General features: G+C 65.0%; 104 protein-coding genes, 2 tRNA genes, 1 other RNA gene and 1 riboswitch (2 of these 108 running past the window's edge). Of the genes, 38 read left to right on the forward strand and 69 right to left on the reverse strand.

The window, feature by feature from the left end; all coding sequences use genetic code 11:
• The 5 genes in view from ACJMKZ_RS04630 to ACJMKZ_RS04650 are tightly spaced (at most 44 nt apart) and all read left to right on the forward strand, a layout consistent with a single transcriptional unit that may run on beyond the window.
• A protein-coding gene (locus ACJMKZ_RS04630; protein ID WP_405232027.1) for a sensor histidine kinase crosses the window boundary here: on the forward strand, positions 1 to 422 show its 3' end. It extends 706 nt beyond the left edge of the window; 422 of the gene's 1,128 nt are visible here — the last part of the coding sequence; the start codon falls outside the window, past its left edge; it ends in the stop codon at positions 420 to 422.
• Positions 423 to 427: 5 nt separating this feature from the next.
• The gene (locus ACJMKZ_RS04635) at positions 428 to 1,081 is read left to right on the forward strand and encodes a response regulator (protein ID WP_405232028.1); all 654 of its coding nucleotides are present in this window, start codon (positions 428 to 430) and stop codon (positions 1,079 to 1,081) included.
• 44 nt (positions 1,082 to 1,125) lie between these two features.
• Positions 1,126 to 1,623 (forward strand): subtilase-type protease inhibitor, encoded by a 498-nt coding sequence (locus ACJMKZ_RS04640; RefSeq protein WP_405232029.1) that lies wholly within the window; start codon positions 1,126 to 1,128, stop codon positions 1,621 to 1,623.
• Positions 1,623 to 2,321, forward strand: coding sequence for an endonuclease V (locus tag ACJMKZ_RS04645; RefSeq protein WP_405232030.1), 699 nt, complete (start codon positions 1,623 to 1,625; stop codon positions 2,319 to 2,321). The genes ACJMKZ_RS04640 and ACJMKZ_RS04645 overlap by 1 nt, the downstream gene beginning before the upstream one ends.
• 40 nt (positions 2,322 to 2,361) lie before the next feature.
• Complete coding sequence (locus ACJMKZ_RS04650) at positions 2,362 to 3,222, forward strand: NAD-dependent epimerase/dehydratase family protein (RefSeq protein ID WP_405232031.1); 861 nt, start codon at positions 2,362 to 2,364, stop codon at positions 3,220 to 3,222.
• Positions 3,223 to 3,372: 150 nt separating this feature from the next.
• Here ACJMKZ_RS04650 and katG read toward each other — a convergent pair whose 3' ends face one another.
• The 4 genes from katG to ACJMKZ_RS04670 form a co-directional block, all read right to left on the reverse strand.
• Complete coding sequence (gene katG / locus ACJMKZ_RS04655) at positions 3,373 to 5,649, reverse strand: catalase/peroxidase HPI (RefSeq protein WP_405232032.1); 2,277 nt, start codon at positions 5,647 to 5,649, stop codon at positions 3,373 to 3,375.
• Between the two features lie 225 nt (positions 5,650 to 5,874).
• Entirely contained in the window at positions 5,875 to 6,366 is a 492-nt protein-coding gene (locus ACJMKZ_RS04660) for an anthrone oxygenase family protein (RefSeq protein WP_405232033.1), read from the reverse strand.
• Complete coding sequence (locus ACJMKZ_RS04665) at positions 6,363 to 7,241, reverse strand: NmrA family NAD(P)-binding protein (protein ID WP_405232034.1); 879 nt, start codon at positions 7,239 to 7,241, stop codon at positions 6,363 to 6,365. The genes ACJMKZ_RS04660 and ACJMKZ_RS04665 overlap by 4 nt, the downstream gene beginning before the upstream one ends.
• A gap of 43 nt (positions 7,242 to 7,284) precedes the next feature.
• Positions 7,285 to 7,704 (reverse strand): DUF4345 domain-containing protein, encoded by a 420-nt coding sequence (locus ACJMKZ_RS04670; protein WP_405232035.1) that lies wholly within the window; start codon positions 7,702 to 7,704, stop codon positions 7,285 to 7,287.
• Between the two features lie 70 nt (positions 7,705 to 7,774).
• Here ACJMKZ_RS04670 and ACJMKZ_RS04675 point away from each other — a divergent pair, with 70 nt between their 5' ends.
• The 3 genes from ACJMKZ_RS04675 to ACJMKZ_RS04685 all read left to right on the forward strand — a co-directional run bounded on the left by ACJMKZ_RS04675 (position 7,775) and on the right by ACJMKZ_RS04685 (position 9,816).
• Positions 7,775 to 8,362: a TetR/AcrR family transcriptional regulator gene (locus ACJMKZ_RS04675; protein WP_405232036.1), complete on the forward strand. Its 588-nt coding sequence runs from the start codon at positions 7,775 to 7,777 to the stop codon at positions 8,360 to 8,362.
• A gap of 82 nt (positions 8,363 to 8,444) precedes the next feature.
• Complete coding sequence (locus ACJMKZ_RS04680; RefSeq protein ID WP_405232037.1) at positions 8,445 to 9,413, forward strand: SDR family NAD(P)-dependent oxidoreductase; 969 nt, start codon at positions 8,445 to 8,447, stop codon at positions 9,411 to 9,413.
• A gap of 7 nt (positions 9,414 to 9,420) precedes the next feature.
• Entirely contained in the window at positions 9,421 to 9,816 is a 396-nt protein-coding gene (locus ACJMKZ_RS04685; RefSeq protein WP_405233135.1) for an NYN domain-containing protein, read from the forward strand.
• A gap of 76 nt (positions 9,817 to 9,892) precedes the next feature.
• Here the strand turns inward: ACJMKZ_RS04685 and ACJMKZ_RS04690 are convergent, their stop codons facing one another.
• Positions 9,893 to 10,675 carry a PA domain-containing protein gene (locus ACJMKZ_RS04690; protein WP_405232038.1) on the reverse strand — a complete coding sequence of 261 codons (783 nt, stop codon included), beginning with the start codon at positions 10,673 to 10,675 and terminating at the stop codon, positions 9,893 to 9,895.
• A 221-nt stretch (positions 10,676 to 10,896) separates the two neighbouring features.
• Between ACJMKZ_RS04690 and ACJMKZ_RS04695 the strand changes: the two genes are divergently transcribed.
• A complete protein-coding gene (locus ACJMKZ_RS04695) occupies positions 10,897 to 11,430 on the forward strand; it encodes a hypothetical protein (protein WP_405232039.1) in 534 nt (177 codons plus the stop codon).
• Positions 11,431 to 11,485: 55 nt separating this feature from the next.
• On the opposite strand, the gene ACJMKZ_RS04700 is transcribed toward ACJMKZ_RS04695, so the two are convergent.
• Both ACJMKZ_RS04700 and ACJMKZ_RS04705 read right to left on the reverse strand, forming a co-directional pair.
• The gene (locus ACJMKZ_RS04700) at positions 11,486 to 13,939 is read right to left on the reverse strand and encodes a serine/threonine-protein kinase (protein WP_405232040.1); all 2,454 of its coding nucleotides are present in this window, start codon (positions 13,937 to 13,939) and stop codon (positions 11,486 to 11,488) included.
• Positions 13,932 to 15,584 carry a hybrid sensor histidine kinase/response regulator transcription factor gene (locus ACJMKZ_RS04705; protein ID WP_405232041.1) on the reverse strand — a complete coding sequence of 551 codons (1,653 nt, stop codon included), beginning with the start codon at positions 15,582 to 15,584 and terminating at the stop codon, positions 13,932 to 13,934. Before ACJMKZ_RS04705 ends, ACJMKZ_RS04700 begins: the two co-directional genes overlap by 8 nt.
• Positions 15,585 to 16,007: 423 nt before the next feature.
• On the opposite strand from ACJMKZ_RS04705, the gene ACJMKZ_RS04710 reads away from it, so the two are divergent.
• Complete coding sequence (locus ACJMKZ_RS04710; protein ID WP_405232042.1) at positions 16,008 to 17,399, forward strand: hypothetical protein; 1,392 nt, start codon at positions 16,008 to 16,010, stop codon at positions 17,397 to 17,399.
• Between the two features lie 153 nt (positions 17,400 to 17,552).
• Here ACJMKZ_RS04710 and ACJMKZ_RS04715 read toward each other — a convergent pair whose 3' ends face one another.
• The 3 genes from ACJMKZ_RS04715 to ACJMKZ_RS04725 all read right to left on the reverse strand — a co-directional run bounded on the left by ACJMKZ_RS04715 (position 17,553) and on the right by ACJMKZ_RS04725 (position 19,633).
• The gene (locus tag ACJMKZ_RS04715) at positions 17,553 to 17,840 is read right to left on the reverse strand and encodes a hypothetical protein (protein WP_405232043.1); all 288 of its coding nucleotides are present in this window, start codon (positions 17,838 to 17,840) and stop codon (positions 17,553 to 17,555) included.
• A 5-nt stretch (positions 17,841 to 17,845) separates the two neighbouring features.
• On the reverse strand, positions 17,846 to 18,697 hold the full coding sequence (locus ACJMKZ_RS04720) for a hypothetical protein (protein WP_405232044.1): 852 nt from the start codon (positions 18,695 to 18,697) through the stop codon (positions 17,846 to 17,848).
• A 354-nt stretch (positions 18,698 to 19,051) separates the two neighbouring features.
• Positions 19,052 to 19,633, reverse strand: a complete 582-nt coding sequence (locus ACJMKZ_RS04725; RefSeq protein ID WP_405232045.1) for a hypothetical protein — start codon at positions 19,631 to 19,633, stop codon at positions 19,052 to 19,054.
• A gap of 647 nt (positions 19,634 to 20,280) precedes the next feature.
• On the opposite strand from ACJMKZ_RS04725, the gene ACJMKZ_RS04730 reads away from it, so the two are divergent.
• Both ACJMKZ_RS04730 and ACJMKZ_RS04735 read left to right on the forward strand, forming a co-directional pair.
• Positions 20,281 to 20,592, forward strand: a complete 312-nt coding sequence (locus tag ACJMKZ_RS04730; protein ID WP_405232046.1) for a hypothetical protein — start codon at positions 20,281 to 20,283, stop codon at positions 20,590 to 20,592.
• Positions 20,593 to 20,612: 20 nt separating this feature from the next.
• Positions 20,613 to 20,804, forward strand: a complete 192-nt coding sequence (locus ACJMKZ_RS04735; protein WP_405232047.1) for a hypothetical protein — start codon at positions 20,613 to 20,615, stop codon at positions 20,802 to 20,804.
• 49 nt (positions 20,805 to 20,853) lie between these two features.
• Here the strand turns inward: ACJMKZ_RS04735 and ACJMKZ_RS04740 are convergent, their stop codons facing one another.
• The 3 genes from ACJMKZ_RS04740 to ACJMKZ_RS04750 form a co-directional block, all read right to left on the reverse strand.
• Entirely contained in the window at positions 20,854 to 21,066 is a 213-nt protein-coding gene (locus ACJMKZ_RS04740; RefSeq protein WP_405232048.1) for a hypothetical protein, read from the reverse strand.
• A 98-nt stretch (positions 21,067 to 21,164) separates the two neighbouring features.
• Positions 21,165 to 21,695, reverse strand: coding sequence for an ImmA/IrrE family metallo-endopeptidase (locus tag ACJMKZ_RS04745; RefSeq protein ID WP_405232049.1), 531 nt, complete (start codon positions 21,693 to 21,695; stop codon positions 21,165 to 21,167).
• The gene (locus ACJMKZ_RS04750; RefSeq protein ID WP_405232050.1) at positions 21,692 to 22,114 is read right to left on the reverse strand and encodes a helix-turn-helix domain-containing protein; all 423 of its coding nucleotides are present in this window, start codon (positions 22,112 to 22,114) and stop codon (positions 21,692 to 21,694) included. The genes ACJMKZ_RS04745 and ACJMKZ_RS04750 overlap by 4 nt, the downstream gene beginning before the upstream one ends.
• Positions 22,115 to 22,213: 99 nt before the next feature.
• Here ACJMKZ_RS04750 and ACJMKZ_RS04755 point away from each other — a divergent pair, with 99 nt between their 5' ends.
• The 3 genes from ACJMKZ_RS04755 (at position 22,214) to ACJMKZ_RS04765 (ending at position 24,289) form a co-directional block, all read left to right on the forward strand.
• Complete coding sequence (locus tag ACJMKZ_RS04755; RefSeq protein WP_405232051.1) at positions 22,214 to 22,462, forward strand: multiubiquitin domain-containing protein; 249 nt, start codon at positions 22,214 to 22,216, stop codon at positions 22,460 to 22,462.
• 406 nt (positions 22,463 to 22,868) lie between these two features.
• Entirely contained in the window at positions 22,869 to 23,384 is a 516-nt protein-coding gene (locus ACJMKZ_RS04760; RefSeq protein ID WP_405232052.1) for a hypothetical protein, read from the forward strand.
• On the forward strand, positions 23,381 to 24,289 hold the full coding sequence (locus ACJMKZ_RS04765) for a HesA/MoeB/ThiF family protein (RefSeq protein ID WP_405232053.1): 909 nt from the start codon (positions 23,381 to 23,383) through the stop codon (positions 24,287 to 24,289). The genes ACJMKZ_RS04760 and ACJMKZ_RS04765 overlap by 4 nt, the downstream gene beginning before the upstream one ends.
• Here the strand turns inward: ACJMKZ_RS04765 and ACJMKZ_RS04770 are convergent.
• The 6 genes from ACJMKZ_RS04770 to ACJMKZ_RS04795 form a co-directional block, all read right to left on the reverse strand.
• Entirely contained in the window at positions 24,254 to 24,958 is a 705-nt protein-coding gene (locus ACJMKZ_RS04770) for a M48 family metallopeptidase (RefSeq protein WP_405232054.1), read from the reverse strand. The genes ACJMKZ_RS04765 and ACJMKZ_RS04770 overlap by 36 nt on opposite strands.
• Before the next feature lie 2 nt (positions 24,959 to 24,960).
• The gene (locus ACJMKZ_RS04775; protein ID WP_405232055.1) at positions 24,961 to 28,011 is read right to left on the reverse strand and encodes a type I restriction endonuclease subunit R; all 3,051 of its coding nucleotides are present in this window, start codon (positions 28,009 to 28,011) and stop codon (positions 24,961 to 24,963) included.
• Positions 28,008 to 29,192: a restriction endonuclease subunit S gene (locus ACJMKZ_RS04780; RefSeq protein ID WP_405232056.1), complete on the reverse strand. Its 1,185-nt coding sequence runs from the start codon at positions 29,190 to 29,192 to the stop codon at positions 28,008 to 28,010. The genes ACJMKZ_RS04775 and ACJMKZ_RS04780 overlap by 4 nt, the downstream gene beginning before the upstream one ends.
• The gene (locus ACJMKZ_RS04785; RefSeq protein WP_405232057.1) at positions 29,192 to 31,903 is read right to left on the reverse strand and encodes a type I restriction-modification system subunit M; all 2,712 of its coding nucleotides are present in this window, start codon (positions 31,901 to 31,903) and stop codon (positions 29,192 to 29,194) included. Before ACJMKZ_RS04785 ends, ACJMKZ_RS04780 begins: the two co-directional genes overlap by 1 nt.
• A 155-nt stretch (positions 31,904 to 32,058) precedes the next feature.
• The gene (locus ACJMKZ_RS04790; RefSeq protein WP_405232058.1) at positions 32,059 to 32,979 is read right to left on the reverse strand and encodes a nucleotidyl transferase AbiEii/AbiGii toxin family protein; all 921 of its coding nucleotides are present in this window, start codon (positions 32,977 to 32,979) and stop codon (positions 32,059 to 32,061) included.
• A complete protein-coding gene (locus ACJMKZ_RS04795; protein WP_405232059.1) occupies positions 32,966 to 33,805 on the reverse strand; it encodes a type IV toxin-antitoxin system AbiEi family antitoxin domain-containing protein in 840 nt (279 codons plus the stop codon). Before ACJMKZ_RS04795 ends, ACJMKZ_RS04790 begins: the two co-directional genes overlap by 14 nt.
• Positions 33,806 to 34,983: 1,178 nt before the next feature.
• Between ACJMKZ_RS04795 and ACJMKZ_RS04800 the strand changes: the two genes are divergently transcribed.
• Positions 34,984 to 35,850 (forward strand): phage integrase N-terminal domain-containing protein, encoded by an 867-nt coding sequence (locus ACJMKZ_RS04800; protein WP_405232060.1) that lies wholly within the window; start codon positions 34,984 to 34,986, stop codon positions 35,848 to 35,850.
• Positions 35,851 to 36,085: 235 nt separating this feature from the next.
• On the forward strand, positions 36,086 to 37,255 hold the full coding sequence (locus tag ACJMKZ_RS04805; protein ID WP_405232061.1) for a tyrosine-type recombinase/integrase: 1,170 nt from the start codon (positions 36,086 to 36,088) through the stop codon (positions 37,253 to 37,255).
• 220 nt (positions 37,256 to 37,475) lie between these two features.
• On the opposite strand, the gene ACJMKZ_RS04810 is transcribed toward ACJMKZ_RS04805, so the two are convergent.
• The 3 genes from ACJMKZ_RS04810 to ACJMKZ_RS04820 all read right to left on the reverse strand — a co-directional run bounded on the left by ACJMKZ_RS04810 (position 37,476) and on the right by ACJMKZ_RS04820 (position 38,824).
• Complete coding sequence (locus ACJMKZ_RS04810; RefSeq protein ID WP_405230606.1) at positions 37,476 to 37,757, reverse strand: addiction module antidote protein; 282 nt, start codon at positions 37,755 to 37,757, stop codon at positions 37,476 to 37,478.
• The gene (locus tag ACJMKZ_RS04815; protein ID WP_405230608.1) at positions 37,750 to 38,064 is read right to left on the reverse strand and encodes a type II toxin-antitoxin system RelE/ParE family toxin; all 315 of its coding nucleotides are present in this window, start codon (positions 38,062 to 38,064) and stop codon (positions 37,750 to 37,752) included. The genes ACJMKZ_RS04810 and ACJMKZ_RS04815 overlap by 8 nt, the downstream gene beginning before the upstream one ends.
• A gap of 223 nt (positions 38,065 to 38,287) precedes the next feature.
• Positions 38,288 to 38,824 (reverse strand): DUF1697 domain-containing protein, encoded by a 537-nt coding sequence (locus ACJMKZ_RS04820; RefSeq protein ID WP_405232062.1) that lies wholly within the window; start codon positions 38,822 to 38,824, stop codon positions 38,288 to 38,290.
• Between the two features lie 1,755 nt (positions 38,825 to 40,579).
• Between ACJMKZ_RS04820 and ACJMKZ_RS04825 the strand changes: the two genes are divergently transcribed.
• Entirely contained in the window at positions 40,580 to 41,413 is an 834-nt protein-coding gene (locus ACJMKZ_RS04825) for a HEAT repeat domain-containing protein (RefSeq protein ID WP_405232063.1), read from the forward strand.
• A gap of 35 nt (positions 41,414 to 41,448) precedes the next feature.
• Here the strand turns inward: ACJMKZ_RS04825 and ACJMKZ_RS04830 are convergent, their stop codons facing one another.
• Positions 41,449 to 41,640 carry a hypothetical protein gene (locus tag ACJMKZ_RS04830; RefSeq protein WP_405232064.1) on the reverse strand — a complete coding sequence of 64 codons (192 nt, stop codon included), beginning with the start codon at positions 41,638 to 41,640 and terminating at the stop codon, positions 41,449 to 41,451.
• Positions 41,641 to 41,849: 209 nt separating this feature from the next.
• On the opposite strand from ACJMKZ_RS04830, the gene ACJMKZ_RS04835 reads away from it, so the two are divergent.
• The 5 genes from ACJMKZ_RS04835 to ACJMKZ_RS04855 all read left to right on the forward strand — a co-directional run bounded on the left by ACJMKZ_RS04835 (position 41,850) and on the right by ACJMKZ_RS04855 (position 46,098).
• Complete coding sequence (locus ACJMKZ_RS04835) at positions 41,850 to 42,314, forward strand: helix-turn-helix domain-containing protein (protein WP_405232065.1); 465 nt, start codon at positions 41,850 to 41,852, stop codon at positions 42,312 to 42,314.
• A gap of 217 nt (positions 42,315 to 42,531) precedes the next feature.
• The gene (locus tag ACJMKZ_RS04840; protein ID WP_405232066.1) at positions 42,532 to 42,903 is read left to right on the forward strand and encodes a PIN domain-containing protein; all 372 of its coding nucleotides are present in this window, start codon (positions 42,532 to 42,534) and stop codon (positions 42,901 to 42,903) included.
• Positions 42,904 to 43,916: 1,013 nt separating this feature from the next.
• On the forward strand, positions 43,917 to 44,783 hold the full coding sequence (locus tag ACJMKZ_RS04845; protein ID WP_405232067.1) for a phage integrase N-terminal domain-containing protein: 867 nt from the start codon (positions 43,917 to 43,919) through the stop codon (positions 44,781 to 44,783).
• Between the two features lie 71 nt (positions 44,784 to 44,854).
• Complete coding sequence (locus ACJMKZ_RS04850) at positions 44,855 to 45,022, forward strand: hypothetical protein (protein WP_405232068.1); 168 nt, start codon at positions 44,855 to 44,857, stop codon at positions 45,020 to 45,022.
• Entirely contained in the window at positions 45,010 to 46,098 is a 1,089-nt protein-coding gene (locus tag ACJMKZ_RS04855; protein ID WP_405232069.1) for a tyrosine-type recombinase/integrase, read from the forward strand. The genes ACJMKZ_RS04850 and ACJMKZ_RS04855 overlap by 13 nt, the downstream gene beginning before the upstream one ends.
• Before the next feature lie 31 nt (positions 46,099 to 46,129).
• On the opposite strand, the gene ACJMKZ_RS04860 is transcribed toward ACJMKZ_RS04855, so the two are convergent.
• The 9 genes from ACJMKZ_RS04860 to ACJMKZ_RS04900 form a co-directional block, all read right to left on the reverse strand.
• Positions 46,130 to 46,206: transfer RNA gene (locus ACJMKZ_RS04860), tRNA-Arg, on the reverse strand.
• 60 nt (positions 46,207 to 46,266) lie between these two features.
• Positions 46,267 to 46,357, reverse strand: a tRNA-Ser gene (locus ACJMKZ_RS04865).
• Between the two features lie 107 nt (positions 46,358 to 46,464).
• Positions 46,465 to 46,686 carry a carbon storage regulator CsrA gene (gene csrA / locus ACJMKZ_RS04870; protein WP_405232070.1) on the reverse strand — a complete coding sequence of 74 codons (222 nt, stop codon included), beginning with the start codon at positions 46,684 to 46,686 and terminating at the stop codon, positions 46,465 to 46,467.
• Positions 46,687 to 47,014: 328 nt separating this feature from the next.
• Entirely contained in the window at positions 47,015 to 49,624 is a 2,610-nt protein-coding gene (gene alaS, locus ACJMKZ_RS04875) for an alanine--tRNA ligase (protein WP_405232071.1), read from the reverse strand.
• Between the two features lie 64 nt (positions 49,625 to 49,688).
• Entirely contained in the window at positions 49,689 to 50,162 is a 474-nt protein-coding gene (locus tag ACJMKZ_RS04880) for a regulatory protein RecX (protein WP_405232072.1), read from the reverse strand.
• Between the two features lie 6 nt (positions 50,163 to 50,168).
• Positions 50,169 to 51,203: a recombinase RecA gene (gene recA / locus ACJMKZ_RS04885; RefSeq protein WP_405232073.1), complete on the reverse strand. Its 1,035-nt coding sequence runs from the start codon at positions 51,201 to 51,203 to the stop codon at positions 50,169 to 50,171.
• 116 nt (positions 51,204 to 51,319) lie between these two features.
• Complete coding sequence (gene thpR, locus ACJMKZ_RS04890; RefSeq protein ID WP_405232074.1) at positions 51,320 to 51,877, reverse strand: RNA 2',3'-cyclic phosphodiesterase; 558 nt, start codon at positions 51,875 to 51,877, stop codon at positions 51,320 to 51,322.
• A gap of 22 nt (positions 51,878 to 51,899) precedes the next feature.
• Positions 51,900 to 52,400, reverse strand: coding sequence for a nicotinamide-nucleotide amidohydrolase family protein (locus ACJMKZ_RS04895; RefSeq protein WP_405232075.1), 501 nt, complete (start codon positions 52,398 to 52,400; stop codon positions 51,900 to 51,902).
• Positions 52,397 to 53,506 carry a glycosyltransferase gene (locus ACJMKZ_RS04900; protein ID WP_405232076.1) on the reverse strand — a complete coding sequence of 370 codons (1,110 nt, stop codon included), beginning with the start codon at positions 53,504 to 53,506 and terminating at the stop codon, positions 52,397 to 52,399. The genes ACJMKZ_RS04895 and ACJMKZ_RS04900 overlap by 4 nt, the downstream gene beginning before the upstream one ends.
• Before the next feature lie 236 nt (positions 53,507 to 53,742).
• Here ACJMKZ_RS04900 and mutS point away from each other — a divergent pair, with 236 nt between their 5' ends.
• Positions 53,743 to 56,316, forward strand: a complete 2,574-nt coding sequence (gene mutS, locus ACJMKZ_RS04905) for a DNA mismatch repair protein MutS (protein WP_405232077.1) — start codon at positions 53,743 to 53,745, stop codon at positions 56,314 to 56,316.
• Positions 56,317 to 56,629: 313 nt separating this feature from the next.
• On the opposite strand, the gene ACJMKZ_RS04910 is transcribed toward mutS, so the two are convergent.
• The 8 genes from ACJMKZ_RS04910 to rluD form a co-directional block, all read right to left on the reverse strand.
• Positions 56,630 to 57,280, reverse strand: coding sequence for an esterase/lipase family protein (locus tag ACJMKZ_RS04910; protein WP_405232078.1), 651 nt, complete (start codon positions 57,278 to 57,280; stop codon positions 56,630 to 56,632).
• Positions 57,277 to 57,735, reverse strand: a complete 459-nt coding sequence (nudB, locus tag ACJMKZ_RS04915; RefSeq protein ID WP_405232079.1) for a dihydroneopterin triphosphate diphosphatase — start codon at positions 57,733 to 57,735, stop codon at positions 57,277 to 57,279. Before nudB ends, ACJMKZ_RS04910 begins: the two co-directional genes overlap by 4 nt.
• Before the next feature lie 11 nt (positions 57,736 to 57,746).
• A complete protein-coding gene (aspS, locus tag ACJMKZ_RS04920; RefSeq protein ID WP_405232080.1) occupies positions 57,747 to 59,528 on the reverse strand; it encodes an aspartate--tRNA ligase in 1,782 nt (593 codons plus the stop codon).
• Positions 59,529 to 59,582: 54 nt separating this feature from the next.
• On the reverse strand, positions 59,583 to 60,242 hold the full coding sequence (locus ACJMKZ_RS04925; protein WP_405232081.1) for a DUF502 domain-containing protein: 660 nt from the start codon (positions 60,240 to 60,242) through the stop codon (positions 59,583 to 59,585).
• 29 nt (positions 60,243 to 60,271) lie between these two features.
• A complete protein-coding gene (locus tag ACJMKZ_RS04930; RefSeq protein WP_405232082.1) occupies positions 60,272 to 60,622 on the reverse strand; it encodes an FmdB family zinc ribbon protein in 351 nt (116 codons plus the stop codon).
• Positions 60,623 to 60,713: 91 nt separating this feature from the next.
• Positions 60,714 to 63,317 carry an ATP-dependent chaperone ClpB gene (gene clpB, locus ACJMKZ_RS04935; RefSeq protein ID WP_405232083.1) on the reverse strand — a complete coding sequence of 868 codons (2,604 nt, stop codon included), beginning with the start codon at positions 63,315 to 63,317 and terminating at the stop codon, positions 60,714 to 60,716.
• 116 nt (positions 63,318 to 63,433) lie between these two features.
• A complete protein-coding gene (gene pgeF / locus ACJMKZ_RS04940; protein ID WP_405232084.1) occupies positions 63,434 to 64,162 on the reverse strand; it encodes a peptidoglycan editing factor PgeF in 729 nt (242 codons plus the stop codon).
• Positions 64,162 to 65,130 (reverse strand): 23S rRNA pseudouridine(1911/1915/1917) synthase RluD, encoded by a 969-nt coding sequence (gene rluD / locus ACJMKZ_RS04945; protein WP_405232085.1) that lies wholly within the window; start codon positions 65,128 to 65,130, stop codon positions 64,162 to 64,164. The genes pgeF and rluD overlap by 1 nt, the downstream gene beginning before the upstream one ends.
• Positions 65,131 to 65,190: 60 nt before the next feature.
• Between rluD and ACJMKZ_RS04950 the strand changes: the two genes are divergently transcribed.
• A complete protein-coding gene (locus tag ACJMKZ_RS04950; RefSeq protein ID WP_405232086.1) occupies positions 65,191 to 66,000 on the forward strand; it encodes an outer membrane protein assembly factor BamD in 810 nt (269 codons plus the stop codon).
• A 28-nt stretch (positions 66,001 to 66,028) separates the two neighbouring features.
• Here the strand turns inward: ACJMKZ_RS04950 and ACJMKZ_RS04955 are convergent, their stop codons facing one another.
• From ACJMKZ_RS04955 to sucC, 3 genes are read right to left on the reverse strand one after another with little or no spacing between them, the layout of a single operon-like run.
• Entirely contained in the window at positions 66,029 to 67,678 is a 1,650-nt protein-coding gene (locus tag ACJMKZ_RS04955; protein WP_405232087.1) for an NAD+ synthase, read from the reverse strand.
• A 34-nt stretch (positions 67,679 to 67,712) separates the two neighbouring features.
• On the reverse strand, positions 67,713 to 68,585 hold the full coding sequence (gene sucD, locus ACJMKZ_RS04960; protein WP_405232088.1) for a succinate--CoA ligase subunit alpha: 873 nt from the start codon (positions 68,583 to 68,585) through the stop codon (positions 67,713 to 67,715).
• 11 nt (positions 68,586 to 68,596) lie between these two features.
• Complete coding sequence (gene sucC, locus ACJMKZ_RS04965; RefSeq protein WP_405232089.1) at positions 68,597 to 69,757, reverse strand: ADP-forming succinate--CoA ligase subunit beta; 1,161 nt, start codon at positions 69,755 to 69,757, stop codon at positions 68,597 to 68,599.
• Positions 69,758 to 70,018: 261 nt separating this feature from the next.
• Between sucC and ACJMKZ_RS04970 the strand changes: the two genes are divergently transcribed.
• From ACJMKZ_RS04970 to zapD, 9 genes are all read left to right on the forward strand, one after another.
• Positions 70,019 to 71,659 carry a sensor histidine kinase gene (locus tag ACJMKZ_RS04970; RefSeq protein ID WP_405232090.1) on the forward strand — a complete coding sequence of 547 codons (1,641 nt, stop codon included), beginning with the start codon at positions 70,019 to 70,021 and terminating at the stop codon, positions 71,657 to 71,659.
• 1 nt (position 71,660) lies between these two features.
• Positions 71,661 to 73,001: a sigma-54-dependent transcriptional regulator gene (locus tag ACJMKZ_RS04975; protein WP_405232091.1), complete on the forward strand. Its 1,341-nt coding sequence runs from the start codon at positions 71,661 to 71,663 to the stop codon at positions 72,999 to 73,001.
• 326 nt (positions 73,002 to 73,327) lie between these two features.
• On the forward strand, positions 73,328 to 73,846 hold the full coding sequence (locus ACJMKZ_RS04980; RefSeq protein WP_405232092.1) for a pilin: 519 nt from the start codon (positions 73,328 to 73,330) through the stop codon (positions 73,844 to 73,846).
• 114 nt (positions 73,847 to 73,960) lie between these two features.
• The gene (locus tag ACJMKZ_RS04985; RefSeq protein WP_405233136.1) at positions 73,961 to 74,464 is read left to right on the forward strand and encodes a pilin; all 504 of its coding nucleotides are present in this window, start codon (positions 73,961 to 73,963) and stop codon (positions 74,462 to 74,464) included.
• Positions 74,465 to 74,679: 215 nt separating this feature from the next.
• Positions 74,680 to 76,404 (forward strand): type IV-A pilus assembly ATPase PilB, encoded by a 1,725-nt coding sequence (gene pilB, locus ACJMKZ_RS04990; RefSeq protein ID WP_405232093.1) that lies wholly within the window; start codon positions 74,680 to 74,682, stop codon positions 76,402 to 76,404.
• A 47-nt stretch (positions 76,405 to 76,451) separates the two neighbouring features.
• A complete protein-coding gene (locus tag ACJMKZ_RS04995; RefSeq protein WP_405232094.1) occupies positions 76,452 to 77,666 on the forward strand; it encodes a type II secretion system F family protein in 1,215 nt (404 codons plus the stop codon).
• A gap of 61 nt (positions 77,667 to 77,727) precedes the next feature.
• A complete protein-coding gene (locus tag ACJMKZ_RS05000; protein ID WP_405232095.1) occupies positions 77,728 to 78,615 on the forward strand; it encodes a prepilin peptidase in 888 nt (295 codons plus the stop codon).
• 7 nt (positions 78,616 to 78,622) lie between these two features.
• A complete protein-coding gene (coaE, locus tag ACJMKZ_RS05005; RefSeq protein ID WP_405232096.1) occupies positions 78,623 to 79,255 on the forward strand; it encodes a dephospho-CoA kinase in 633 nt (210 codons plus the stop codon).
• Between the two features lie 102 nt (positions 79,256 to 79,357).
• Entirely contained in the window at positions 79,358 to 80,161 is an 804-nt protein-coding gene (zapD, locus tag ACJMKZ_RS05010) for a cell division protein ZapD (protein WP_405232097.1), read from the forward strand.
• Between the two features lie 23 nt (positions 80,162 to 80,184).
• Here zapD and mutT read toward each other — a convergent pair whose 3' ends face one another.
• The 3 genes from mutT to ACJMKZ_RS05025 all read right to left on the reverse strand — a co-directional run bounded on the left by mutT (position 80,185) and on the right by ACJMKZ_RS05025 (position 84,454).
• Positions 80,185 to 80,598, reverse strand: coding sequence for an 8-oxo-dGTP diphosphatase MutT (mutT, locus tag ACJMKZ_RS05015; protein WP_405232098.1), 414 nt, complete (start codon positions 80,596 to 80,598; stop codon positions 80,185 to 80,187).
• Positions 80,595 to 83,348 carry a preprotein translocase subunit SecA gene (gene secA / locus ACJMKZ_RS05020; protein ID WP_405232099.1) on the reverse strand — a complete coding sequence of 918 codons (2,754 nt, stop codon included), beginning with the start codon at positions 83,346 to 83,348 and terminating at the stop codon, positions 80,595 to 80,597. The genes mutT and secA overlap by 4 nt, the downstream gene beginning before the upstream one ends.
• Before the next feature lie 176 nt (positions 83,349 to 83,524).
• Positions 83,525 to 84,454, reverse strand: coding sequence for a M23 family metallopeptidase (locus ACJMKZ_RS05025; protein ID WP_405232100.1), 930 nt, complete (start codon positions 84,452 to 84,454; stop codon positions 83,525 to 83,527).
• A gap of 170 nt (positions 84,455 to 84,624) precedes the next feature.
• A riboswitch (cyclic di-GMP riboswitch) is annotated at positions 84,625 to 84,710 on the reverse strand.
• Between the two features lie 100 nt (positions 84,711 to 84,810).
• On the opposite strand from ACJMKZ_RS05025, the gene ACJMKZ_RS05030 reads away from it, so the two are divergent.
• Entirely contained in the window at positions 84,811 to 85,119 is a 309-nt protein-coding gene (locus tag ACJMKZ_RS05030) for a DciA family protein (RefSeq protein WP_405232101.1), read from the forward strand.
• Between the two features lie 4 nt (positions 85,120 to 85,123).
• Here ACJMKZ_RS05030 and lpxC read toward each other — a convergent pair whose 3' ends face one another.
• The 19 genes from lpxC to rsmI all read right to left on the reverse strand — a co-directional run bounded on the left by lpxC (position 85,124) and on the right by rsmI (position 105,633).
• Positions 85,124 to 86,032 carry a UDP-3-O-acyl-N-acetylglucosamine deacetylase gene (lpxC, locus tag ACJMKZ_RS05035; RefSeq protein WP_405232102.1) on the reverse strand — a complete coding sequence of 303 codons (909 nt, stop codon included), beginning with the start codon at positions 86,030 to 86,032 and terminating at the stop codon, positions 85,124 to 85,126.
• Positions 86,033 to 86,362: 330 nt separating this feature from the next.
• Positions 86,363 to 87,508, reverse strand: coding sequence for a cell division protein FtsZ (gene ftsZ / locus ACJMKZ_RS05040; RefSeq protein ID WP_405232103.1), 1,146 nt, complete (start codon positions 87,506 to 87,508; stop codon positions 86,363 to 86,365).
• An 81-nt stretch (positions 87,509 to 87,589) separates the two neighbouring features.
• Positions 87,590 to 88,825 carry a cell division protein FtsA gene (gene ftsA, locus ACJMKZ_RS05045; RefSeq protein ID WP_405232104.1) on the reverse strand — a complete coding sequence of 412 codons (1,236 nt, stop codon included), beginning with the start codon at positions 88,823 to 88,825 and terminating at the stop codon, positions 87,590 to 87,592.
• On the reverse strand, positions 88,826 to 89,638 hold the full coding sequence (locus ACJMKZ_RS05050) for a cell division protein FtsQ/DivIB (protein ID WP_405232105.1): 813 nt from the start codon (positions 89,636 to 89,638) through the stop codon (positions 88,826 to 88,828). It lies immediately after the preceding gene.
• The gene (locus ACJMKZ_RS05055; RefSeq protein ID WP_405233137.1) at positions 89,628 to 90,599 is read right to left on the reverse strand and encodes a D-alanine--D-alanine ligase; all 972 of its coding nucleotides are present in this window, start codon (positions 90,597 to 90,599) and stop codon (positions 89,628 to 89,630) included. The genes ACJMKZ_RS05050 and ACJMKZ_RS05055 overlap by 11 nt, the downstream gene beginning before the upstream one ends.
• An 11-nt stretch (positions 90,600 to 90,610) precedes the next feature.
• Positions 90,611 to 91,507, reverse strand: coding sequence for a UDP-N-acetylmuramate dehydrogenase (gene murB / locus ACJMKZ_RS05060; protein ID WP_405232106.1), 897 nt, complete (start codon positions 91,505 to 91,507; stop codon positions 90,611 to 90,613).
• Positions 91,504 to 92,931, reverse strand: a complete 1,428-nt coding sequence (gene murC, locus ACJMKZ_RS05065; protein ID WP_405232107.1) for a UDP-N-acetylmuramate--L-alanine ligase — start codon at positions 92,929 to 92,931, stop codon at positions 91,504 to 91,506. The genes murB and murC overlap by 4 nt, the downstream gene beginning before the upstream one ends.
• Positions 92,928 to 94,016 (reverse strand): undecaprenyldiphospho-muramoylpentapeptide beta-N-acetylglucosaminyltransferase, encoded by a 1,089-nt coding sequence (gene murG / locus ACJMKZ_RS05070; protein ID WP_405232108.1) that lies wholly within the window; start codon positions 94,014 to 94,016, stop codon positions 92,928 to 92,930. The genes murC and murG overlap by 4 nt, the downstream gene beginning before the upstream one ends.
• Complete coding sequence (gene ftsW, locus ACJMKZ_RS05075; RefSeq protein WP_405232109.1) at positions 94,013 to 95,209, reverse strand: putative lipid II flippase FtsW; 1,197 nt, start codon at positions 95,207 to 95,209, stop codon at positions 94,013 to 94,015. The genes murG and ftsW overlap by 4 nt, the downstream gene beginning before the upstream one ends.
• Positions 95,206 to 96,588: a UDP-N-acetylmuramoyl-L-alanine--D-glutamate ligase gene (murD, locus tag ACJMKZ_RS05080; RefSeq protein ID WP_405232110.1), complete on the reverse strand. Its 1,383-nt coding sequence runs from the start codon at positions 96,586 to 96,588 to the stop codon at positions 95,206 to 95,208. Before murD ends, ftsW begins: the two co-directional genes overlap by 4 nt.
• Entirely contained in the window at positions 96,585 to 97,667 is a 1,083-nt protein-coding gene (mraY, locus tag ACJMKZ_RS05085) for a phospho-N-acetylmuramoyl-pentapeptide-transferase (RefSeq protein WP_405232111.1), read from the reverse strand. Before mraY ends, murD begins: the two co-directional genes overlap by 4 nt.
• 1 nt (position 97,668) lies before the next feature.
• Positions 97,669 to 99,036 (reverse strand): UDP-N-acetylmuramoyl-tripeptide--D-alanyl-D-alanine ligase, encoded by a 1,368-nt coding sequence (locus ACJMKZ_RS05090; RefSeq protein WP_405232112.1) that lies wholly within the window; start codon positions 99,034 to 99,036, stop codon positions 97,669 to 97,671.
• The gene (locus ACJMKZ_RS05095; protein ID WP_405232113.1) at positions 99,033 to 100,571 is read right to left on the reverse strand and encodes a UDP-N-acetylmuramoyl-L-alanyl-D-glutamate--2,6-diaminopimelate ligase; all 1,539 of its coding nucleotides are present in this window, start codon (positions 100,569 to 100,571) and stop codon (positions 99,033 to 99,035) included. The genes ACJMKZ_RS05090 and ACJMKZ_RS05095 overlap by 4 nt, the downstream gene beginning before the upstream one ends.
• Complete coding sequence (locus ACJMKZ_RS05100) at positions 100,568 to 102,304, reverse strand: peptidoglycan D,D-transpeptidase FtsI family protein (protein ID WP_405232114.1); 1,737 nt, start codon at positions 102,302 to 102,304, stop codon at positions 100,568 to 100,570. Before ACJMKZ_RS05100 ends, ACJMKZ_RS05095 begins: the two co-directional genes overlap by 4 nt.
• The gene (gene ftsL / locus ACJMKZ_RS05105) at positions 102,301 to 102,603 is read right to left on the reverse strand and encodes a cell division protein FtsL (RefSeq protein WP_405232115.1); all 303 of its coding nucleotides are present in this window, start codon (positions 102,601 to 102,603) and stop codon (positions 102,301 to 102,303) included. Before ftsL ends, ACJMKZ_RS05100 begins: the two co-directional genes overlap by 4 nt.
• Positions 102,600 to 103,529 (reverse strand): 16S rRNA (cytosine(1402)-N(4))-methyltransferase RsmH, encoded by a 930-nt coding sequence (rsmH, locus tag ACJMKZ_RS05110; protein WP_405232116.1) that lies wholly within the window; start codon positions 103,527 to 103,529, stop codon positions 102,600 to 102,602. The genes ftsL and rsmH overlap by 4 nt, the downstream gene beginning before the upstream one ends.
• A 22-nt stretch (positions 103,530 to 103,551) precedes the next feature.
• A complete protein-coding gene (gene mraZ / locus ACJMKZ_RS05115) occupies positions 103,552 to 104,007 on the reverse strand; it encodes a division/cell wall cluster transcriptional repressor MraZ (RefSeq protein WP_405232117.1) in 456 nt (151 codons plus the stop codon).
• Positions 104,008 to 104,332: 325 nt separating this feature from the next.
• Positions 104,333 to 104,696: RNase P RNA component class A (rnpB, locus tag ACJMKZ_RS05120), an RNA gene on the reverse strand.
• Positions 104,697 to 104,751: 55 nt separating this feature from the next.
• Entirely contained in the window at positions 104,752 to 105,633 is an 882-nt protein-coding gene (rsmI, locus tag ACJMKZ_RS05125) for a 16S rRNA (cytidine(1402)-2'-O)-methyltransferase (RefSeq protein WP_405232118.1), read from the reverse strand.
• Between the two features lie 13 nt (positions 105,634 to 105,646).
• Here rsmI and ACJMKZ_RS05130 point away from each other — a divergent pair, with 13 nt between their 5' ends.
• From ACJMKZ_RS05130 to ACJMKZ_RS05140, 3 genes are read left to right on the forward strand one after another with little or no spacing between them, the layout of a single operon-like run.
• On the forward strand, positions 105,647 to 107,638 hold the full coding sequence (locus ACJMKZ_RS05130) for a penicillin-binding protein activator (RefSeq protein ID WP_405232119.1): 1,992 nt from the start codon (positions 105,647 to 105,649) through the stop codon (positions 107,636 to 107,638).
• Positions 107,611 to 107,970 carry a YraN family protein gene (locus tag ACJMKZ_RS05135; RefSeq protein WP_405232120.1) on the forward strand — a complete coding sequence of 120 codons (360 nt, stop codon included), beginning with the start codon at positions 107,611 to 107,613 and terminating at the stop codon, positions 107,968 to 107,970. Before ACJMKZ_RS05130 ends, ACJMKZ_RS05135 begins: the two co-directional genes overlap by 28 nt.
• Before the next feature lie 28 nt (positions 107,971 to 107,998).
• On the forward strand, positions 107,999 to 108,589 hold the full coding sequence (locus ACJMKZ_RS05140) for a phosphoheptose isomerase (RefSeq protein WP_405232121.1): 591 nt from the start codon (positions 107,999 to 108,001) through the stop codon (positions 108,587 to 108,589).
• A gap of 18 nt (positions 108,590 to 108,607) precedes the next feature.
• Here the strand turns inward: ACJMKZ_RS05140 and ACJMKZ_RS05145 are convergent, their stop codons facing one another.
• The 4 genes from ACJMKZ_RS05145 to ACJMKZ_RS05160 form a co-directional block, all read right to left on the reverse strand.
• Positions 108,608 to 109,048 carry a ClpXP protease specificity-enhancing factor gene (locus ACJMKZ_RS05145; protein ID WP_405232122.1) on the reverse strand — a complete coding sequence of 147 codons (441 nt, stop codon included), beginning with the start codon at positions 109,046 to 109,048 and terminating at the stop codon, positions 108,608 to 108,610.
• A 22-nt stretch (positions 109,049 to 109,070) separates the two neighbouring features.
• Positions 109,071 to 109,700 (reverse strand): glutathione S-transferase N-terminal domain-containing protein, encoded by a 630-nt coding sequence (locus ACJMKZ_RS05150; protein WP_405232123.1) that lies wholly within the window; start codon positions 109,698 to 109,700, stop codon positions 109,071 to 109,073.
• Positions 109,701 to 109,761: 61 nt separating this feature from the next.
• A complete protein-coding gene (locus tag ACJMKZ_RS05155; RefSeq protein ID WP_405232124.1) occupies positions 109,762 to 110,520 on the reverse strand; it encodes a cytochrome c1 in 759 nt (252 codons plus the stop codon).
• Positions 110,513 to 111,651 carry the 3' portion of a cytochrome b gene (locus ACJMKZ_RS05160; RefSeq protein ID WP_405232125.1) on the reverse strand. 118 nt of this gene lie beyond the right edge of the window, so 1,139 of the gene's 1,257 nt are visible here — the last part of the coding sequence; its start codon lies beyond the right edge, outside the window; its stop codon occupies positions 110,513 to 110,515. Before ACJMKZ_RS05160 ends, ACJMKZ_RS05155 begins: the two co-directional genes overlap by 8 nt.

Genomic DNA, 111,651 nt, shown 5'->3' on the forward strand with positions numbered 1-111,651 from the left:
TGCTGCTCAGCGACGTGCGCGAGGCCGTGAGCACGCTGCGGGACGATAAAGGCCTCGATCTGGAAGCCGCAATCCGCCTGCTGGTGGGCCGCACGCCGCAGCTCGACGTACGCGTCGACATCGAGGATGCGCTGGAAATCGACGACGTCGGCATCGCCCAGACCCTGCTGCGCTGCGTCCAGGAAGCCGTGACCAATACGCTGCGCCATGCCGGCGCCCGCGAGTGCCGTATCCGCATCTGGCAGGGGGACGATGCCGTCCATCTCGAGGTTTCCGATGACGGCCGCGTGCTGGGCGAGATCGTCGAGGGCAACGGCCTTGCCGGCATGCGTGAGCGGCTGCGGGCATTGCAGGGCACGCTGCAGCTCGAGCGTGCGGGAGAGGCGCTGCGCCTCCATGCCCGCGTGCCGCTGCCGGGCTGATTGCCGTGGCCATCCGTCTTCTTGTCGTCGATGACCAGACCCTCGTGCGGCAGGGTATCCGCGGCCTGCTCGAATTGTCCGACCGGGTCGAGGTCATAGCCGAGGGCAGCGACGGCGATCAGGCGGTGGAACTCGCCCGCAGATATCGGCCCGACGTCATCCTCATGGACATGCGCATGCCGCGGATGGACGGCGCCGAGGCCACCCGCGCGCTGGCCGACGCCGGCATCGAGGTGCCGGTGATCATCCTCACCACCTTCGACGACCACAATCAGGTGCTCGCCGGCATCCAGGCCGGCGCCCGCGGCTACCTGCTGAAGGACGTCTCGCTGGAGAGCCTGATCGAGGCCATCGAATCGGTGGCCGCCGGCAAGACGATGATCCAGCCCGGCATCACCGAGTCGCTGCTGCGCGGACTCACCGGGCGCACCGACCCCGATGCCGCGGCGCCGCCCGAGCGCCTGACACCCCGCGAGACGGAGATCCTCCGTCTCATGGCCGGCGGCTACAGCAACCGGGAGATCGCCACCGCACTCAGCAGATCCGAAGGCACGATCAAGAACCAGGTATCCAGTATCCTTGGCAAACTGGGCGTGCGGGACCGTACCCGCGCGGTCCTGAAAGCGATCGAGATGGGATTGCTGACCGACGCCAGCTAGCCGCAGGCGTCGTCCAGCTTTGCCCGGCAATCGGAGACGGCGCAATGCGACACCTGCTTACGGTCTTCCTCCTCCTGGGTCTCGTCGCCTGTGGCGGCGACGGCGACGAGCCGATGCCGGTCGAACCCGACGGGGGCATCGGCGACGGCGCGGGTCCGCCACCGGATGCCGGGGGGCTGCGGGCGAACCTGCAGATCGTCATCGAGAGCTCCGATCAGAGCGTCTCCGTCACCTATGCCCTCATGTGCGAAGGCGACCGGACCGAGCTGCAGGGAACGGTGCACGTCGACCCCGCGCGCGCCTGTGCGGCACTGTCCGATCCCGCGGTACGGGAGCGGCTCGTCGAGGGCGCTCCGCAGGACCGGATGTGCACCAAGATCTACGGCGGACCGGAGACCGCGACGGTACGGGGCTCGATCGACGGCCGGCCGGTCGATACCGTCATCCGCCGCAGCGACGGCTGTGGCATGGACGACTGGGACCGGCTGCTCGCGAACATCCTGATGGACGTAGAAGATTACCGGCGCTCGGCCGAGCGGTAATGAAGGTCCCGAGGGCTCCCCACCCGTGGAACCTCACGCCGAAGCAGGCGGTCGCCGTGCAGCGGCGCCTGCGGGATCGCGTACGACTGCGGCCGGCGCGGCTTCCCCTCCGCATCGCCGGGCTGGACTGCGCATTCCTGGGCGATTCCGTCATCGCGGTCGGCGTCGTCTGGGACACCGCCGGAAAGACGGTGGTCGAGACCCGCGCCGCGCGGGCGCCGCTGCGCTTCCCTTATGTGCCCGGCCTCCTCTCGTTCCGCGAGGTACCGGTACTGCTACAGGTGCTGCGCCGGCTGCAGACTCCGGTGAGCGGCATCCTCTGTGACGGCCAGGGCATCGCGCACCCGCGGCGGATGGGGCTCGCCACGCACCTCGGCCTCGTCGTCGGTCTGCCCACCGTCGGCTGCGCCAAGTCCCGGCTGTGCGGCACCCATCGGGAGCCGGGGCAGCGGCGCGGATCGGTTGCCCCGTTGATGGACGAAAACGAACGCATCGGCTCCGTGCTGCGTACCCGTGACGGCGTGAAGCCTCTCTACGTCAGCCCGGGACATCTCGTCGATCACGAATCGAGCATCGAATGGGTGCTGGTCTGCGGCGCAGGTTTTCGGCTACCGGAGCCCACCCGGCTGGCCGACCGTCTGGTGGCGCGGTACAAGAAGACGGGGCGCTACCGCGGCGGTCTCGGCACCCCAGGATAGCCGACCGCGGCGACTGCACCCACCGAACGAGGTAGCCACCATGCGCGTACTGTTGCTCGGAGCAACCGGATTCATCGGCAGCGCGATTCTGCGCGAGTTCCTGGCCGCCGGCCACGGCGTGGTGGCGCTGGCGCGCTCGGCGAGCGCGGCCGAGCGGCTAGGCCGTATCGGCGCGGAGGTGGTACGCGGCGATTTGCGTGAACCGGAACGCTGGGCGGCAATCGTTCGCGACGTCGATGCGGTCATCCATGCCGCGGCTACATTTACCGAAGACATGGGGGAGGTGGACCGGGCCGTCGTCCGCTCACTCATCGAGTACGCCATGGGCGCCGACCGCCGCGCACGCTTCATCTATACGGGCGGAGTCTGGCTGTACGGCGAAACGGGCGACAGTATCGCCACGGAAGAAACGCCATTCGCTCCCATTGCCGCCTTCGACTGGATGGTGCACAACTCCGCCGAGGTGCTGGCTGCATCCTGCTTCGAGGCGAACGTCGTGCATCCGGGCATATGCTATGTGCGCGACGGCGGCGCGTTTTCACGGCTCCTGCCCGAGCGCGGGCGAATCGTAGTCTGGGGTTCGCTGCAGACGCGGTGGCCGCTGGTGCACAGGGACGACCTCGCACGGGCCTACCGGCTGGTGCTCGAGCATGGCGCGGCGGGCGCGTCCTATAACGTCTGCGCCGAGGAGGGCGTGCAGGTCGGCGACGTCGTCGCTGCGATCGCCAAGCGGCACGCAATCCGGACGCCGCCATTGGAACGCCCGATCGAGCAAGTCGTGAAGGAGCACGGTGCATGGGCCGTCGGCCCCACCCTGAATCAGCGGATGAGCAGCCGCAGAATCCGCGAGACACTGGGCTGGATGCCTGCGCACACCGATGCCGTAGCGGAGATGTCCTGAGGGGCAAGGCGCTGCCCCCGAAGACATTTCGGCGGCTCCCCAGGGTCCACCAAAGAAAACGGCGGCGCATGATGCGCCGCCGTCCCCGTTGTGGGCGGTCGCCGGGCCGCACGCGGCGGCCCGGGACCTGTCATGGCATGAAGCTGCCGCTCAGCGGCTGGCCACCATGCCGGCAGACGGGACTTCCTCGATGTCGAAGCGGTCCAGGGTCATGACCTTGGCCCACGCATTGACGAAGTCACGCACGAACTTCTCGCTCGCATCGTCCGCCGCGTACGCCTCGGCAACGGCCCGCAGCTCCGAGTTGGAACCGAAGATCAGGTCCACCGGGGTGGCGGTCCATTTCACTTCGCCCGTCGCACGGTCGCGACCCTCGTAGACGCCCTCGGAAGAGGCCTTCTGCCACTGCGTGGACATGTCGAGCAGGTTGACGAAGAAGTCGTTGCTCAGCGTGCCGGGACGATCGGTGAACACGCCGTGGTCGGCGCCGCCGGTGTTGGCGTCCAGGGCACGCATGCCGCCGATGAGCACCGTCATCTCCGGCACGGTCAGCGTCAGCAGGTCGGCCTTCTCCACCATCATCTCCGCCGGCGAGCTGTAGTTGTTCTCGCCATAGTAGTTGCGGAAGGCATCGGCGGTCGGCTTCAGATAAGCGAAGGATTCGACGTCGGTCTGCTCCTGGCTCGCGTCCATGCGACCCGGCACGAAGGGCACCTGCACATCGTAGCCGGCCTTCTTCGCGGCCTGCTCGATGGCAGCGGCACCGCCGAGCACGATCACGTCGGCCAGCGAGACCTGCTTGTCACCCGACAACGACTTGTTGAAGTCCTTCTGGATGCTCTCCAGTTTCTTCAGGACCCGGTCGAGTTCCTTCGGGTTGTTCACCGGCCAGTCGCGCTGCGGCGCAAGGCGGATACGCGCACCATTCGCGCCACCGCGCATGTCGGTACCGCGGAACGTGGACGCAGACGCCCATGCCGTGCGCACGAGTTCGGGGGTCGTCAGACCGGAGTCCAGGATCTGCGCCTTCAGCTCGGCAATCTCGCCGGCATCGATCAGCTCGTGGTCGACGGCGGGGATGGGATCCTGCCAGAGCAGCTCTTCCTCGGGCACCTCGGCACCGACGTAGCGGGCACGCGGGCCCATGTCACGGTGCGTCAGCTTGAACCAGGCCCGTGCGAACGCGTCCTCGAACTCGTCGGGGTTCTCCAGGAACCGTTTCGAGATCTTGCGGTAGGCCGGATCTTCCTTCAGGGCGAGGTCCGTGGTCAGCATGATGATCGACTGCGTCTTGCCCTCCACGTGGGCATCGGGCGCCATGGCGGCGGCCGGATTACCCTTCGGCACCCACTGAATGGCGCCGGCCGGGCTGCGGGTCTGCTCCCATTCGAAGTTGAACAGGTTCTGCAGATACATCATCGACCACTGCGTGGGCGCTGCGGTCCACGGTCCTTCCAATCCGCTGGTAATCGTGTCCTCGGCATTACCCTTGCCGCACTTGTTCTTCCAGCCGAGACCCTGCTCCTCGATGTCCGCGGCAGCCGGTTCCGGTCCGACGCACTCGTCGGGCTTGGCTGCGCCATGCACCTTGCCGAAGGTGTGACCACCGGCGATCAGGGCAACGGTCTCCGCGTCGTCCATCGCCATGCGGCCGAAGCTCGCACGAATCTGCTTCGCCGAGGCCATCGGATCGGGGTTTCCGCCGGGACCCTCCGGGTTCACGTAGATGAGGCCCATCTGCATGGCGGCGAGCGAACCTTGCAGTTCGCCCTTCTCGTCGAACCGGTCCCGTCCGAGCATTTCGGTCTCGGGACCCCAGTTGACGATCTCGGGCTCCCAGTCGTCCTCACGGCCGCCAGCGAACCCGAAGGTCTTGAAGCCCATCGACTCCAGCGAGACGTTGCCGGCCAGGATCATCAGGTCGGCCCAGGAGAGGCTGCGACCATACTTCTGCTTGATCGGCCACAGCAGACGGCGGGCCTTGTCCAGGTTGGCGTTGTCCGGCCAGCTGTTCAGCGGATCGAAGCGCTGCTGACCGCCGCCGGCACCGCCACGGCCGTCGTGCACGCGGTACGTGCCCGCGCTGTGCCAGGCCATGCGGATCATCAGCGGACCGTAATGACCCCAGTCGGCGGGCCACCAGTCCTGGGAATCGGTCAGGACGGTCTCGATATCGGCTTTGACCTGAGCGAGGTCCAGCGCGGCAAACTCGGAAGCGTAGTCGAAGTCTTCACCGTACGGGTTCGACTCGTCGTCATGCTGACGGAGTGCGGTGAGATCGAGCTGCTCCGGCCACCAGAAACTGTTCGGCTTCGCATCGCTCTGGCCGAACGCCTTCTCCGACGCCACCACCGGCGAATCGGAGGCTACCGCCGGTGACACGGTCACCGCCATGGCAGCAATTATCAGTATCGGTCGTATACGCATGTGCACTTCCCCTCCTCGGTAGGACAGTTGCGTGACGCTGATAAATTAAACCGGATAAAGAGCATATTAGCGATTCAAAATATTGAATACTGTGCCCCGTGAAAACGATCGACGCATGGCGACGTTCGGGAAAGCGTCTTTAACTTAATGAGGGGCAAGGAAATTCGGGCCCGGAACCCGTCTGCGGACCCGGGTCGGCAGCCGTCCGCCGGGGCCGGGGAGGGGTCAGACGACCCCTCCCCGCAGGAGGCCGAGCAGCAACATCAGCGCAGCGCCGGCGGCTGCGATGGTCCGCAAGGTGTTGAGCCGGGTCCACCGCACGAGGTAATGCTCCCATACCGCGACCGCCTCGGCGCCCTCCGCGGGAACCGCAGCCAGCCGGTCGTTCAGCGGCACGTTACCCATCCCGGTCACCCCGAAGGTGCCCGCGAGGTAGGACAAGGCGCCGGCCACGTACCAGGGCGCCGAGGCGGAGCCCCAGCCGAACGCAGCGAGCCCGGCGAGCACCGCCGAGACGACCGTGGTGCCGACGAACAGGCCGAGGAAGGACCGGTTCAGCACGACGACGTTGATCGACTGCATCGCCGCAACGCCCTGCGCCGCGGGCAGGCGGGCGAGCGCGCCCATGACGAAACTCGAGAAGGCGAAAAAGACGCCGGCGACGAGGGCGGAGCCGAGCAGCGCAACGACTGCCAGCAGTTCCGTGAGCGTGCTCATGCGACCGCCTCCCGGGAACCGCCGGTCGCCGCGTCCCAGTCCCCGCGTGCCGCGACGCGACGCGCGAAGTCGGTGAAATCCGCAGGCTCGCGGCCCAGCGCGCGCTGCACGCCGTCGCAGACCATGACGTTGCGGCCGTCGAGCACGGTCTCGAACAGGTAGTTCAGCAGCCAGGCGAGGTCGTCCGGCGCCCCGGCATCGGCGATCGCCGCGGCGAACGCCTCCCGGGGAATGCGCTGGAAGGCCACCTCCCGGCCTGCCGCCGCAGAGATCTCACGCACCAGTTCGGTAAACGTCAGTGCCCGCGGGCCCGTGACTTCGTAAACCTCACCGGCGTGACCGTCCTCGATAAGCGCGGCCACGGCGACATCGGCGATATCGTTCGCGTCGACGAACGGCTCCGGGATGTCCCGCGCCGGCAGCGTGATGGCGCCGTCCAGGACCATGGGCAGGAACTCGCCCTCCGAGAAGTTCTGCATGAACCAGCCGGCCCGCACGATCGTCCACTCCACACCGGACTCCTGCACGATGCGCTCGCAGGCCTGCGCCTCTTCCTCGCCCCGGCCGGACAGCAGTACCAGACGCCGAACGCCCGCCTCGACCGCTCTGCTCACGAAGGCGCGGATGGTGTCTGCCGCGCCCGGTACGGCGAGGTCGGGCACGTAGGCCACGTAGGCCGCGGTGACGCCTGCGAGGGCGGCATCCCAGGTGTCCCGGTCGTTCCAGTCGAACGCCGGGACGCCCGACCGGGAGCCGATGCGGATGCTGACGCCCAGTGCATCCAGGCGCGCCGCAACGCGGCGGCCGACCTTGCCGGTACCGGCGGTCACGAGTGTGATGCCGCCGGACGTGTTGGTCGGATTCTCATTTTTCATGGTCGTCTCCTTGTTGATGGTCGTCGCTTTTCGGGTTGGGGATTCAGTTGGCACGGCGGAAGTGCAGCAGCGTCAGCAGGCAGATCGCGCCGATCACGATCTCGATGCCCGCCGCGCCCACCATGCCGTCGTGGGGGTACCCGTCGACGGCGATGCTCAGCACGCGGGACAGGCCATAGGACAGGTACACGGCCGTGGCCGTGGCCAGCGAGATCACTGCGTAGTGCGGCTGGAACACGCCGGCGAACATCAGCACGCCCGCGCTCAGCAGCATGCCGGCCGGGGCCTTCAGCTCGTTCACGAGCGTGGGGTTGCCGGCGACGTCGATGCCGTAGCCGCCATAAAACGTCTCCGGCGCCATGAGGATGGCGCCCGCGATGGCGACCGCCACCAGGCCGCTGAACGCGAGCACCAGCCGCGCTCCACGCACCCCGTCGAAGATGGCTTTACGTCTCGAGTTCATGATCTTCTCTCCTGTGAACTTGACACTGTGTCAATTGACACGGCGTCAACCTTAGGGGAAGCTTTACAGCATGTCAAGAGGAAATTCCGAAACACGCACACGGATACTCGAAGCCACCATCCGCATGCTCGAGCAGTCTGGCGGCCACGCCGTACGCATGGGCGACATCGCGAAAGCGGCGGGTATCTCGCGCCAGGCCGTCTACCTGCACTTCGCCTCCCGTTCGGAACTGCTGATCGCCGCGACGCTGTATATGGACGAACTGCTGGACGTGGACGCCCGTCTCGCACCCTCGCGCGCGGCGAAGGAGGGAGTGGAACGCCTCCGCCTCTATATCGAGGTCTGGGGCAACTACATCCCCGAGATCTACGGCGTGGGCAAGGCGCTGATGGTGGCCCAGGACACGGACGATGCTGCCGCGGCTGCCTGGCGGGATCGCATGATCGCGATGAAGGACGGCTGCCGCGCCGCCATCGATGCACTGCATGCCGACGGCACCCTCGCGCGTGGCTGGACCCGGCCGAAGGCCACCGAGGCGCTGTGGACGATGCTGCTCGTGCCGAACTGGGAGAACCTGACGCTCGAATGCGGCTGGTCAACGAAGGAATACATCCGCTGGATGCAGTTCCTGGCCCATCGCACGTTCGTCGAGGAGTGAGGCGGCCGCCCCGGCCGCGGCAATCCGCCGTCACCGAATCATGCTAGAGTCCGTCCACCCGCAAAAAAACAAGGAAACAGCGATGAACCGATTCCTGCAGTTCACCGTCGCGGCGGCCGTCGCGCTGCTCATGCTCGCCGCACCGCAGACCGGCGCCGCCGAAGACGAGAAATGGGTCCTGGTGACTGGGGCCAGCACCGGCATCGGCAGGAACCTGGCGGAGACGCTGGCCGGGAACGGCTACCACGTCTACGCGGGTGCGCGTTCGGATGAGGACATCGCCGCACTGAACGGCATCGACAACATCAAGGCCGTACGCCTGGACGTGACGAAGCCAGACGAGATCGCCGCCGTCGTCGAAAAGATTCGCAAGAGCGGCACCGGACTCTACGGCCTCGTCAACAACGCCGGCATCGGTGGCGGCGGCAAGGTGCTGGAGACACCGGTCGCGAACCAGACCTTCGTCTACGGCGTGAACGTCGAGGGCGTCTATCGCACCACCAAGGCGTTCGGCCCGCTCGTCGCGGAGCAGAAGGGCCGCATCGTCACCACCGGCTCCATCGCGGGCACGATGTCGTGGGCGGAGGGCAACGCCTACAGCGGCAGCAAGCACTGGATCGAGGCGTTCACCGACGCACTGGCCGCCGAGATGGAACCGGCAGGGGTTCATGTCGCCGTCGTGGAACCCGGCAATTTCAAGTCGCACATCCGCCGCAGCGCCGTTTCGCGTGCCTTCGCACAGGTCGAGGCCGCCGGCGGCGAGATCACGGACGAGATGCAGCAGTTCTACGAGGCGACCGTCCAGCGGGAACTCTCCTACAAGGAGCCCGACGAGGTCTCCGCAGCCTTCATGCATGCGCTGTTCGACGAGGAGCCGCTACGCCGCTACGTGGTGACGCCGAACGAGGAGGAGCACGTCGCCACCATCCGTACCAAGCTCACCGAACTCGTGCAGCTGAATCAGTGGGGGCCGTACAGTCACAGCCGCGACGAACTGGTGGAGATGCTGGACGACGTCCTGTCAGGGGGCGCGACCGAGTCTGTCGAGTAGAACGCACCTGGTCCTCGTCGACGGCCATAATCTGCTGTTCGCCCTGCGCGCCCGCTTCGCGGAGCACCTGGTCGAGGGCCATCCCGGCGCCGACGCCCGCGAAGCGCTGGTGCAGGCGCTGCTCGACGCATTTGCCGATGCGGGGGATTTGGTGCGTATCTACTTCGACGGCGCCACACCGCACCGGGAACAACGGTCCGCACAGGTCGAGGTGATCTACCCTGGCGGCGCGGGCGACCAGCGTGCCGACAGGGCCATTCTGAGAGACCTGACAGAACGGCCGGACGAGTTTCCGGTCGGGGCCATAACGGTAGTCACGCGGGATATCAAACTCGCACGGCGAGCACGGAAGCGCGGCGCGACGATCGTTGATCCGGAAGCGTTCTTCGCAGAGCGCACCTGATACGGGGAGTGCCCGGCAGACTCCCTCTGCCGGGCACTTCGCTTCGCGGCGACTCCATCCGTGCCCTGTCGGTCAGCTACAGGGCATTCACCAGCCGGAAATACAGACTGTATGACGTGCCGAGCAGGGCAGCATCGGCGGGGAACGTTATCTTCCCCTCGATGCCGGCCTGTCCCGCGTCCAGGTTGAATTCCTCGATCAGGGCCGCGGCGGCGCCGAAGTCGGGCTCAGCGCTCTCGGCCAGCCTGGCCGCCTCGCTCGCCAGCTTCTTGAACGAGTCCTTCTCTTCAGCCGAAAGCAGTGAAGGAATGGCGTCCATCGTGTCCTTCAGCAGCGTGAACGGCTTGTACTGGATGTTCACTTTGCCGGGTTGGGCCGCCAGCGCCATCCCGTCGCTATAGCCGACGAAGACCGCCGGGATTCCGGTGATCGCCTCCCCGGGCGGCGAGGAGGGCGAGGCCATACCGATTCGAAAATCCCCCTGCCCGAAGAACACGTCACCGGGAACATTGAACACGATGACGCCGATGGCGCCTTCCCATTCCGCCCGGAATACCTTGTCTACGAACGCGCAGGCGCCCCGCTCGATCAGTGCAATCTTGCCAGCAGGGCTCTCGGGATAGTCATCGAAGAAGCATCCGCGCCCGACATAGACCACCTCGCCCTTCAGTTTCTCCTGCCCGCCCGCCCAGGCGGCCAGCGGTGCCGTAAACTGCGCCTCGGCGCCCAGCATCTCACCCACTTCTGAACCGATCTTCACGTCCACGGTACCGAGCGTCAGATCGCCGGCGTACACCGAGGGCGCCATCCACTGGGCCAGGGCGAACGCCGCCAGAAAAACAAGCTTCGCTTTAGTCATTTCATTCTCCCGCTATTTTTGTTGCATTTGCGGCAACCCGCAGGATCATGTTGCTCCCCGGCCTCCGCTGCGGCTTGCACTTTCTGCGCAAAATCTTGACTAAAGCGCGCAGAGCCGATGCTTCAATCGGGCAAGAATCTGCATCGGATGTACAAGCCTGCCCGGACCGGAACACACACCATTGGAGACGCCACTAACCACGATCCGTTGAGAGGTGTCTCATGAACAAGAAGAGAATCATTACCAATTTCGCACTCGCCACAATCACTGCGCTCGCGCTATCCGGCTGCAACAAGATCACCGGCGGTGGCTGGCTGGAGGGCATCGACGGCGGGCTCGTCTCGTTCGGTTTCAACGCGCAACCGGTGGGGGAAGCGCCGGGCGAGTGTGAATTCAGTCCGTTCGGACCGAGCGTCGCCTGCTGGCCGGCGAAAGGCCATTTCAACCTGATCGACCACGGCAGCGTCAGCGGCAAGCCCATGCAGATTCGCGGCAGCTTCACCGGGACCTACACCGGCCAGTCGCCTCTGGCGTGCGAGGAACAGGCACCGGAAGTCTGCGGATCGATATTCACCGGCGAAGCAGTAGTCGACGGCTACAGCTACGCGATGCGTCTCCGCATCACCGACAACGGCCAGGGCAGCGGCACGATCGGTGACTTCTTCGAGCTGTTCCTGTCTCCGACCAATGGCGGACCCCAGATCGGCCCGTATGTCAGCACGATCGGCGGCGGCAACCTGAAAGTCCACCAGTAGCTCGAACTTCGGCCAAGGCCTCGCCCGCCGGCGCCGCGGCGGGGCCTTGGCCGGTCTAGTCGTAGAAAGGAGCGGGCTTGCCCTGGCGCATCTTCTCCATCGCCGCGTTCCAGTCCGGCTCCACCCTGGCCAGCCACTCACCGGAGAGTTCGGGTTTGCCCCAGCGGCCGTACAGCTCGCTCAGCACCTTTGCCGACCACTGCGTCCAGTCGTGCTGCGCGCCTCGAGACTCCAGCAGCTTGCGGTGGGCATCCAGCAGAATGGCCTCGGCCTCCTCGTAGGCATCGAGGTGCATCAGGGCGATGCCGAGACGGTAACGGTAGGTCTGTGTGGCCGTATGCTCGTCGCCCAGCGTGCGGACGGCACCGTCCACCGTCTCACTCATCAGGTCGCGAGCCTCCTCGAAGCGCCGCTGACGGATATACAGGCGGGCGAGCTGCCCCCTGGGGGAGTACACGCCCTGGGAATCGGCTCCGGAGAGACGTTTCCTGGCCTCGACGACCGCGAGGAACGCCCGCTCGGCCTGCTCGTACTGACCGAGATTCAGCTGGCAGACGCCCTGCATGAAACGGCTGTTGTAGGGCGAAGGATGATCCTCTCCGTACAGTGCCATGCCCTTCTCCGCGGCTTCCGCGTAGAGCTCGGCAGCGCGCTCCAGCTCGGGCGTGTCGCCGTCCTTCGTTCCCGAGTAGAGCTTGCGATCGTCGGCCAGGAAGTAGGCCGTCGCCAGATTATGGAGCGCTGTCACCGTCGATGGATGCAGGTCTCCGTAACGCGCTTGCTGCGCTTCGAGGATGCGGGTATTGAGCTCCATCACCGGCTCGAGCTCCCGCCGCTGCCAGTGGATCTGGGACAGGGCCGACATTATCCCCACGGTCTCCGGCGCATTCTCGCCGAGCGCCGAACGGGCGCGCTGCAACCCCTCTCGCAGCAGCGGCTCGGCTTCGTCGAGCCGGTCCGCCGCCACGAGAGCCGTGCCGAGGTAGCCGAGCGTCTTCAGCGTGCCTGCGTGATCCGCACCGTAGGCCGATGTCTCCAACTCGAGGAGGCCGCGCAGCTCGCTGACGGCCTCGTCGGACTGTTCGAGGCTCGATAACACGGCCGCAAGCTCCCGTCTCGATTCCAGCGTACTCTCAGCGGAAGCACCGAGCAGCTCCGACTGAATTCCGTAAGCCTGCACGAACTGTTCGCGGGCGGTCTCGTACTGACCGAGAGCGCCATAGGTGCTGGCCAGCGTGTGGCGCATGCGCGCCTGCAGCAGGGGCTGCTCCGCGAACTGGGTTCCCACGCGATTGGCCGCCTGGTCGAGCACCTCACGCACCGTGACGTCCCGACCCTGCTCCGCAGGGCTCGCCGCGCCGAGCATGGACGTGATGAAGTCCGTCACCGACTCGGCTTCGTCGCGGGCCGCAACGGCGCGGATGCGTTCCTGCTCGGCGCGGATCATGCCGACGGTCGCCGCGGTCGTCCCGGCGCCTAGCGCGAGCACGGCGAGTGTCGCCGCCGCCGCCCCGGCCCGGTGACGGCGCACGAACTTCGCGGCCCGGTATGCGGCACTCCGCGGCCGCGCCATCACGGGCTGGTCCTGCAGATAACGCGCGAGGTCCTGTGCCAGTTCGCCCGCCGACTGATAACGGTGGCGTGGGTCCTTCTCAAGCGCCATCATGACGATCCAGCCCAGATCGCCGGCCAGACGCTTGCGCAGCCGCGGGGGGCTGGACCCGCGGCTGCCCGCAATCTCGCCCTGACGCTCGTCGGACAGCCGCCGGAAACCGGTGGTAGGCAGGGGCGGGCTCGCGTCGGTGTCCTTCAGGAAGGCGATGAAACCGGGATAGCCGGTCTGCTGAGGATCCACCGGCAGGCAGCCCGCCAGCAGCTCGTACAGCATGACGCCCAGACTGTAGACGTCCGCACGCGTGTCGATGTTCAGCACCGTGCCGTCGGCCTGCTCGGGACTCATGTAGGCAGGCGTGCCGATGATCGCGCCGAACTGGGTGAGCAACGTATCTTCCGCCAGCCGCAGCCCGACCGCTTTCGCAATCCCGAAGTCGATCACCTTCGGCAGCGGCTCGCCGTCGCCTTCCGCGACGAGCACGTTGGAGGGCTTCAGGTCGCGGTGAATCACGCCCTTCTGGTGGGCATGCTGAACGGCCTCGCAGACCCGCGCGAACAGGGCCACACGCTGCCGGACGTTGAGCCGGGCGCCGTCCGCAAACTCCGTGATCGGCCGGCCTTCGACCAGCTCCATGGCGAACCAGTGCCGTCCGTCCTGCGTGCTGCCGGCATCGAACACCTTGGCGATGCCCGGGTGTTCCATCAGCGCCAGCGCCTGCTGTTCCGCGGCAAAGCGGATCGCCTCGTGCGGATCGTCGCCGGTCGGGCGCAACAGCTTCAACGCGACCCGCCGGCGCACCGGTGCCGTCTGCAACGCCTCGTAGACGGTGCCCTTTCCGCCCTGGCCGAGACGACCGATGACCTCGTAAGGCCCGATCTTCACCGGATCAGTCATCGCTCACGCCCGCGCCAGCCTGCTGCTGCTCACGCCGGTAGTCGATCGGCGCCATGCCGAAATGCCGCTTGAAGGTCCGGGAGAAGTGCCCCTGGTCGCTGAAGCCCACGGCGTAGCAGGCCTCGGCAATGCTGCCTGCGCCGGCCGCAATCAGTGCGGCCGCCCGCTGCAGTCGCATCGTGCGGATGAGTTGGGCCGGCGACTGATCGATGAGAGCGCGCAATTTCCGCGCCAGCTGGGAGTTGCTCATGGCCATGGTGTCGGCCAGTTCCGAGACGCTGAAGTCGGCGTTGCCGATCTCGCTCTCTATGGTCGCGAGTATCTTCTCGAAGAACACCTGATCCGCCGCACGCGGAGACACGTCTGCGGGCTTGACCACCACCTGCTCACGGAATCGGTCTCGCAGCATGCGGTGTCGTTCCAGGATGGCGAGAATGCGTGTCCGCATCTCCTCGCCCGACACCGGCTTCGGCAGGTACTCGTCGATGCCGGCCTCGTAGGCGCCGATGCGGGTCTCAACCTCTGCGCGCGCGCTCAACATCACGATCGGGATATGGCTCGTACGCTCATCGGCACGCAGCCGTCGGCAGAGCTCGATTCCATCGAGTCTCGGCAGGCGCAGGTCGGTGACGACCAGATCAGGCACGTCGCTGCGAGCCGCCTCCAGCGCGGCGGCACCGTCCGCGAATCCCTGCACGGCGGCAATGTCCTCGAGCTCCGTCATGAGCCAGTTGCGCATGTCGGCCGCGTCTTCGGCGAGGACGACCCTCGGCAGCGCATCGCTCAGCGCAGCCGGCTGAAAGCGCATCGTGGATCGATGCAGGATCTCTTCGGTGACCTCCGGGCGGCCACCGTCGTGACTGAGCAGCGGCTCACACTCTTCCTCTATCGCCACCCCCAGCGGCAGCTCGACCGTGAAGCGGGCCCCCTTGCCCGCCTCGCTCTCGAGCCGGATATCGCCGCCCTGCAGCCGGGCCAGCTCACGGGCCAGTGCGAGGCCGATGCCGGCTCCACCGGGGTGTGCTTCATCATCGTCCTGGCCACGGGTAAAAGGCTGGAACACCGACTCGTGCCGCGCAGACGCGATGCCGGGCCCCGTATCGACGACCGACAGCCGCAGAAACCCCGGCGGACAGAACTCCAGCGCGATGCCGACTCGGCCTCCGGACGGCGTGTACTTCAGCGCATTGGACAGCAGGTTGGAGACGATCGTCGTCAGATGGTCGGGATCGAGCCGGCCCGTGACCTGTCCGTGGCGGGCGAGGAACTCGAGGACGATGCCCTTGCGCTCGGCCAGTTCCTCGAACGACATGACCAGCGATTCGACAAACGGGACGACGGTCACCGGGCGCAGGCGTGCCTGCAACGCACCGGCATCGAGACGGCTCAGCTCGAGCGCCTGATCGGCGAGTCGGCCGATCCGCCTGGCGTTGCGGGCAGCAACCCGCAGCTGGTGCGCGCGGGCGCTCTCGTCGTGCTCGAGCATCGCCGCGTCGATCTGGCCGAGAATCACGGCCACGGGAGTACGCAACTCGTGGGCGATATTGACGAAAAACCGGATCCGCGCCGCGTCGTCGGCCGCGCCATTTACGGTCGCGTCAGCAGCGGCCCCGCTCCGCCTCGACGCCAGACGTTTCCAATCCACCTGTGTGACGCCCCCAGTTGCCTCGCGCCGAACGAGCTGGAAGAACCGCTCTCGATGAGTCCCGAGGATTCTTCGGCACGGTAAAGGTTTATAGCATCGTGGACGGCAACCTGCACGCGTCCTCGGGGCAGCGCATGGCAAAGGAAAAAGGCCCCGTGCAGGGGCCCTTTCAATATTGGCGCGCCCGGAGAGATTCGAACTCCCGACCGCCTGGTTCGTAGCCAGAAAAGCCATCATAAGTAATTGATCTATAACGCCTGAAAGACGGCGCCCGTTGCCATATATGCCCTACCGCGCACGACCGCGCACAGCTGACGTCGGAAAATTGTCGGAAGCGCCGACCTCAGCAGGCAATGAACGAATTCTGGTTTACAGGACGGCGGCCGTGCGATAACCCTCATGACACTGGGAGGAGCACGTACAGTGAATATCGTTGATACCGATCCACGCGAGTTCGAGCTTTACGCGCTCGCGCTCCCGCACGGGCCGAACTTCGAAGAGTTTGCGCTTTACTCGACCTGGCGATCGGAGAATGCAGGCAGCGTCGGTGCCGTGCTTTTCAATGGCCAGCAGTTTCGGCTACTGGTGCTACGTCGGCAAACGGATCATCGGTTCGTCGTGACCCATGATGACATTCTCCGCGACCGGTCTATCGATCCCGAAGCGCACCTCAAGGAACTGATGCGGCCGGAAGAGCCGCCGGAGGCGATGCCGCCCAGCCAGAAGCGCAGACCGAGATTGTTCACGGTCGGCTCCAGAAAACTGAACGAACGATTTCGGCTGATTACCAGCGCCGTGAGCCACTATCCAGCTCTGATGACAATCGGGGAGACCTATCTGGCGATGCCTCGACCGGATGACAATTCCGTACCGGATTTCCAGACGGACAATTTCGACTCCCGTCTTTGGGAGCTCTATCTGTTTGCATGTTTCCGGGAGCAAGGCATCCGCACCTCACAAGATCAGCCTTCACCGGATTTCTTCATTGAACGCGACGGGCATAGTGGCTACGTGGAAGCCGTCACGACCAACCCACCGGGAGAGCGGCTAGAGGGGTTTCCGCCGCCGCAACATTCGCCGGAAGATCACACAGAGCGCATGATAGGGCCTGCTGCAGAGCGCTTTGCAAAAACGCTACGAAACAAGCTGCAGCGCGAGTATCACAACATGCCCCATGTCCGCGGGCATGTATTCGCGATAGCAATCGCCGACTTTCACGCCCCGAGTTCCATGATCTGGAGCCGGGAGGCGCTGCCGTCCTACCTGTACGGCATCCATGCTTACGTCGAGGAAGGGCCGGAAGGCCGGGTCGCTGTAGGAGAAAGAATAGAAAACCTACGCGGAGACGCGGCTATACCTGCCGGACTGTTTGGCGACCAATCAATGGCGGATCTGTCCGCGGTCATTTTCAGCAATGCGGGTACGATCGCGAAGTTTAATCGGATGGGAGTTCTCGCCGGATTTCGTCCGCCAAGGCTTCGATTTGTGCGTGCCGGGACATTCTTTGACCGCACGCCGGGCGCTCTGGAACCGATTCCATTCGAACTCGACATCCTGAGTGACGAGTATGCAGCCAAGTGGCCGCCGCATGGTGAGCCCTGGTGCCAGGAGCTTGAGGTCTTCCACAATCCACTGGCCGCCCATCCGATGCCCTTCGATCTGCTGCCCGGAGCCACGCACTGGTTCGAGCGAGATGGTGAAATCGTGTGCGAGACAATCTGGGAATGGTCGGTTCTGGCCTCTGTCACGAAAATATTAACTAAAGACCGTGACGAAACACCTACTCCTCCATTGGATCATTCCTCTGAAGCATAATGCTCTACGTCGCGTGCGGCCGCTCCGACGTCTTCTCATGGATTGCTCAAACAAGGTCGTGCACCTACCTGAGCGACACCAGCCAATCTGCAAAAGACCCGACATGACGAAGATCGCACTATCTCAGCCGTGCTGTCCCCCGCGTCCCCTCGTTCAACCTGAGAAATACCAGAGAATTACGGCGACAACGATTCCGATAATTGCAAGCAAAGTTGACCAGAAATACCGCCAGGATTCCCGCCGTTCATTAGTTACCTGTCTCATCTCCCCTCGTGCTGCGCGCGCTTTTTGCTTCTCATTCAGCCAGTGCTGAGCAAGACGCCGCACTTCCGGAGAGCCGCCTACCAGTCGATATCCGCCGGATTCCATGTCGGCACGGATCGCATCTTCACCAGCCTCTTCCCATCGCTTGTACCGTCTTCTTTTCGCTTCTTCCTCCATTTGCGCTACCCATCCAGTGGTGAGAAATCCAAATCCTCCGTAAATCCTTCGAGCGGAATCTGTGCCTGCTCAGAGAACGCAACTATGTCTACCCAAACATTCCACCCGCTGCTCAACGCCCCGATACGAATTGCAGGGTTCATGCCGACATCAGAATTTATGTGATCTAGCCCGCCCACTCCGTAGGATTCAAGTTCAGCAATCTTCTCCCGTATAGCGCGATCGCCAAGTCTGTGGGCGAGCCTAAAATCCGACACGAGGATGTCAGCTCCGGCTGTCCCTATACAGACTGCCGGAGTATCCCCCATTTTGTGAATCCTCCGGACCACTGCGCCCAGAAAGCGGCGCACATCGATAGGGACTCGGCTGATGCGCTCGATATGATCATTGAGCTCATCGATCATCTCATCGAGCTCCTCTTCGGAGAGATTGAAATCCAAGACCTCATTGAAACTCCGGAGGTTTGCGACCGTTGTTGGCTCGTCAGCCGTCGTCCAATCAGTAAGATGCTCCAGGATCGCACGATCCGGAGACGAAAATCGCCGCTCATGCTCACGCTTCATCTCGACCATTCTTTCCACGGGAAAATCATCTACATTGTCTGTCTCCACATGATGGTCGTGACACATCAACATAAGATTGTCGAACGCTCGGCGTTCCTCATTGGTCATGTCCGGATTAAAGCGCTCACCGTCTTCCAACGCAGCCTCGATATGACAGACTTCCCCGACAAAATCGCCTTTTTCATTCATCATTAGCCTGGCGCAGTTCGGGAATGCGCAAAGATTCCCGGAATACAAGAACAGCCTGCGAATTGTCGATGCTCGTGGTGTGAGTCGTTTGGGTTTCTCCTTCATTAGCCTTTGTTCCCCTCCCGCTTAACGATTTGGGTAAACGCAACAAGCGACGATATCAGTGAACTCCGTCAGCAGGCGAGGCCTTCTTACTTTTCCGCACGTCGGACACCTTGCCAGAGGTGAACCTCCATGGGTCTTTTACCCTTCCGTAACCAGTCAATATGTAGCAGGATCAGTTGCTTCTGTTGAGAGGTCGGCACACCTTATCCACAATGTCGGCTACTGATCTGCACGGCAGGTGGGTACAGGTTTGAGACCCTATGCGACAATGATCGGACGGCGTAAGTAGAAGACATTAGCACTTGGCTCAAGGACGTATCGACATAGTCCTGCGCGAGAACCATCCGATTTAAATTACGACTCCGCCGGGTCGGTGGTCTGCAGGTTGATGCTCCGTATCCATCGGTCACGACCGATCTTTACTTCATGCATCCCGACATACACCTGCCTCCCGGACTGCAGCAGAATGAGCGCATCCCGCGCAAGCACCCGCGGCACAAAAAAATATCCGTCCCAGGCATTCTCGCCGCGTACCTTGCGTAGAATTGTCATGCCCTTCACTTCCCTGAATACCGGAATTTTACGGCCTCGGTAGGTGTGATACTTCGGGGCGCGGAATTCGTCTTCCCGCTCCTGCACATCCCGCAGCTTCCTATCTAGCCCATGGCCCGGATCATCGCTACCGAGGAGCGTGATCTCATAGCGGTGCCCCTTCCGCTCCGCCGGATACGTCCCGATTCCCTGCAGCTCCAGCCTGGTACTGAAATCATAGAGCGGGTTCTCTACATCAAGATCGAATGCCGTCTCCGGGCTGTAAACCTCATGCGAGATCTCGGCCGAGATATCCGATTCATACCCTGTGATACGGACTGCCGGGAACTCATGCACGGTCTCCGGCATCCGTCGCTTTTTCCGCCGCGCCTTCTTCTTCGCCATGATGAGCCCCATCTTTTCGCCGAGGAGACGGGTAAGGTTACCGCTCCCGGTCCCGACCGCGGTCGCCTCGCCGGCGTTTTCGGGCCCCGCGCTTCCGCAAGCGCCTGACAGGTGCTAACGTCCTCTCCTCTTTCTCTGTTAGCTTTTCCTTGCCTTGCGCGGTCTTAACAAACTCCTCGCTTAGCTGATTTTTCTCCCGGATCGTGGTTCGCTTACCAGAAGCGCCATTCAGCGCTTTTGTAAGCCCGCAGCCTTTGATGAACTCACAGACGGCATCGAATCCACGCCTTCGCTGAGTGAAAAGGCGCTCATCGCCGGTCGGACGGGCGTGCCGGCGCCCGCGCAAAGGTGCTGGATGGCTGCGGGGTGACGATCTTCGGGATCGGCCTGTCTGCCTCCGGGGGGCTGGCTGATGCCCAGATCGGCAATCTCCATAGCGCGTGGGAGCGCTGGTCTACCGCCGCTGGGGCAGAATTCGAGGGGGTTGTGCTGTGAGAAATGGACAGCGGGAGTTTAAGGGCTTCCCCAGACTCGCGCCTACCGCGCCCGCAAGGCGGAGGCTCGGTTTCGGTGTCACGATCCTCGCGCTCACGCCGTGGCGGGCGAAGCTCGCAGGCTTTCTCGGCGCGGTTTCGGCAATTCCGCTGATGTTCGCCAGCCTGGATCTGGCTGCCCAGGCGGGCAGCAATGATCCGCTGGTCTGGATCGCCGCGCTGTTTGGCCCGCTCATCGCGGTGCCAGTCCTGCGGCGGATCTGGGAACAGCTGCTGCACCGCCAGCTCACGATCCGCTATGGCCGGAGGCAGGTCCGAGCACTTGGCGCGATCCGCGCGCGGCGCTTTGATCCCGCGCATATCCGCGGGTTCGGGCTGCACGAGCACCCGAAGGCGAAGACCGAGGCGCGTGAGCATGAGCACAAGATCCGGGTGCCGGGGCGAACGGGCGCACCATCCACCTGAAGCCCTACTACCAGAAAAGCATGCTGCTCGCGCTCGGGTATTTTCACGAGCCGCAATTCCTGATGCCGATCTTTGACCAGGAGAAGGAAAAGAAGATCGTGCAGCGCCTTCGCGCGATGCACATCGTGCTCACGACGATGGAATCGGAGGCCGAAGGCGATGCTCACGGCCCCGGCTCGGAATGGCAGGATCTTTCAGGGGCGCTGACGTGAGGAAGCAAGCGCAATACAAGATCAGAGACACAGGCCCGCGCGGCCCGTCTCAAGGTCGCCGGTAGACCGACTCTGCTGCGCGTTCGGCTTCCGAGTCGGGCACAAAGTCTGACGGGATTGCACCGGGGCGCTCGGCGAACTTCTCGGCGATCGATTTAAACGTCGCCTTCGCTTCCTGCCAAGGTGCTTTGTACGCACCAAGCTCGCGATAGGGCGAGATGGTACGTTGTCCATCACCGTTGGCAGTAAGCTCTAATTGCATAAAAGTCTCCCCTGACACGAATCTATAAAAACTCTGTAGGGATGTAAATGTGGTTTACGGCAGTCTGCGCCTTCTCTGTTGTGGATAACCGGCGCGGGTCAGAACAGATTCTTTAAAAGATTTGTAATGCGATGGGTCATCGCTTGCACACTCACCTGGTATCGGGCTGCCAGCTCTTTGAGCGCCTCCTCGTCCTCGATATCAATGTCAAAGTCGACAAGATCCGCAGTGATCATCTCGTAAGGCATGAGAAGCTCTGCCGCGAAACGGTTAGCTTCAATCTCGTCAGGATCGATGGCCTGTGAGGACACCGCATCCCGCCGATTTACCCGGAACGAGCGGTCGATGTGTACATCGCCCTTGTGGAGGAGCAGATGTCCGCACTCATGAGCGATCGTAAATCGCTGACGATTAACATGGTGCAGCGAATTAACGCCAATCACGGTATCGTGATCAGTTCCTCGCACGAGCATACCCGCTAACTCACCATCGAAAGGCGAGAATCGAAGTTCCGCCCCCAGTTGTCGGGCGATCCGGTCGACTGGGACAGGCGGCTCTTCGATCTCACACTCTTCAAGGATTTGGTTGGCAATCTCTCTGAGTGTTTCAGCGGTTCGTGCTCGTCTCATTTGCTCTCCATTTCTGTTCTTCGGCTCACAATTTTGTCAGCCCATTCTGTGATTTCGGGATCAGTGCCAGGCGGCAATTTATCGGCCAGCCAGGAATCCGCTTGGCCCTGAGGGGGACTTGGAAGAAGTGCGTAAGGTGAAATTCTGAGAGCTTCCGCGAGGCCAAGAAGCTGGTGCAACGAGACGTGCTGCCGCCCCTTCTCAATATTTGTGATGGATGTTCGGGATAGACCGACAAGGTCACCAAGCTTCTGTTGGGTCATCCCCGGCGTGCGTTTCCGATGTAAGCGCACCAAATTTCCGAAGGCCCTGTATATCGAATCCTGCTCCCAACGTTTCATGAAAATGACTATAGGAACAAACAGATAGGATGTCAATATCTTAAACTGTTGGTATTTGAAACGTATCTTAGTTTGCACCGTTGACTTTTTCTTCGAATCGTGACATAAAGGAATTGTGTCGCCAGGGACTGACTGGTCACTGGCATATATCAAACCCGATTAGGGAGGGAATTTGCGATGGAAAAAGCGGTTGCTGAGCAGAACCACGGACCCAAGTACTTTCTGAATATAGAGGGTGCGGAATATCAATGGGACGAGCCGACTATCACGACAGAGCAAATTGCTGAAGTCGGTGGTTGGGATGTATCCCAAGGCGTGATCGAGGTGGACAAGGACAACAATGAGCGCACGCTTTCCCCTGGTGAAGTGGTCGAACTGAAACCTGGTAAAGGCTTTGGTAAAAAGCATAAGTGGAAGCGCGGATAATGAGGCCCCGACTCGAGCAGGAACTTAAACTTCTTCGAAGCGCGTTTGGCACGGTTGACCACGCTGACGCCGGCGGGGAGGACTGGTTCCGAATCTCGAAATATGGACTGCCTGACGGATGGTTATTGAATGGCGAACAAGCTACGACAATCCCTTTGGCCTTTCTGATTAAGGCCGATTATCCCGGGGGAGCACCATACGGTTTCCTCACGCCGCAGGGGGTGACATTCAACGGCAAAGCCCCGGGTAATACGGGCAATCCGCCCCAAACCGTGCCATTCAAGGGCGAATGGCTACATTTCTCATGGCAGCCGGCCTCGGGGTGGCAACCCACAGACGACCCAGGTAAGGGATCAAATCTCGTCTCATGGGCGCGGAGTTTCGGATCACGGCTGCGGGAGGGGGCATGAAGAAAGCGCTGGAAATAGGCGAGAAAGACTACGATCGCTTGATGGCCCATTTAGTCCCGGGCGACTCGAATGAAGAGCAGGCAGCATTTCTCTTTGCCACCTGCCAGAAGACGGCAACTGAGATTAGGATTCGAGTGATCGGAGCACAGAATCTCGGCCGCGATGATTTTGTTGCCCAGCACGGCTACTACATTGAGATGCAGGACGGTACTCGGGCCAGCTTGATCAAGCGGGCCCACGACCTCGGAGCATCCTTGATAGAGGTTCACTCACATTTGGGACCGTGGCCGGCTGAATTTTCCGCTTCCGACCGGCATGGCCTGCGGGAGACTGTGCCACATATGTTTTGGCGTCTGAATAAGCGGCCGTACATTGCGCTGGTCGTCACAGAGAGTGACTTTGACGCGCTCGTGTGGATTGACGACCCCCGCATACCGGAGCGCCTGGACCAGCTGCGGGTGGGCCAGCGAATACTGTCGCCGACCAATCGATCGCTTAGGGGGTGGAAATGAGCGGCACAGAGACGCGATACGATCGTCAAATTCGCTTTTTCGGGACGGAAGGGCAGCAGAAGCTTCAGAAAACAAAGGTTGCTCTTGTTGGTGTAGGCGGTGTCGGCAGCGCCATTGCTCAGCATCTCGCGCTGCTCGGTGTTGGGCACGTGTACGTAATCGAGCCGGAAGAACTGGACGAATCTAACCGAAATCGGTTTATTGGCGCGCGAGATAAAGATCCTGTTCCAGGTAGCCGAAAGGCTATGCTCGCTGCGCGATTGATTGCGGAAATAAATCCACAAGTCGGCGTAACTAAAATTTCCGATGGACTGGTTAGCAGTAAAGCTTTCGATGCAGTAAAAAGCGCGCACTGGGTGTTCGGTTGTTTTGATCATGACGGGCCGCGATTTATCTTGAACGAGCTCAGTTCAGCCTATACGAAGCCCTATATCGATGTTGCCACCGATGTTCCCGCACCCGGGGAATATGGCGGCCGGGTATGCATCTCACTTGGCGGGCAAGGATGCCTCTATTGCTTAGGCGAAATAGACTCTGATGCCGTCCATCGATACCTATCCTCGCAATCCGAACGTGATGCGATCGACGCGATCTACGGTGTCAACAGAGAGGCCCTGGACGATAAAGGGCCGTCCGTCTCACCAATAAACGGCGTGGTCGCATCGCTCGCCGCAACCGAATTTATGGTTGCGGTCACCGGCCAGCGGGCCCCCGCCCGATTCATAAACTATCGAGCGCACCTATCCGTAGCAACAAAGAGACAAGACACGCCGAAGCCTGATTGCCCTTACTGCAAAGGCATAAGGGGCATTCGAGAGGCAGCGGAAGTCGAACGATATCTAAGAATTCCGCACCTAGTGAACGAGAGATCAAGATCCAATCTGACAGAGGGGCAAGTCGTTTAAGTGCTTCTTCACATGCCGCCAATTCGGCATGTTGCTATCCAATATCCTCATGAAAGCGTCTGAGTGCGTGGGCTCGATAAAATGAGTCAGTTCATGCAGGACGATATAGTCAAGGCAGTCGATATCCTTCTTCGCAAGCTCCAGATTCAGGCGGATATTGCGGGCGGCCGGATTACTGCTGCCCCATTTTGTCTTCATTTTCTGGACAAAGAACTTCGAGGCATTCACCCCGAGCTGCTTCTCCCATTTCTGAATGAACTTTGACGCTTTATCGCGTAGCTCACTGCGATAGTAGCTTTCAAGCACCTCCCGGCGCTTTTCTGTGCTCGCCGCCGGCTGCACAAAGAGGTCAATATGCCTGTGCCCAACCTCTACAGCCGCGCGGCTGCTTTCCCATAAACGCAGCAAATAGCGCCGGCCCCATAAATAATGACTTTCGCGCTCTATGTACTCTCGCGGCTCTTCTCTCGCCTGACCCAGTTGTCGCTTCTGGTGCCGCTTGATCCAACCGAGCTTGGAAATTGCGAAGAGCCGCAACGCATCAAGATCTGTGTTCAGCGGCGCCGAAATCCGGACCTCGCCCGACGGCGGGTGCACACTAAGGTGAACATTCCTGATGTCCTTGAATACCACGTCTACCGAGGTGTCGCCCAGTTGCAGCCGCGTCATCTTCAATACTCCGCCTGAGCTTTGATAATAACGAATAGGCGCTCGACTTCATCTTTGTCGCCGAGCTCCTTGTAGAGCGCCTGCTTTATGACCCGCTCTTTAGGCTCAACACCCCGCCATCCGTCCGGCCGGGATTCCCGGACCACTCGATCCAGACGGAGGGCGAACTCCTCGTCCTGATCGAGGTTGTTGTAAAGGGAGCGTTTTGCGGGTGTATCCAACCGCTCTGGCATATCCTCCGTGCCGCCACTATCAATGCGCTTTACCAGATCTGCGATCTGGTTGAGATATTGCTCATAGGCAAGGGCCTTTTCGCGCCGGCTCCTGATAATCTCATCAAGCAAGTCTGACATTCGGTCGTAGAAAGCCGGATCATTCAGGTGTTCTTTAATGATCTTGCTGCGTACATTATTCTCGATGGTCTCCGCGATCGCTTCCTTGTTACGACTGAGGCTGCCGAGCTTCTCGGTGATGGCATCGGCAATACCGGTCTTCACGATCAGGTCGACTAGGCTCACATCATCAAACGGCGAGATTTGCCGCGCCTCCTCTGCCTCGATATAGTTATCGATCAGATGGCGCATATCCGCTTCATAGGCCTTCAGGTCAAGCGACTCGCCGCTCGCATGACGAATGATTTCTCGGATGGCGAGATAATGCTCCAGACGCTCTTTGATCCCTGCGATTTCGCTCTCGGTGTATTCGAGCTGATCGATCTCGTCGGCAATATTCGCATAGGCGCGCACGAAGCCCGCCACAGACTTATAAAGCATGGCTCTTTGAGGCTCACGCTCCTCGAGGTCTGACGGGATCTCGGTATTGCCGCAGAAATAGTGGATGTAATCGAGCTCGTTCTTTGGCGGCTCTACCGGCTCGCACAGTAGCTCCAGCGCTTCTAGGGCATCATCAAGGCGCTCCCTGCCCTTGGTTAGCCGGTCCTGCAGGAGTACGTCCGGATCGGACCCTGGTGCGCTCTGGTCAAGTTCGGAGGAATAAACGGCGATGGCGTTCTCGACCTTCTTGAACAGATCCTTGTAATCAACGATAAAACCGAATTCCTTATCTTCCCCATCGAGCCGGTTCGTTCGGCATATGGCCTGGAAGAGCCCATGATCCTGCATGGACTTATCGATATAGAGATAGGTACAAGGTGGGGCATCGAATCCGGTGAGCAGCTTATCGACGACGACGAGCAGCTTCATATTGGCCGGCTGCTTGGTAAAGAGGTCTTTCACCTCGTCTTCGTAGGTCTCGGTCCTGGATTTGCCCGGGCGCGGCATGACGTCCTTTAGCAGCTCCGTATAGGTGTTATAAATATATTGCCTGTCCGTTTCAGAGTTCGCTCCGATTTCTTCCCGGGTCACGTCCTGCGTCGAAGGGTTATAGGAAGTGACTAGCCCGCACTTCCCTTTAAGCGGCGTCTTTCCGAACAGATCAAAATATCGGCAAGCCTCAAAGATGCTGGAGGCGACCAGGATCGCATTGCCCCGATCACTCGATAACCGGGGTTTAACGCTGAAGTCAAAGAGAATATCACTGACAAGCCGGTTCATCCGTGAACGCGAACTAAGAACGCTCTGCATCGTGCCCCATCTTTTTCGGAGCTCGTCCTTCTGCCAGTCATTCAGGCCCTTGGTCTTGGCATCGAACCAGGCTTCGATCTTCTCCTCCGCTCCAAGGCGCTGATCAATATCCCGGGCCTCATAGACAAGATCAAGGATAACGGCATCCTCAACTGCCTCGCTGAACTTGTAGGTGTGGATGTAGTGCCCGAAAACCTCAAGACTGGTCTTCTTGTCTTTCTTGAGAAGCGGCGTTCCAGTGAAGCCGATGAAGACAGCCTCGGGCATCAGCGCATTCATGGCGCGATGCAGCTTTCCGCTCTGAGTCCGGTGACACTCATCGACAAAGACGAAGACCTCGCCAACTGTGGGGCTGGGCTGGCCTTCCATGTCCGTGATCCATGCATCAAAATCCTCGACCTCCCGCTTGCCGAACTTGTGAATCAAGGAGCTGAGGAGACGCGGTTTGGCTTCGCCTAATTTGGCGATCAGATCCCGACCGCTACTAGCGCGCTCAATCGGCTCACCCGCACCACTGAATACGCCTTCGATCTGTTTATCCAGCTCATCGCGATCGGTCACAATGGCGACCCGCGCGCTAGGGTTGTTCTCCAGTATCCATTTGGCCAGAAGGACCATGACGATACTTTTGCCCGAGCCCTGGGTATGCCAGATAATCCCGCCCTCGCGCCGCTTCACATGCTCCTGCGCCGCCTTTGTCCCAAAATATTGATGCACGCGCGGCAATTTCTTAATACCCGCATCGAAGAGAACAAAATCACGCATCAGCTCGATCAGGCGCTCTTTGCGGCACATCTTGGTGAGGTACTTATCGAGCTTGTAGCCCTCGTCCTCGGTTTCGTCTTCCTTCCATTTCAGCCAGTATTTCTCAGGCGTGCCGATCGTGCCGTACTGGAGCCCCTCGGTGTCATTGCCCGCAAACAGAATCTGCGCAGTCGCGAAAAACCAGGCATTAAACTCCGCCCGCTGATTGGACAGGTTTTGCCGAATTCCATCACCGATACTGACCCGGCTATTCTTCAGCTCGATTACGCCAATCGCGATGCCATTGACGTAAAGCACGAGATCCGGCCGCCGCTCATGCCCGCCTTTGAGCGTCACTTCCTCGGCAATCGCAAAATCGTTTTCGAAGGGCTTGTTCCAGTCGATCAGATGCACGGTCTCTGATGGCTTGCCGGCCTCGACCTTGACGGACACGCCATACCGAAGCAGCCCATAGACTGCCTGATTGTTCGCATAGAGATTGCGGCTTGAATTGGTCGCTGCACTGCGCAGCTGATAGAGGGTCGCGCTGAGTTGTTCGGGGCTGTAGCCCCGCCGTTCAAGCCATTGCGTCAGATACCGCTCTTCGATGTTGCTGTTATCAGCACGATCGCTCCAATCGCCATAGAATTTATAGTCGAGCTGGTCCCGGAAGAGCTGGATCACCCGGCGCTGTGTCACCTTTTCTGCCTTCCGGACATCACTCATACCAGTCGCACTCTCCCCGTGAGCAACTCCTGCATCATCCCTTCTCTAATTTGCCTGCCTTTCTCAAGACGTGCTTCCAGGACATCAAGCTCAGAATCCATATGCGCCAAGATCTCGGCGATCGCGTCCTGCTCCCGTTCATCGGAAGGCAGTCGCACTGTGATCTTGTACATTTCAGACTTATTGAGCTTGGCTCGGGTCCCACTCGCCAAAAACGGTCGGATATCTTTGTGAACAAGTGAATAGAACAAGAAGTCCTGAGAGTATCCTTCTCTGGCTTTCAGAATGTGCGCGTGGTTATTAACCCAAAATCGCCCGGACATCCTGTATGCGATTGGGCGCGTATCATATTCATCGAAATGCCCACCGTCCTCCGCGATCAGAATTACGTCATCTTCAATCGCATATGAGTCGATGTAGTCAAGAACACCATTTGCTCCACAATATGGATAAGGCCCGCGCATTGTCATACGCTGCGAACCGCTAAGTGGCTCGCGAAGATTGTCGAGACAGTCTGCTATTTGCTTTATCGTTTTTTCCTGCCACTCGCCTTTGAAGCCTGGAACTCGACACCGACCGGAAAGCAGTTCCTGCATCGCGCCCTGTCTGATGAGGCGTTTCTTCTCGATGAGTTTTTCAAGTGCGACGATTAAGCTATCGGCGTCCATTAGAGCTTCAACAATACCAACTTGCTCCCGAACGGGCGGCAAGGGAATGGCCATGCGTGCGACCATGTCACGACGAACTGAGTCTACAGACGACTTGGCGGTCATCTGCATTATCCGGTCATAGAATTTCGAAGCGAAAACGAGATAAAAAAAGTATCCGGAAATTCTGTCCGAAAAATCCGACATCACATACACGCGCTGGTGAACATCGAATTTGCCGTCGATATAGTGGAAAATCTTGCCAGTTCCGACACCATCCCCCGCTGTTAAGACAGCTTCTGTATCAAACGAATAACTGTTGATCCTCTCAACATTTTGAGATCGCACATAAAAGGGATAAGTCCCTCCTGCAACCCGGTCCTGAGTGTTTCGACTGCCGGTTGTTATGGAGGCAATGTCTTCAACATATACTGCTTCCCAATCGTCAGGAATAGGACCGGCTTCGGAATCTTTGAACCGGTCGAGCCTTTCTTGTGCTTGCATTTCCTGATGGGCCGTGAGTGCCAAGTCCATCACCACGCGAACCCCATCCGCTCAAGATGCTGATTGACCGTCGTCTCGAGATTGGCAACGCGCGCGACTATCTCAGGCAGAGGCAAGCCGTAGCGCTTTGCAAGCAAAATAACGCGCTCGGACAGCGAATGACTGATTCGATCCATCTCTTCTTCGATCGTCGTGCCGACAGCCTCTAGCCACTTATCATCTACGACGAGTGTTTTAACCTCATCGACTGTGAGCTCCGGGCACTTGTTGTATACCGCATCATCAAGCTCTCGCTCGGCACGTTTTAGCCCGCTCTTCAAAGCCGACTCTTGGGCCAACAATTCAAGATACTTCTCAATAATCCGCAAGTCCTCGTACTGCGGACTCTCTACATCCTCTTGCATTTTTGACTGAATCAATTCAGAAGCTTTTTCTCGCAAATTCTTGAGAATTTTCCTATCCGCGTTCAGCGCCTTCACCTGACCCAAATAGCGGGTCAACTCCTCAATTTCTTGCGCGGAATCGGTGCTTTTCAAAGCGGATTTAACATTGGCCTGCGTGATGTTTCCTTTCGCGTTTTCACACGCCTGCAACGCATCACGCTCGGATAACTCAGCGATAGCGCCAATTGCGCTCTGAATCTGGCGGGACAGGCTATCGACCTGGCGATAGGTATCAGGCTCCTCGTGCTGCCAAACGAGGTCGAGCACGTCGTTCCATGCCGCCTCGGCTTCACCCTTGTTCCCGACGCCGGCGAGGGCCCCTTCATCGCTACCGTGCTCTTCTTCGATCTCCAGCTTCTCTGCCTCAGCGGCCTCGAGTTCAGCGGCGAGCCGTTCGATCTCCTCTTGCTCCTCTGCAAAGAAGCGGGCAACGATGTACTCCTTAGGAATGAGATCGCAGGTCCAACCCTTATCTTTCTCCTTTCCGTTCTTGGCTTTCTCGATGATACGATAAATTTCGGCCTTCCATCCCTCGGCAGCGATGAGGTGGCAATCGTCCTGCATCGTCTCTGCCCAGTAATCCATCAGGTGCTGATAGATGTCATATTTGTCGACCAACGGCTTATCGGTGTAGTGAGCCAGCAGATCTTCAGAGATATCGAAGACCACCTGCGTTGGATCGCAGCCCGCATCTAGGCCCTTGAGGTAAGATGCTGTACGCGCCCGCCACTCATCGTAGTGCGTGCGCATCTCCTCACGGAAGGCGACAAACTCACCATGCTTGAATATCGTTGAACCGACTTCGGACTTTTCGACCTTTAGCTCAAAATAACCCGGCCGGCATTCACCGACCAGGTCCTGCTTCATCGTCGGATAGACGGCCCAGTAGGGCTGCAGGGCGTTGATGTCCGCCTCCGGGATACCGCCGCGCAGGTGCCCCTCGATGTCCTGGCGGTCTTCCTCTTCCTGGCTATCAATATATCTTGGAAGATTGAGATTGAACTCGTTCTTCTCAATCTCCGAAAGCGCCACCATACGGGCGTAACCGGGAATGTCGTTCCCCTTCCAAAAGGTATCGACGATCCGGTGCATATCCTGCGAGCGCAGTCGGTTTTTTGGGCCATCCTTCATGAATCCGTGACTGGCATCGACCATGAAAATGCCCTTGCGCGCCTGGGCGTTTTCTTTGTCGATAACAACAATGCAGGCCGGGATGCCCGTGCCATAGAAAAGGTTTGCCGGTAAACCGATGATCGCACGGATATACCCCTTGCGGACAAGCGAACGGCGGATATCGGCTTCTGCATGACCTCGAAACAGGACCCCATGTGGCAAAATGCAGGCGCCTTTTCCTGCAGACTTAAGCGAGCGCACGATATGCAGTAAATATGCGTAGTCACCCTGTTTGACTGGCGGAACGCCATAGCCCCGGAAGCGGTCGTGGGGATCATTCTCCGGATCGAGACCCGTCGTCCAGCGCTTATCACTAAAGGGAGGATTAGCGACAACGTAATCGAAGGTCTTCAGGCTCTCGCCATCAAGAAATTTTGGGTCAGCCAGCGAGTTACCCTGGCGGATCTCCGCTGTAGGATAGTCGTGCAGGATCATGTTCATCCGCGCCAAACCACTCGTCGCCGCATCTTTCTCCTGCCCGTATAGCGTGACGTTGGTGCCGGCCTGATCCCCGACCTTTAGCAGGAGCGATCCGGAGCCGCAGGTCGGGTCATAGACGGTCGTCTGCGAACTCGTGCTTGCAACCTTAATCCCGAGAAGCTGCGCCATAACGCGACTGACCTCGGCGGGCGTGTAGAACTGACCCTTGCTCTTGCCGCTCTCGGTAGCGAAGTGCCGCATGAGGTACTCGTAGGCATCGCCGAGAATGTCGTCCCCGTCCGCGCGGTTGCTCCTGAAATCGAGCGAGGGGCTTTCAAAGACAGCAATCAGATTGGTGAGACGGTCGACTTTCTCCTTACCGTCACCGAGCTTCACCGAATCATTAAAGTCCGGAAAATCTGCTTGTGAGAGCTGCTGGTTGGATGCGGCAAGCGGGGCGACAACCTTCTTATTGATCTGATCGCCAATATCGGATTTGCCCTTGAGCGCGACCATGTCGGCGAAGCTGGCCCCTTCCGGAACAGTGATGGGGGCATAGGCCTCTCCGGCGTATTTGTCGCTGATATATTTGATGAAGAGCAGCGAGAGCACATAGTCCTTGTACATGCTCGCATCCATGCCGCCACGGAGCGCGTCGCAGCTCGCCCACAAGGACCGGTAGATCTCAGATTTCTTGGTTGCCATTTACCCGTCTATGTCCCTATCCGCATTATTCGAATTGAGCATTGTCTTAGCCAAGTTGCGCCTCCTCAAGACTGTGCGGAGTGCGGTCATTGGCCATACTCTCGTATAGCAAAGCGGAGACCATGAGGACAAATGGACTCTGCCTCGATCAGCCCTCACACCCCCAGCAAATCCTCGAGCTCGCTGACGATCTCCGACCGAGTATCGCGGCCGGCGCGCTCAAGGTTAATCTGTCGCCAGCGAACGGCCGGCAGATCCTCAACGCCCTCCTCGCCTATCAAAGCCCAGTCGGGCTCGCCGCGGAAGAAAGAGATAACGAACTGCCGGTGGGCGGGCGGCATACCTTCAAGCAGCTGGGTGACAAGCGCCTCATGCGCCGCAATAAGCCGGTCCAGCGGAGGATCTTCGGCGGTCATCCCCGTGAAGTTGTTGTCATAGTCATGCTGAATATCACGGCACGGCAACCGGAGAAGCCGTTGCGGGGTCCTGTCGTGACTGATCATGTAGACAATGACGGCCGTCCGGAGCGCATCCGTGATTCCCTCGTTATCGAGCAGCTGATGGACGTCAAACAGATCTCGGGGATGCTGACGGTCCAGAGCCGCCAGAATCTTGCCGGCAAAGAGATCCGGAAACGGGAGCACACTCATCTCCGCGAAGCCAAAGGCGTCTTCCGTCTGCGGCGACACAGCCATCAGCTTCGGCTCGTACAGAGATCCGCGTAGGACCGGAGTGACTTCAATCTTGATCTGCACACGATCCCGGGTGCGAATAACGAGCTTGCTGATTGTGTCCTGAGTAGCCGGCGCGGACCTCGTGACAGCCACGCGATCTTCAGCAGCCTCTATACGCTGCGCGATGCGCTTTAGGGCCGCATCAATGTCAGCGAGCGATTCCTTGCGATCCGCAAGCGGCAAGTAGGTAAGGTCGATATCGACGGAAAGTCGCGGCAGGTCACGATAGAAGAGGTTGATCGCCGTGCCGCCTTTTAGTGCAAAGCAATCTTCTTCGGCAACGTGCGGGGGTGTCCGCACAAGAAGCTCAACCTGGCGGCGATAAACATCACTGAAGGCCATGGAGGGCCTCCGGGACCGTGATGTTGTAGACAGGATCGAGCTTGCCACCCTTGACGAGCATACGTTTGCCTTTGCCGAGATCGATCGCACTCTTATCCAGATGGCTAAGCCAGCGGTGCCGATGGCGATCGGCGAAGAAGAAGAAGAGGCGCTTGACCTTGATGCTGCTTGCCTCCTCGAGCAGCTTCTGTAGCCGACGGGGGCTCAGCGAAGAAAGCCCTTCCATGAGCGCATCAGCGTGATCAAAGGTCTCGTTTTTGGGAAGCTCGTCCAGAAGCTCAAGGAAGGCGCGCTCGGGTGTGGACATCACGAGCGGCCACTTCCATGTGCCCCATGGCGTTAGTCGCAAGGCGCCAGGCAATGTCTTCTCGACCGCGTCAGATCGATCCGGTGAGAGATCGAGCTGGTCGGTATAGTCCGGTATCGGCGGCAAGAAACGCGTCCGGTTGTGAGATTTGAATTTCTGCTCGACCGGAAGCTTGCCGAGCCATCCGGGCAGTTTTTGATCGGCATAGAGATGGATTGTCTGTTGCCGGTGCGAGAGATAGTGGGCGTAGCCCTGCGTCTCCAGCGCCGTGCGACCGCCGACAGAGACTGGAAACTGCATCAGCGTCTGAAGCGATATGACGACCTGCTCCCAGCTCAGGGAACCGCGCCGCCGCCGGTAGACGCCGCGCGCCGGCTGCTCAAGCCAGTCGGCATTGAGGTACCGGCTACGGAGTGAGCCGTAATAGCCGTTTCGCTCCATCCAGGCAGCATCAACCAGCAGACCCTCCGGCAGGTCCTTCTCAAGCTGGTTTATCTTTTTGTACTTTTGCTCACTCATAGTGAATAAATTAGCAGATTCCCAAACCGGCGCCTAGTTTAAAAATCTTCTCAAAAGTTCACTTAAAGTGAAAAAATGCGAGGAAAAGTAAACTCTGGCAGTTTGAATTCTTGCCACAAACTCGCCATACAGCGAAAAAGACTGAATGAGAGAATGGCCGACTACGAAAGAAAGTTACCAATATCAGCTTCAAACTCTGCGTCCTCACGGAGCGGCTGAGCCAGTACCGTGAGGAAACGGTTGACCAGGATTCAAGCGGCGGAAGTCATCTGGTCCGACGTAGGGATATGCACTCCGCCGCGTCACTACCTGCGCGAAGCGCTGTAGTGACGCGGCGCCGAATCCGCGGATTTGCGCGGACTGCAGCCAAAATCCACGAATGACGGGCGAGTGATGCAGAAATTTTCGCCGCGAATAATGGGGCGTAAATAATAGGCGATTTCCCGTCTCTCAAGAGCTTCCGGGAATGCGAGTCAGAGGCTGCAACACCACTGGCCACTGCGCATTCCGATCCCTTTCCGAACCGATAAAGACCCGTCTCTACCAATTGCTCGGTCGAGTAGTAGTAGGAGTCAGGAGACACGATGGGACGGCACCAGACAACAATGGACGGGAACCCTGTAGAGCGTGGCAATTGAAGCCGAGACGCAGGCTTTACAAGCCGAGAAATCGGGTCTAGTTTTCCAAGCATGATCCGCAGCCGCTGCGGTAAAGCGGCACCTGGCAGGGGTTAGCCTGTCTGGGGTCAGGGAGTCTCTTCGAGACTGCTTGATCCAAACCGGGATCAGATAGCCCGGCCTTTTCAAATTCGCGGAACGCCCCTGGTTCCGCATGTTCATGAAAAATCGCTGGCGTCCCCGCCAGCTTTTCCAAATCGTCAGGACCTCTGCGTCCGGCAATTTTTCTAGCCCAGTGCTTCAGGCGCAGATCCGTTCTCGTATCCATTAGCCAAAAGGAGGTGAATCACCGTTCGTACTGGCCCCTCGGGGCCACTGGTAGCCGCCGGCCGAGCCCTCAACAGAGGGCCACCGGCGAACCTGATCGAGGCTTCAGGCCGTAGGGACTTCGTGTCCCTTTGGGACTGGTGTCCCTGGACCGACTCCGAGATTTTCTCGGACCTCGTAGGCCCACCGGGCTGCGAGCTGGTCAGAAAAACTAACCGAACGAGATCTAGCACCATGAAGGACCTGAACTACCAGCTGAAAGCCCTCTGCCGGAACAACCGGGACGGGAGCCATGCGACACGGGAGATTCGAGAACGCCTTTTGAGCCAGATGGCCAATCAGCTGCTGGAACTCGGCTACCGCCGTCTCCAGCCACGCTCGCTCAAACCGAAACACGTCGAGGCCCTGGTCTCTCTCTGGAAAGACCAGGGCCGCACCATTGGTACCGTGAAGAACCGCCTCGCAGTCCTCCGCTGGTGGGCCGCCAAGGTGAACCGGGCCAATGTGGTGGCCCGGGACAACGGTGCCTACGGTATTGGTGAACGCCAGTATGAAGCCCAGATCTCCAAGGCTCAGGATCTGGACCCCAGGAAGCTGGCGCGGATCAAAGACCCCTATCTCCGGCTGAGCCTCCGGCTCCAGGCCGAGTTCGGCCTCCGGCGTGAGGAAGCCATCAAGTTCACCCCCAGCTATGCCGTCCGCCAGGACCACATCCGCCTGAAGGCCAGCTGGACCAAGGGCGGGAGAGAACGGTCAGTACCGATCACACGGGAGTCCCAGAGAGCCCTGCTCGAGGAGATCCACCGGTTCGTGGGCGGTGGCGCCCTGATCCCGCCGGGCCGGAACTACGTCGAGCAGCTGCGCTGCTACGAGCGCCAGACTAAGGCAGCAGAGCTGAAGAAGCTGCATGGGCTCCGGCATACCTATGCCCAGCGCCGCTATCGGGAACTCACCGGCTGGCCGGCGCCGGTGGCGGGCGGGCCCGCACGGAAGGCTCTGAGCCCGGAACAGCGGGCCATTGATGAAGAGGCCCGCGCCACTGTGACTGCAGAACTAGGCCACGGCCGCCTCGACATCACCAACACCTACCTGGGCCGATGACCAAGTCGGCCCGAATATCCGCACTGCTGCCCCGCCTGGTCCGCTTCCGGGACGCGCCTGCCTACCTCGGCATGGACCGAAACCGCTTCAACACCGAAGTCCGCCCCGGCCTCACCGAGATCCCCATCGGCCGCCAGGGCATCGCCTTCGACCGCCTTGAACTGGATACCTGGGTGGAGGACTATAAGTCCCGCAACGGGCGTCGTCCGAAGGCCTCGATACCGGAGGACGACACATGTCGAAACGCAACCGCATGCCGGGGCTCCGCCAGAAGGGCGGCACCTGGCACATCGAAAAGCGCTGCCGATACGCCCCTGGAAGGTGGCTCCGCGAAAGCACGGGCACTACTTCACGCGCTGAGGCAGAGCAGGTTCTGATCCGCCGACTGGCGGAACTGGAGGAAAAAGCCAACCGACACGAGGCCGCGGTCTACACCTTCGAGGAATGTGCACTGCACTATCTCGAGGAGATTGCCCACAAGCCTTCTGCCGATACCTTCGCCATGCACCTGGACCAGCTGTTCCCCTACATCGGCGATCTCCCGGTCGCTCAGGTCCACGACGGGACGCTCCGTCCCTTCGTCGACCGGCAGCGCGAGCGGGGTCTGTCGCCGAAGTCGATCAACAACGCCCTGGGGGTGGTCTCGACCGTGCTGAACCGTGCGGCCCGCGTGTGGCGCGGCCCGGACGGCGAGCCCTGGCTGCAGCAGGCGCCGGCGCTGATCAGCCGGTTGTCCGTGAAGGGCCAGCAGGCGAGGGCCTATCCGCTGTCCTGGGCCGAGCAGGATCGTCTGATGAAGATCCTGCCGAGGCATATCGCCGATGCGGCGCTGTTCGCCATGAACACCGGCTGCCGGGAGCAGGAAGTCTGCGGGCTGCGATGGGACTGGGAGGTCGACTGGCCGGACACGGAGCGATCGGTCTTCGTGCTGCCGGGATCGGCGACCAAGACCAGCACGGAGCGGGTGGTTGTCCTGAACAGCATCGCGAAACGGGTGCTTGAGGGCCGGCGGGGACTGCACAAGGAATACGTGTTTACGTTCCGGGGCAAGCCTTTCGGCAAGATCAACAACACCGCCTGGAAGCGGTGCTGGCGCCAGGCGGGCCTCCCGACAGAGAAAGGCATCCTGAAAGGCGTCCACAACCTACGTCATACGTTCGGACGCCGGCTTCGGAGCGCCGGGGTCCCGCTGGAGACCCGCAAGGCACTGCTGGGCCACGCGAACGGCGACATCACGACGCACTACTCGGCAGCGGAGCTCGAAGAGCTGATCGATGCCGCCGAGTCCATCGTGCGTCGCGGCAGGCGGGAGACGCCCAATCTGATGCTGATCGGCCGAAGGACCGGCGAGACTGTCGGAAAAGTGTCGGAAAAGAAAAAAGGGCTAACCGGAAAAGTCGGCTAACCCTTTGATTTAGTTGGCGCGCCCGGAGAGATTCGAACTCCCGACCGCCTGGTTCGTAGTTAGAAAGCGAAGTTCTAAGTAGTTAATTTAGCAAGCAATTCGTGGGACGTTCCGTTGCCAAATTGCAGTACTTTGCAGCACTGATCAGGACCGAAACACGCAAATTTCCCGCAAAGGCCAACAACCTGGAGTTCGCAAATACGTTCGAGCCCGAACCGCCTCAGGCCGCCGAAACCGTGAGCTTCACACCCAGACTGTGGAGCACTTTCAGCACGGTATCGTAGCGAGGTTTGGCTCCGGGCGTCATCGCCTTGTAGAGGCTCTCGCGACCCAGACCCGTGCTCTCCGCGATCGCCGTCATCCCGCGCGCCTTCGCCACATTCCCCACCGCTGCGAGGAAGACGTCCGGATTCTCGTCTTCGAGAGCCGCCGTCAGATACTCCGCGATCACCTCGTCGTCGTCCAGGAAGGCGCTCGCATCGAACTCCGTTACCTTAACCATCACCTTGATCCTCTATTTCATTGACCAGGCGCTTTGCCCGGTCGATGTCTCTGCTCTGGCTCGACTTGGAGCCGCCACATAGAAGCAGGATTACGATCTCCTGCCGCTGGACGAAGTAGACTCGATAGCCAGGTCCGGCGTGGATACGCAGCTCTCTTATCCCGCTACCGACAGCCTTGCAGTCTCCGAGATTGCCCAGGCGTGCGGATTCGAGCCTCGACAGAATTCGAGCTTTCGCCGTCCGATCCCGCAGCCGTGCGAGCCACTTCGCAAAGGTCTCTGTCTGTTGCAGCTGGTATTTGTGCATGAAGTGTATCCGTTTGGATACCGCTAATCAACGTTGGAAGTGACTCGGCCCACCGCGCCGATGTCTGTTCCAGCGTATAAATAGCCCTTCCTCGGACCAGGAGAGGCTGCGATGTCTGCAATCACCGATTCGCAGAATAGAGCGTCCGCTTTCGCGGAGCGATCGGTCATTCTGTAGCGGTATCGGGAGAAAGTTGCTAGGTTCTGGATTCGACCCGAAGCGGTCAATCGTCATCATTAGCCAATTCGACCAATTTGGAGACGGTCTTCCAGTTGCGTGCTGTCGCGCGCATGCCTAGCGTCTTCTCGACACCTTTGACGAATCTGGATCGTCCGATACCGTCCGGCGCACGCAGGAACAAATGCCGCCCAACCACCTGGATCGACTCGGAGTCCGCAAGAAGCGCTTTCGCATCTTGGACTTGTGCCTTCTCTGGAATGCTCTCGAGAAAAAAGATATGTAGCGATTTCGGTTCGGTTTCGGGATACGGGTTGGCCGCAATCGCGGAACGAAGTGAATCACGGGTAAGCAAGACAATTGCAGGGCGAAAGCCGTGTTCCTGCTCAATGGCGTGACCGATGGATTCCGCAAAACTTGTCCTGGAACTAATATCGGCCTTGAAAACGACATTGCCGCTTTGGATATATGTCCTCACCCGCGCGCATCCAGCCTGAGTGAACAACTTCGACAGGCTCGCCATTGGCAGCCTGTTTCGTCCGCCAACGTTTATGCCCCGCAACAACGCGATCCACGTCTTCACCGAACTACCGTACAACGAGTGGCACTCACCTGATTGTCGGCTTTTGGCCGAAAGCCGAAGTAAGTCGCGAAGTCGCACCTGATAGCCAGATGGTCCGCTATGAGGGTAGAAGCGGACCAATTCCGATCGTGGATATCTCACTTCGAACAGTCGGGAATCGGCTAAAAGGAGACGTCCCCCGCCATCAACAAACGAAACCTAGGCGCTATCAGCGCCAAACGAAACCAGATGTGCCGTATCGCGATCGACTTTCCGTCATCCTGACGCATTACGTGAGCCAGTATTTCTCAGGCCGCCGAACAAGCCCGACACTCGTGGGGACATAATTGTCGAATTCCGAGATCCACGGCAAATACAATGTCAATAAGCTATCAATCAAAATAATTCGGGCGGTCAGACACGCCCGAGCTTTCGCCGTCACACCATGTCGCGTTAGAGGAGATGCGCGAACCTCAATCTGTTGCATTTTGTCCCACGGAATGCTGATCCGCCGGTACCACGGTCTTAACACGGCTCGAAGGATGAGTGATCTATTTGTCGCGTAGGCCTCGACACCAGTAATCCGGATTCCGTCAACAACGGCGCGCGTACCGGCCCATTGATCCTCATCATAGGTTTCACCGCGATACTCAAGGCTACGCCGCAATCTCTGCCAGGTACCGTACTTGCTTGTCACCTTCTCAATCTAGCTGGGAATCAACGTCCGTTCGAAGTAACGAAATAGAACGCTGCAATATGGTGGGTCCTTTGCCAAGTGCCGAAGGCTTATGCGTGGCGGAGGAATCTTCAGCCCTTCGTCGCGTAACCATTGAGGAGACCGACCGCCCCTGGCGTCAAGCGCTCGCCCGCAATTAACACGCCACAAACCACCAACGAAATTGTCTCTTGCATGATGTTGTCGAAGGGTCGCTATGGGTCGACTCCGGAAATCATACCTCAGAGCGCCGCTAGGATCGCTTTCGGCCACAAGCAGCCACTTATCGACCCGAAGTTGGAACGTAGATTCGGCTGACCAGAATCGCGAACCAGATGATCGATAAACCGACAAGAATCACTGTCAGGGCGGAGTATTGCACCGACGTTTGTTGAAGCCATATCAGTGGAGCAGCGCCGAGCGTAAGGATCATCAAAGTGTATCCCAAGTAGGCGGCCTTCGGTGGGTTTGCTTGCTGGATGCGTTTCCGAGCGAAATTAGCGGCCAAGGTCACCGCTAAAATGTAGAAAACCAAAATCGATTCGGTCATTGCCCAACGGCTGAAACGGGTCGACTCCGGAAATGATACATCAGAGCAGCGAAATGGTCGGTTTCCGGCCAGAAGGGGACAAGCCTTACGTGCTGCGACGGAAATATGCACCTACTGCCCAACCAACGACCGCACCAATCACTACGGCTGAACCGTGATACTCCTCCAGAAATTGAAAGGAAAGATAGGTCACATAAGCAGCAACCATAGCGGGGATCAACGGAGACCCCGCTTTCTCACGACGTCTTGCCGTTCTCTCCCGCCTTTCATCGATCTTCTTGCGGGCGTGCTCTAGGCTATCGTCGGCGCTTCTCACAGATTGATCGCTGGAAGGCATCGGGTCTCTCAAAAAACGCCCAGTCCGCTTCGGGTCGGAAGCGGGAATCTTACCTCAGAGCGCGCCTAGGGTCGCTTTCCCGCGGAAAGGAGACATTGCGCTCGATTTTTTTTGACACGACTGGGCGATCGGATCTAGCGTTCCTGGTGGATCACCTTAATGAGATAATGTGCCATGCGCCTGGTGTCCGTCTGCACAGCCCTTCTGTTCGCTTTCTCTCAAAACCCAGGTCAGGCCGGTCCCGCGAAATGGGGCCCTACCCCAGAGGAAGAACTCGAACGGGAGGGTATCGCCATCGATAGTCGTTCGTTGGCATCTTTGGCGACCACCTCGTCCCTCGATGCAGATACAAGACGCCTGACCATCCTCGCCCTGGCACGGAAAGGCGATCCCGCTCACGTTGGGCTGCTCACCTCTCTGTTGACGGACTCTGACGCGTCTATCCGCGGGGCAGTGGCGCAGGGCCTCGGCCATCTCCGCGCGACGTCTGCCGTTCCTAATCTGCAAGCCACGGCGACAGCTGATCCTGACGCCGAGGTCAGACAGCTCGCTGTTGGCGCGATAGGGACGATCGGTGGCGCAAGTGGCGCTGATGCTTTACTGGCTATCGCGTCAGATGCCGCACTCGACCAGCAATTGCGAATCGACGCACTCGGATTCTTGGCAGGTGGCGCACCTCTCTTCAGTCTCCAGAACGACGAGCGATTGGTCGAGCTTATCCGAGATGGAAACCGGTCCGTTAGGACAGTGGCGGCCGTGGCGTTGAGCAAGACCCAGGATCCTTCCGCTGTACCTGTGCTCGTTGAGTCTGCGCTCAATCCGGCTACGGAGGAATGGATGCGCGATCACGCAATTCGTCGCCTGGAGGACATGATCGAGAGCCTTGATACCGGCTACATCGGAGAATTCGGGCAAGTCGCCAGAGGCGAAGCCCGGTCGGAAGCGCTGGCCAACTTGGCGCGTTGGTGGGAGAAGAACAGAGCGACCTACGTGACCGATGGGAATTGAGTGGGAGTTCGCCACTTACAACGGCAATGCGTCAATCAATGGGCCTTTCGGTCAGCGTAGCAGCCGTCCGTGTGGTAGCGCACCTCGTAGTCGGTGGTGCTGGCGTTCACAGAGAAGCGGTGGATCACCCGTTCGAGGTCTTTCCGGCCGGTGGCGCCGCTCGAGTAGTAATAGTGCTTCTGGGGGCCGCGGCCGTTGAGGCCTGGACCACTGTCCCCGTAGTCCAAGAGGCCCAGGCCCTTGTCGGCAGCCGGATTGTCGTAGTGCCAGGCGCCGAGCACCGTCGAGCCGACCCGGCGCTCGATCCTCCGTCCCAGGGCATCGTAGGCGAGGTAACGGGTACATTGCGGACAATACGAGTAGTCGGGATTATTTTTCGGATATTGCGGTTATTTCGAATATTTCGTATAGTTTCCTCTCTTGAGGAGGGAACACCATGACCATGTCATCGAGTTACGCCGAGCAAATCGGCGATCGCCTGCCGTCTGAGAGCGAACGGGCTGCCGCGAACCAGCTTCGGCGAATTCTTGCGGCGGACAAGGAAGCGGGGGATGGCCAGCGGCTCAAGATCGTCGATGAATCCGGCAAATCCCACGAGATCATCCTCGCCCCGGCGCTCTCGAATCTACTGATGTCGCTACTCGAGCACATCGAGTCGGGCGATGCGGTCACCCTCGTGCCCGTCGAGCAGCGGCTCACCACCCAGCAGGCCGCTGACCTCCTCAACGTCTCGCGTCCTTACCTGGTCGGGATGCTCGAGAAGGGAGAGATTCCGTTCGAGCGGGTTGGCCGGCATCGCCGGATCAGGGCCGAAGATCTGTTCGCCTACAAGAAGTCCCGGGATGCCAAGAGGGAAGCGGCCCTGCAGGAACTCGCGGATATCGACTCCGAGCTGATTTGATCGGTGTTCGCGAACCGCTTTACCGCGTTCGTGGATGCCTGTGTGCTTGCGAGCGCACTGAAGCGAAACCTCATCCTGTCCCTGGCCGAGGCTGAGCTTTATCGGGTGCGGTGGTCGCAGCTTGTGATCGACGAAACCGAACAGGCGATCGCGCGCATGCTCGTCGACAGAGGCGTCCCCTGCTGCGAAGGAACAAGCCGGACGAGCTTGCGCAGCGATGACCCGCGCCTTCGACGATGCGATGGTGGAGCAGTATGAAGCCCTACAGCGGGGTCTGCTGGCGTTGCCGGACCCCGGAGATGCCCATGTCCTGGCAGCCGCCGTCAAGACGCGCGCCGACGTCATCGTTACCGACAACCTGAAAGACTTTCCAGCGGAGCTGCTGGAGCCGTACGGCATCGAGCCGAAAAACGCGGACGACTTCGTTGCCGATGCGATCGATCTGCACCGCGACACGGCACTTCTGGCTATCGAGCGCATGCGCTTGAGATTCCGGAGGCCACCGAAACCGCCACAGCAACTCGCGGCAGCCCTGCGACGCGAGGGGATGGCGCAGACCGCTGAGTTGATTGAGTCCACCAGTCTGTGACTGCGACGAGTTTAAAGGCTGGGCCAAGATCCAATACTGGAACCGCCGCGCGGCGGGAGCAGCCGAGAATGAGGTCTTCGTGCAGGTAGGATCGCCGTCTGGCAGACCGTAGGTTGCGTCGTCTGCCGCGTCACTACCAGTGCGAAGCGCTGTAGTGACGCGGCGCCGAATCCGCGGATTTGCGCGGATTGCAGCCGGAATCCGCGAATGACGGGCGAATGACGCAGAAATTTTCGCCCCGAATAATGGGACGCGAATAGAAGACGATTTTCCGTCTCTCATAAGCTCCTGGGAATGCGAGTCCAAGGCTGCAGTCGCGCTGGCGACTGCGCATTCCGATCGCTTTCCGAACCGATAAAGACCCGTCTCTACAAATTGCTCCTTCGAGTAGTAGTAGGAGTCAGCAGACAGGACGGGACGGCACCAGACAACAATAGTCGCGAACCAAGGCGCCGGTCGAAATTTAAGCCGAGACGCGTGCTTTACAACGCGAGAATTGGGGTCTAGTTTTCCAAGCATGATCCGCAGCCGCTGCGGTAAAGCGGCACCTGGCAGGGGTCAGCCTGCCTGGGGTCAGGAAGTCTCTTCGAGACTGCTTGATCCAAACCGGGATCAGATAGCCCGGCCTTTTCAAATTCGCGGAACGCCCCTGGTTCCGCATGTTCAAGAAAATCGCTGGCGTCCCCGCCAGCTTTTCCAAATCGTCAGGACCCCTGCGTCCGGCAATTTTTGTAGCCCTGTGCCCGTGGCACAGATCTGTTTCGTATCCATTAGCCAAAAGGAGGTGAATCACCGTTCGTTTCGGCCCCTCGGGGCCACTGGTAGCCGCCGGCCGAGCCCTCAACAGAGCGCCACCGGCGAACCTGATCGAGGCTTCAGGCCGTAGGGACTGGCAAGAATTGCCATCCCTCTGGGACTGGTGTCCCTGGACCGACTCCGAGCCTATCTCGGACCTCGTATGCCCACCGGGCTGCGAGCTGGTCAGAAAAACTAACCGAACGAGATCGAGCACCATGAAGGACCTGAACTACCAGCTGAAAGCCCTCTGCCGGAACAACCGGGACGGGAGCCATGCGACACGGGAGATTCGAGAACGCCTTTTGAGCCAGATGGCCAATCAGCTGCTGGTGCTCGGCTATCGCCGTCTGCAGCCACGCTCGCTCAAACCGAAACACGTCGAGGCCCTGGTCTCTCTGTGGAAAGGCCAGGGCCTCGGTATCGGAACGCTCAAGAACCGCCTCGCCGTCCTCCGTTGGTGGGCTGCGAAGGTGAACCGGGCCAATGTCGTGGCCCGTGACAACGGGGCCTACGGCATCGGGGAGCGCCACTACGTGGCAAAAACCTCCAAGGCCCGGGATCTCGACCCCGGGAAGCTGGCCAGGATCAAAGACCCCTATCTCAGGCTGAGCCTCCGGCTCCAGGCCGAGTTCGGCCTGAGGCGTGAGGAAGCCATCAAGTTCAGCCCCAGCTATGCCGTCCGCCAGGACCACATCTGCCTGAAGGCCAGCTGGACCAAGGGCGGGAGAGAGCGCTCAGTACCGATCATCCGGGAGTCCCAGCGAGCCCTGCTCGAGGAGATCCACCGGTTCGTGGGTGGCGGCGCCCTGATCCCGCCGGACCGGAACTATGTCCAGCAGCTCCGCTGCTATGAGAGCCAGACCAAGGCCGCAGAGCTGAAAAAGCTCCACGGCCTCCGCCATGCCTACGCCCAGCGCCGCTATCGGGAACTGACCGGCTGGCCGGCGCCGGTGGCGGGCGGGCCTGCACGGAAAGTCCTGGGCCCGGTAGAGCGCGCCATTGATGAAGAGGCCCGCGCCACCGTGACCGCGGAGCTGGGCCACACCCGCCTTAACATCACTAACAGCTACCTGGGCCGATGACCCAGCCGGCCAGGAGATCCGCCCTGCTACCCCGCCTGGTCCGCTTCCGGGATGCGCCTGCCTACCTCGGCATGGACCGAAACCGCTTCAACACCGAGGTCCGCCCCGGCCTCACCGAGATTCCCATCGGCCGCCAGGGCATCGCCTTCGACCGCCTTGAACTGGATACCTGGGTGGACGACTATAAGTCCCGCAACGGGCGTCCCACGGCACGAAGGAGAAAGCCATGGGACGAATGAGACCTGCCGGACTCGTCAAACGCGGCGATATCTGGCACATCGACAAGAGGATAGGAGGCAGACGCCTGTGCGAGAGCACAGGAGAGACGGAGCTTGATAAGGCGGAACTCTACCTGGCCATGAGGATAGAGAGGGCCCGCCGGGCGTCGATCTACGGCGAAAGACCCAAGCGGACGTTTCGGGACGCGGTCAAGCGGTATCTCCGCGAGAACCAGCACAAACGGAGCATCGACGACGACGAGCTGCACGTGAAACAGCTCGACCCGCTTATCGGGAACCTCGATCTCCGCATGGTTCACATGGGGACGCTGCAGCCCTTCATCGCGAAGCGTCAGCGCCAGGGGAAGAAGACGAAGACCATCAATATCGCGCTGGCGGTGGTGAGGCGCATCCTGAATCTGGCCGCCTCGCAGTGGATGGACGAGTACGGACTCACCTGGCTGGAGCGACCGCCGAAGATCACCCTGCTCAAGGTGACGGATGCGCGGAAGCCCTACCCGCTGTCCTGGGAGGAGCAGACGCGGCTCTTGAAGGAGATGCCGGACCATCTGGCCCGTATGGCGCTCTTCAAGGTGAATACCGGCTGCCGCGAGCAGGAGGTGTGTTCATTGCGCTGGGAGTGGGAGGTGGAAGTCCCCGAACTCGAGACTTCCGTCTTCATCATCCCGGAGGCACTGGTCAAGAACGGTGAGGAGCGACTCGTGGTGCTGAACCGAATTGCCAAGTCGGTTGTCGACGGCGAGCGGGGCAAGCACGAGGAATACGTCTTCACCTGGCGGGGCCGGCGGCTTGGCAAGATGAACACGACGTCGTGGAGACAGGGACGAGCGCGCGTGGGACTGCCGCAGGTGCGAGTGCACGATCTGAAGCACACCTTCGGCCGGCGCTTGAGGGCCGCCGGGGTGAGCTTTGAGGACCGCCAGGACCTGCTGGGACATCGCTCCGGGAGAATCACGACCCACTACTCGGCCGCCGAGCTGGAGAACCTGCTTTACGCAGCGAACCAGGTGGTTGGGCAGGGGTCACGCAAGGCTCCCGCACTGCTCGTTCTGAAAAAGAAAGCGGCTAGCGCCTGAGCACTAACCGCTTGATCTAATTGCGAAAAATTGGCGCGCCCGGAGAGATTCGAACTCCCGACCGCCTGGTTCGTAGCCAGGTACTCTATCCAGCTGAGCTACGGGCGCGTGTAATCGTGTTGTTCGTGCTGCAGGTCGCGCCTGAAGGCGCTCCTACATGAAGTAATCTGGCGGAGAGAGAGGGATTCGAACCCTCGAAGGGCTATTAACCCTTACTCCCTTAGCAGGGGAGCGCTTTCGACCACTCAGCCATCTCTCCGTTCCCTGCCACCGGTCACCGCCGGCGCGAGACCGCCATTGTAGCGGTCCCTCGCGAGGGCCCGAAAGTGTACTGAGTCCGGTGGGTCGGGTAAAGGGTGCGGGCAGCTACTCGCCGCCGCCGTTGGTATACGTGGCGCCGTTTACCGCGCCCGAACCGTTTCCCTGTTCGAGCTGGATGCGCTCGAAGATCTCTTCTCGATGCACGGCCACGTCGCGCGGCGCATTAATGCCGATTCGGACCTGGTTGCCTTTGACCCCGAGCACTGTGACGGTGACATCATCCCCGATCATCACGGTCTCTCCGACGCGGCGAGTAAGTATCAGCATCCTGTCTATCCATCCCCTGTCAGGCAGTGCGGGCAAGGCGGCGATCGACTGGCTTGCAACCTTGGATCACTTGGGCTCAGCCCTCAATGCTGTCCAACTGATGTATACCACCCACAGTATCTATTAATTTTTTCCCACAAACGGCACAGCCCGCCGGACAGATTCGAGAATTTAAATAACTTTTTGATATGACTCGAATTACCGGCCTACCTGTCGAGCAACGTCTACGTGGTGACCGATTGCGACCCATGCAGCCTCCCTCACTGCCAATGGTATACCAATAACCAGAGACGAGCCAAGCGGGGATGGGTTGCAAAAGTAGACTGGGTCAGGTTATGCGTTCTGCGACCCAGTCGCGAACGCCGGCCAGGGCCGCGTCGAGCGCCGCCGGATCGTTGCCGCCGGCCTGGGCGAAGTCCGGCCGCCCGCCGCCCTTGCCACCCACCTGCTCGGCAATGGTGCGCACGAGATCGCCGGCCTTGACCCGATCGGTCGCATCCTTCGTGACCCCTGCCGCGAGGCGCACCTTGTCGCCGTCGGCCGAGCCCACCACCACGACGCCGCGGCCGAGCTTGTCCTTGAGCTGATCGACGGTGTCGCGCAGCGTGGCCGGATCCGCGCCGTCGATGCGCACGGTCAGCACCTTGAGGTCACCCACGGTCTCGGCGCCAGCCGTGAGGTCGGCGGAGCCGCCGCCGGTCGCGAGCTTGCGTTTCAGGTCGGCCACCTCTTTCTCGAGCGCCCGGTTGCGCTGGACGACCTGACGGACCTTGCTGGCCGCATCGTCCCGGCTGCCGCGCACGAGATCGGCGATCTGCGCCAGTGCCTCCTCCTCGGCCTTCACCCAGGCGAGCGCCGTCTCGCCGGTCACGGCCTCGATGCGGCGCACGCCGGCGGCCACGCCGCCCTCGCCTGTGATCTTGAACAGGCCGATGTCGCCGGTGCGGCTCACATGGGTGCCGCCGCAGAGTTCCATGGAGAAGTCGCCGAGGCGGAGCACGCGCACCTCGTCGTCGTACTTCTCGCCGAACAGCGCGACGGCGCCGGCGGCGATGGCATCGTCGTAGGTCATCTCCCGAGTCTCCGCGGCGACGTTGCGGCGGATCTCCCGGTTCACCAGGTCCTCGATGCGCCGCAGCTCTTCCGGCGTGACGGGGTCGTAATGGGAGAAGTCGAAGCGCAGGCGGTCCGGGGCCACCAGCGAGCCCTTCTGGGTGACGTGGTCGCCCAGCACCTCGCGCAATGCGGCATGGAGCAGGTGGGTGGCGGAGTGGTTCAACCGTGTGCGGTTGCGCCGCTCGGCGTCGACTTCGGCACCGACGCTGTCGCCGACCTTCAGCGTGCCGGCCTCCAGCTTGCCGTAGTGGACGTGCGCGCCGCCGCTCTTGCGAGTGTCGGTCACCCGGAAGGCCGTGCCGCCGGCGCTCAGCACGCCGGTGTCGCCCACCTGGCCGCCGCTCTCGGCGTAGAACGGCGTATCGGCCAGCACGACGCCGCCCTCTTCGCCGGCGGCGAGTTCGGTAACGGTCTCGCCGCCTTTCACCAGCGCAATCACCTCGGACTCGCCGCTGTCCCGCTCGTAGCCGGAGAAGCGGCTCTCGGCGTCGACGGCCACGCCCTCTCCCTCGGCCGCGTCGAACTTGCTGGCCGCCCGGGCGCGCTCGCGCTGCCCTTCCATCGCCGCCTCGAAGCCGGGCTGGTCGATGGTAAGGCCGCGTTCGCGGGCGATGTCCGCGGTGAGGTCCACGGGGAAGCCGTAGGTGTCGTAGAGCCGGAAGACGACGTCGCCGGGGATGACCTCGCCGCTGAGGCCGGCGATGCTCTCCTCCAGTATCGCCATGCCCTGCTCCAGGGTCTCGGCGAAGCGCTCCTCTTCCCGCTTCAGCACCTTCTCCACGTGGGCCTGGCGGCGGACCAGCTCCGGGTAGGCCTCGCCCATCTCGGCGGCCAGCGGCTGCACGAGCTTGTGGAAGAAGGGCTCGGTCACGCCCAGCTTGTAGCCGTGGCGCAGCGCCCGGCGGATGATGCGCCGGAGCACGTAGCCGCGGCCCTCGTTGCTCGGGTCCACCCGGTCGGTGATCAGGAAGGCGCAGGAGCGGATGTGGTCGGCGATGACGTTCAGCGAACTGGAGCCGTCGTTCGCCACGCCCATGATCTTCGCGATGGCCTCGATCAGGTTGGCGAACAGATCGATCTCGTAGACGCTGTGCACGCCCTGCATCACCGCCGAGATACGCTCGAGCCCCATGCCCGTGTCGACCGAGGGGGCCGGCAGCTCGGTCATGGTGCCGTCGGCCGACCGGTCGTACTGCATGAAGACCAGGTTCCAGACCTCGACGTAGCGGTCGCCGTCCTCTTCCGGCGAACCCGGCGGCCCGCCTGCCACCCCGGGCCCGTGATCGAAGAAGATTTCGCTGCAGGGTCCGCAGGGGCCGGTGTCGCCCATGGCCCAGAAGTTGTCCTTCTCGCCAAGGCGCGAGAAGCGCTCGGGGTCGATGCCGATCTCGTTCAGCCAGATATCGGCGGCCTCGTCGTCGTCCCTGTACACGGTGACCCAGAGCTTCTCCGGCGGTATGCCCAGCTTCTCGGTGACCAGCCGCCACGCGAAGTCGATGGCCTCGCGCTTGAAGTAGTCGCCGAAGCTGAAGTTGCCGAGCATCTCGAAGAAGGTGAGGTGCCGGGCGGTATAGCCGACGTTCTCCAGGTCGTTGTGCTTGCCGCCCGCGCGGACGCAGCGCTGGGAGCTCACGGCACGCACGTAGTCGCGCTCCTCCCGGCCGAGGAAGACGTCCTTGAACTGCACCATCCCCGCGTTCGTGAACAGGAGCGTGGGGTCGTTGGCGGGCACGAGCGGCGAGCTCGGCACCACCTCGTGGCGCTCGTCGGCGAAGAACTCCAGGAACGCCGCCCGGAGTTCGCTGCTGGTCATGGATTTCATGGCGTGAGAATCTACCAGATGTTCGTCGGCAGAGTAGCGGAGATCGGGCCGGACGGCCCCGGATTCAAGCGGTGGCGCCGCCCCGGATGGCCGCCTGGATCTGGTCGGAGTCGAAGCCCCGGTACTCGAGGAAACGCATCTGCTTCGCCCGGCCGGGGAAGTCCGGCGGCACGGACTTGCCGAATTTCTTCGACCGCACCTCGGCGGCCAGCTCGTACCAGTCGATGTCGGCCTCGTCGATGCCGTCCTCGATCAGCGCTTCGTTGACGCCGCGGCGCTCGAGTTCCTGGTAGATGCGGACGGGGCCCTGACCCTTGCGGGCCCGGGCTGCGATAAAGGACTCGACGAAGCGGCTGTCGCTGAGCAGGCCCTCGTCCTCCAGGGCGTCGAGCGTCTCGTCCGCGAGATCGCCGGTGGCGCCCGCCGCCGCCAGCTTGTGCCGGAGTTCCCAGCGGCTGTGCTCCCGCCGGGCCAGGAAGTCCATGGCACGACGCCGGCATTCCGCCGGCGTCATATCACTTTCTTCGAGTTCGCTCACCGTCGATCAGGCTTCCTTTGCCTCGGGTTCCGGTTCGCCCGGCGCCTTCTTCGCGGGCAGCAGCAGCTCGCGGATCCTGCCTTCGATCTCCGCGGCCACGTCCGGGTGCTCCCTCAGGTATTCCCGCACGTTCTCCTTGCCCTGGCCGATGCGGTCCTCGCCGTAGCTGTACCAGGAGCCGGCCTTCTCGATGATGCCATTGGCGACGCCGAGTTCAATGATCTCGCCCTCGCGGGAGATGCCCTCGCCGTAGAGGATCTCGAACTCGGCCTGCTTGAATGGCGGCGAGACCTTGTTCTTCACCACCTTTACGCGGGTCTGGTTGCCGATGACCTCGTCGCCCTTCTTGATGGCGCCGATACGGCGGATGTCCAGCCGCACGGAGGAGTAGAATTTCAGCGCGTTGCCGCCGGTGGTGGTCTCCGGACTGCCGAACATAACGCCGATCTTCATGCGGATCTGGTTGATGAAGATCACCATGGCGTTGGAGCGCTTGATGTTGCCCGTGAGCTTCCTGAGCGCCTGCGACATGAGCCGCGCCTGCAGGCCCACGTGGGAGTCGCCCATCTCGCCCTCGATCTCGGCCTTGGGCGTGAGCGCGGCCACGGAGTCCACCACGATGACGTCCACCGCGCCGGAGCGCACCAGCATGTCGGTGATCTCGAGCGCCTGCTCGCCGGTGTCCGGCTGGGAGACCAGCAGATCATCCACGTTGACGCCGAGCTTCTCGGCGTACTGCGGGTCGAGTGCGTGCTCGGCGTCCACGAACGCCGCGGTGCCGCCGGCCTTCTGCGCCTCGGCCACCACCTGCAGCGTCAGCGTGGTCTTGCCCGATGACTCCGGGCCGTAGATCTCGACGACGCGGCCGTAGGGCAGCCCGCCGATGCCGAGCGCGACGTCCAGGCCGATGGAGCCGGTGGACACCGAGTCGATGTCGCGCGCCGGCCCGCCGTCGCCCAGCCGCATCACCGAGCCCTTGCCGAACTGCTTCTCGATCTGGCCCAGCGCGGCGGCCAGCGCCTTTTTCCTGTTCTCGTCCATGGTGTACCCGCAGCCTGTTGCGATTCAGTTATGAGAACCCGCGATTATTCCACAACGGCGACCATACATCAGCCATGGGAATCCGGGCCAGTGAGGCAGTTTCTCGACGCCGCGGCTCATCTCTCCCAGATGCGGAGCGACCGGTAGACCGAGCCATTATTGCCGTTCTCGGAGCGCACCAGCGCCACCTGCCGGCAGGGCCAGACGAGCGGCTCCTCCAGCATCTTGCGCACGCTGCGCTCGGCCTTGCGCCCCAGCGTCACGTGGGGCTCCCAGGGCCGCGTCTCCGGGGTCCAGCCCAGCGCGGCCATGGCGGCGCTCATCTCCCGCTGGTAGACGGCCAGCGCCTCCGGGCAGTCCTCCGCCACCAGGCTCAGGACCTTCGGCCGGCGCCAGTACTTGATGCGGTCGAAGACGAGCGCGGCATCCGGGATATCCAGTGCGTCCACCACCATCTCGATCTGCTCGCGGGCCTGCACCGGCCAGTTGCCGACGAAAACCAGGGTGACATGCAGGTTATCCGCGGGCACCGGCCGGGCACGGGCCCGTTCCACGGCGGGCGCGGCCACCGCCTCGATGCGCTCGCGCAGCTCCGTATCCGGCCAGAAGGCGACGAAAAGGCGCTCGGTCTCGGTGTCCTCCGGCGGCCCGTCGTGTTGTTCCGCTCCGCTCATCGGCCACTCACCCCGGGGCCTCTCACACCGGAATCCGCGCCAGCACACCGCCCAGGGCGTGGCAGACGGTGCGGCGCCGGACCGTTTCCCGGTCGCCATCGAAGTGGACGCATTCAGCATAGGTGACGGGCGTGGCTCCGCTGACCGCCCAGGCGAACCACACCGTGCCCACCGGCTTGTCCGGCGCGCCGCCGTCCGGCCCCGCGATACCGCTGACCGCCGCCGCAATATCGGCGCCGCTGGCCGCCAGCGCACCGGCCGCCATCTCACGCACGGTCTCCTCGCTGACGGCGCCGTACTCGTCCAGGGTCTCGGCGCGCACGCCCAGCAGGGAGCGCTTGGCCTCGTTGCTGTAGGTGACCAGTCCGGCGCCGAACCAGGAAGAACTGCCGGCCACGTCGGTGAGCGCTTTGGCGATCCAGCCGCCGGTGCACGACTCCGCCGTGGTCACACGACGCCCCGCGGCCAGCAATGCCTCGCCCGTGCGCCGGGCCAGTGCGGCGATGTCCTCGAATTCCGTCATGGGTCTTCCGTGTTCCTGTCGGCGCCACCGAGCACCTCCCGGTACAGCGCCAGGTGGCGTGCCGCCATGCGCTCGGGGGTGAATTCGCTCCGCACCCGGGCGCGGCCGGCCTCGCCCAGACTGCGGGCCAGCGCGGGATCGGTCAATACCCGCAGCATGGCGCGGCCGAGCGCCTCGGAATCCCCCGGCGGCACCAACAGGCCCGTGCGCCCCGGCTCCACGGCCTGGCACACGCCGCCGGCGGCGAAACCGACCACCGGCACGGCCGCGGCCGCCGCCTGCAGCAGCGCCACGCCGAGTCCCTCCGCCAGTGCGGGATGCACCACCAGGTCGAGGGCTGGGAATATGCGCGTCATGTCATCGCGGAAACCGGTCATCAGCACCCGATCGGCGAGGCCGAGTCGCCGGATCTCCGCGGCCAGAGACTTCCCCAGCGGCCCGCGGCCGAAGAAGATCACGCGGAGTCCGGGGCACTCTTCCAGCACGGCGGGCATCGCCTCGAGCAGATAACGATGGCCCTTGCGCTCGATCAGCTGGGCGACCACGCCGGCCACCGGCGCGCCGGCCGGCAGGCCGAATTCGGTGTGCAGCCATTCCCGCTCCGGCGGCCCGGCAAACGGCTCGGGATCCACGCAGTCCGGGATCACCGTGATACGCCGGCGGTCGATGCCCGCGTCCGTCAGCACCCGCTCGATGGCGTTGGAGATGGCGACGATGCGGATGTACGGCCGGTAGCGCACGGCGGCCAGCCAACGCGGTTCCGGGTTGTCCACCCGCCGGGAGACCACCGCCCGGATGCCGCTGCGCCGGGCCGCGAGGCCGCCGAGCAGGTCCGCGCCGCGACGGCTGTGGGCGTGCAGGATATCGGGCCGCTCCTCCTCCAGCACCCGGCGCATGCGCGGCAGGAAGCCGAGGTCGTGGTCGCCGCGCATGGTCACCTCACGCACCCGGTGCCCCGCGGCCCGCGCGGCCTCGCCCACTTCGCTGCCGATGGCGCTGACCAGCAGGTGTTCGGAGTCGTCGTGGGCGAGCGCATCCAGCAGGTAGAGTACTTGCTGGGCGCCGCCGTACAGGTTGAGTCCCGTCTCCAGGTGCAGAATCTTCATGGGTGGTCCGCGGATCCGCGGCTACGAGAACCGGCAGTGGGATTGGCCCGTAATGTACCCCCGGCCGGCACCCGCAGGAACCCACGGCGTCACAGATGGTGTCACGGATGGCCCGGCAAACCGGCACACCCGCCGACCTGCCCACGGCCTGCGCACGGCCTGCGGCGGCCCATCGACTTGCCGCCCGCGACGGGCTAGCCTATCCGGCCCGCCCTCACACCGGAAAACAGCGAAGAATGAGCGCGTCCGCCCGTGCAGAACACACGCCGATGATGCAGCAGTATCTCGGCCTGAAAGCCGAGCATCCCGACACGTTGCTGTTCTATCGCATGGGCGACTTCTACGAGCTCTTCTACGACGACGCCCGCCGCGCCGCCGGGCTCATCGACATCACGCTCACCACCCGGGGCAAGTCCGCCGGCGAGCCCATCCCCATGGCCGGCGTGCCCTACCACGCGGTGGACAGCTACCTCGCCAAGCTCGTGAAGCTCGGCGAGTCGGTGGCCATCTGCGAGCAGATCGGCGATCCGGCCGCGAGCAAGGGGCCGGTGGAGCGCAAGGTGGTGCGCATCGTCACGCCGGGCACGCTCACCGAGGCCAGCCTGCTGCCCGAGCGGCGGGACAACGCCGTGGCGGCCGTGGTGCTCGCCCGCCGCGAGATCGGCATCGCCTGGCTGGATCTCTCCGCCGGGCGCTTCCTGGTGAGCCAGGTGTCGGACGAGGCCGCACTGGCGGCGGAGATCGAGCGGCTGCAGCCGGCGGAGATACTCTACGACGAGGAGGGCGGCGTGCCGGGCTGGCTGACGGAACGCGCCGGCGCCCGCGGCCGGCCGCCCTGGCACTTCGACGGCGAGACGGCCACAAGACTCCTGTGCGAGCAGTTCGGCACGCGGGACCTGACCGGCTTCGGCGTCGACGGTCTCGAGATCGCCATCCGCGCCGCGGGCGGTCTGCTGGAGTACGTCCGCGACACCCAGCGCGGCGCCCTGCCCCACATCGACGGCATGGCCGCGGAACAGCCGGACGACGCCATCCTCATGGACGCGGCCACGCGGCGTAACCTGGAGCTCGACCGCAGCCTCTCGGGCCAGGACCAGCACACGCTCGCCGGCGTCATGGACACCTGCCGCACGGCCATGGGCAGCCGGCTGCTGCGGCGCTGGATAAGCCGGCCCATCCGCAGCCACGAAGTGATCGGTGCCCGCTACGACGCCGTGGCCATGCTGCTCGACCGCGGCCCCGACGAACTGCGCGATCTGCTCGCCGACGTCGGCGACCTGGAGCGCATCCTCTCCCGCGTGGCGTTGCGCACCGCCCGTCCGCGGGACCTGCGCCAGCTCGGCGACAGCCTGGGACGACTGCCCGACCTCGCCACGCTGCTCGCCGGCCTCGACGCACCGCGCCTGGCCGAGCTCGCGGCCGATGCGGCCGAGCACCCGGACACCCACCGCCTGCTGGATGCCGCGCTGGTGGAGAATCCGCCCATGCTGATCCGCGACGGCGGGGTCATCGCGACCGGCTACGACGGCGAGCTCGACGAGCTGCGGGAGATCAGCGCCAACGCCGACCAGTATCTGGTGGATCTGGAGCAGCGCGAGCGCGAGCGCACCGGCCTGCCGACGCTGAAGGTGGGCTACAACCGGGTGCACGGCTACTACATCGAGATCAGCAAGGCCCAGGCGCAGAAGGCCCCGGAGGAATACACCCGGCGCCAGACGCTGAAGGCGGCGGAGCGATTCATCACGCCGGAGCTCAAGCGCTTCGAGGACCAGGTGCTGAGCGCGCGGGAGCGCGCGCTGGCCCGGGAGAAGGCGCTGTACGAGGGCCTGATCGACGCGCTGCACGAGGTGCTCGGCCCGCTGCGCCGCACGGCCGCGGCGCTGGCGGAGCTGGACGTCCTCGCCTGCTTCGCCGAAAGGGCGGGACGCCTCGGCCTGTCCCGGCCGACCCTCGCCGAAGAGCCGCGCATCGCCATCCGCGCCGGCCGCCACCCGGTGGTGGAGCGGGTGCTCGAGACGCCTTTCGTGCCGAACGATCTGGAACTCGACGACGAGCGGCGTCTGCTGATCATCACCGGTCCGAACATGGGCGGCAAATCCACCTACATGCGCCAGGCCGCGCTCATCGTCATCCTCGCCCACATCGGCAGCTTCGTGCCGGCGGACGCGCTGGAGATCGGCCAGGTGGACCGCATCTTCACCCGCATCGGTGCCTCGGACGACCTGGCGGGCGGCCGTTCCACCTTCATGGTCGAAATGACCGAGACCGCCAACATCCTGCACAACGCCACGCCCGCGAGCCTGGTGCTGATGGACGAGATCGGCCGCGGCACCAGCACCTTCGACGGCCTGTCGCTGGCCTGGGCGGCGGCCCATCACATCGCCACCCGGCTGCGCGCCTTCACCCTGTTCGCCACCCACTACTTCGAGCTCACGGCGCTGCCCGACGAACTGCCCCACGCCGCCAACGTGCACCTGGACGCCACGTCCCACGGCGACCGGCTCATCTTTCTGCACGCGGTGAAACCGGGTCCGGCCAACCAGAGCTACGGCCTGGAGGTGGCCGCGCTGGCCGGCGTGCCGAAGTCGGTGATACGCCGCGCCCGCCGCCACCTGGAGCAGCTGGAATCCGCCCAGCACCACCGCGACCACGGCCCCCAGCAGGAACTGGCCCTGGCGCCCCCGACGCAGGACGATCCGCCCGACGATGCGCTACGCGAGACGCTGGAGGACCTGGACCCGGACGCGCTCTCTCCGCGGCAGGCGCTGGACCTGATCTACAAGCTGAAGGACCTGGCCGACGACTCGTAGGAGGGCCTTCAGGCCCGACCCGGCCTGCCATCTGCATTCTTTTGTGGCCGCAGTGGCGTGAAGGAGGTGCCTGTCAGTAGCGCTTACTGACACGTGCCAGTCCTTACGGCGACGGGCCCGTCAGCGGGTGGGCATAGGTTGCGGGGTCGTCCGGGCCGACTGGAGCCAAGACGGCGGGAAGGAGGCCCGGCCGAAGCGAAGGAGGACAGGACGTCCGACTGAGCGTCCCCACGACCTATGCCCACCCGCTGATGGGCCTACGCGAATAGAAGGGCATCGTTCAGCAAAAAGCGGATCGGGCCTGAAGGCCCTCCTACGCGAATTTTCCGCGGCGGAGGAAGGTCTCCGCAGCGGCGGCGGCGACGCGGGAGAACAGGAGGCCCGTGTGGGTCACATGGAGGACCAGGTGGTCGGCGATGCCGGGCAGCTTCGTCTCCGCCACCCGCACCGTGCCGTCGTGGGGCGGCTCCAGGCGGCCGAGCAGGCGGCCCGCGCCCATGCCCCTGCTGCCGGCGATGACGCCGGTGCACGCGGCAAGGTACGGCGGGCACCACTCGGCCGCGCTCGACTCGAGCACGCCGCCGGCGATGCTGCGGCCGGTGAGGCGTCTGCCGAGGCCGAATGAGGACAACCGCTCCGCGGAGCGGCTGCCGGTCAGCGGCGAACCCAGGCAGACGATGCGGCCCGGCGGCGCCTCGCCCCAGCCCGCCAGGGTGCGCAGTATCAGGACGCCGCCGAGGCTGTGGCCCACCCAGTCGATGCGATCCGCGCGCAGGCTGTCGGCGTAGGCGCGGAGATCCCCGGCGTTCGCGTCGATGCCGTGGCGGATGGTGCGCCAGGAGTAGAGGTGGACATCGTCGCGGCCGGCCTTGCGCAGGCGGCGGGCGAGCCGCTTCAGCGCCCAGGACCCGAGCCAGAGGCCGTGCACCAGGACGAGTGCGCTGCGTTCGTCCTCGCGGTTCAACCCAAGTCCCTGGCCAGGTCTTCGAGCGCCTCCCGGTTAGTCCAGGACCAGACCCGTTCGATGGCTTCCTCGAGGGGCACCCAGGTGAACGCGGAATGCTCGCTCGGGCTCAGCACCACGTCCCGGGGCTCGTCGAGCCGGAAGCGCCATTCGTATTCGACGTTCTCGAAGATGCCGGGCGGATAGCGGTCCCGCCAGCGGGGGTCGATGACGAAGACCCGGCTGACGCCGGTGTAGGCGAGCGTGCCGTTGTCTTCGAAGCCGGTCTCCTCGGCGAGTTCCCGGGCGGCCGCGCTGTCGTGGGTCTCTTCGGGCAGCAGGCTGCCGGTGATGGACTGCCAGAACTCGAACGGCCGCTGGCGATGCAGCAGCAGGACCTCGCCGCTGGCCGCGTAAACGACCACCAGCACCGACTCGGGACGCCGGTAGGGCCTGGCGGGAGTCGGTGCGGTCACGGCGCCGGCGCTCAGCTCTCGGTGTCGCCCCGCGGCTTGCGGAGCCGGATGCCCACCTCGCGCAGCTGCTGGGCGGAGACGTCGCCCGGCGCGTCCGTGAGTGGGCAGGCCGCCGTCTGGGTCTTCGGGAAGGCGATGACGTCGCGGATGCTCTCGGCGCCGGTCATCAGCATCACCAGGCGGTCCAGGCCGAAGGCGATGCCGCCGTGGGGCGGGCAGCCGTATTCCAGGGCGCGCAGCAGGAAGCCGAACTTCTGCTCCGCCTCCTCGGGGCCGATCTGCAGCAGATCGAACACCGCCGACTGCACCTCCTGGTCGTGGATACGGATGGAGCCGCCGCCGATCTCCGAGCCGTTCAGCACCATGTCGTAGGCGCGCGAGAGCGCGTGATCCGGGTCCTTGCGCAGCGCGTCAGCGTCGCTGATGGAGGGCGCCGTGAAGGGATGGTGCAGCGGATCCAGGCGCCCGGTGCCCGGGTCGCGCTCGAACATCGGGAACTCCACCACCCACAGCGGCCGCCAGCCGGCTTCCACCAGGCCCCGGTCCTCGCCGAGTTTCACGCGCAGGGCACCGAGAGCGTCGTTCACCACGTGCGCCTTGTCCGCGCCGAAGAACACCAGGTCGCCGTCCGCGGCGCCGGTGCGCTCCATGATGCCGGCGATGGCCTCGTCCGGCAGGAACTTGAGGATCGGCGACTGCAGGCCCTCGCGGCCGGCGGCGGCGTCGTTCACCTTGATATACGCGAGTCCCTTCGCACCGTAGCGGCCCACGTAGCCGGTGTAGTCGTCGATCTCCTTGCGGGTGAGTTCGCCGCCCTTCGGCAGGCGCAGCGCGGCCACCCGGCCCTTCGGGTCCGCGGCCGGGCCGGCGAACACCTTGAATTCCACACCTTCCAGCAGATCGGAGACTTCCACCAATTCCAGCGGGATGCGCAGGTCCGGCTTGTCGGAGCCGAAGCGCTGCATCGCCTCCGCCCAGGGCATGCGCGGGAAGGGTGCGGGCAGCTCCACGCCCAGCACGTCGTCGAACAGCGCACGGATGAGCCGCTCCATGGTGCCCATCACCGTCTGCTCGTCCACGAAGCTCATCTCGATGTCGAGCTGGGTGAACTCGGGCTGGCGGTCGGCGCGCAGGTCCTCGTCGCGGAAGCAGCGCACGATCTGATAGTAGCGATCGATGCCCGACATCATCAGCAGCTGCTTGAAGATCTGCGGCGACTGGGGCAGCGCGAAGAACTTGCCCGGGTGGGTGCGGCTCGGGACGATGTAGTCCCGCGCGCCCTCCGGCGTGGTCTTGGTCAGCATCGGCGTCTCGACGTCGATGAAGCCCTCGTCGTCCAGGAAGCGGCGCAGCGAGCGGGTGGCCGCGTGGCGCAGGCGCAGATTGGCCAGCATGTCCTCGCGGCGCAGGTCCAGGTAGCGGTAGCGGAGCCTGAGTTCCTCGTTGGCGGTCTCGTCGTGATGGAACGGCGGCGTCTTCGCGCCGTTCAGCACCGTCAGCTCCTCGGCCAGCACTTCGATCTGCCCGGTCCGCATGTTCGGATTGACCGTGCCCTCGGGCCGCGGCCGCACCTTGCCGCGCACCGCCAGCACGTATTCGCTGCGCACCCGCTCGGCGTCGGCGAATATCTCCGGGCGGTCCGGGTCGAACACCACCTGCAGCAGGCCTTCGCGGTCGCGCAGGTCGACGAAAATCACACCGCCGTGGTCGCGCCGGCGGTGCACCCAGCCGGTGACTTCCACGACCTCGCCGGTCAGCGTCTCGTCGACCTGTCCACAGTAATGAGTGCGCATAGCGTTTTCGATGATGAGTGAGGGGCCGGCGACGCCGGCAAAAGAGGCGAAATGTTACGGCCTGGCCTCGGGCGCTGCAAGCGGAAGCTCCTGCTCGCCCACGTGCCAGCGGGGCACGACGACGCCCAGCGAGATGATCATCTTCAGCGCCTCGTCCACCTCCATCTCGAGCTCGATGATGTCTTTTCGGGGCACCATGATGATGAAGCCGGAGGTGGGGTTGGGCGTGGTCGGCACGAACGTGCAGACCACGTCCTCGCCGGTCTTCGCCTGCACCTCGCCCAGCGCGCTGGAGGTCTGGAACGCCAGACTGTAGACGCCCTTGCGCGGGTACTCGATCAGCAGCACCTTCTTGAACGAGTCGCCGGAGTCGCCGAGCACCACCTCGGCGAAGTTCTTGGAGGCGCCGTAGACGGAACGCACCACCGGGATGCGCTGCAGGATGGCCTCGCCGAGCGCGAGCAGCCGCCGACCCGCGAAGTTCGCGACCAGCATGCCGGTCACGAGCAGGATGATGATGGTGAGCAGGATGCCGAGGCCCGGGATCGTGAATGTGATCCCGAAGACCTCGTAGGGCGGACGTACGCTCGGCGGCAACAGGTCGAGGGTCTTGTCGAGCTGGCGGACCAGCAGGTTGAGGATGAACAGGGTGAGGCCGAGCGGCACCCAGACGAGCAGCCCCGCCACCAGCCACGCCCTCAGCCGCTTCATCACCGCTCCGGCTCCACCGGTCCCGCCCCGGTTCAGGCCGCCGCGCCGCCGGTCGAGCCGGCCGCCTTGCCGTCGCTCGCCTTCTTCTCGGGTTTGCTCTCCGGCTTGCTGTCCGACTTCTTGTCGCCGTCACCGCCGGACTTCTTCTCGCTGTCGCCGCCGCTGCCACCGCCGTCGGCCAGATTGCGCTTCTTGTCCTTGTCGGTCTTGAAGTCGGTCTCGTACCAGCCGCTGCCCTTGAGACGGAAGCGGGGCGCCGAGATCTTGCGCTTCAGCGCCGCCTCGCCGCAGTCGGGGCAGTCGGTCAGCGGGTCGTCACTCATCTTCTGCAGGGCGTCGAGTTCGTGCCCGCAGCTCTTGCACACATACTCATAGATAGGCATGTCGTCTCTCTCCACGAAGAACGCCCCCGGAGACACCGGGGGCGCCGATTATAGCCGCTGTCGCCACGGGAACCGGTTTTCGTCCTCCGGCTCAGCCTGCCATGGCCTTGGGGGCATCCGACGTGCGGAACACGATCTCGTCCCCCGAGACGTCCGCCAGGATCGTGTCGCCCGGCGCGAATTCGCCGGCGAGGATACGCTGGGCCAGCGGATTCTCGATGCGCTGCTGGATGGCGCGCTTCAGCGGCCGCGCGCCGTACACGGGGTCGAAGCCGGCCTCGGCGAGCTGGTCTCGCGCGGCGTCGGTGAGTTCCAGCTCCATGTCGCGGTCGGCGAGACGCGCGTGCAGGTAGCCGAGCTGGATGTCGACGATGCGCCGGATATGCTCGCGGCCGAGCGGATGGAACACCACCACGTCGTCCACCCGGTTGATGAACTCGGGCCGGAAGTGCTGGGAGACCACCTCCATCACCTCGCCCTTCATCTTCGCGTAGTTCTCCTCGCCGGCGAGCTCCTGGATGCGCTGAGAGCCCAGGTTCGAGGTCATGACGATGACGGTGTTGCGGAAGTCCACCGTGCGGCCGTGGCCGTCGGTGAGCCGCCCGTCGTCCAGCACCTGCAGCAGGATGTTGAAGACATCCGGGTGGGCCTTCTCGACCTCGTCGAGCAGGATCACCGAATAGGGCCGGCGCCGTACCGCCTCGGTGAGGTAGCCGCCCTCCTCGTAGCCCACGTAGCCCGGCGGCGCGCCGATCATGCGCGCGACCGAGTGCTTCTCCATGAACTCGGACATGTCGAGGCGCACCATGGCCTCGTCCGTGTCGAACAGGAACTCCGCCAGGGCCTTGGTGAGCTCGGTCTTGCCGACGCCGGTCGGGCCCAGGAACAGGAACGAGCCGATGGGCCGGCGCGGGTCGGAGAGCCCGGCGCGGGAGCGGCGGATGGCGTTCGACACGCTTACCACGGCCTCGTCCTGGCCGACGACGCGGGTCCTGAGCGCCTCCTCCATCTGCAGGAGCTTCTCCTTCTCGCCCTCCAGCATCTTCGAGACCGGGATGCCGGTCCACTTGGACACGACCTCGGCCACCTCTTCCTCGGTGACCTTGTTGCGGACCAGCGTGGGCTTGGCCGTCTGCTCGGAATCGGCGGCACTCTCCAGCTGGCGCTCGAGTTCCGGGATCCTGCCGTACTGCAGCTCGGACATGCGGGTGAGGTCGCCGGCGCGGCGCGCCGTCTCCAGCTCCAGGCGTGCCCGCTCCAGCTCCTCCTTGAGATGGGTGGTGCCCTGCATGGCCGCCTTCTCGGACTTCCAGACCTCTTCGAGATCGGAGTACTGCTTCTCGAGGTCGGTCAGCTGTTCTTCCAGGTCGTCCAGCCGCCGGCGCGAGGCCTCGTCGGATTCCTTCTTCAGCGCCTCGCGCTCGATCTTCAGCTGGATGATGCGGCGCTCCAGACGGTCCATCGCCTCCGGCTTGGAGTCGATCTCGATGCGGATGCGCGAAGCCGCCTCGTCCACCAGGTCGATCGCCTTGTCGGGCAGCTTGCGGTCGGTGATGTAGCGGTGGGACAGCGTCGCCGCCGAGACAATCGCCGGGTCGGTGATCTCGACGCCGTGGTGCACCTCGTAGCGCTCCTTGAGCCCGCGCAGGATGGCGATGGTGTCCTCCACCGTCGGCTCGGAGATCAGCACCTTCTGGAAGCGGCGCTCCAGCGCTGCGTCCTTCTCCACGTACTGGCGATATTCGTCCAGGGTGGTCGCGCCCACGCAGTGCAGCTCGCCGCGTGCGAGCGCAGGCTTCAGCATGTTGCCGGCGTCCATGGAGCCCTCGGCCTTGCCGGCGCCCACCATGGTGTGCAGCTCGTCGATGAACAGGATGATCTGCCCCTCCTGCTTGGAGAGGTCGTTCAGCACGGCCTTCAGGCGTTCCTCGAACTCGCCGCGGAACTTCGCGCCGGCGATCAGCGCGCCCATGTCCAGCGACAGGATGCGCTTGCCCTTCAGGCCCTCCGGCACCTCGCCGTCCACGATGCGCTGGGCGAGGCCCTCCACAATCGCGGTCTTGCCGACGCCCGGCTCGCCGATCAGCACCGGGTTGTTCTTGGTCCGGCGCTGCAGTATCTGGATGGTGCGGCGGATCTCGTCGTCACGGCCGATGATGGGGTCGATCTTGCCCTGCTCGGCCCGTTCGGTGAGGTCGATCGTGTATTTTTCGAGCGCCTGGCGGGTGTCCTCGGCGTTGGGGTCGTTCACCTGGGCGCCGCCGCGCATCTCCTCGATGGCTTTCGTGAGCGCGCCCTTCACCACGCCCGCCTCGGCGAGAATCTTGCCCAGCGCGCCCTTGTCTTCGACCGCCGCCAGCACGAACAGCTCGCTAGAGATGTACTGGTCGTTGCGCTCCTGGGCCAGCTTGTCGGTGACGTTCAGCAGCTTGCCGAGGTCGTTCGACAGATGCACCTCGCCGCCGGTGCCCTCCACGCTCGGCAGCCGGTCGATGGCCTCGCCGAGCTGGGAGCGCAGCATGTTGACGTTGGCGCCGGCGCGGGTCAGCAGGCTGCGCACGGTGCTGCCCTGCTGGTCCAGCAGCGCAACCATCAGATGCACCGGCTCGATGAACTGGTGGTCCTGTCCGACCGCCAGCGACTGGGCATCGGCGAGCGCCATCTGGAATTTGCTTGTCAGTTTGTCCATTCGCATGGGCTGGTCCCCCGGATCGGGATGTCCTCAACTGGTTCGGAAATGGTGCCGGAAGCCGCGGTTTCAAGCGCCGGCGCGGCCTCGGCTGCCTCCGCTGCCGCCCCGCCGCCGGGCCGTCAGCTCCGGATCCACACCAGCGTGGCCTGACGGCCGCAGTCGCCGTCGCGCCGGTAGGAGAAGAAGCGTTCGGCCTCGTCGTGGGTGCAGAACTCCCCGCCGCTGACCGTCACGCCGGCAGCCTCGAGCTCCCGCCGGGCGAGCCCTGCCAGGTCCGCCTGCCAGCGGCCCTGGTCGTTGGGGGCGAAGAAGGCGGCGTTGACCACATCACGGGCGATGAACCGCTCTCGCACCTCGCCGCCCACCTCGAAGGCGGGCTGGGCGATGGCGGGGCCGAGCCAGGCGAGGACCTCGGTCGGTGGGGTCGTCATCGCGGCCAGGGCCGCCTCGACGACGCCGTCCGCGAGTCCGCGCCAGCCGGCATGCACGGCCGCCACCTCGTCGCCGCGGCGGCTGGCGAGCAACACCGGCAGGCAGTCGGCCGTGAGCACGGCGCAGACCACGCCCGGCTCGCGGGTCACGGCGGCGTCAGCCTCCGCCGGCGTGCCGTCGGGCCGTGCCTCCACCACCCGGGTGCCATGCACCTGGGCGAGCCAAGCCGGCTCACCAGGCAGATCCAGCGCCTCGACCAGCCGGCGCCGGTTCTCCGCCACGGCCGCCGGGTCGTCGCCGACGTGGGCGCCGAGATTCAGAGCGGCGTAGGGGCCCGTACTCACGCCGCCGGCACGGGTGGTGGCCGCGGCGGCGACGGCAGCCGGCGCTTCCCAGTCGGGTCGGATGATGTCCATCAGCCGGCCTCCACCCGCTCCCGGTGGGCTCGCAACGCCGCGATCAGCGCGGCGTGATCGTCCGGCAGCGGCGAGGAGAACGCCAGTTCTTCGCCGGTCGACGGATGTTCGAGGGCCAGCGACTCGGCGTGCAGCGCCTGGCGGCGGAAGTTGCGGAGCGTTGCCGTGAGCGCCTCGTCGGCCCCCGGCGGCAGCTGCAGGCGGCCGCCGTACACCGGGTCGCCCAGCAACGGATGACGGATGTGGGCGAAGTGCACGCGGATCTGGTGGGTGCGGCCGGTCTCGAGGCGCACGCGGACGTCGGTGTGCGCCACGAAGCGCTCGACCACCCGGTAGTGGCTTACCGCCGGCCGGCCGCCCTCTCGCACCGCCATGCGGGTGCGCTGGACCGGATGGCGGTCGATGGGCGCGTCGATCGTGCCGCCCGCCGTCAGCACGCCCCGGCACACGGCCCGGTACTCACGGCGGATGTTGCGACTCCCCAGCGCGCGGACGAGCGCCGTGTGGGCCTCCACCGTGCGCGCCACCAGCATCAGCCCGCTGGTGTCCTTGTCCAGCCGATGCACGATGCCCGCACGGGGCACGGAGGCGAGCTCCGGGTAGCGATGCAGCAGGCCGTTCTGCAGGGTGCCTTCCCGGTTGCCGGCACCCGGATGCACGACGAGACCGGCAGGCTTTTCCACGACGATCAGACCCGGGTCCTCGTGCACCACCCGGAAGACGACCGGCTCCGCCTCCACACGGGTCTCCGGCTCGACCACCGCATTCAGCTCCACGGTCTCGCCGCCACTCACCGCATCCCGCGGGCGGCAGCCGCGGCCGTCCACGGTGATGAGGCCGGCCAGCAGCCACTCCTTCAGCCGGCTGCGGGAGTACTGGGGGAACATCTGCGCGAGCGCCTGGTCCATCCGCTTGCCGGCCAGCGACTCGGGGACCTGCTGCCTCTGTGTCTGTGCTGTCTCCGTCATCGGGGGGCCTCGGGTAAGCCGGGCAGTTTACGTTATACTCCGCCGACTATGCCGAGCATTATGCGCCAAGCCATCCCGCCCTCTCTTTCCATCCCGGTCGCCGGCACGGTTTCCGCGGCCCTCTCCGCACGGTCGGGCACTGTAACCCGGCTGCTGCTGGTCGTGTGTCTCGCCCTGGCGGCCGTCGCCTGCGGCACCGACGGGCCCGAGCGCGAGCAGGGCGCGGTGGAAGAAGTCTACGAGCGCGGCCAGCGCTCCATGGCCAACGGCAATTACCGCCAGGCCATCGCCATCTTCGAGCAGATCCAGGCCCGCTTCCCGTTCACCGAGTTCGGCAAGCAGTCCCAGATCGACCTGATTTACGCCTACTACAAGAGCGGCCGTAGCGAGCAGGCCATAGACGCCGCGGATCAGTTCATGCGCGAGAATCCCACCCACCCGCGGGTGGACTACGCACTCTACCTGCAGGGGCTGACCTGGTTCGACAAGGAGCCCAGCCTCCTGGACCGGACTTTCGGGGTCGACCGCACGGACCGGCCGCCCACCGACACCCGCCGCTCCTTCGCGGCCTTCAAGCGGCTGGTGGAACGCTATCCCACCAGCGATTACGCCGCGGATGCCACCCAGCGCATGATCTTCCTGAAAAACCGGCTGGCGTCCTACGAGAACCACGTGGCCGAGTACTACCTCCGCCGGGGCGCCTGGATCGCGGCGCTGAACCGGGCCAAGACGGCGCTGGAGGAATACAACGGCACGCCGGCGAACAAGAAGTCGCTGGAGATCATGGTGCGCGCCTACGAGAAGCTGGATCTGGACGAGCTGGCCGCCGACACCCGCCGGGTGCTCGCGGAGAACTTCCCGGACAGCTGATCCGCTCGCCGGCGTCCGGCCGGGTGGTCTAGCCGGGGAATCGGTAGCCCGACGTGATCGGGTAGCGCCAGTCCCGGCCGAAGGCCCGGGTGGAGATGCGCACGCCCGGCGGCGCCTGGCGGCGCTTGTACTCGCTCCGGCGCACCATGTTCAGCACCCGCAGCACCGTCTCGCGCTCGTAGCCCCGCGCGGCAATCTCCTCTACCGACAGGTCCTCCTCGATGAACGCGGCAAGGATGGGGTCCAGCTCCTCGTAGGGCGGCAGCGAGTCCGTGTCCTGCTGGCCGGGCTTGAGTTCGGCCGACGGCGGCCGGGTAATCACCCGCTCCGGAATCACCGGCGAGCGGCTGTTGCCGGACTTGCAGGAATTACGATAGCGGGCCAGCCGGTAGACCAGGGTCTTGGCGCAGTCCTTCAGAGGCGCGAACCCGCCCGCCATGTCGCCGTACAGGGTGGCGTAGCCCACCGCCATCTCCGACTTGTTGCCGGTGGTGAGCAGCATGCGGCCGGTCTTGTTCGAGATGGCCATCAGCAGGATGCCCCGGCAGCGGGACTGGATGTTCTCCTCCGTCGCGTCCGGCGGCAGCCCCTCGAACAGGGGCGCCAGCTGGGCGAGGGTGGCGTCCACCATCGGCTCGATGGAGATGACGTCGTAGCGCACGCCGAGGCCCACGGCCTGGGCGGCCGCGTCCGTACGGCTGATTTCCGCCGTGTAGCGGTAAGGCATCATCACCGCCTGCACCCGCTCCGGGCCCAGCGCATCCACCGCCACGGCCAGGGTCAGCGCGGAGTCGATGCCGCCGGACAGGCCCAGCACCACGCCGGGGAAGCCGTGCTTGTCCACGTAATCCCGGGTGCCGAGCACCAGCGCCGAATACACGCTCGCCTCCGCCCCGGGCAGCTCCGCGAGCGGCAGCGGCTCGGGCTCGATGGCACGGCGGCCGATGTGGAGCTCCACCGGGAAGAGTCCTTCCTCGAACATCGGCGCCCGGAAGGTGAGATTGCCCTTCGCGTCGGCCACGAAGGAGCCGCCGTCGAAGACCAGCTCGTCCTGCCCGCCCACCATATTCAGATAGACCAGCGGCACGCCGTTCTCGTCGGCACGGGCGCAGCCCATGCGCTCACGTTTCTCCTGGCTGCCGGTATCGTAGGGCGAGCCATTGATGGTCAGAATGACCTCGGCGCCGGCGCCCCGCGCGAGCCGCGCCGGGCCGGGCTGCCAGATGTCTTCGCAAATGGTGAGACCCACGCGGGTACCGCGGAAGCGGAACACGGCCGGCTTCTCGCCAGGCGTGAAATAGCGCTTCTCGTCGAACACCCGGTAGTTGGGCAGCAGATGCTTGCGGTAGCGGGCGAGTTCCCGGCCGTCCTCGATCACGGTCGCGGCGTTGTACAGCCGCTCGCCGTCGTACTCCGGGAACCCCACCAGCACCGCGACGCCCTCGAGTTCGGTGCGGATGCGCTCCAGCGCGGCGGCGATCTGACGCCGCAGACCGGAGTGGAACAGAAGATCCTCCGGCGGGTAGCCGCAGAGGAAGAGTTCCGGGAAGACGACGAGATCCGCGCCATGCTCGTCCCGCGCGCGCGCGGCCGTCGCGAGCAGCCGCTCCGTGTTGTCGGTGACGCCTCCGACCACCGGATTCAGTTGGGCGAGGACGAGCTTCAGGGACTCGGCCATGTCGGCAGCGGGCCAGGCGGCAGCCCGACGGGGCTCAGCCGTCGAGCGCCGAGGCGATGGCGGAACCGAGATCCGCCGGCGAGCGCACCGTGGTGACGCCGGCCTCCTCCAGCGCCTCGAACTTGGCCTCCGCCGTGCCCTTGCCGCCTGCGACAATGGCGCCGGCGTGGCCCATGCGCTTGCCCGGCGGCGCCGTCACGCCGGCGATGTAGGCCACCACCGGTTTGGAGACGTGGTCGGCGATGTAGGCCGCGGCGGCCTCCTCGTCGGTGCCGCCGATCTCGCCCACCATGATGATGCCATCGGTTTCGGGGTCGGCCTCGAACAGCTTGAGGCAGTCGATGAAGTCCATGCCGCGCACCGGGTCGCCGCCGATGCCGATGCAGGTGGACTGGCCGAGGTCGGCCTGGGTGGTCTGATAGACCGCCTCGTAGGTCAGCGTGCCCGAGCGGGAGATCACGCCGATGCGGCCGGCCTGGTGGATCATGCCGGGCATGATGCCGATCTTCGCCTGCCCCGGCGTGATGATGCCAGGGCAGTTCGGTCCGATCAGCCGGCAGTCGTAGTCGGCCAGCGCGGCCCGTACCTTCACCATGTCCAGAACCGGGATGCCCTCGGTGATGCAGACCACCAGGCCCACGCCCGAGTCCGCCGCCTCCAGGATGGCATCGGCCGCGAACGGCGCCGGCACATAGATCATGCTGACATCGGCGCCGGTCTCGGTCACCGCTTCGTGCATGGTGTTGAACACCGGCACGTCGAGGTGCTCCTCGCCGCCGCGGCCCGGGGTGACGCCGGCCACCACGTTGGTGCCGTAGGCGATGCACTGCTCGGTATGGAAAGAACCCTGGTTGCCGGTGATGCCCTGGCAGACGATGCGGGAATTCTTGTCGACTAGAACGCTCATGGATGCTCCTGTCAGCCGGCGGCCGCCACGGCCTTCTTGGCCGCGTCGGTGAGATCCGATGCCGCGATGATGTCCAGACCGCTGCCGGCCAGCTTCTCGCGGCCCTGCTCGACGTTGGTGCCTTCCAGACGCGCCACCACGGGCACCTCGACACCCACCTCCTTTACCGCGGTGATGATGCCGTCGGCGATGAGATCGCAGCGCACGATGCCCCCGAAGATGTTCACGAGTATCGCTTCCACGCTCTCGTTGGAGAGGATCAGCTTGAAGGCCTCGGCCACGCGCTCGGCGGTGGCGCCGCCACCCACGTCCAGGAAGTTGGCCGGCTCGCCGCCGTGCAGCTTGATCAGGTCCATCGTCGCCATGGCGAGTCCGGCGCCATTCACCATGCAGGCGATGTTGCCACCGAGGGAGACATAGCTGAGATCGTGTTCCCGGGCCTCGCGCTCGGTGTCGTCCTCCTGAGAGGGATCACGCATCTCCTCGAGGGATTTCTGCCGGAACAGCGCGTTCTCCTCGATGTTGATCTTGGCGTCCAGTGCGACGATGTCGCCGTCGCCGGTGACAATCAGCGGATTGATCTCCAGCAGGCTCGCGTCCTTGTCCTCGAACAGGGCGTAGAGCTTGTTCAGCAGGCTGCCGAACTGCTTCAGCTGGCCTTTGTCGAGGCCGAGACCGAAGCCGAGCCGGCGGATCTGGTAGGGCTGCAGACCGGCGGCGGGCGAGACCGCGACCGAGAAGATCTGCTCCGGCGTTTTCTCCGCCACTTCCTCGATGTCCATGCCGCCGGCCGCCGAAGCGATGATGGCAACGCGCTTCGCCTCCCGGTCCACCAGCATGCTGAGATAGAGCTCACGCTCGATCGCCGAGCCGGACTCCACGTAGACCACGTTGACCGGCAGCCCCTCGGGGCCGGACTGGTGGGTGACCAGGCGGGTCCCGAGCATGCCCTCGGCGGCCTCGCGTACCTCGTCGGCGCTGCGGCAGAGCTTCACGCCCCCCGCCTTGCCGCGCCCGCCCGCATGGACCTGGGCCTTCACCACCCAGAGATCGCCGCCGAGCTCCTCGGCGGCCGCCACGGCGGCGTCCGCCGTCTCCGCGGGCCGGCCCTCGGGCACGGGGATGCCGTAATCGGCGAACAGCCGTTTGGCCTGATATTCGTGCAGATTCATCGTTCGTCCGGACTGTCAGTTGGGAGACGCGGGCCGGTTTCTGCGTTCTGGTTCGCGGCCGCCCGCGGAAGAGGTGCGTATTGTGGGGCAAAGGTCGAGGATTGGCAAAGCCCCGTCAGAAGGCGGCTTCCACTACAATGCGGCCCCAATGGGCGCGTAACGAAACCTGTAGGAGGGCCTTCAGGCCCGATGCGAATCGGGATCCGGCCTGAAGGCCCTCCTGCATGGCCAGCCAGGCAACAGGGGCGTCAGGAACGGCGTATGGCCGAAGAATCGCACGGGAATCCGATGCCGGGGGCGGCTGCCGGCGCCACATCGGAACTGGGCCGGCGGGTGCTGGGAACGCTCGCCGCCTTCCGCCTGTTCATCGCTGCCGCCTCGCTGCTGGCCTTCTTCGTCGACACCGACCCCCGACTGGTGGGTGCCGAGCATCCGGCGCTGTTCCCCGGTACCGCCGCCGCATACCTGATCGTCGCGGCGTTCACGCTGCTGGGGCTGCGCCGCACGGTGGCCGGCCTGCAGATTTACGCCCAGATCTCTCTCGACGTGCTCGCGATCCTGCTGCTGATGTACGCCAGCGGCGGCGTCTCCAGCGGCCTCGGCGGCCTGCTCATCGTCTTCGTCGGCGGCGGCAGCCTGGTGATGCCCGGCCGGCTGTCCCTGTTCTTCGCCGCCGTCGCCGCCATCGGCATCCTGTTCAGCCAGATGCTGACCGTGCTGCAGGGCGACGCCCTCGCCGGCGCCTACCCGGCCGCGGGCATCCTGGGCGCCGTGATCTTCATCGTGGCGCTGGCGGCGCGGCCGCTGGCGCGGCGCATCCAGGAAAGCGAGGAACTCGCGCACCAGCGGGGCGTGGACCTCGCCAACATGGCCGAGCTCAACCAGTACATCGTGCAGCATCTCCGCGAGAGCATCGTGGTGATCGACGCCGACGACCGGGTGCGGCTCATCAACGAGTCCGCCGCCCACCTGCTGCGTGCGGACAGCTTCTCGCCCGGCATGAAGCTGGCGATGCTCTCGCCGGAGCTCGACCGTCACGTGCGCGCCTGGCGCATGGTGGACCGGGAAGGGCCGCCACCCGAATTCACCATGACCGACCCGGAAGGCGGCACGCCCATCCTCGTGCACCTCGCACCCTTCGGCCGCACCGGCGAGGGCCGCGGGCCGGTGCTGGTGTTCCTCGAAGACGCGAGCCTGCTGGCCGAGCGGGTGCAGCAATCGAAGCTGGCCTCGCTCGGCCGGCTGTCGGCCAGCATCGCCCACGAGATCCGCAACCCGGTCGGAGCCATGAGCCACGCCGGCCAGCTGCTGCAGGAGTCCCCGGCCATCGCGGCCGAGGAGAAGCGGCTGATCGAGATCATCCTGTCCCACTCGGATCGGGTCAGCCACATCATCGACAACATCCTCCAGCTCTCACGCCGCGACACCAGCCAGCCCGAGCGTTTCGCGCTCCGGCCCTGGCTCGAGGATTTCGTGCAGGAGTTCGCCAAGACGCTGCAGCTCAACGAGGGCGAGCTCACCGTGGCGCCCGGCGACGACGACCTCGAGGTGCGCATGGACCGCAGCCATCTCCGCCAGGTGCTCTGGAATCTCTGCGACAATGCCGTGAAATACGCGAGCGAGACCGGCGGCATCGAGGTGATACTGCGCACGGACCGCGTGGAACCGGGCGACCGGCCCTATCTGGAAGTTCTTGACCGGGGTCACGGTGTGGAGACCGGCACCGTGGATAAGATTTTCGAGCCCTTCTTCACTGCGCGGCAGGGAGGCACCGGGCTCGGTCTGTACATTTCGCGGGAACTGTGCGAACTGAACCGGGCCACGCTCTCCTACCGGCCGCGGAATGGCGGGGGCAGCGTATTCCGCATTGTATTCGCGGACCCGAACCGCTGGCAGAGCTGACATGACGACAGACGTACAGGCATTGGTGGTCGACGACGAGCCGGACATCTGCGAGCTGCTCGCGATGACCCTGAACCGCATGGACATCGCCACCGAGACGGCAGGCGACGTCGCCTCGGCCAAGAAGAAGCTCCGTGGCGGTGACTTCGACCTCTGCCTCACCGACATGCGCCTGCCCGACGGCGACGGACTGGAGCTGGTGGAGTGGATGCAGAGCCACACGCCGGGCGTGCCGGTGGCCATGATCACGGCCCACGGCAGCGTGGAGACCGCCGTGCAGGCGCTGAAACTCGGCGCCTTCGACTTCGTCTCCAAGCCCCTGGACGTCAAGGATCTCCGCAATATCGTCGGCGCCGCCATCCGGCTGGGCGCCGCCGGCGGCGACGCCGGCCGGGAGCTGCTCGGCCGCTCCGCCGCCATCGACCGGGTCCGGGACATGATTGCCCGGGTCTCGCGCAGCCAGGCGCCCGTGCACATCTGCGGCGAGTCCGGCACCGGCAAGGAACTGGTCGCCCGCATGATCCACGAATCCGGTCCGCGCAAGGAAGGACCCTTCGTACCGGTGAACTGCGGCGCCATTCCGGCCGAGCTCATGGAGAGCGAGTTCTTCGGCCACAAGAAGGGCAGCTTCACCGGCGCGGTGACGGACAAGAAAGGGCTCATCGAGACCGCGGACGGTGGCACCCTCTTCCTGGACGAGATCGCCGACCTGCCGCTGGCCATGCAGGTGAAACTGCTGCGCTTCATCCAGGAGAAGACCATCCGGCCCGTCGGCGCGCCGCGGGAGGTGGCGGTGGACGTGCGGATCCTCAGCGCCACCCACCGGGACCTGGCAGCCATGGTCGCCGGCGGCGAGTTCCGCGAGGACCTCTTCTACCGCATCAACGTCATCGAGCTGCGGGTCCCGCCCCTGCGCGAGCGCACCGAGGACATCCCGCTGCTGGCCGAGGCCATCCTCGCCCGCTTCGCCCGAGAGTCGGGCGGCGAGCCGGCGGAGATGACCCCCGGGGCACTGGAAGCCCTGTGTAGCTACGGCTTCCCGGGCAACGTTCGCGAACTCGAAAACATCCTGGAGCGGGCGGTCACGCTGTCGCCGAACGGCATCATCGACAGCGGCGATCTGCAGCTGCGGCCTGTGGTGGCAACGTCGAAAGGGGAAGTGTCACCGACTGCGGCCGCTGCGCGCGCCGAGGCGCTGGGCGACCAGCTCGAGGACGTCGAGCGCCAGGCGATCGTCGACGCGCTCGAGAAGACCCGCTACAACAAGACGGCTGCCGCGAAGCTGCTGGGGCTGACCTTCCGCCAGCTGCGGTACCGCATCAAGAAGCTGAATATCGACTGATGCGGGCATTTCCTGACCCGCTGCGGTCGCGAGCCATAGCTAGACTTCGGCACTCGGCAGGGAGCAGGCGGAAACGCGAGAGGGGTAACGACCGGGGTGACAATTGGGTGACGAGAATTGTCACCTTCTGACACACGTCGCAGCCTGGCGACAATCGAGATCGCCAAGATTCACCATAAAGAACCGGCCGCTAAAGGCTAAGCTCTGTAAAATCAGTGACTTGAATCGCGATGATCCCGGTTGGCACGACACTTGCTTCCTGTCGCACAGGCGGAGACGCCATTTTTCGGAAAAGTTTTGGCAACCCCCTCAGGGAGACATTGGACATGAAGAAAGTGCAGCAGGGTTTCACCCTTATCGAACTGATGATCGTGGTTGCGATCATCGGCATTCTGGCCGCGATCGCTATCCCGGCTTACCAGGACTACACCATTCGCTCGCAGGTTACCGAAGGGTTGAATCTGGCGGCAGCTGCAAAAGCGGCTGTTGCTGAGGACTTCCTCAACGAAGGCATGCCGCCAACGAACCGTACTGACGCCGGCATGACTGCCAATGCCGTAGATACGTCTGGTAAGTATGTGACCGGGATCAACATCACAAACGGTTCGATTATCATCACCTATGGCAATGAGGCCAACGCGCAAATCAGCGGCCAGACGCTGCAGATCACGCCGTACGAGACCACGGATCTTTCGATCGCATGGCGTTGCGGTTACGCAGCGGCTCCCGCCGGGACGGATCCGCTCGGCACGTCCGGGGCCGCAGCCGGAGCAGCGGGCGCTGTTGCCGCGCATGCCGATCCGTCGTTTGACGCGAAGTATCTGCCGTCTGCCTGCCGCCCGTAATTCGAACGGCGCAAGACGACCGAGGAAGGGCCCCGCGAGGGGCCCTTTTCCTTTCGCCCCGTCAATCGAACATAATTGGCTCGGCGGCAACCATGAACAACAGCGGGTAGCGTGATGCCGATGCACAGAGAATCTGGTTTCACATTGATCGAACTGATGATCGTAGTCGCAATCATCGGGATCCTCGCAGCGATTGCGGTCTCCTCGTATCAGACCTACACAATCCGGGCCCAAGTGGCTGACGGCCTAAACCTGGCAACGAATGCGAAAGCACCGATCGTTGATGCCTTTGTGAACGACGGTGCTCCTCCTGCCAATCGGACCGAAGCCGGAATGTCGGCGAATCCCACAGACACGTCCAGCAACTACGTTACGTCCGTGGACGTCCGTAACGGCACTGTTGTTATCACTTACGGCAATCGCGCCAACGCATCAATTGCCGGTGCATCGCTTTATCTCATCCCGTACGAAACAAATAACCTCGGTGTAGTCTGGATCTGCGGCAACACTGCGCCGATTCCCGGCACTGCCCCCATGGGAACGCAGGCAGCCGGAGATACTGCCTTTCTCGGCGTTACGACAGTGCCTCCCCGCTACCTGCCATCGAGCTGCCGTTAAGCCACGGGAATCACGATGAATGAAAGGCGGCATGGCATCACCGCACGTACACCCAACCTGCTGTTCTAGGGCCAGAAGCTGTGCCTGGCGTGAATTTCACACAACCCGTTCCTTATTTGTGACGACGCGCACAAAACCAAGTTGATCACCCCCGGCAGATGGGTGAGACTATGGTGCTCCGGGTCGAGCGTATATAGGGAGCATTGGCGCAGCCCATGGCCGTAACCGCCTCACAGACTACTCTGTCCGGCCTGCCGCGAAGGCTGGTCCAGGATGGTATTGTCTCCGAGGACGTGGTGAGCCAGGCCTCCGACGATGCCCGCAACGCCAAAATCTCCCTGGTTGCCCACCTGGTCACATCCAATCTGGCCGACGCACGTGCGATAGCGATCGCCGCCTCGCATGAATTCGGCGTCCCGCTGCTGGACCTGGATGCCATCGACGTCGACCTCGATACGGTCCGCTCGGTCGACCAGAAGCTCCTGAACAAGCACCGGGTGATCCCGCTCATCCTGCGTGGCAAACGCCTGTTCCTCGGTGTCGCGGACCCGACCGATCTGCAGGCGATAGACGAGATCAAGTTCCAGACCGGCCTGCGGGTCGATCCTGTCGTCGTTGAGCAGGACAAGCTCGAGGAACAGGTCTCCAAGGCGCTGGAAGCCGTCGACACGCGGATGACGGCGTTCGACGATGAGGACTTCGACGACCTGGACAACCTCGAGGTCTCGAGTGGCGTCGACGAAGATCAGGACGATATCAGCCGGGACGAAATCGAAGACGCGCCGGTCGTCCGCTTCGTCAACAAGGTACTTCTCGACGCGATCAAGCGGGGCGCCTCGGACATCCACTTCGAGCCTTACGAGAAGTACTTCCGAGTGCGTACCCGGCAGGACGGCGTGCTAAAGGAGATCGCCCAGCCGCCCGCGGGACTCGCCGGCAAGGTCTGCGCCCGACTGAAGGTCATGTCCCGGCTGGACATCGCGGAACGCCGCGTGCCACAGGACGGCCGCATGAAGATGCGGCTGTCGAAGAACCGGGCGATCGACTTCCGTGTGAACACGTGCCCTACCCTGTTCGGCGAGAAGATCGTCCTGCGTATCCTCGATCCGTCCAGTGCCAAGCTGGGCATCGATGCACTGGGTTACGAAGAGCAGCAGAAAGAGCTTTACCTCAAGCACCTGAACAAGCCGTACGGGATGATCCTCGTGACGGGCCCCACCGGCAGCGGTAAGACCGTCTCGCTCTACACGGGACTCAACATCCTCAACACCGAGGACCGGAACATCTCCACCGCGGAAGACCCCGCGGAGATCAACCTGCCCGGCATCAACCAGGTTAACGTGAACCCGAAGGTGGGCCTGACGTTTGCTTCGGCCCTGAAGGCCTTCCTCCGCCAGGACCCCGACGTCATCATGGTTGGCGAGATTCGTGACCTCGAGACCGCAGAGATCGCGATCAAGGCGGCCCAGACGGGTCACCTGGTGCTCTCCACCCTGCACACCAATGACGCACCGAAGACACTGACTCGTCTCGTGGACATGGGTGTGAAGCCATATGCCATCGCCTCCTCCGTCAGCCTGATCATCGCCCAGCGCCTCGCAAGACGCCTGTGCGACAACTGCAAGGAGCAGAAGGACATACCCGATGCCGCGCTCCTGAAGGAAGGCTTCACCGAGGAAGAGGTCGCAAAGGGCATCACGATCTTCGGCCCCGTGGGCTGCAATCTGTGTACGGACGGCTACAAAGGCCGCCTCGGCATCTTCCAGGTCATGGAAGTCACGGAAACCATCGGCAGGATCATCATGGACGAAGGCAATGCGATGATGATCGCGGAACAGGCCGCGAAGGAAGGCGTCTGGGACCTGCGGCGCGCCGGCCTTCAGAAAGTCATCAACGGCCTGACGGGACTGGAAGAAATCAACCGGGTGACGGTCGAATGATAATGCCGACCGCAACGTAACGACAGGAACAGTCTGGATACGGAATCATGGCTGAAGCAGCACTCAAGACCACCCCGTTCAACTGGGAAGGCACGGACCGCCGCGGCAACAAGATCAAGGGCAAGACCCTGGCCGCCAGCGAGGCGGCGGTGCGGGCGGAACTCCGCCGCCAGGGCGTCGTGCCGAGCCGCATCCGCAAGCAGCAGAAACTGTTCAGCGGCCAGAGCAAGATCACGACCGCGGATATCGCGATCTTCAGCCGCCAGCTGGCCACCATGCTGTCGGCCGGTATCCCGCTGGTTCAGGCCTTCGAGATCGTCGGCAACGGCCATGAGAACGAGGCCATGCAGAAGCTGATCCTCGCCATCAAGGCCGACGTCGAGGGCGGCGCGTCCCTGCACGAGGCACTGGCCAAGCATCCGCTCTATTTCGACGACCTCTTCGTCAACCTGGTCGAGGCCGGGGAGCAGGCCGGTGCGCTCGAAACGCTACTGGACAAGATCGCCACCTACAAGGAGAAGACGGAGGCGATCAAGAAGAAGATCAAGAAGGCGCTGTTTTATCCGGCAGCGGTGGTCGCGGTCGCAGTCATCGTGACCGTGATCCTGCTGATCTTCGTAATCCCGGCCTTCGAGGACTTGTTCAAGGGCTTCGGCGCAGATCTGCCAGGGTTTACCCGCATGGTCGTGGACCTCTCGAATTTCGTCCGCGACAAAGGTTGGCTGTTGTTGATAGGGCTAATTGCAGCGGTATCCGCGTTTCTCTATTTCAAGAAGCGATCGCGAGCCATGCGTCATTTCCTCGACCGCCTGAGCCTGAAGTTTCCGGTTGTCGGCCCGATCCTGGAGAAGTCCGCCATCGCCCGCTACGCCCGCACGCTGTCCACCATGTTCAGCGCCGGCGTGCCGCTGGTGGAGGCGCTGGAATCGGTCGCAGGCGCTTGTGGCAACATCGTGTACGAGGAAGGTGTGATGCGGATGCGTGACGAGGTCGCCACCGGTCAGCGCCTGCAGCAATCCATGGAGAACACGGATCTATTCCCGAATATGGTGATCCAGATGATCGCCGTCGGCGAGGAGTCCGGTCAGCTCGACACCATGTCGGCCAAGGTCGCCGACTTCTACGAGGAAGACGTGGACGCAGCGGTGGACAGCATGAGCAGCCTGCTGGAGCCGCTGATCATGGCCATCCTCGGTGTGCTGGTCGGCGGTCTCGTGGTCGCGATGTACCTGCCGATCTTCAAGATGGGTTCGGTGGTCTGACGCGCTGGATCGGCGCACTCTCGCGCACTGACTCGCCGACCGGGCCCGCCGGAGGATCCCGATGAGCCTGGTAGAACTCCTCAGCAGCATGCCGGCGCTGTGGCTGACCGTCGTCGGTCTACTCAGCCTGCTGATCGGCAGCTTCCTGAACGTGGTCATCCTGCGCTTGCCCGTGATGATGGAACGCGAGTGGCGCGCCCAGGCCGCCGCCGTCGAGGGTCGGGACGAAGAACCCGCCGAGCCGTTCAACCTGGTAGTACCCCGCTCCCGCTGTCCGAAATGCGGGGCCGTCGTCCGTGCCTGGCAGAACGTCCCAATCCTGAGCTACGTGTTGCTGCGCGGCCGCTGCGCGGAGTGCTCTACTCCCATAGGCCTGCGCTACCCGGTGGTCGAGGGCTTCACCGCGCTGGCCTCGGTGCTCATCGCCTGGCGCTTCGGCGTCACACCGGAGGCCGTCGCGGCGCTGGTCTTCACCTGGACGCTGATCGCGCTGGCCGTGATCGACATCGATCACCAATTGCTGCCGGACTCTCTGACGCTGCCGCTCCTCTGGCTCGGCCTGCTCCTGTCGCTCTGGCACGAGACGGCCGGCGGCACGGTGCTGTTCCAGACGCCGCGCGAAGCGATCATCGGTGCGGCCGCCGGCTATCTTTCACTGTGGTCGGTGTATCACCTGTTCCGCATCGTGACCGGCAAGGAAGGGATGGGCTACGGCGACTTCAAGCTGCTGGCGGCCCTCGGCGCCTGGCTCGGCTGGCAGATGCTGCCCCTGATCATCCTGCTCTCGGCCGCCGTTGGCGCGGTCGTCGGCATCGCGCTCATGGTCTTCACCCGCCGCGGCCGGGACGTGCCGATTCCCTTCGGTCCCTATCTGGCGGCGGCGGGGTGGATCGCGCTACTGTATGGACGCGAGATCATCGACGCTTACCTCGGCATGTGGCAGGGCTGAACAGACCATGACCCGACATCCGTCCGCAGACGACATTCTGCGCATCGGCCTGACCGGCGGCATCGCCAGCGGCAAGACGGCCGTCTCCGACATGTTCGCGAAGCTGGGCGCACCGGTCATCGACACGGACCGCATCGCCCGGGAAGTGGTGCAGCCGGGCCGACCGGCGCTGGCCGAGATCGTCGAGGAGTTCGGCGAAGACGTATTGAAAGCCGACGGCAGCCTGGACCGCCGCGCGCTGCGCGAGCGCGTGTTCACCGAGGACGGTGCCCGGCAGCGCCTCGAGGCGATCACCCATCCCCGCATCCGGGACGAGACGCTGCGGCGCATGCACAACGCCGGCGGCCCGTATCAGGTCATCGTGGTCCCCCTGCTGGTGGAATCGGGTTTCGGCGCCCTGGTGGACCGGGTGCTGGTCGTAGACTGCCCGCCGGAGGTGCAGCGGCAGCGACTGATGGAGCGAGACGGCGAGTCGGCCGAGACCGCCGAGGCGATGATGCGCTCCCAGACCGACCGCGAGTCGCGACTCGATGCGGCCGACGACGTGGTCGACAACGCCGGCTCGCTGGAAGACACCCGGCGCCAGGTCGAGCACCTGCACAACCGCTATCTGGCACTGGCCCGGGCGGACGAAGACTGACTGTCGCGACTCTGCGACACCCGGGGCCACACGGTCATCGCACAAAAGCCTGTGCTGACAGGACATTTGCCCTGGCCGCGTCCGCTGGCGCAGAATAGCCGGATGCCGCAAGTCGCCAGAGAAGATACCGCACCCGAAACCGCCAGGCAGCGGGTGGAGTACGAGCAGCCGCTGAGCGAGCGCATGCGAACGTTCCTGCGGCTGGAGTTCCTTTACCAGCAGACGCTCTATCACTGCGAGACCGAATCCGACTGGGGCACCCGCGCCGCCATCTCGAGCCTGCTGGAGATCACCTCCATCCTTACCCGCGGCGACGTCCGCAGCGAGGTGATGAAGGAGCTGGAACGCCAGCTGGGAACGCTGGAGGGCTACCGCAGCCAGCCCGGTGTGGACATGGGCCGCCTGCGCACGCTGCTCGGCAATCTGGAGCAGGCCCGCGGCGAGGTCAGCCGCACCGGCCCGCACTTTCTGCAGCCGCTGAAGGAATGCGAGTTCCTGAGCTCGATCAAGCACCGCAGCGCCATCCCCGGCGGCACCTGCGAGTTCGACCTGCCCGACTACAGCCACTGGCTGCGCCAGCCGTGGGAACAGCGCATGGAGAATCTCGAGAGCTGGCTGAAGGTGATCCGTCCCGTGTGCGATGCCGTGCTGGAGCTGATGTGGCTGATCCGCGAGAGCGCCATCCCCCAGGAGCGCACCGCGACGGGCGGCATGTATCAGGACACGATCGCGAAGGACAATCCCTGCCGCCTGCTGCGCGTGTCGCTGCCGCCGGGCAGCACGCTGTTTCCGGAGATCAGCGGCAGCCCCCACCGCTTCACCGTCCGCTTCATGGAGTGGTCGGACATCGACTCCCGCGCGGTGCAGACCGGCGGCGACGTAGCATTCCGCCTGAGCATCTGCTGAGGTCTGGCCGAACCCGGCCGAAATTACCCCACCTTGTCCCGCTGCAGCGCCTCCAGCACCGGCGCATCGGCCTCCAGCATGTCGTAGTCGAATAACTCCGCAGGGTTAGCCCAGGCGAGTTCCTGCCGCTCGAGCGCCTGCACGCGGCCGCGCCAGCCGGTCACCAGATGGAAGTCGAGCGCCACGCTGCGTTCGGGGTAGTCGTGCTCCAGCGCCATGAAGGGGCTGGCCCCGAGCACCTCGATGCCGATCTCCTCCGCCAGTTCCCGCCGCAGGGCGGCCAGCGGTTCCTCGCCCGGGGCGATCTTGCCACCGGGGAATTCCCAGCGGCCGGCGCCATGCTTGCCGGGCTGACGCCTGCTGATCAGGATGCGGCCGTCATTGTCGCGGAGGATCCCCGCCACCACCTGCAGGCGGGGACGGGGTGCGTCGGTCACGACAGCCGGCCGTGGCACTGCTTGTATTTCTTCCCGCTGCCGCAGGGGCAGGGCTCGTTGCGCCCGATCTTGCGGCCCTCTCGCACGAACGGCTGCACCGGCTCGGCGGCCGCACCGCCTCCGCCGCCGCCTGCCACCGCCTCGGCCGCAGCAGCAGACGCCGTCGCTGCCGTGGCGCCGGAGGCCAGCGCCGAGGACTGGGCGTGCTGGAACTCCATGGCCTTCTTGGCCCGCTGCTCGGCCTCCATGCGCTCCACCTCTTCCTGGCTGCGCAGCCGCACCCGCATCAGGATGCTGATGGTGTCGTGCTTCACCTGCTCGAGCATCTGCCCGAACATCTCGAAGGCCTCGCGCTTGTATTCCTGCTTCGGGTTCTTCTGGGCGTAGCCCCGCAGGTGGATGCCCTGACGCAGGTAATCCATGGCCGCCAGGTGCTCCTTCCAGTGCAGATCCAGCTGGGAGAGCATGACCTGCTTCTCGAAGCCCCGCATGATGGGCTCGCCGATCTCGGCGACCTTCTGCTCGTAATAGTCCTTCGCGAACTCGACGATGCGGTCGCAGAGTTGATCCGCGTTCAGGGTCTTCTCTTTCTCCAGCCACTCGGCGACGGGCAGGTCGAGCCCGAAGTCGGCGCGCAACGCCTGCTGCAGACCCTCCGGGTCCCACTGCTCCTCGACGCTGCCCCGCGGGATGAACTCCTGCACCGCCGTCTCCACGACCTCGTCGCGGATATTCTCCACGGACTCGGCGACGTCATCGGCTTCCATGAGTTCCGAGCGCTGGTGGTAGACGACCTTGCGCTGGTCGTTGGCGACGTCGTCGTACTCCAGCAGCGACTTGCGGATGTCGAAGTTGTGCGCCTCCACCTTACGCTGGGCCTTCTCGATCTGGCGCGACAACAGTCCGCTCTCGATGGCCTCGCCGTCACGCATGCCCACGCGCTGCAGCAGGCTCTTCGTGCGGTTGGGATCGCCGAAGATGCGCATCAGGCTGTCTTCCATGGACAGGTAGAAGCGGCTCGAACCCGGATCGCCCTGGCGGCCGGAACGGCCGCGCAGCTGGTTGTCGATGCGCCGCGACTCGTGGCGCTCGGTGCCGACGATATGCAGGCCGCCGGCCTCCAGCACCTGGTCGTGCCGCTTCTGCCACTCCGCGATCACGGCCTCGCGCTGCTCGTCCGTGGCATCCTCGCCCATTTCGGCGAGTTCGGCGTCCCTGTTGCCGCCCAGCACGATGTCCGTACCGCGGCCGGCCATGTTGGTGGCGATGGTAATGGTGCCGGGACGCCCGGCGTCCTCCACCACCTTCGCCTCGCGCTCGTGCTGCTTCGCGTTCAGCACCTGATGCGGGATCTGCTTCTTCTTCAGCAGGCCGGACAGGAGCTCCGAGTTCTCGATGGAGGTGGTGCCCACCAGCACCGGCTGACCCCGCTCCCGGCAGTCGACGATGTCCTCGATGATGGCCTCGAACTTGTCGTTCTGGTTCAGGAACACGAGATCCGGATGATCCGCGCGGACCATCGGCCGATGGGTCGGGATCACTACCACCTCGAGGCCGTAGATGGACTGGAACTCGAAGGCCTCGGTGTCCGCCGTGCCCGTCATGCCGGCGAGCTTCTGGTACATGCGAAAGAAGTTCTGGAAGGTGATCGACGCGATGGTCTGGTTCTCTTCCTTCACCCGCACGCCTTCCTTGGCCTCCACCGCCTGGTGCAGGCCGTCGGACCAGCGCCGGCCCGGCATCGTGCGGCCGGTGAACTCGTCCACGATGACGATCTCGCCGTCCTTGACGATGTAGTCCACGTCGCGCTGGTACATGGCGTGCGCACGCAGCGCCGCCATCAGGTGATGCATGAGCTTGATGTTGCCGGCATCGTAGAGGCTCTCACCGGGCTGTATCAGCCCCGCCTTCGTCATCAACTCCTCGACGTGCTGATGGCCCTCTTCGGTGAGATAGACCTGCTTGGTCTTCTCGTCCGGCATGTAGTCGCCCGGCCCTTCTTCCTCCTCCTGCTTCACGAGCTTCGGCACCAGCTTGTTGATTTTCTCGTAGAGCTCGGTGCGCTCCTCGGAGGGGCCGGAGATGATCAGCGGCGTGCGCGCCTCGTCGATGAGGATGGAGTCCACCTCGTCGACGATGCCGTAGGCGAGCTTGCGCTGCGCCCGGTCCTCGGTCGAGAACGCCAGGTTGTCGCGCAGGTAGTCGAAGCCGAGTTCGTTGTTGGTCGCGTAGGTGATGTCCGCGCCGTAGGCTTCACGCTTTTCCGCCGGCGACTGGCCGCTGCGGATCACGCCCACCTCGAGCCCGAGGAAGTTGTACACGGGGCCCATCCAAGCCGCGTCACGGCTGGCCAGGTATTCATTCACCGTGACGATGTGCACGCCTTCGCCGGTGAGCGCGTTGAGATACGCGGGCAGGGTCGCGACCAGGGTCTTGCCCTCGCCGGTCTTCATCTCGGCGATCTTGCCCTCGTGCAGCACCAGGCCGCCGATCAGCTGCACGTCGAAGTGGCGCATGCCCACGGTGCGGCCGGCCGCCTCGCGCACGGCGGCGAAGGCCTCGGGGATGAGGCTGTCCAGCTGCTCGCCATTGGCGAGTCGTTCGCGGAACGCCGGCGTCATGGCCGCGAGTTCCTCGTCGCTCTTGCTGCGGTATTCGTCTTCCAGCGCGTTGATGGCCTTGACGAGCTTCGAATACGACTTGACCAGACGCTCGTTGCGACTGCCGAATATCTTTGTGAGAAATGCCACTGGGTTATCCGTCCTGAAACGCGCTCTGATACGCGAAAGAGCGCCGTCGGCCGTCGCGGCGGCGGCGCTCGATTGGGGTTAGCCCGATTGGGGTTAGCCCGATTGGGGTTAGCCCGAAAAGGGCTATTCTAAAGGCAGCGGGTGCGCCGCGTCTAAAAAGGGCTGGCGTCGGGGGCTCAGCTGCCGCTGGCGCGGATGTACTTGAGCGGATTGACCGACTTGCCCTCGTAGAGGACTTCGAAATGCAGGTTGGGGCCGGTCGCCCGACCGGTCGCTCCCATGTGCGCAATAATCTGTCCTTTCCTGACTTCATCACCCACATTCACGAAGTTCTCGGCGTTGTGCGCGTAACGGGTCACGTAGCCGTCGCCGTGGTCGATCTCCACCATCTGGCCGTAGCCATAACGCTTGCCCGAGTAGGTCACCACGCCGGCGCCGACGGCGACGATCTCCGCGCCGGCCTTGCCGGCGAAGTCCACGCCCTTGTGCCACGCCTGCTTGCCGGTGAACGGGTCGGTACGCCGCCCGTAGTAGGACGACAGCCAGCCCGACTTCACGGGCCGCCCTTCCGGCCTGATCTGCTCGTTGAGATTGCGGGTGAGGAGCACACTTTCAAGGACGCCGAGCTGCTTTTCCCGATCGCTCAGCTGCTGGGAGAGCTCGTCCAGCGAGGTCAGGATCTCTGCGACACCGCCGCCGCCCAGCTCTTCGGGCTCCTCCGGACCGCCGATGGCGGGCGGGGACTCGAAGTCGAATTCGCCGTCCTGCAGCTCGGCCATCTCCGTAAGACGGCGCCCGAGGGCATCCAGCCGGATGACGTGGGCGTTCATCTGCCCGAGACGAATGGCCAGCGCGTCCAGTGTTTCTTCCGTCTCGCGCCGGGCCGCCTCGATCTCGCGCCGCTGCTCCGCCAGTTGCTCGGACATGGCGCGCAACTCGGCCGTGTCCGCCTGGGTGCCGTGCTGGCGTGCGAAGAAGTAACCGCTGCCGAAGACGGCTGCCGCGAAGACACCGACGATGGTGCCTGCCATGACGAGGGTGAGGGGCGCGCCGAGGTCGATCTGGCGCACGCCCGTGCGGCGGCGGCTGAATATGACGAGATTCATCGATTGCAGTCCCGATTACGAGTCGGATCCCGGTCCGAAAAGCCGTTCCAATAACACCACCGACCGGGAATTGTTGGTCGCTCTTGTTCCGACCTGTGACCGACGAAACCGCCTGCTCTGGCGTGACTGCCCGGCTTGTGCAGCAATGTCGGCTTCAGTCTGATCGTCATCCCGGCAACCCCGCTGTCCGGGGCTCGGGACCCGCGGACCGGAAGCTTTGCGTCCCCGGCTCACACCGGGTTTGCCCTTTTCGAGACCGTCAATATGCATAATGCAGGCCGGCAGTTCAAGGAATTGCATCCGCCGGAGGGGTCCTTCAGGGTCAATCTGTGAGGCGGTTAACATCCAGGGAAGCCATGAACGAGAAGAAGCTCGGCAATCTGCTCTCCCGGCCCGACAGTCCGCTCGCCGGCATCGTCGAGCGCGCCCGGGCCATGGAGACCCTCACCGCGGCCGTGCGGGCCGCCCTGTCCGAGGACGCGCGCGCCCATCTGGTCTCCGCCGCGCGGCGGGACGACGGCACGCTGGTGCTGGTCACCGAGTCGTCGGCGTGGGCGGCGCGTCTGCGTTTCGCCGCGGACGAGGCGCTGGCAGCGGCCCGCCGCTACGGCGTCACCGCCGAGTCGGTGAGCGTGCTGGTACGCCCCGGGCGCGAAGAAGAGTAGCCGCTCAGGCGAATACCGGGCTCGCGTAGGAAATCGGCGCCTTGCGGCGATCATCGAAGGTGACCGCCTGCCAGGCCGTCTCGTCCTCGAGCAGGCGCCGCAGCAGCAGGTTGTTCAGCTCGTGGCCGGAACGATAGCCGCTGAACTCACCGATCAGGCTGTGGCCCAGCAGATAAAGGTCGCCGATGGCGTCAAGAATCTTGTGTTTGACGAACTCATCGTCGTAACGCAGGCCGTCCTCGTTCAGGATGCGGTAGTCGTCCAGCACGATGGCGTTGTCCATGCTGCCGCCCAGCGTCAGGTTGTTCGCCCGCAGCGTCTCGATGTCGCGCATGAAGCCGAACGTCCGCGCCCGACTCACCTCGCGGAGGAAAGACGTCGTGGAGAAGTCGATGGAAGCCCGCTGGGCATGCTTCTTGAAAACCGGATGATCGAAGGCGATCTCGAGGTTTACCTTGAAACCGTTGAACGGCCGGAATTCCACCCACTTGTCGTCCTGCTCGATGCGCACCGGCTTGCGGATGCGGATGAGTTTCTTGGGGGCATTCTGCTCTTCGATGCCGGCAGACTGCAGCAGGAAGACGAACGGGCCCGCGCTGCCGTCCATGATGGGCACTTCCGGCGCGCTCAGATCGACGTAGCAGTTGTCTATGCCGAGACCGGCCAGCGCCGACATCAGGTGCTCGACCGTCGCCACGCGCACGTCGCCATCGACCAGCGTCGTGCCGAGCATCGTCTCGCCCACCCGGTGCGCTTCGGCACGGATCTCGACCGGCGGTTCCAAGTCGGTCCGGCGGAAGACAATACCGCTGTTCGGTGCGGCCGGGCGCAGCGTCATGTAGACCTTGCGGCCCGAATGCAGGCCGACTCCGGTCGCGCGGATGGCCGTTTTCAGCGTTCTCTGTTGCAGCATGGCTACATTTCCCGACGCGGCCCTGCTCTCTCCCAGGCACGGCCGTTAGTAATGACAATCCCGCGGAAAGCACCGCCGGATCACGAATATTCACTGATTGCAGTCTGCGCTGACCGCGGTTCATCCACCGCGTCACAACGCACATGTTGCGCAAAAGCAACGGCGAATGCCCTGAAAACACACCGGCAAAGACACCGGATTTCAGGCAGTTACGACCGTTGCTTCACGCGTCAACAGATAACGATATCACAGCGTTTTTTTGCAGTGCAAGAAAAAAGGCCGGGGCGACCCCTTCCGTGGGTCGCCCCGGCCGAGCGGAGGCGGCAGCGGTCAGTCGGCCTGGCGGCGCAGGAACGCCGGGATATCCAGCAGGTCCTCCTGCAGCCCCAGGTCGCTGATGCCGTCGCCGACGGCACGCTTGCGCTGCACCGTCGGCTTCTCGAGTTCGCCGTAATTCGGTTCCGCACGTGCGGACCCGGACCGGCGCACCACCCGCATGGGCGTGCCGGCGGCCATGGCCGGCTGGCCGAGTCCGGTGGCCACGACGGTCACCCGTATCGTGTTGCTCATGTCGGGATCGATCACCGTGCCGACGACCACGGTGGCGTCGTCGGAGGCGAATTCCTTGATGGTGTTGCCCACTTCCTGGAATTCGCCGATGGACAGATCCATGCCCGCCGTGACGTTCACCAGGATGCCGTTCGCGCCGGCCAGGTTGATGTCCTCGAGCAGCGGGCTCGAGACGGCGGCCTCGGCCGCTTCCCGTGCACGATCCTCGCCCGAAGCCGCGCCGGAGCCCATCATCGCCATGCCCATCTCGGCCATCACCGTGCGCACGTCGGCGAAGTCGACGTTGATGAGGCCGGGCCGGGTGATCAGCTCGGCGATGCCCTGCACGGCGCCCTGCAGTACCTGGTTGGCCGCGCGGAACGCGTCCAGCAGGGTGGTCTCGCCGCCGAGCACGGTCAGCAGTTTCTCGTTCGGGATCGTGATCAGCGAATCCACGTATTTGCCCAGCTCGGCGATACCCTGGTCGGCGATCTTCATCCGCTTCGAGCCTTCCATGCCGAACGGCTTCGTGACCACGGCCACGGTCAGGATGCCGAGCTCCCTTGCCACCTGGGCCACCACCGGGCCGGCGCCCGTGCCCGTGCCGCCGCCCATCCCGGCGGTGATGAAGAGCATGTCGGCGCCCTCGATCACCTCCTGGATCCGGTCCCTGTCCTCCATGGCCGCCTGGCGGCCCACGTCCGGGTTGGCGCCGGCGCCGAGCCCTTTCGTGATATTGCAGCCGATCTGCAGCGCGGTGCGCACCTCGGCATTCTTCAGCGCCTGGGCATCGGTATTGGCGCAGATGAAATCCACCCCTTCGATGCCGGCCTCCACCATGTGCGCGACGGCGTTGCCGCCGCCGCCACCCACGCCGATCACCTTGATGACCGCGCTCTGGCTGTATGCATCCATCAGTTCGAACATGTCGCTTCCTCCGCTCTCAACATTCCAATGTCGTTGCTCTCAGTACCTTCAGCCGACGGCATCACCGCCGGCATCCGCTCTCTAGAAATGGCTCTGGAACCACGCACGCATGCGCGCCAGCACCTCTTTCAATCCGCCCCCCATCGGGACCTCGTTCTCCTGCCGGGTCAGGTTCTCGTAGCCGTACAGCAGCAGCCCGACGCCGGTGGCGTGTATCGGGTTGCGCACCACGTCCGACAGGCCCTTCACGTACTGGGGGATGCCGAGCCGGACGGGCATGTGGAAGACCTCCTCGGCCAGCTCCACGGCACCCTCCATCTTCGCGCTGCCGCCGGTCACGACGATGCCGGCGGCGATCAGCTCCTCGAAGCCGCTGCGCCTGAGCTCGTCACGCACCAGCGTGAACAGCTCCTCGTAGCGGGGCTCCACCACCTCGGCCAGGGTCTGGCGGGCGAGCCGCCGCGGCGGCCGGTCGCCGACGCTGGGCACCTCGATGGTCTCGTCCGGGTTGGCGAGCTGGGACAGCGCGCAGGCGTATTTGATCTTGATGTCCTCGGCGTACTGCGTGGGCGTACGCATCGAGACCGCGATGTCGTTGGTGACCTGGTCCCCTGCGATGGGGATGACCGCCGTGTGCTGGATGGCACCGCCCAGGAAGACCGCGATATCGGTGGTGCCGCCGCCGATATCGACGATGGCCGCGCCGAGTTCCTTCTCGTCCTCGGTCAGCACCGAATAGCTGGAGGCGAGCTGCTCGAGGACGATGTCGTCCACCTCCAGGCCGCAGCGCTGCACGCACTTGACGATGTTCTGGGCCGCGCTCTCCGCGCCCGTCACCATGTGCACCTTCGCCTCCAGGCGGACTCCGGACATGCCCACCGGCTCGCGGATGCCCTCCTGGCTGTCGATGATGAATTCCTGCGGCAGGATGTGGAGGATCTTCTGATCGGCCGGGATGGCCACCGCCCGCGCGGCGTCGATGACCCGCTCCACGTCGCTCGGGCTCACTTCCTTGTCCCGGATGGCGACGATGCCGTGAGAATTCAGGCTGCGCACATGGCTGCCGGCGATGCCCGTGTACACCGAGTGGATGTCGCAGCCGGCCATCAGCTCAGCCTCCTCGATGGCGCGCTGGATCGAGTGCACGGTCGACTCGATGTTCACCACCACGCCTTTCTTCAGGCCGCGGGAGGGATGCGAGCCGATGCCGATCACCTCAATCTCGCCGGCCTCCGACAGCTCGCCCACTATCGCCACCACTTTCGAGGTGCCGATATCCAGTCCGACGATGAGGTTCTTGTCCGCCTTCCTGGACATCTAGCCCGCTCCCCTGGCCGCCACGACGGGCGAGCCGTCCGAATCCCGGCTCGCCCAGGCCGCTTCCTTCCAGCCGATGGAGAAACCGTTCGAGTAGCGCATGTCGATATGTGAGATGTCTCCCTCCCTGGCCGCGACCATGTCGACGACCGTCTCCAGAAACAGCGCCAGGCGCTCGTCCACCGCCCTGCGGCCGAGCCGGACCTGGATGCCGTTGGTGAGCGTCAGCTGCCAGGCGCCGCGGGCGTCGAGCCGGACGGCGGCCAGATCCAGGCCCGCCTCGATCAGCGGACCGCGCACCGCGAGATAGCGGGCAGCCACCTCAGCCGCGCTGCCCTCGGGCCCTGACAGCCGGGGCAGCTCCGCCGGGATGTGGCGCGCTTCTGTGAGGAACAGCTCGCCGCGCACGTTCAGCAGTCCGCTCTCGCCCCAGCGCGCCGCAGGCACCTGCTCGCTCACCGCCACCCTGAGTTCGTCCGGCCACTCGCGCCGCACGGTGGCCGCGTCCACCCAGGCCAGCGCCTCGAGCCGGCGCCGCATCGCGCCGAGATCGGCACTCAGGAAACCGTCCCGCAGCCCTTCGGCGATGGCCTCCTCGATGCGGGCCTCGGTCACCCGCTGGAAAGGCGCATCGATGGTGACGGCACGGATCGGCCGGTCGAGGGCCAGCGCACTCACCTGATAGGTGGCACCGATCAGCGCCAGCGCGCACAGCGCCGTCAGGATCCCGGTCACGGGTATCTGCGGCAGCTTCAGCTGCACGGCCGGCTTCTGCCGCGGCGCCTTTCTGCGCTTCGCCTGCTTACGCGCCATTGGCAGACCTCCGTGTCTCCACGGCCGGCAGCTCGGCCATACTCGTCTCGAGGATGCGCCAGCACAGCGTGGAGAAGTCGATGTCCGCCCCGGCGGCGGCCATGGGCACCAGGCTCTGGCCGGTCATGCCGGGCACGGTGTTGATCTCGAGCAGCTGGGGCACGCGGTCGGCCCCCAACATGAAGTCCACCCGGCCCCAGCCGCTGCAGCCCAGCGCCCGGAAGGCGGCCAGCGCCTGGCGATGCAGGTCCTGCTCGAGGGCCGGCTCGTCGGTGCCGGGACAGTGATAGCGGGTGTCGCCGGACTCGTACTTGGCCGCGTAGTCGTAGAAGACCCGCGGCGTCTCGATGCGGATGGACGGCAGCGCGGCCCCCTGCAGCACGGCCACCGTGAACTCCTCGCCGTCCACCCATTCCTCGACGATCACCTCGTCGTCGTAGTCCGCCGCCGCGGCCCACGCGGCCGCGAGTTCGGCCCGGCTCTCCACGCGGCGCATGCCGACGCTCGAGCCCTGCCCTGCGGGCTTGACGATCAGCGGCAGGTCGAGGGCGGCGAGCGCCTGCTCCAGCCCGGCCTCGCTGCGCACCGTCCGCCAGGGCGGCGTCGCCAGGCCGGCGGCCGAGAACAGCATCTTGCTGCGCACCTTGTCCATGGCCAGCGCGGAGGCCATCACGCCGCTGCCCGTGTAGGGGATGCCGGCCCACTCCAGCGCTCCCTGCAGCGTGCCGTCCTCGCCGCCCGGGCCGTGCAGGGCGATGCAGACCCTGTCGAATCCCGCCGTCAGGAAATCGGCGAAGCGGTGCTCCGCCGGATCCCACGCGGCCGCGTCCACGCCCGCCTCGCGGAGCGCCGCCAGCACGGCGCCGCCGCTGCGCAGCGACACCTCACGCTCGCTCGAGGAGCCGCCGTACATCACGGCCACCCGGCCGAAGGCGGCGGCGTCCTGCACGGTCCTGACCACGTCCGCGGCGCTCATGCGGCCTCCCCCACGATGCGGACCTCGTGGCGCAGCTTCACGCCGTGCTCGCGCTCGACCGTGGCCTGCACGAGGTCGATCAGCGCCTCGATGTCGGCGGCCGTGGCGCCGCCGTCGTTGATGATGAAATTCGCGTGCTTCTCCGAGACCACGGCGCCACCGATGCGCCGGCCCTTCAGCCCGGCGACCTCGATCAGCCGGGCGGCGTGATCGCCGGGCGGGTTGCGGAACACGGAGCCGCAGCTCGGCAGGCCGATCGGCTGGGTGGACTTGCGCCGTTCCACCAGCTCGTTCAGGCGCTCGATGGTCGCCTCGCTCTCGGGCTCGAAGTGGAAGTGCGCCGCGATGAACCATTCGTCCGCGGGGCCGCGCACGCTGCGGTAGCCGATCTCGTAGTCCTCCGGCGTGCGCCCGCGCAGCTCGCCGCGCCGGGACAGGGTCTCGACGCGCACGACGCAGTCCCAGGTCTCGCCGCCGAAGGCGCCGGCGTTCATCGTGAGCGCGCCGCCGACCGTGCCCGGTATGCCGGAGAACCAGGCGCTGGGGCCGAGACCCCAGCGGGCACAGCGCCGCGCAAGCCGGGTGCAGGGCACGCCGGCCTCCGCGCGCACGCCGGTCTCGCCTTCGCGTTCGAGCGCGGACAGAAGCCCGGTCGTGGCGATGACCACGCCGCGGATGCCACCGTCGCGCACCAGCAGGTTGCTGCCGAGACCGACCCAGTGCACCGGAGTCGCCGGGTCGAGCTCGCGCAGGAAGGCGGCGAGGTCGTCCACGCCGGCCGGCCGGAAGTACAGGTCCGCCGGCCCGCCGACCCGCCAGGAGGTGTGACGGGACATGGGCTCGTCACGGCGCAGATCGCCGGCCGGCTGTTGTCTCATCGTCCCGGCGTTCATGGCTTCACGCTCCTCAGGCGCCCCTCGGCCAGCTTCTCCGGCAGGGCGGCGGCCTCCGCGCCGATGTCGCCGGCGCCCATGGTGAGCACGACGTCGCCGTCGCGGAGCATGTCCGGCAGCACCTCGGCCAGCCGGCCGAGATCCTCCAGGAACACGGGCTCGACGGCGCCGCGGCTGCGTACCGCCCGTGCGATCGCGCGGCCGTCGGCGCCCGCAATCGGGACCTCGCCGGCGGCGTAGACCTCGAGCAGCAGCAGCGCGTCGACCCGGGACAGCACGTCGGCGAAGTCGTCCAGCAAATCCCGGGTGCGGGTGTAGCGATGGGGCTGGAAGACGAGCACGAGCCGCCGCGACGGCCAGCGCTGGCGCGCGGCCTCCAGCGTCGCGGCCACCTCGGTGGGGTGGTGGCCGTAGTCGTCCACCAGCGTGACGCGGCCCGCGCGAGTCGCGACGCCGTCGTGCACCTGGAAGCGGCGGTCGATCCCCTCGAAACCGGCCAGCGCCGCCAGCACGGCGTCGTCGGCCACTTCCAGGTCCTGCGCCACCGCAATCGCGGCCAGGGCGTTCAGCACGTTGTGCGTGCCGGGCAGAGACAGGCGCACGTCCAAGTCCGGCGCATCGCCGGGCCGGCTGACCCGGAAGCGACTGCCGGCTTCGTCGAAATGGATATTGGTAGCGCGGACGTCCGCGTCCTCCGCCGTGCCGTAGGTCACCGCCGCGCGACCGATGTCGGGCAGGATGCCGCGCACGCCCTCGTCGTCCAGGCAGACGAAGGCGACGCCGTAGAACGGCAGGTTGTGCAGGAAGGCGACGAAGCTCTGATGCAGACGCCGCAGGTCGCCCTCGTAGGTCTCCATGTGATCGGCGTCGATGTTCGTGACCACCGCCATCATCGGCTGCAGGTGCAGGAACGAGGCGTCGCTCTCGTCTGCCTCGGCCACCAGGTAGTCGCCCGCGCCGAGCCGCGCGTTGGCGTCCGCGCTCTTCAGGCGGCCGCCGATGACGAAGGTGGGGTCGAGACCGCCCTCGGCGAGCACGCTCGCGATCAGGCTGGTGGTGGTCGTCTTGCCATGGGTGCCGGCCACTGCGATCGAGCGGCGGCTGAAACGCATCAGCTCGCCCAGCATCTCGGCGCGCTGCACCACTGGGCAGCGGCGCTCCTGGGCCGCCAGCACCTCCGGGTTGTCCGGCGTCACGGCGCTGGAGATCACCACCACGTCCGCCCCTTCCACGTTGGCCGGGTCGTGGCCGATACGCACGTCCGCGCCCAGGCGCTCCAGGCGGCGGGTGACGGCGTTGGCGCGCAGGTCCGAGCCGCGCACCTGGTAGCTTTGGTTCAGCAGCACCTCGGCGATGCCGCTCATGCCCGTGCCGCCGATGCCCACGAAGTGGATGAGGTGGACCCTGCGCATGCGATCGATCATCGGGCACCTCCTGCCGCGGCGAGGCAGAGTTCGGTGATCGTCGCGAGCGCCCGGGGCGCTGCCGTCGCGCGGGCGCGCTCCGCCCGCGCGAGCAGTGCCTCCCTGTCGCCGCCCAGCTCCTCGATGGCGACGGCCAGGCGCTCCGGCGTGAGCTCGCGCTCCTGCACGATAAGCGCCGCTCCCGCCTCCACGAGCACCGCGGCGTTGGCGGTCTGGTGGTCGTCCACCGCCGCCGGGAACGGGATGAACACGGCAGGCAGCCCCGCCATCGCCACTTCGGAGACCGTCAGCGCGCCGGCCCGGCAGACCACCAGGTCGGCCCAGGCGTAGGCCGCGGCCATGTCCTCGATGAACGGGGCGATCTCGGCATCCACCCCCGCGACCCGATACGCCTCCCGGGCGGCCTCCAGGGTCCGCTCGCCGGCCTGATGCCGCACCTCCGGCCGGATGCCGGAGGGCAGCGCGGCGACGGCGGATGGCAGCAGGCGGTTCAGCGCCAGGGCGCCCTGGCTCCCGCCCAGCACCAGCAACCGCAGGGGGCCTGCGCGGCCGCGCAGGCGCTCGGCGGGCGGCGGCAGTGCGGCGATGTCGCGGCGCACCGGATTACCCACCGTCTGCGCCGGAATGCGGCTGGAAAAGCTGCCCGGGAAGGCTTGCAGCACAACCCGGGCTAACCCAGCCAGAAGTCGGTTCGTCAGTCCCGGGACCGCGTTCTGTTCGTGGATGATCAGCGGCCGGCGGGTCAGCCACGCCGCGACGCCGCCGGGGCCGCTGACGAAGCCGCCCATGCCGAGCACCGCGGCGGGCCGCCGCCGTATCATGACGACGAGGGACTGCACCAGCGCGACGGCAAGGCGGAACGGCGCCAGCAGCCGGGTCGCGAGGCCCTTACCGCGCAGGCCGGAGATGCCGATCCACTCGATCTCGATGCCGGCCGCGGGCACCACCCGCGCCTCGAGCCCCCGGCGGGTGCCCAGCCACACCACCTCGCGGGCACGCTCGCGCAGGGCGTCCGCGACCGCCAGCGCCGGATAAACGTGGCCGCCGGTGCCGCCTGCCATGATCAGGATGGGCCGCGCGCTCATGACGAAGCCCTCTTGCGCCGCCGGCCGCGGCCGGTGCTGACCGGCGCGGCCGTCAGTTCGTGACACGCCCTGAGCACGAAGCCGATGCCGGCCAGCGTGACGATCAGGCTGCTGCGACCGTAGCTCACCAGCGGCAGCGGCAGCCCCTTGGTCGGCAGCAGTCCCATGTTCACGCCGATGTTGATGAACGCCTGCAGCCCCAGCCAGATGCCGAAGCCGAATACGGCGTAGGCCTGGAACCACTGCCCGGCTTCGGCCAGCTTCCTGGCGAGACCGAGGATGCGCCAGACCAGAGCGAGGAACAGGCCGATCAGTACCAGCGCGCCCAGCAGGCCGAACTCCTCGGCGAACACCGCGAAGACGAAATCGGTGTGCGCCTCCGGCAGGTAGAACATCTTCTGCACGCTCGCCCCGAGGCCCACGCCGAACCATTCGCCTCGGCCGATGGCGATCAGCGACTGGGTGAGCTGGAAACCGCTGTCGTAGGGATCCTCCCAGGGGTTCAGGAACGCGGTGAGGCGTCGCATGCGGTAAGGCGAGGTGACCGCCAGCGCGGCCAGCGCGGCAACGGCCGCAGCGAAGAACACCAGGAAGTCACGCAGACGCGCGCCGCCGATGAACAGCATTGCCAGCGCGGTGGCGACCAGCACCGTGGCCGCACCGAAATCGGGCTCCGCGAGCAGCAGCACCGCGGCAAAGCTGATCACCACCATCGGCTTCAGGAAGCCGACGAAGCGGCTGCTGAGATCCTGGCCGCGGCGGACGATATAGCCGGCCAGGTACAGGATGACCGCCAGCCGGGCGGGCTCGGACACCTGGATGGTGATGCTGCCCACGCGCAGCCAGCGGGTGGAGCCGTTCACCGCGTGGCCGACGCCCGGGATCAGCACCACGGCGAGCAGCGCCAGCGCCAGCAGCACCAGCAGGAAACCGCAGCGCTGCCAGACCGTCGTCGGCACGCACAGCATGAACAGCGCCGCGCCGAGACCCACGCCGATGGCCAGCAGCTGACGCCAGACGAACGCGAAACTGCCGACCTCGCCGCCGTCCGCCACCGCGATGGACGCCGAAGCGAGCACGACCAGACCGCCGAGCAGCAGCGTGGACGTCAGCGCCACCAGCACCGGATCCAGCGAAGGCTGCGGCATCAGGCGCACCGGGAACGGCAGGGCTGCGGAACTGGCGGCGCTCATGGGTCGAGCCCCTCCACCGCGGCGCGGAACGCATCGCCCCGCGCACGGTAATCCGCGTACATGTCCAGGCTGGCACAGGCGGGCGCCAGCACGACCGTATCCCCCCGCTCGGCGAGCGCCGCCGCCCGGGCCACGGCACTCTCCATGTCGTCCGCCGTCTCCACCGGCCCCACCGGGCCCAGCGTCTCGGCGAGCCGCGGCGCGTCCCGGCCGATCAGCACGGCGGCGCGCAGCCGTCCGCGCAGCGCCTCCGCCAGGGCATCGAAACGGGCGCCCTTGGCGTCGCCCCCGGCGATAAGCACGACGGGCGTCTCGATGCCCTGCACCGCGGCCACGGCCGCGCCCACGTTGGTGCCCTTGGAATCGTTGATCCAGGTGACCCCGTCCCGCTCGGCAATGAATTCGCTGCGGTGGGGCAGACCGCGGAACTCGATGGCGGCGTCCACCATGGCGTCCATGTCGAGCCCGAGACCCTCGCCGAGGGCCAGCGCCGCCAGGGTATTCAGCCAATTGTGCCGGCCGCACAGATGCAGCGCGCCGGCCGGCAGCAGCTCTTCGTCGCCGCGTGCCAGCCACCACTCGTCGGCGGCCTCGCGCAGGCCGTACTGGCCCGCGGGCGGGGCGTCGTCGCCGAAGCTGATACGCCGCTCCGGCAGTTCGATGCCGGCGGGCGGCGCTTCCGCCCGGTTGATCACGGCAATGTCGGCATCGCGGTAGATGCGGTACTTGGCGCGGGCGTAGGCGTCCATGGAGCCGTGCCAGTCCAGATGGTCGGCGCTCAGGTTCAGCACCGTCGCCACCCGCGCCGGCAGCCGGGCCGTGCGCTGCAGCTGGAAGCTGGAGAGCTCCAGCACGTAGTAGTCGGGCCGGGGCTCGTCCAGCAGGTCCAGCGCCGGGGTTCCGAGATTGCCGCCGGCCAGCGCCTTCACGCCGGCGCCCTCGCACAGGGCGGCCAGCAGGGAAACCACCGTGCTCTTGCCGTTGGAACCGGTCACCGCGGCGATGGGCGCCTCGGCCTCCTGCACGAACAGATCGATGTCGGAGAGCACCGGCAGGCCGCGCTCGCGGGCGGCTTCGAGCAGGGGCTCGGAGTCCCGGATGCCGGGCGAGACGACCAGCCGGTCCACGCCCTGCAGCAGCGCGGTGTCGAACGAGCCGGTGTGGATCTCGGCCCGGGGCAGTACCGAGCGCAGCACCTCGGCCCCGGCCGGCGCCGGGCGGCTGTCGGCGAAGCGCGCGGTGAGGCCCCGGCGGGCCAGCCAGCGTGCCACCGATTGTCCTGTGGCGCCCGCGCCGAGCACGAGCGTGGCCACCGCGCTGCCGCTGCCGCTGGCCTCGTCCCGCGCGTAGAGCGGTTTGCTGTCGGCGTAGCCCATCATCGGATCTTCAGACTCGACAGGCCGATCAGGACCAGCACCACGGTGATGATCCAGAACCGGACGATGACTTTCGGCTCCGCCCACCCCTTCAGTTCGAAGTGATGGTGCAGCGGTGCCATGCGAAAGATGCGCCGGCCGGTGAGCTTGTAGGAGACCACCTGCATCATGACCGAGACGGTTTCGACGACGAATACGCCACCCATCACCGCCAGGATCAGCTCCTGGCGGGTGACGACGGCGACCGTGCCGAGCGCGGCACCCAGTGCCAGCGCGCCGATGTCGCCCATGAACACCTGCGCCGGGTAGGTGTTGAACCAGAGGAAGCCGAGACCCGCGCCGGCCAGCGCCGCGCAGAACACCAGGATCTCTCCGGTGCCGGCGACGTAGGGGATGCCCAGATACTGGGAGAAATTCACGTTGCCGGTCACGTAGGCGAACACGCCCAGCGCGCCGCCGACCAGCACCGACGGCATGATGGCGAGGCCGTCGAGCCCGTCGGTGAGGTTGACCGCATTGCTGAAACCGACAATGTAGAAATAGGTGACCAACATCTGCGCCGCACCGAGCGGGATCGCGACGTCCTTCAGGAAGGGGATCAGCAGTGAGGTTTCCACCGGATCCACGGCGGTCACGTACAGGAACACGGCGGCGCCGACGGCGAACACGGACTGCCACAGCAGCTTGAAGCGCGGCGCCAGGCCGGTGGGGTCCTTCAGGATCAGCTTCTTGTAGTCGTCCACGAAGCCGATACCGCCGAACGCGAGAGTGACCAGCAGCACCACCCACACGAACCGGTTGGAGAGATCCGCCCAGAGCAGCGTGCTGACGGCGATGGCGATCAGGATCAGCGCGCCGCCCATGGTGGGCGTGCCGGCCTTCAGCAGATGCGTGGCCGGGCCGTCGTCGCGCACGGTCTGGCCGATCTGGCGCAGCGACAGGCGGGCGATCATGTAAGGGCCCACCACGAAGCAGATAACGAGCGCCGTGAGCGCGCCCAGGATCGCGCGCATCGTCAGATAGCTGAAGACGTTGAAGCCCGTTTCGAAGCGGGTCAGGTATTCGGTGAGCCAGAGCAGCACGTCAGCCCTCCCCGCCTGCAGCCGCGTCCGGCTCCGCATTCACGAGGGCGTCGGCGATACGCTCCATGCGCATCCCGCGGGAGCCCTTCACCAGCACGCCGACTTCCGCCGTGAGATCGCCGCGCAGCGCCGCAACGAGTTCGTCGGCGGTGCCGAACCAGCGCGCGCCGCTGCCGAAGCCCTCGGCGACGTGGCGCGCCAGCTCGCCGAGGCAGTACACCCGCTCGATGCCGGCGCTGCGCAGATCGGCCCCGGCCGCCTCGTGAATGGCTGCCGTCTCTTCGCCCAGTTCCAGCATGTCGCCGACGACCGCCCAGGCCCGTCCGCCGCCGGCGACCACCGCACGCGCGCCGGCTGCGAGCGAGGTGGGGTTGGCGTTGTAGGTGTCGTCCCAGATCACCGCGCCGCCGGGCGCCGTCCGGCGGGTCATCCGCCCGCTCACGTGGCGGGCTGCGGCCAGGCGCGCGGCGGTCCGGTGCAGCGGCACGCCGGCCGCCATGGCGGCCGCCGCCGCGCAACACGCGTTCATGACGTTGTGCTCGCCCGGCAGGGGCAGTTCGACCTCGACCGACTCGTCGCCGGCGGCCAGCAGGAACCGGCTGCCCTGCGCCGTCGGCCGGACGTCGCTCGCGCTCACGTCCGCGACGTTACGGATGCCGAAGGTCACCACCTGCGCCGGGCCGGCCATGGCCTCCCACAGCCCGCACCAGGGATCGTCGGCGTTGATCACCGCGGTGGCTTCCGGCCCCAGCGCCTGGAACAGCTCGCCCTTCGTGCGGGCCACCCCTTCGATGCTGCCGAGCCCCTCCAGGTGAGCGGGCCCGGCATTGGTGACCACGCCGATGTCGGGACGGGCGAGCCCGGCCAGCCACGCGATGTCGCCGGGGCGGCTGCAGCCCATCTCGAACACACCGTACTCGTGGTCCGGCTCGAGTTCGAGCAGCATCAGCGGCAGTCCGATCTCGTTATTCAGGTTGCCGCGGGTCGCGAGCGCCGCTTCGCCCAGACAGGCCGCGACGAGTTCCTTCACCGTGGTCTTGCCGTTGCTGCCGGTGATACCGATGACGGTGGCCCCGTGGCGGCTGCGCCATTCGGCGCCCAGACGGCCGAGTGCCATACGGGTGTCCGGTACGCGCACCTGGGGCAGCGCCACGTCGGTGAGCCGGGAGACCACGGCGCCGGCCGCGCCGCCCTCCGCCGCCGTCGGCACGTAGTCGTTGCCGTCGAAGTTCGGGCCGGTGAGCGCGAAGAACAGCTCGCCCTCGGCCAGGCGGCGGGTGTCGGTGCTCACGCCCGCCCAGGGGCGGTTCTCGCCGACGAGCTCTCCGCCCACTATCTCCGCCGTCTCGCGCAGCGTGCCGGCGCTCATGCCGACCTCCCGGCCAGCGCCGCGTGGGCCTCGGCCGCGTCGCTCAGCGGGCGGGGGCCGGAGGCGGTGATCTGGAAACGTTCGTGACCGCGCCCCGCGATCAGGACGCAGTCCGCGGGCGCCGCCTCGCGCACCGCCATGGCGATGGCATCCCGGCGATCGGCGACGACGCGGAACCTGCCCTCTGTCGCACCACCCGACGGCGCCCCGCCCATGATTTGCGCGATGATCGCATCGGGGTCTTCGCCGCGCGGGTTGTCGCTGGTTACGACCACCCGCTCGGCAGCCGCGGCCGCGCGGGCCATCAGCGGGCGCTTGCCCGGATCCCGCTCGCCGCCGCAGCCGAACACGCACCAAAGCTCGCCGTCGCAGTGCGGCCGCAGCGCCGCGATGGCCGCGGCGAGGGCGTCCGGGGTATGCGCATAGTCGACGACCACCAGCAGACGACCCTCGCCCACCACCTGCAGCCGGCCCGGCGGCGGTTCGACCGCACGGAGCGCCGCCGTAGCCTGGTCCAGCGGGATACCGGTCTCCAGCAGGAGTCCGAGCACGACGGCCAGGTTCTCCACGTTGAAATCGCCGCGCAGACGCGACCGCACGCTCCCGTCGCCGAAGGGCGAGGTGAACGAGAAGGCGATACCGTCGGCGCCGAGCCGGACGTCGCCGAGGGCGAGGCGGCGCCGCGCAGCCGTCGCGCCACTGCGGGTCACGGCGAGCGCGGAGTCCGCATGGCGGCGGCAGAGTTCGGCGCCGAAGGCGTCGTCGGCGTTGATCACCCGGCGCTCGAGGCCCGGCACTTCCAGCAGCTTCGCCTTGGCCTCGCCGTAGGACGCCATGCTGCCGTGGTAGTCCAGGTGGTCGCGGCTCAGGTTGGTGAAGGCGGCCGCGGCGATGCGGACGCCGTCGATGCGGCCCTGGTCCAGCGCGTGGGAGGAGACCTCGATGCTCACATGGCCTGCGCCTGCCTCCGCGAAGCCGGCGAGACGGCGATGCACCTCGATCACGTCCGGCGTGGTCAGCGCCGCCGTCTCCAGGGCGTCGGGCATGCCGGCGCCGAGCGTGCCCAGGTAGGCACACGGGCGCTCCAGCCGGTTCAGGGCATCGGCGAGCAGCCAGGTCACGGTGGTCTTGCCGTTGGTGCCCGTCACGCCGGAGACGGCGATCCGCGCCGAGGGCGCGCCGAACCAGCGGTCGGCGATCGCACCCAGATGGCGGCGCAGGCCCGGCACCGGGACGGCGGGGACGGCCAGCCCCTCCGGCGCCGCGACACCGGGCGCAGGCTCGTAGATCACCGCGACGGCGCCGGCCGCGAGCGCCTGCGGCAGGTAGTCGAAGCCGTGACCCGCCGTTCCCTGCAGCGCGAAGAACACGCCGCCCGGCACCACGCGGCGGCTGTCCAGCGTGATATCCGAGATGTTCACCGCAGTCGCCGCGGTCACCGCCGGCGCCGGCGCGATGCCGGCCAGCAGCGCCTGCAGCGTCGTCGGCCTGGTCGACGTCTCCGGCGGACTCATGACCCCTGCCACCGCACTCATCGTCCCGCCGCCTGCATCGCCTGCACGACCTCGCCGGGCTCGCGCACCGGCAGGTCGTCCGGCGGCACGGCCAGCAGGCGCAGCGCTTCCGAGGTCACCCGGGCGAACACCGGCGCGGACACCTGGCCGCCGTAGTAGGCGTCGCCCGTCGGTTCGTCGATCACAACCACCACGGCGAGCCGCGGGTCGCTGGCCGGCGCGAGGCCGGCGAAGATGGCGAGATAGCGGTCCTCGGAATAGCCTCCCGCCGCGAACTTCCGCGCCGTGCCGGTCTTGCCGGCGATGCGGTATCCCGGCACGTCCGCCCGCGTGCCCGTGCCTCCGGGCAGCACCACCTGTTCCATCATCCCCAGCACCTGCCGTGCGGTGGACTTCGCGATGACCCGGTTCGCCGGGGGCGGCTCGTCCAGCTTCAGCAGCGACACCGGGCGCATCAGGCCGCCGCTGCCGATCACGGCGTAGGCCCGCGCGAGCTGCAGCGGCGTCACCGACAGGCCGTAGCCGTAGGCCAGCGTCGCCTGACTGATCGGCCGCCAGTGGTTGTAGTGGCTCAGCAGTCCCGCCGACTCGCCGGGAAAGCCGCAGGAAGTGAGGCTGCCGATGCCGAATCCCGACAGGGCCTGCCAGAGCTGCTCCGGCTCCAGCGACATCGCGATCTTCGTGATGCCCACGTTGCTGGAACGCGCCAGTACCGTCGTGAGGTCGATCGGGCCCAGATTCTCGGTATCCTCGATGCGCTTCGCGCCCACCTCGACCCAGCCGGGTCCGGTATCGACAACGCTGCCCGGACGGAAGCGGCCGCTCTCGAGCGCCGCGGCCATGACCAGTGGCTTCACGCTGGAACCGGGCTCCAGGATGTCGGTGACCGCGCGGTTGCGGTAGCGCTCCACGGTCAGCTGGGAGCGGTCGTTCGGGTTGTAGGCGGGCTGGTTCACCATGGCCAGCACCTCGCCGGTGTCCACGTCCAGCACCACGATCGAGCCGGCGGCGGCGCCGTGGCGGCGGACGGCGGCCTTTAGCTCGCGGTAAGCCAGATACTGGATGGTGAGGTCGATGCTGGCGGCGAGCGTGCGCCCGTGCCGGGGCGGGCTTATGCTCTCGACGTCCTCAATGGAGCGCCCCCGGTTGTCCTTCAGCACGCGCTTGGCGCCGGGCTCGCCGGCCAGCCAGTGATCGAACGCGAACTCGAGTCCCTCCTGACCGGAATCGTCGATGTCGGTAAAGCCGAGCAGATGGCCGGTGACCTCGCCGGCGGGATAGAAGCGCCGGTATTCCCGCAGCACGTTCACGCCGGGCAGATCCTCCGCCTGCACCCGATCCGCCCGGTCCGGAGACAGGTGGCGGCGCAGGTAGACGAACTCCCGGTCCATGTTGCGGGTGAGCCGGCGCATGAGCTGCTCGGGGTCCAGGTCGAGCAGGCTGGCCAGCTTCGGCACGTCGTCGGCGGCGGGGGCCAGCTGGCCCGGGTTCGCCCAGATGCTGTCCACCGGCGTGGACACCGCCAGCGGCTCGCCGTTGCGGTCGGTGATGGTGCCGCGATGGGCGGAGATCTTTGCCGTGCGCAGGTGCCGCGCATCGGCCTCCCGCGCCAGGAAGTCGTTGCTCAGCACCTGCAGGTCGACGGCGCGCGCCACCAGCGCCGCGGCCGTCAGGGCGAAGAAGCCGAGCACCAGTGCACTGCGGTTGCGGAACCGCCGCACCGCCTGCTCTTTCTTGCGCGCTCCCTTCTTCATTCCGGTTTCACGATGTAGATGTCACTGGTCTGCGGCCGCTCGAGCTCCAGATCGCGGCGCGCGATGCGCTCCACCCGGGCGTGGGTGGCATAGGCGCTCTGCTCGATCTGCAGCCTGCCCCATTCGATGTTCAGCGCGTCCCGCTCGCCGCTGAGCTCCTGCAACTGCACGAACAGCTCTCGCGACTCCTGGCGGGTGTGAATAATCGCCATCGCCGAGGCCACGCACGCGAGGGCGAGCACAAGCGTTAGACTGAGGGGCACCGTGGCCGGCAGCGCCTTCATCGGCTGCCGGCTCATGCCACCTTCTCCGCCACGCGCAGCCGCGCGCTGCGGGCGCGGGGGTTCGCATCCGCTTCCTCCGCCACCGGCGTCAGCGGCTTGCCCACCAGGCGGAGCCAGGCCCGCGCCGCGGGCGGCACCTCCGGCAGGCCCCGGTAGCGGGCGTCGTCCAGCGAGGCCTCGCGCATGAAGCGCTTCACGATGCGGTCCTCCAGCGAGTGGAAGCTGATCACGGCGAGCCGCCCGCCGGGTGCCAGGACCTCGCGCACCTGCGACAGCGCCTCGGTGATCGACTCGAGCTCCCGGTTGAGATAGATGCGGATCGCCTGGAAGGTCTTGGTAGCGGGATGCCGCTCGCCGGGCTTGCGCCTTCCGAGCACCGACTCGACGATCCCGGCGAGCTGGCCCGTGGTGGCGAGCGGGGCCTCCTCCCGCGCACGGAGCACGGCCCGGGCGATGCGCGTCGCCTGCCGTTCCTCGCCGTAGGTTTTCAACACCTCTCGCAACTCGCGCTCCGATACCTGGTTCAGCCAGTCGCCTGCACTCGGGCCTTCCTGCCTGTCCATCCGCATGTCCAGCGGACCGTCCTGTCTGAAGCTGAAGCCGCGCTCCGCGTCGTCCAGCTGTGGCGAGGAAACCCCCAGATCGAAGAGAATCCCGTCGGTCGTGCCACCGAAGCCGTGCCTGACCGCGATAGTCCCGAGATCCGAGAAATTCCCCCGTTCGATACGAAACCGCTTGTCTTCCGAAAACCGTTCCCGTCCGGCGGCGATGGCCTCTTCGTCCCGGTCTATCGCCAGCAGCCTCCCGACGGGACCCAGTTTTTCCAGAATTGCCGCGCTGTGACCGCCCCGGCCGAAGGTCGCATCGATGTAGAGACCGTCGGGCCGTATCGCCAGACCCTCCAGCACCTCGGCCAGAAGGACCGGGATATGCTCAGTCACTCGGCGCCAACCACCCTTTTTCTTATAAGGAGAGCGACTCGAGTTCCGCCGACAGCGGCAGCTCGTCGCCTTCCTCGTCTGCCAACCACGAGTCGCGCTTCTCGTTCCAGCGCTCCTCGTCCCATAACTCGAACTTGTTGCCCTGCCCGATCAGCACCGTGTGCTTCTCGAGCCCGGCGAATTCCCGTAGCTCCTTCGAGAGTAGAATGCGACCATGGCCATCGAGTTCGACCTCTGTCGCATGACCCACCATGAGGCGCATCAGCCGCCGCGCCTTGCGGTCGAGAGCCGGCAGCCGAACGAGCTTGCGCTCGATCTCTTCCCAGTCGGGCAGCGGATAGATAAGGAGGCAGTAATCCCGGTCTACGGTGACAACGAGGTTCCCGTCGCAACGCGCCGCGAGCCGCTCGCGGTAGCGCGTCGGTATCGCCAGGCGCCCTTTGGCGTCCAGCGTGACTTTGGTAGGACCTCGAAACATGCGTGGCGGGACCCCCTGTAATCCCAACTATTCCCACTTTTCACCACTTTTCGACACTATAGGGACCGACCCTGAGGGCGTCAATATCGGCGTGCGGATTATCGCTTGTGGGACAGGGACTTAGCGGGCGGAGGCCCGATCCGGGTGGGGCTGTGCGACAGCATATAAAGCCGAAAATCAGTAGCTTAAATGTGCCTTCTCAGCGATATCTGAACTGCCTGTCGCTGATCGGCGACAGGGGCATTCCGGGGATCGCGGAAGCCGTCCCTTGCGCAAACGAGGGCGGAGGCGGCGTCCGCCACCCCCACCACAGGCACTTCGAAGGAGAAGGAGCCGGCCGGTAAGCCGGGTTCTGTCGAGGGCAATCATTCATCTGGGACAGCCGTCACCGGCTGCCTCTAGCGACCTACCCGGGAGTCCGTTCGGGACCGACGGTGCGGCTCGCGCCGCGCACTCCCCTATTTGGTCTTGCTCCGGACGGGGTTTACCTTGCCGCGGCGTGTTACCACCCGCGCGGTGCGCTCTTACCGCACCATTTCACCCTTACCAGCGCCTCGCGGCGCTTCGGCGGTATGCTTTCTGTTGCACTTTCCGTGGGCTCGCGCCCCCCAGGCGTTACCTGGCGTCCTGTCCGAGGGAGCCCGGACTTTCCTCCCCGCGCAAGGCGGGGCGATTGCCTGGCCGGCTCCGTGATCCAAATTAGGGCAAGCCGGTACGGGAATCAAGCATCCCGGAGGCCGGATCTCAGTCGTCGCCTTTCAGGGCCAGGGCGCGGCGGTACAGGCGGTTGCGGGGTGCGCCGGTCAGCCGCGCAGCCAGCTTCGCGGCCGTCTTCACCGGCAGTTCCTCCAGCAGTAGACCGAGCACCCGGTCGGCCTCGGTGGCGTCCTCGTCCGGCCCGGCCGACGGCGCACCGCCCACGCATACGACGAACTCCCCTCTGGCCGTGATGGCGCCGTCCCGCCACGCCGCGGCCATGTCGTCGGCAGTGCCACGGTGGAAGGTCTCGTGGGCCTTGGTGAGTTCCCGCCCGATCACGACGGGCCGCTCCGGCTCGAGCACGGCGGCCAGGTCCTCCAGCAACTCGCCGCAGCGATGCACCGATTCGTAAAGGACCAGCGTGCGCGGGTCAGTGCGCACCGCCTCCAGCCATCTCCGGCGGGCCTCCCGCCGCGCCGGCGGGAAGCCGAGGAAGATGAAAGTGTCCGTCGGCAGTCCGGCAGCGCTGAGCGCGGCGACGGCGGCACAGGGACCCGGGACGGGCGAGACCGTCAGGCCCGCGCCCGCCGCCGCGCGCACCAGACGGAAACCGGGGTCGCTCACCAGCGGCGTGCCCGCATCGCTCACCAGCGCCATTGACTCACCGGCGCCGAGACGCTCGACGAGACCCGGTATCGCCTGCTCCTCGTTGTGCTCGTGCAGCGCAAAAAGCGGCTTTCTGATGCCGAAATGCGTTAGCAATCGCCGGGTGTGCCGGGTATCCTCCGCTGCGATCAGGTCGACCGCCCCGAGCGTATACCGCGCCCGCACGGACAGATCGTCCAGATTGCCGATGGGCGTGGCGACGACGTACAGTACTCCGGCGGTATCCGGCGCCGGTATGCTCTCTCCAGCGGCTCTGGCCATCTCGGGGTCTTTCATGAGGAATCGTCGCATCGTGCATGGCAAATACACACGAGGGCAAGCCGCTCTGCGCATCTTCGCGCTCCTGCTCGCGGCACTCTTCGCCGCCGGCTGCCAGACCACGCCGGGCGGCACCGGCTATCCCCAGGCCGAGGCGCGAGCCGACTCGCTGGCAGCGGCAGGCCGCCACCAGGACGCGGCCCGCATCTACATCGCGCTGGCCGGCGACGCCGCGGGCGACGAGCGCACGCGCCTGACCCTGATGGCGGTGGAGGAATGGCTGCGCGCCGGCGATGTGGCCCGGGCGCGGACCGCCTTCGGGAGCACGCAGAAGCCGGCGGATGCCGATCTTGCAACCGACTGGGCACTGACCGCCGCACGCCTCGACCTCGCGGCCGGCGACGCGGCCGCCGCGCTGGAGCGTCTGCAGGCTCTGGACGACCCGAGCCTGAGGGTGGAACAGCGCCTGCGCCGGGATGCGCTGCGGGGCGCGGCGCTGTTCGACACGGGCAGAACCCGCGAGGCCCTGGAACTGCTGGTCCGGCGGGAGCTGTGGCTGGACGACGCCCGCGCCGTGCGCACGAACCACGAGATCATCTGGGCGGGCCTGATCGGCACGCCGCCGGCGCAACTGGAGGCGGCACTGGCTGAGGCCTCCGACCCGACCATACGGGGCTGGCTCGAACTCGGACTGACCGGGACCGCCGCAGCGGCTGATACCCTGGCCTTCCGGCGCGGTGTCATGGACTGGCGCCGGTCGTATCCGCGCCACCCGGCCCTGGCCGACCTGGTGCCCTCCCTGCTGAACGTCGACATCACGGCCGGCGCCTATCCCCGCCAGATCGCGGTGCTGCTGCCCCTGTCCGGCCGCAGCGGCCGGGCCGGGACGGCCATCCGCGACGGCATCCTCGGCGCCTGGTTCAACGACTTCCGCGAGGGCATGAAGCCGCTTATCCGGTTCTACGACGTTGCCGCCGAAGGCAACGTCTACGCATACCGGCAGGCGGTGGAGGACGGCGCCGAATTCGTCATCGGCCCGCTGCTGAAGCCCTCGGTGATGGACATCGCCACGGGAGTGGAGATTTCGGTACCGACACTGGCGCTGAACACGCTGCCGGATGAGGTCCAGCCCCCCGCCGGCCTGTACCAGTACGCCCTGGCGCCGGAGGACGAGGCGGCCCAGGTCGGCCTTCGGGCCGTCATCGACGAACATCCTCGTGGCGTGGCACTCGTCCCCGCATCCGACTGGGGCGAGCGGGTGCTGGGCGCCTTCGCCGCTTCGCTGAACCAGTCCGGCGGCAGGCTGCTGGACTACCGCCGCTACCAGCCCGGCGCCGCCGATTTCTCCGACACCATCGAGGATCTCCTGCTGCTCGACGAGAGCATCCAGCGTTACCGCCGGCTGCGCGGCGTCGTGGGCGGATCGCTGCAGTTCGAGCCCCGGCGACGCGGCGACATCGACTTCATCTTCCTCGCCGCCGACGGTACGACCGCCCGCCTGATGCGCCCGCAGCTGCGCTTCCATTACGCCGGCGGCCTGCCCGTCTACGCCACCTCGACCATCAACGAGCGCGACGGCCGCAGCAACGCCGACCTGAACGGCGTGCTGTTCCCGGAGGTCCCGTGGATCGTCTCGCAGCGCGCGGAGATCGAACGCCTGCGTGCCACCTACGCCGAGCTTTGGTCGGGGTCCGCCCCGCTGTCCCGGCTGCACGCCATGGGCTACGACGCCTACCGGCTGGTCGGCGCGCTGCAGGATGGCGCCGGCGGCGGCCTGGAAGAACCGCTGCAGGGGATGACCGGGGAACTCAGCATGGACCTGCGCGGCGTGATCCACCGCCGCCTGCCCTTCGCCACATTCGAGCAGGGAGAGATCGTCGCGGTGGCCGAACCGGTACCGGAGCTCGAAGACGAGGCCGAGCTGGAGCCGGGCATCGACTTCCTGCTCCTTGACTCGCCCAGGGAGCCGCCGCCGGGATCGTGGGACGCACCGGACGACAGCGACTAGGGGACGGCGCCGAGGGACTGGCCCGCCGCCACCTCGAGAACGCCGGGCTCGACTGCGTGGCGGCGAACTACCGCTGCCGCCTCGGCGAGCTGGATCTGCTCATGCGGACCGGGAATACGCTGGTCGTGGTCGAGGTCCGCTACCGGGGTGCCGGCGCACGCTGCAGCGCCCGTGACTCCGTCTCGCCGTCCAAGCAGCGCCGGATCGTCCGCGCCGCCGAGCAGTTTCTCTGCCGCCATCCCCGCTATGCGGAGATGGAATTCCGCTTCGACGTGAGCGCAGACGGGCGTCCACGGTTACAATGGCTGCAGGACGCCTTCCGACCCTGGTGAGGAAGCAGGACGAGAGCAGAGAGCCGCCATGGAACCCGAGAGCATCGTCAGAGACCACTTCGCCGAGAGCATCGCCGTCAAGCAGGCGGCGACCGACAGTCTGGCGCTGCCCGTCGCCGCCGGCGGCGCGATGCTCACCCGCTGCCTGCTGGAAGACGGCAAGATTCTCTCCTGTGGCAACGGCGGGTCGGCGGGCGACGCCCAGCACTTCTCCTCGGAGCTGCTGAACCGCTTCGAGAGAGAGCGCCCGGGGCTGCCGGGCCTGGCACTCACCACGGATTCCTCGACACTGACGTCGATCTCGAACGACTACGCCTACGACGAGATCTTCTCCAAGCAGGTCCGCGCGCTCGGCCGACCGGGCGACGTGCTGCTGGCGATATCCACTTCGGGCAACTCGGAGAACGTCTGCCGCGCCATTACCGCCGCCCACGAGCGCAGCATGCCGGTGCTGGCCCTGACCGGACGCGACGGCGGCCGCATGGCCAGCATGCTGGGTGCCGACGACGTCGAGATAAGAGTGCCGGCGGAGCGCACCGCGCGGATCCAGGAAGTGCATCTCGTGGTGATCCACTGCCTGTGCGATCTCATCGACCGCTCGCTGCTGGGCGCCGGCTAGCGCCGGCAGCGCTGCCTGCTACTTCACCACCTTGAGGTGGGACGGCCGGCCGCTGCGCCCGCCATCGTCGCCCTTATCGTCATCGTTGCCGCCGTCGCCGCCTGGGCCGTCCGGCGGCTCGGGTCCGTCGTCGTTCTGGGAGAAGATCATGCCCTGGCCGGTCTCCCGCGCGTAGATGCCCAGGATGGCCGTCACAGGCACCCACACGTCGTATGGCGTACCGCCGAAACGGGCGCGGAAGCTGACCGCCTCGTTGTCCAGCCTGAGGTCATGGGCGGCGGAATAGCTGATGTTGAGGATGATGCGGCCGTCCTTCGCGTGCTGCTCGGGCACGTTGACTCCGGCCATGGTGGCGTCGACCACGATGTGCGGCGTATGTCCGCTGTCGCTCATCCACTCGTGCATCGCGCGCACGAGATAGGGACGCTTCGATACCGCTGCCGGGGCGTCCGAACTCATCCTGCGGGTGCCGACCGCAGGCTCACAGCCGCATCTCCTGTTCGCGTTCGGTGAGACTCTGCTGGAACGAAGAGCGGGCGAAGATCCGGTCCATGTAGGCCTCTATGGCGCCGCTCTTGGTCGAAATGTCGATGTTGTAGACGGGCAGGCGCCACAGGATGGGCGCGATGCTCGCATCCACGAGCGAGAATTCGTCGCTCAGGAAGAACTCCCGCGCGGCGAACACATCCGCGCTCTGCAGGATGGACTCCTTCAGCATCTTCCGGGAACGGGTCGCCTGCTTCTTCTCGCTGGCCTCCTCGATCTCCTCTGCCAGGCGATACCAGTCCGTCTCGATACGGAACAGGGCCAGGCGGAAATGAGCCCGGGTCACCGGGTCCACGGGCATCAGGGGCGGGTGCGGGAAGCGCTCGTCCAGATACTCGATGATCACCCGCGAGTCGTACAGCACCAGGTCCCGGTCCACGAGAGTGGGCACGCTGTGGTAGGGGTTCAGGTCGAGCAGGTCCTCGGGCAGATCCGGCCCCTCGACGTTGACGATCTCGATGTTGATGCTCTTCTCGGCGAGCACCAGCCGCACCCGGTGACTGTGGATGTCGGTGGGCCGGGAAAACAGCGTCATCACTGAGCGCCGGTTGGCTATTACCGCCATGATGGTCTACCTCTGACGTCCTGTTGCGGCGGGGCGCATGGCCCGGTGGCAGGCTGGTAACTCAGTGTACGTCCTTCCAGATCTCTTTCTTCAGCAAGTAGGCGAAGAGGAAGAATACCACCAGGAACAGCAGGACCCAGACGCCGAGCACGCGACGCTCGAGCTGAACGGGCTCGCTGATGTAGTCGAGGAAGTTGACCGTGTCGCGCACGAACTGGTCGTACTCCTCGGGCGAGAGCGTACCCTCGGTGACCTGCTCGAACTCCACGAACTGCTGCACCGTGTGGCCCTTCTCGTCAGTCACCTCTTCGTAGACCGGCCGCTGCAGTCCCTGCAGCTTCCAGAGCACGTGAGGCATGCTGGCCGCGGCCAGCACCATGTTGTTGGTACCCGTGGGCCGGCTGTCATCCACGTAGAAGGTGCGCAGGAAGTTGTAGAGATAATCCGTGCCCCGGCTGCGGGCGATCAGCGAGAGATCCGGCGGCGTCTTGCCGAACCACCGCGCCGACTGATCGGCCGGCATGGAGGCCCGGATGGTCTCGTGGGTCTTCTCGGCGTTGAACATCAGGTTCTCGATGAGCTGTTCCTCGCTCAGCTCGAGACCGTCCGCCAGCGTGTTGTAGCGCACGTACTTGGCCGAATGGCAGCCGGCGCAGTAGTTCATGTAATTGCGCGCACCCCGCTGCAGCGAGGCCTCGTTGCCCACGTCGTTGTTGGCCGGCTCGTTGAACTGCGAGCCCCCGCCGGCGGCCGTGGCCTCGACCGAGAAAGAAGCCGCCGCGGCCGCGACGAGCGTGACGACGATTCTTGCCTTAGCCATGGTAGACGACCCTCTCCGGCACCGGTTTGGTTTTCTCGATCTTCGTGTAGAACGGCATCAGCAGGAAGAACGCGAAGTACACCACAGTGAAGATCCGCGCCAGCAGCGTGTACAGGCCGGTCGCGGGCTGCACCCCGAGATAACCCAGCACGATGAAGCTGACGACGAAGGCAGCCAGCGCGCCCTTGTAGATCGCACCCCGGTAACGGATGGACTTGACCTTGCAGCGGTCCAGCCAGGGCAGGAACAGCGGCAGCAGCACGGCCGCACCCATCAGGATGACGCCGAGCAGCTTGTCCGGCACCGCCCGCAGGATCGCGTAGAAGGGCGTGAAGTACCACACCGGCGCGATGTGCTCCGGTGTCACCAGGGGATCCGCCGGATCGAAGTTGGCGTGCTCCAGGAAATAACCGCCCATCTCCGGCGCGAAGAAGACAACCGCCGAGAACGCCATCAGGAAGACGATGATCGCCACCAGGTCCTTGGAGGTGTGGTACGGATGAAACGCCACGCCGTCAACCGGCACGCCGTCCGCATCCTTGTGCTCCTTGATCTCGATGCCGTCCGGGTTGTTCGAGCCCACCTCGTGCAGCGCCAGGATGTGCACCACCACCAGCATGACCAGCACCAGCGGCAGCGCGATGACGTGCAGGGCGAAGAACCGGTTCAGCGTGATGTCGGAGATGGAGTAGTCACCGCGGATCCACTCCACCAGCGTGTCGCCGATGGCCGGTATGGCGCCGAACAGGGAGACGATCACCTGGGCGCCCCAGTAGGACATCTGACCCCAGGGCAGCAGGTAGCCGAAGAATGCCTCCGCCATCAGGACGAGGAAGATCAGCATGCCGATGATCCAGATGAGCTCCCGCGGCTTCTTGTACGAGCCGTACAGCATGGCACGGAACATGTGCAGGTAGACCACGACGAAGAAGGCGGACGCGCCGGTGGAATGCATGTAGCGGATCAGCCAGCCCCAGTCCACGTCGCGCATGATGTACTCGACCGAGGCGAACGCCTCGGTCGCCGAGGGCTTGTAGTTCATGGTGAGGAAAATACCGGTCACCAGCTGGATGACCAGCACCACCATCGACAGCACGCCGAAGACGTACCAGATATTGAAGTTCTTAGCGG

The sequence above is a fragment of the Lentisalinibacter salinarum genome, assembly GCF_040706555.1.
GTDB classification, from domain to species: Bacteria; Pseudomonadota; Gammaproteobacteria; order Steroidobacterales; family Woeseiaceae; genus Lentisalinibacter; species Lentisalinibacter salinarum.

What these genes read in the sequence shown, in the direction of transcription:
- ACJMKZ_RS04745 (WP_405232049.1), bottom strand. Translation starts at nt 21,695, where the DNA reads ATGAGACGAGCACGAACCGCTGAAACACTCAGAGAGATTGCCAACCAA.
- murG (WP_405232108.1), bottom strand. Translation starts at nt 94,016, where the DNA reads ATGAGCGCGCGGCCCATCCTGATCATGGCAGGCGGCACCGGCGGCCAC.
- alaS (WP_405232071.1), bottom strand. Translation starts at nt 49,624, where the DNA reads ATGAAATCCATGACCAGCAGCGAACTCCGGGCGGCGTTCCTGGAGTTC.
- clpB (WP_405232083.1), bottom strand. Translation starts at nt 63,317, where the DNA reads ATGCGAATGGACAAACTGACAAGCAAATTCCAGATGGCGCTCGCCGAT.
- ACJMKZ_RS04985 (WP_405233136.1), top strand. Translation starts at nt 73,961, where the DNA reads ATGCCGATGCACAGAGAATCTGGTTTCACATTGATCGAACTGATGATC.
- ACJMKZ_RS04845 (WP_405232067.1), top strand. Translation starts at nt 43,917, where the DNA reads ATGAAGGACCTGAACTACCAGCTGAAAGCCCTCTGCCGGAACAACCGG.
- ACJMKZ_RS04765 (WP_405232053.1), top strand. Translation starts at nt 23,381, where the DNA reads ATGAGCGGCACAGAGACGCGATACGATCGTCAAATTCGCTTTTTCGGG.
- ACJMKZ_RS04805 (WP_405232061.1), top strand. Translation starts at nt 36,086, where the DNA reads ATGTCGAAACGCAACCGCATGCCGGGGCTCCGCCAGAAGGGCGGCACC.
- ACJMKZ_RS05050 (WP_405232105.1), bottom strand. Translation starts at nt 89,638, where the DNA reads ATGGCGCGTAAGCAGGCGAAGCGCAGAAAGGCGCCGCGGCAGAAGCCG.
- ACJMKZ_RS05100 (WP_405232114.1), bottom strand. Translation starts at nt 102,304, where the DNA reads ATGAAGAAGGGAGCGCGCAAGAAAGAGCAGGCGGTGCGGCGGTTCCGC.
- recA (WP_405232073.1), bottom strand. Translation starts at nt 51,203, where the DNA reads ATGGACGAGAACAGGAAAAAGGCGCTGGCCGCCGCGCTGGGCCAGATC.
- rluD (WP_405232085.1), bottom strand. Translation starts at nt 65,130, where the DNA reads ATGACGGAGACAGCACAGACACAGAGGCAGCAGGTCCCCGAGTCGCTG.
- murC (WP_405232107.1), bottom strand. Translation starts at nt 92,931, where the DNA reads ATGATCGATCGCATGCGCAGGGTCCACCTCATCCACTTCGTGGGCATC.
- ACJMKZ_RS05155 (WP_405232124.1), bottom strand. Translation starts at nt 110,520, where the DNA reads ATGGCTAAGGCAAGAATCGTCGTCACGCTCGTCGCGGCCGCGGCGGCT.
- ACJMKZ_RS04660 (WP_405232033.1), bottom strand. Translation starts at nt 6,366, where the DNA reads ATGAGCACGCTCACGGAACTGCTGGCAGTCGTTGCGCTGCTCGGCTCC.
- ACJMKZ_RS04670 (WP_405232035.1), bottom strand. Translation starts at nt 7,704, where the DNA reads ATGAACTCGAGACGTAAAGCCATCTTCGACGGGGTGCGTGGAGCGCGG.
- csrA (WP_405232070.1), bottom strand. Translation starts at nt 46,686, where the DNA reads ATGCTGATACTTACTCGCCGCGTCGGAGAGACCGTGATGATCGGGGAT.
- ACJMKZ_RS05030 (WP_405232101.1), top strand. Translation starts at nt 84,811, where the DNA reads ATGAACGAGAAGAAGCTCGGCAATCTGCTCTCCCGGCCCGACAGTCCG.
- ACJMKZ_RS05145 (WP_405232122.1), bottom strand. Translation starts at nt 109,048, where the DNA reads ATGAGTTCGGACGCCCCGGCAGCGGTATCGAAGCGTCCCTATCTCGTG.
- ACJMKZ_RS05025 (WP_405232100.1), bottom strand. Translation starts at nt 84,454, where the DNA reads ATGAATCTCGTCATATTCAGCCGCCGCCGCACGGGCGTGCGCCAGATC.
- ACJMKZ_RS04700 (WP_405232040.1), bottom strand. Translation starts at nt 13,939, where the DNA reads ATGACTGATCCGGTGAAGATCGGGCCTTACGAGGTCATCGGTCGTCTC.
- ACJMKZ_RS04770 (WP_405232054.1), bottom strand. Translation starts at nt 24,958, where the DNA reads ATGACGCGGCTGCAACTGGGCGACACCTCGGTAGACGTGGTATTCAAG.
- ACJMKZ_RS04825 (WP_405232063.1), top strand. Translation starts at nt 40,580, where the DNA reads ATGCGCCTGGTGTCCGTCTGCACAGCCCTTCTGTTCGCTTTCTCTCAA.
- rsmI (WP_405232118.1), bottom strand. Translation starts at nt 105,633, where the DNA reads ATGGCCAGAGCCGCTGGAGAGAGCATACCGGCGCCGGATACCGCCGGA.
- ftsL (WP_405232115.1), bottom strand. Translation starts at nt 102,603, where the DNA reads ATGAGCCGGCAGCCGATGAAGGCGCTGCCGGCCACGGTGCCCCTCAGT.
- ACJMKZ_RS04895 (WP_405232075.1), bottom strand. Translation starts at nt 52,400, where the DNA reads ATGACGGAATTCGAGGACATCGCCGCACTGGCCCGGCGCACGGGCGAG.
- ACJMKZ_RS04810 (WP_405230606.1), bottom strand. Translation starts at nt 37,757, where the DNA reads ATGGTTAAGGTAACGGAGTTCGATGCGAGCGCCTTCCTGGACGACGAC.
- ACJMKZ_RS04930 (WP_405232082.1), bottom strand. Translation starts at nt 60,622, where the DNA reads ATGCCTATCTATGAGTATGTGTGCAAGAGCTGCGGGCACGAACTCGAC.
- ACJMKZ_RS04640 (WP_405232029.1), top strand. Translation starts at nt 1,126, where the DNA reads ATGCGACACCTGCTTACGGTCTTCCTCCTCCTGGGTCTCGTCGCCTGT.
- ACJMKZ_RS04780 (WP_405232056.1), bottom strand. Translation starts at nt 29,192, where the DNA reads ATGGACTTGGCACTCACGGCCCATCAGGAAATGCAAGCACAAGAAAGG.
- ACJMKZ_RS04815 (WP_405230608.1), bottom strand. Translation starts at nt 38,064, where the DNA reads ATGCACAAATACCAGCTGCAACAGACAGAGACCTTTGCGAAGTGGCTC.
- mraZ (WP_405232117.1), bottom strand. Translation starts at nt 104,007, where the DNA reads ATGTTTCGAGGTCCTACCAAAGTCACGCTGGACGCCAAAGGGCGCCTG.
- ACJMKZ_RS04690 (WP_405232038.1), bottom strand. Translation starts at nt 10,675, where the DNA reads ATGACTAAAGCGAAGCTTGTTTTTCTGGCGGCGTTCGCCCTGGCCCAG.
- murB (WP_405232106.1), bottom strand. Translation starts at nt 91,507, where the DNA reads ATGAACGCCGGGACGATGAGACAACAGCCGGCCGGCGATCTGCGCCGT.
- pilB (WP_405232093.1), top strand. Translation starts at nt 74,680, where the DNA reads ATGGCCGTAACCGCCTCACAGACTACTCTGTCCGGCCTGCCGCGAAGG.
- ACJMKZ_RS04695 (WP_405232039.1), top strand. Translation starts at nt 10,897, where the DNA reads ATGAACAAGAAGAGAATCATTACCAATTTCGCACTCGCCACAATCACT.
- ACJMKZ_RS04855 (WP_405232069.1), top strand. Translation starts at nt 45,010, where the DNA reads ATGGGACGAATGAGACCTGCCGGACTCGTCAAACGCGGCGATATCTGG.
- ftsA (WP_405232104.1), bottom strand. Translation starts at nt 88,825, where the DNA reads ATGTCCAGGAAGGCGGACAAGAACCTCATCGTCGGACTGGATATCGGC.
- ACJMKZ_RS04970 (WP_405232090.1), top strand. Translation starts at nt 70,019, where the DNA reads ATGGCCGAAGAATCGCACGGGAATCCGATGCCGGGGGCGGCTGCCGGC.
- ACJMKZ_RS04715 (WP_405232043.1), bottom strand. Translation starts at nt 17,840, where the DNA reads ATGGAGGAAGAAGCGAAAAGAAGACGGTACAAGCGATGGGAAGAGGCT.
- ACJMKZ_RS04975 (WP_405232091.1), top strand. Translation starts at nt 71,661, where the DNA reads ATGACGACAGACGTACAGGCATTGGTGGTCGACGACGAGCCGGACATC.
- ACJMKZ_RS04955 (WP_405232087.1), bottom strand. Translation starts at nt 67,678, where the DNA reads ATGGCCGAGTCCCTGAAGCTCGTCCTCGCCCAACTGAATCCGGTGGTC.
- coaE (WP_405232096.1), top strand. Translation starts at nt 78,623, where the DNA reads ATGACCCGACATCCGTCCGCAGACGACATTCTGCGCATCGGCCTGACC.
- ACJMKZ_RS05130 (WP_405232119.1), top strand. Translation starts at nt 105,647, where the DNA reads ATGAGGAATCGTCGCATCGTGCATGGCAAATACACACGAGGGCAAGCC.
- ACJMKZ_RS05095 (WP_405232113.1), bottom strand. Translation starts at nt 100,571, where the DNA reads ATGAGTGCGGTGGCAGGGGTCATGAGTCCGCCGGAGACGTCGACCAGG.
- mutS (WP_405232077.1), top strand. Translation starts at nt 53,743, where the DNA reads ATGAGCGCGTCCGCCCGTGCAGAACACACGCCGATGATGCAGCAGTAT.
- ACJMKZ_RS04840 (WP_405232066.1), top strand. Translation starts at nt 42,532, where the DNA reads ATGACCCGCGCCTTCGACGATGCGATGGTGGAGCAGTATGAAGCCCTA.
- ACJMKZ_RS04680 (WP_405232037.1), top strand. Translation starts at nt 8,445, where the DNA reads ATGAACCGATTCCTGCAGTTCACCGTCGCGGCGGCCGTCGCGCTGCTC.
- ACJMKZ_RS04900 (WP_405232076.1), bottom strand. Translation starts at nt 53,506, where the DNA reads ATGAAGATTCTGCACCTGGAGACGGGACTCAACCTGTACGGCGGCGCC.
- ACJMKZ_RS04950 (WP_405232086.1), top strand. Translation starts at nt 65,191, where the DNA reads ATGCGCCAAGCCATCCCGCCCTCTCTTTCCATCCCGGTCGCCGGCACG.
- ACJMKZ_RS04760 (WP_405232052.1), top strand. Translation starts at nt 22,869, where the DNA reads ATGAAGAAAGCGCTGGAAATAGGCGAGAAAGACTACGATCGCTTGATG.
- ACJMKZ_RS04730 (WP_405232046.1), top strand. Translation starts at nt 20,281, where the DNA reads ATGTTCGCCAGCCTGGATCTGGCTGCCCAGGCGGGCAGCAATGATCCG.
- ACJMKZ_RS04980 (WP_405232092.1), top strand. Translation starts at nt 73,328, where the DNA reads ATGAAGAAAGTGCAGCAGGGTTTCACCCTTATCGAACTGATGATCGTG.
- lpxC (WP_405232102.1), bottom strand. Translation starts at nt 86,032, where the DNA reads ATGCTGCAACAGAGAACGCTGAAAACGGCCATCCGCGCGACCGGAGTC.
- ftsW (WP_405232109.1), bottom strand. Translation starts at nt 95,209, where the DNA reads ATGAGCGCCGCCAGTTCCGCAGCCCTGCCGTTCCCGGTGCGCCTGATG.
- sucC (WP_405232089.1), bottom strand. Translation starts at nt 69,757, where the DNA reads ATGAATCTGCACGAATATCAGGCCAAACGGCTGTTCGCCGATTACGGC.
- zapD (WP_405232097.1), top strand. Translation starts at nt 79,358, where the DNA reads ATGCCGCAAGTCGCCAGAGAAGATACCGCACCCGAAACCGCCAGGCAG.
- ACJMKZ_RS05140 (WP_405232121.1), top strand. Translation starts at nt 107,999, where the DNA reads ATGGAACCCGAGAGCATCGTCAGAGACCACTTCGCCGAGAGCATCGCC.
- katG (WP_405232032.1), bottom strand. Translation starts at nt 5,649, where the DNA reads ATGCGTATACGACCGATACTGATAATTGCTGCCATGGCGGTGACCGTG.
- ACJMKZ_RS04790 (WP_405232058.1), bottom strand. Translation starts at nt 32,979, where the DNA reads ATGGCCTTCAGTGATGTTTATCGCCGCCAGGTTGAGCTTCTTGTGCGG.
- ACJMKZ_RS05090 (WP_405232112.1), bottom strand. Translation starts at nt 99,036, where the DNA reads ATGAGCGCCGGCACGCTGCGCGAGACGGCGGAGATAGTGGGCGGAGAG.
- ACJMKZ_RS04675 (WP_405232036.1), top strand. Translation starts at nt 7,775, where the DNA reads ATGTCAAGAGGAAATTCCGAAACACGCACACGGATACTCGAAGCCACC.
- ACJMKZ_RS05150 (WP_405232123.1), bottom strand. Translation starts at nt 109,700, where the DNA reads ATGGCGGTAATAGCCAACCGGCGCTCAGTGATGACGCTGTTTTCCCGG.
- ACJMKZ_RS04850 (WP_405232068.1), top strand. Translation starts at nt 44,855, where the DNA reads ATGGACCGAAACCGCTTCAACACCGAGGTCCGCCCCGGCCTCACCGAG.
- ACJMKZ_RS04725 (WP_405232045.1), bottom strand. Translation starts at nt 19,633, where the DNA reads ATGGCGAAGAAGAAGGCGCGGCGGAAAAAGCGACGGATGCCGGAGACC.
- ACJMKZ_RS04735 (WP_405232047.1), top strand. Translation starts at nt 20,613, where the DNA reads ATGCTGCTCGCGCTCGGGTATTTTCACGAGCCGCAATTCCTGATGCCG.
- ACJMKZ_RS04755 (WP_405232051.1), top strand. Translation starts at nt 22,214, where the DNA reads ATGGAAAAAGCGGTTGCTGAGCAGAACCACGGACCCAAGTACTTTCTG.
- ftsZ (WP_405232103.1), bottom strand. Translation starts at nt 87,508, where the DNA reads ATGTTCGAACTGATGGATGCATACAGCCAGAGCGCGGTCATCAAGGTG.
- ACJMKZ_RS05000 (WP_405232095.1), top strand. Translation starts at nt 77,728, where the DNA reads ATGAGCCTGGTAGAACTCCTCAGCAGCATGCCGGCGCTGTGGCTGACC.
- ACJMKZ_RS04665 (WP_405232034.1), bottom strand. Translation starts at nt 7,241, where the DNA reads ATGAAAAATGAGAATCCGACCAACACGTCCGGCGGCATCACACTCGTG.
- ACJMKZ_RS04740 (WP_405232048.1), bottom strand. Translation starts at nt 21,066, where the DNA reads ATGCAATTAGAGCTTACTGCCAACGGTGATGGACAACGTACCATCTCG.
- pgeF (WP_405232084.1), bottom strand. Translation starts at nt 64,162, where the DNA reads ATGGACATCATCCGACCCGACTGGGAAGCGCCGGCTGCCGTCGCCGCC.
- aspS (WP_405232080.1), bottom strand. Translation starts at nt 59,528, where the DNA reads ATGCGCACTCATTACTGTGGACAGGTCGACGAGACGCTGACCGGCGAG.
- ACJMKZ_RS04795 (WP_405232059.1), bottom strand. Translation starts at nt 33,805, where the DNA reads ATGAGTGAGCAAAAGTACAAAAAGATAAACCAGCTTGAGAAGGACCTG.
- ACJMKZ_RS04645 (WP_405232030.1), top strand. Translation starts at nt 1,623, where the DNA reads ATGAAGGTCCCGAGGGCTCCCCACCCGTGGAACCTCACGCCGAAGCAG.
- ACJMKZ_RS04995 (WP_405232094.1), top strand. Translation starts at nt 76,452, where the DNA reads ATGGCTGAAGCAGCACTCAAGACCACCCCGTTCAACTGGGAAGGCACG.
- ACJMKZ_RS04720 (WP_405232044.1), bottom strand. Translation starts at nt 18,697, where the DNA reads ATGAAGGAGAAACCCAAACGACTCACACCACGAGCATCGACAATTCGC.
- murD (WP_405232110.1), bottom strand. Translation starts at nt 96,588, where the DNA reads ATGATGGGCTACGCCGACAGCAAACCGCTCTACGCGCGGGACGAGGCC.
- ACJMKZ_RS04775 (WP_405232055.1), bottom strand. Translation starts at nt 28,011, where the DNA reads ATGAGTGATGTCCGGAAGGCAGAAAAGGTGACACAGCGCCGGGTGATC.
- ACJMKZ_RS04650 (WP_405232031.1), top strand. Translation starts at nt 2,362, where the DNA reads ATGCGCGTACTGTTGCTCGGAGCAACCGGATTCATCGGCAGCGCGATT.
- sucD (WP_405232088.1), bottom strand. Translation starts at nt 68,585, where the DNA reads ATGAGCGTTCTAGTCGACAAGAATTCCCGCATCGTCTGCCAGGGCATC.
- ACJMKZ_RS04835 (WP_405232065.1), top strand. Translation starts at nt 41,850, where the DNA reads ATGACCATGTCATCGAGTTACGCCGAGCAAATCGGCGATCGCCTGCCG.
- ACJMKZ_RS04785 (WP_405232057.1), bottom strand. Translation starts at nt 31,903, where the DNA reads ATGGCAACCAAGAAATCTGAGATCTACCGGTCCTTGTGGGCGAGCTGC.
- ACJMKZ_RS04800 (WP_405232060.1), top strand. Translation starts at nt 34,984, where the DNA reads ATGAAGGACCTGAACTACCAGCTGAAAGCCCTCTGCCGGAACAACCGG.
- thpR (WP_405232074.1), bottom strand. Translation starts at nt 51,877, where the DNA reads ATGAGCGGAGCGGAACAACACGACGGGCCGCCGGAGGACACCGAGACC.